At 37.7% G+C, this 115343-nt stretch carries 128 protein-coding genes and 1 riboswitch (1 of these 129 running past the window's edge); of the genes, 44 read left to right on the top strand and 84 right to left on the bottom strand.

Annotation, left to right across the window (positions count from 1 at the left end):
* The 8 genes from AXA65_RS03395 to AXA65_RS03430 all read right to left on the bottom strand — a co-directional run.
* Positions 1-672: relaxase/mobilization nuclease domain-containing protein (locus AXA65_RS03395; RefSeq protein WP_063968735.1), on the bottom strand; the 672-nt coding region annotated here is incomplete at its 3' end.
* On the bottom strand, positions 665-1114 hold the full coding sequence (locus AXA65_RS03400) for a plasmid mobilization protein (RefSeq protein WP_063968832.1): 450 nt from the start codon (positions 1112-1114) through the stop codon (positions 665-667). The genes AXA65_RS03395 and AXA65_RS03400, both read right to left, overlap by 8 nt.
* A 148-nt stretch (positions 1115-1262) precedes the next feature.
* On the bottom strand, positions 1263-2141 hold the full coding sequence (locus AXA65_RS03405) for a toprim domain-containing protein (protein ID WP_063968736.1): 879 nt from the start codon (positions 2139-2141) through the stop codon (positions 1263-1265).
* A 265-nt stretch (positions 2142-2406) separates the two neighbouring features.
* A complete protein-coding gene (locus AXA65_RS03410) occupies positions 2407-3645 on the bottom strand; it encodes a primase-helicase family protein (protein ID WP_027377086.1) in 1239 nt (412 codons plus the stop codon).
* Between the two features lie 72 nt (positions 3646-3717).
* The gene (locus tag AXA65_RS03415; protein ID WP_027377085.1) at positions 3718-3996 is read right to left on the bottom strand and encodes a helix-turn-helix domain-containing protein; all 279 of its coding nucleotides are present in this window, start codon (positions 3994-3996) and stop codon (positions 3718-3720) included.
* A gap of 76 nt (positions 3997-4072) precedes the next feature.
* Positions 4073-4807: a hypothetical protein gene (locus AXA65_RS03420; protein ID WP_027377084.1), complete on the bottom strand. Its 735-nt coding sequence runs from the start codon at positions 4805-4807 to the stop codon at positions 4073-4075.
* Positions 4808-4822: 15 nt separating this feature from the next.
* Entirely contained in the window at positions 4823-6064 is a 1242-nt protein-coding gene (locus AXA65_RS03425) for a tyrosine-type recombinase/integrase (protein ID WP_063968737.1), read from the bottom strand.
* A 223-nt stretch (positions 6065-6287) separates the two neighbouring features.
* Entirely contained in the window at positions 6288-7280 is a 993-nt protein-coding gene (locus tag AXA65_RS03430; protein ID WP_063968738.1) for an SDR family oxidoreductase, read from the bottom strand.
* 176 nt (positions 7281-7456) lie between these two features.
* Between AXA65_RS03430 and AXA65_RS19705 the strand changes: the two genes are divergently transcribed.
* The 9 genes from AXA65_RS19705 to AXA65_RS03470 all read left to right on the top strand — a co-directional run bounded on the left by AXA65_RS19705 (position 7457) and on the right by AXA65_RS03470 (position 13524).
* The gene (locus tag AXA65_RS19705; protein ID WP_117590497.1) at positions 7457-7627 is read left to right on the top strand and encodes a lmo0937 family membrane protein; all 171 of its coding nucleotides are present in this window, start codon (positions 7457-7459) and stop codon (positions 7625-7627) included.
* 149 nt (positions 7628-7776) lie between these two features.
* A complete protein-coding gene (locus AXA65_RS03435; RefSeq protein WP_063968739.1) occupies positions 7777-8145 on the top strand; it encodes a hypothetical protein in 369 nt (122 codons plus the stop codon).
* Positions 8146-8215: 70 nt separating this feature from the next.
* The gene (locus AXA65_RS03440; protein ID WP_086048059.1) at positions 8216-8491 is read left to right on the top strand and encodes a YHS domain-containing protein; all 276 of its coding nucleotides are present in this window, start codon (positions 8216-8218) and stop codon (positions 8489-8491) included.
* Positions 8481-9167, top strand: a complete 687-nt coding sequence (locus AXA65_RS03445) for an SCO family protein (RefSeq protein WP_086048065.1) — start codon at positions 8481-8483, stop codon at positions 9165-9167. The genes AXA65_RS03440 and AXA65_RS03445 overlap by 11 nt, the downstream gene beginning before the upstream one ends.
* 24 nt (positions 9168-9191) lie before the next feature.
* A complete protein-coding gene (locus tag AXA65_RS03450) occupies positions 9192-9860 on the top strand; it encodes a superoxide dismutase (protein WP_063968741.1) in 669 nt (222 codons plus the stop codon).
* 7 nt (positions 9861-9867) lie between these two features.
* Positions 9868-10233, top strand: a complete 366-nt coding sequence (locus AXA65_RS03455; RefSeq protein WP_063968742.1) for a hypothetical protein — start codon at positions 9868-9870, stop codon at positions 10231-10233.
* 444 nt (positions 10234-10677) lie between these two features.
* A complete protein-coding gene (locus AXA65_RS03460) occupies positions 10678-11505 on the top strand; it encodes an MbnP family protein (RefSeq protein ID WP_063968743.1) in 828 nt (275 codons plus the stop codon).
* Positions 11498-12574 (top strand): cytochrome-c peroxidase, encoded by a 1077-nt coding sequence (locus AXA65_RS03465; protein ID WP_063968744.1) that lies wholly within the window; start codon positions 11498-11500, stop codon positions 12572-12574. The genes AXA65_RS03460 and AXA65_RS03465 overlap by 8 nt, the downstream gene beginning before the upstream one ends.
* On the top strand, positions 12574-13524 hold the full coding sequence (locus AXA65_RS03470; RefSeq protein WP_063968745.1) for a transporter: 951 nt from the start codon (positions 12574-12576) through the stop codon (positions 13522-13524). Before AXA65_RS03465 ends, AXA65_RS03470 begins: the two co-directional genes overlap by 1 nt.
* 60 nt (positions 13525-13584) lie before the next feature.
* On the opposite strand, the gene AXA65_RS03475 is transcribed toward AXA65_RS03470, so the two are convergent.
* Entirely contained in the window at positions 13585-14814 is a 1230-nt protein-coding gene (locus tag AXA65_RS03475; RefSeq protein ID WP_063968746.1) for an OmpP1/FadL family transporter, read from the bottom strand.
* Between the two features lie 10 nt (positions 14815-14824).
* Positions 14825-16168, bottom strand: coding sequence for a DUF4270 family protein (locus tag AXA65_RS03480; protein WP_063968747.1), 1344 nt, complete (start codon positions 16166-16168; stop codon positions 14825-14827).
* A gap of 224 nt (positions 16169-16392) precedes the next feature.
* Between AXA65_RS03480 and AXA65_RS03485 the strand changes: the two genes are divergently transcribed.
* From AXA65_RS03485 to deoD, 5 genes are all read left to right on the top strand, one after another.
* Positions 16393-17376 carry a Kelch repeat-containing protein gene (locus AXA65_RS03485; RefSeq protein WP_063968748.1) on the top strand — a complete coding sequence of 328 codons (984 nt, stop codon included), beginning with the start codon at positions 16393-16395 and terminating at the stop codon, positions 17374-17376.
* Positions 17363-17689 carry a DUF4907 domain-containing protein gene (locus AXA65_RS03490; RefSeq protein WP_063968749.1) on the top strand — a complete coding sequence of 109 codons (327 nt, stop codon included), beginning with the start codon at positions 17363-17365 and terminating at the stop codon, positions 17687-17689. The genes AXA65_RS03485 and AXA65_RS03490 overlap by 14 nt, the downstream gene beginning before the upstream one ends.
* A gap of 66 nt (positions 17690-17755) precedes the next feature.
* The gene (locus AXA65_RS03495; RefSeq protein ID WP_063968750.1) at positions 17756-18802 is read left to right on the top strand and encodes a sensor histidine kinase; all 1047 of its coding nucleotides are present in this window, start codon (positions 17756-17758) and stop codon (positions 18800-18802) included.
* Positions 18803-18808: 6 nt separating this feature from the next.
* A complete protein-coding gene (locus AXA65_RS03500; protein WP_063968751.1) occupies positions 18809-19513 on the top strand; it encodes a LytR/AlgR family response regulator transcription factor in 705 nt (234 codons plus the stop codon).
* A 71-nt stretch (positions 19514-19584) separates the two neighbouring features.
* Positions 19585-20292 (top strand): purine-nucleoside phosphorylase, encoded by a 708-nt coding sequence (gene deoD, locus AXA65_RS03505; RefSeq protein WP_063968752.1) that lies wholly within the window; start codon positions 19585-19587, stop codon positions 20290-20292.
* Between the two features lie 78 nt (positions 20293-20370).
* Here the strand turns inward: deoD and AXA65_RS03510 are convergent, their stop codons facing one another.
* The 32 genes from AXA65_RS03510 to AXA65_RS03660 all read right to left on the bottom strand — a co-directional run bounded on the left by AXA65_RS03510 (position 20371) and on the right by AXA65_RS03660 (position 41516).
* Positions 20371-22917: a M4 family metallopeptidase gene (locus AXA65_RS03510; protein ID WP_063968753.1), complete on the bottom strand. Its 2547-nt coding sequence runs from the start codon at positions 22915-22917 to the stop codon at positions 20371-20373.
* Between the two features lie 81 nt (positions 22918-22998).
* Entirely contained in the window at positions 22999-24375 is a 1377-nt protein-coding gene (locus AXA65_RS03515; protein WP_228391612.1) for a DUF4403 family protein, read from the bottom strand.
* A 360-nt stretch (positions 24376-24735) separates the two neighbouring features.
* Positions 24736-26742, bottom strand: coding sequence for a glycoside hydrolase family 97 protein (locus AXA65_RS03520; protein WP_063968754.1), 2007 nt, complete (start codon positions 26740-26742; stop codon positions 24736-24738).
* A gap of 111 nt (positions 26743-26853) precedes the next feature.
* Positions 26854-27372, bottom strand: a complete 519-nt coding sequence (gene rplQ, locus AXA65_RS03525; protein WP_034973042.1) for a 50S ribosomal protein L17 — start codon at positions 27370-27372, stop codon at positions 26854-26856.
* Between the two features lie 8 nt (positions 27373-27380).
* Positions 27381-28376, bottom strand: a complete 996-nt coding sequence (locus tag AXA65_RS03530) for a DNA-directed RNA polymerase subunit alpha (RefSeq protein ID WP_063968755.1) — start codon at positions 28374-28376, stop codon at positions 27381-27383.
* Positions 28377-28407: 31 nt separating this feature from the next.
* Positions 28408-29016 carry a 30S ribosomal protein S4 gene (gene rpsD / locus AXA65_RS03535; RefSeq protein WP_034962833.1) on the bottom strand — a complete coding sequence of 203 codons (609 nt, stop codon included), beginning with the start codon at positions 29014-29016 and terminating at the stop codon, positions 28408-28410.
* A gap of 24 nt (positions 29017-29040) precedes the next feature.
* Entirely contained in the window at positions 29041-29430 is a 390-nt protein-coding gene (gene rpsK / locus AXA65_RS03540; RefSeq protein ID WP_027383298.1) for a 30S ribosomal protein S11, read from the bottom strand.
* A 12-nt stretch (positions 29431-29442) separates the two neighbouring features.
* Complete coding sequence (rpsM, locus tag AXA65_RS03545; RefSeq protein ID WP_034962838.1) at positions 29443-29820, bottom strand: 30S ribosomal protein S13; 378 nt, start codon at positions 29818-29820, stop codon at positions 29443-29445.
* Between the two features lie 16 nt (positions 29821-29836).
* Positions 29837-29953: a 50S ribosomal protein L36 gene (gene rpmJ, locus AXA65_RS19405; RefSeq protein ID WP_007839480.1), complete on the bottom strand. Its 117-nt coding sequence runs from the start codon at positions 29951-29953 to the stop codon at positions 29837-29839.
* 10 nt (positions 29954-29963) lie between these two features.
* Positions 29964-30179, bottom strand: a complete 216-nt coding sequence (gene infA, locus AXA65_RS03550; RefSeq protein WP_027383300.1) for a translation initiation factor IF-1 — start codon at positions 30177-30179, stop codon at positions 29964-29966.
* A gap of 8 nt (positions 30180-30187) precedes the next feature.
* The gene (gene secY / locus AXA65_RS03555) at positions 30188-31567 is read right to left on the bottom strand and encodes a preprotein translocase subunit SecY (protein WP_063968756.1); all 1380 of its coding nucleotides are present in this window, start codon (positions 31565-31567) and stop codon (positions 30188-30190) included.
* Positions 31568-31577: 10 nt separating this feature from the next.
* Positions 31578-32027 (bottom strand): 50S ribosomal protein L15, encoded by a 450-nt coding sequence (gene rplO, locus AXA65_RS03560; RefSeq protein WP_063968835.1) that lies wholly within the window; start codon positions 32025-32027, stop codon positions 31578-31580.
* 84 nt (positions 32028-32111) lie between these two features.
* A complete protein-coding gene (gene rpmD / locus AXA65_RS03565; RefSeq protein ID WP_063968757.1) occupies positions 32112-32288 on the bottom strand; it encodes a 50S ribosomal protein L30 in 177 nt (58 codons plus the stop codon).
* Between the two features lie 11 nt (positions 32289-32299).
* The gene (rpsE, locus tag AXA65_RS03570) at positions 32300-32818 is read right to left on the bottom strand and encodes a 30S ribosomal protein S5 (RefSeq protein WP_028122181.1); all 519 of its coding nucleotides are present in this window, start codon (positions 32816-32818) and stop codon (positions 32300-32302) included.
* A 19-nt stretch (positions 32819-32837) separates the two neighbouring features.
* Positions 32838-33191 (bottom strand): 50S ribosomal protein L18, encoded by a 354-nt coding sequence (rplR, locus tag AXA65_RS03575; protein WP_028122180.1) that lies wholly within the window; start codon positions 33189-33191, stop codon positions 32838-32840.
* An 11-nt stretch (positions 33192-33202) separates the two neighbouring features.
* The gene (gene rplF / locus AXA65_RS03580; protein WP_063968758.1) at positions 33203-33748 is read right to left on the bottom strand and encodes a 50S ribosomal protein L6; all 546 of its coding nucleotides are present in this window, start codon (positions 33746-33748) and stop codon (positions 33203-33205) included.
* Positions 33749-33766: 18 nt separating this feature from the next.
* Positions 33767-34165, bottom strand: a complete 399-nt coding sequence (gene rpsH, locus AXA65_RS03585; protein ID WP_028122178.1) for a 30S ribosomal protein S8 — start codon at positions 34163-34165, stop codon at positions 33767-33769.
* Positions 34166-34512: 347 nt separating this feature from the next.
* Positions 34513-34782 (bottom strand): 30S ribosomal protein S14, encoded by a 270-nt coding sequence (rpsN, locus tag AXA65_RS03590; RefSeq protein WP_034962852.1) that lies wholly within the window; start codon positions 34780-34782, stop codon positions 34513-34515.
* 3 nt (positions 34783-34785) lie between these two features.
* Positions 34786-35337, bottom strand: a complete 552-nt coding sequence (rplE, locus tag AXA65_RS03595; protein ID WP_034962854.1) for a 50S ribosomal protein L5 — start codon at positions 35335-35337, stop codon at positions 34786-34788.
* Between the two features lie 12 nt (positions 35338-35349).
* Positions 35350-35670 (bottom strand): 50S ribosomal protein L24, encoded by a 321-nt coding sequence (gene rplX, locus AXA65_RS03600; RefSeq protein WP_034962856.1) that lies wholly within the window; start codon positions 35668-35670, stop codon positions 35350-35352.
* A gap of 19 nt (positions 35671-35689) precedes the next feature.
* The gene (gene rplN / locus AXA65_RS03605; protein WP_028122174.1) at positions 35690-36058 is read right to left on the bottom strand and encodes a 50S ribosomal protein L14; all 369 of its coding nucleotides are present in this window, start codon (positions 36056-36058) and stop codon (positions 35690-35692) included.
* Positions 36058-36312 (bottom strand): 30S ribosomal protein S17, encoded by a 255-nt coding sequence (gene rpsQ / locus AXA65_RS03610; RefSeq protein ID WP_015806738.1) that lies wholly within the window; start codon positions 36310-36312, stop codon positions 36058-36060. Before rpsQ ends, rplN begins: the two co-directional genes overlap by 1 nt.
* Before the next feature lie 12 nt (positions 36313-36324).
* Positions 36325-36510 carry a 50S ribosomal protein L29 gene (gene rpmC / locus AXA65_RS03615; RefSeq protein ID WP_063968759.1) on the bottom strand — a complete coding sequence of 62 codons (186 nt, stop codon included), beginning with the start codon at positions 36508-36510 and terminating at the stop codon, positions 36325-36327.
* Between the two features lie 11 nt (positions 36511-36521).
* The gene (gene rplP, locus AXA65_RS03620; protein WP_028122172.1) at positions 36522-36947 is read right to left on the bottom strand and encodes a 50S ribosomal protein L16; all 426 of its coding nucleotides are present in this window, start codon (positions 36945-36947) and stop codon (positions 36522-36524) included.
* Positions 36948-37023: 76 nt separating this feature from the next.
* Positions 37024-37776, bottom strand: coding sequence for a 30S ribosomal protein S3 (gene rpsC / locus AXA65_RS03625; protein WP_063968760.1), 753 nt, complete (start codon positions 37774-37776; stop codon positions 37024-37026).
* Between the two features lie 8 nt (positions 37777-37784).
* Positions 37785-38180: a 50S ribosomal protein L22 gene (rplV, locus tag AXA65_RS03630; RefSeq protein WP_034962861.1), complete on the bottom strand. Its 396-nt coding sequence runs from the start codon at positions 38178-38180 to the stop codon at positions 37785-37787.
* A gap of 2 nt (positions 38181-38182) precedes the next feature.
* Positions 38183-38461: a 30S ribosomal protein S19 gene (gene rpsS / locus AXA65_RS03635; protein ID WP_028122169.1), complete on the bottom strand. Its 279-nt coding sequence runs from the start codon at positions 38459-38461 to the stop codon at positions 38183-38185.
* Positions 38462-38463: 2 nt separating this feature from the next.
* Positions 38464-39285 carry a 50S ribosomal protein L2 gene (gene rplB / locus AXA65_RS03640; protein ID WP_034962863.1) on the bottom strand — a complete coding sequence of 274 codons (822 nt, stop codon included), beginning with the start codon at positions 39283-39285 and terminating at the stop codon, positions 38464-38466.
* Between the two features lie 20 nt (positions 39286-39305).
* The gene (rplW, locus tag AXA65_RS03645) at positions 39306-39596 is read right to left on the bottom strand and encodes a 50S ribosomal protein L23 (protein ID WP_063968761.1); all 291 of its coding nucleotides are present in this window, start codon (positions 39594-39596) and stop codon (positions 39306-39308) included.
* A 4-nt stretch (positions 39597-39600) separates the two neighbouring features.
* Positions 39601-40230, bottom strand: coding sequence for a 50S ribosomal protein L4 (gene rplD, locus AXA65_RS03650; RefSeq protein ID WP_063968762.1), 630 nt, complete (start codon positions 40228-40230; stop codon positions 39601-39603).
* Positions 40221-40847, bottom strand: a complete 627-nt coding sequence (gene rplC / locus AXA65_RS03655; RefSeq protein ID WP_063968763.1) for a 50S ribosomal protein L3 — start codon at positions 40845-40847, stop codon at positions 40221-40223. The genes rplD and rplC overlap by 10 nt, the downstream gene beginning before the upstream one ends.
* A 219-nt stretch (positions 40848-41066) precedes the next feature.
* On the bottom strand, positions 41067-41516 hold the full coding sequence (locus AXA65_RS03660; protein WP_063968836.1) for a low affinity iron permease family protein: 450 nt from the start codon (positions 41514-41516) through the stop codon (positions 41067-41069).
* Positions 41517-41635: 119 nt separating this feature from the next.
* Between AXA65_RS03660 and AXA65_RS03665 the strand changes: the two genes are divergently transcribed.
* Positions 41636-42625 (top strand): hypothetical protein, encoded by a 990-nt coding sequence (locus tag AXA65_RS03665; protein WP_063968764.1) that lies wholly within the window; start codon positions 41636-41638, stop codon positions 42623-42625.
* Positions 42622-45138 (top strand): hypothetical protein, encoded by a 2517-nt coding sequence (locus AXA65_RS03670; RefSeq protein WP_063968765.1) that lies wholly within the window; start codon positions 42622-42624, stop codon positions 45136-45138. The genes AXA65_RS03665 and AXA65_RS03670 overlap by 4 nt, the downstream gene beginning before the upstream one ends.
* A 279-nt stretch (positions 45139-45417) precedes the next feature.
* Here AXA65_RS03670 and AXA65_RS03675 read toward each other — a convergent pair whose 3' ends face one another.
* Positions 45418-45768, bottom strand: a complete 351-nt coding sequence (locus AXA65_RS03675) for a hypothetical protein (RefSeq protein WP_063968766.1) — start codon at positions 45766-45768, stop codon at positions 45418-45420.
* 37 nt (positions 45769-45805) lie between these two features.
* Positions 45806-46225, bottom strand: coding sequence for a helix-turn-helix domain-containing protein (locus AXA65_RS03680; protein WP_131797758.1), 420 nt, complete (start codon positions 46223-46225; stop codon positions 45806-45808).
* Between the two features lie 844 nt (positions 46226-47069).
* Here AXA65_RS03680 and AXA65_RS03685 point away from each other — a divergent pair.
* Both AXA65_RS03685 and AXA65_RS03690 read left to right on the top strand, forming a co-directional pair.
* Positions 47070-47618, top strand: coding sequence for a hypothetical protein (locus AXA65_RS03685; RefSeq protein ID WP_063968768.1), 549 nt, complete (start codon positions 47070-47072; stop codon positions 47616-47618).
* Positions 47619-48183: 565 nt separating this feature from the next.
* A complete protein-coding gene (locus AXA65_RS03690) occupies positions 48184-48924 on the top strand; it encodes a hypothetical protein (RefSeq protein WP_131797759.1) in 741 nt (246 codons plus the stop codon).
* A 156-nt stretch (positions 48925-49080) separates the two neighbouring features.
* Here the strand turns inward: AXA65_RS03690 and rpsJ are convergent, their stop codons facing one another.
* The 5 genes from rpsJ to AXA65_RS03715 all read right to left on the bottom strand — a co-directional run bounded on the left by rpsJ (position 49081) and on the right by AXA65_RS03715 (position 53942).
* Positions 49081-49386: a 30S ribosomal protein S10 gene (gene rpsJ / locus AXA65_RS03695; RefSeq protein ID WP_002661363.1), complete on the bottom strand. Its 306-nt coding sequence runs from the start codon at positions 49384-49386 to the stop codon at positions 49081-49083.
* 17 nt (positions 49387-49403) lie between these two features.
* On the bottom strand, positions 49404-51521 hold the full coding sequence (gene fusA / locus AXA65_RS03700) for an elongation factor G (RefSeq protein ID WP_063968770.1): 2118 nt from the start codon (positions 51519-51521) through the stop codon (positions 49404-49406).
* A gap of 6 nt (positions 51522-51527) precedes the next feature.
* Positions 51528-52004, bottom strand: coding sequence for a 30S ribosomal protein S7 (gene rpsG, locus AXA65_RS03705; RefSeq protein WP_034962875.1), 477 nt, complete (start codon positions 52002-52004; stop codon positions 51528-51530).
* Between the two features lie 23 nt (positions 52005-52027).
* Positions 52028-52441 carry a 30S ribosomal protein S12 gene (gene rpsL / locus AXA65_RS03710; protein WP_028122160.1) on the bottom strand — a complete coding sequence of 138 codons (414 nt, stop codon included), beginning with the start codon at positions 52439-52441 and terminating at the stop codon, positions 52028-52030.
* A 127-nt stretch (positions 52442-52568) separates the two neighbouring features.
* A complete protein-coding gene (locus AXA65_RS03715) occupies positions 52569-53942 on the bottom strand; it encodes a hypothetical protein (protein WP_063968771.1) in 1374 nt (457 codons plus the stop codon).
* A gap of 141 nt (positions 53943-54083) precedes the next feature.
* Between AXA65_RS03715 and AXA65_RS03720 the strand changes: the two genes are divergently transcribed.
* The 7 genes from AXA65_RS03720 to AXA65_RS03750 all read left to right on the top strand — a co-directional run bounded on the left by AXA65_RS03720 (position 54084) and on the right by AXA65_RS03750 (position 62878).
* Positions 54084-54560, top strand: a complete 477-nt coding sequence (locus tag AXA65_RS03720; protein ID WP_063968772.1) for a Dps family protein — start codon at positions 54084-54086, stop codon at positions 54558-54560.
* A 173-nt stretch (positions 54561-54733) separates the two neighbouring features.
* Positions 54734-56371 (top strand): T9SS type A sorting domain-containing protein, encoded by a 1638-nt coding sequence (locus AXA65_RS03725; protein WP_063968773.1) that lies wholly within the window; start codon positions 54734-54736, stop codon positions 56369-56371.
* A 218-nt stretch (positions 56372-56589) separates the two neighbouring features.
* Positions 56590-59937: a methylmalonyl-CoA mutase family protein gene (locus AXA65_RS03730; RefSeq protein WP_063968774.1), complete on the top strand. Its 3348-nt coding sequence runs from the start codon at positions 56590-56592 to the stop codon at positions 59935-59937.
* Between the two features lie 110 nt (positions 59938-60047).
* A complete protein-coding gene (locus AXA65_RS03735; RefSeq protein WP_063968775.1) occupies positions 60048-60818 on the top strand; it encodes a hypothetical protein in 771 nt (256 codons plus the stop codon).
* A 22-nt stretch (positions 60819-60840) separates the two neighbouring features.
* Positions 60841-61179: a hypothetical protein gene (locus AXA65_RS03740; RefSeq protein WP_131797760.1), complete on the top strand. Its 339-nt coding sequence runs from the start codon at positions 60841-60843 to the stop codon at positions 61177-61179.
* Between the two features lie 71 nt (positions 61180-61250).
* Entirely contained in the window at positions 61251-62456 is a 1206-nt protein-coding gene (locus tag AXA65_RS03745) for an NAD(P)/FAD-dependent oxidoreductase (protein WP_063968777.1), read from the top strand.
* Positions 62457-62512: 56 nt separating this feature from the next.
* Positions 62513-62878: an iron chaperone gene (locus AXA65_RS03750; RefSeq protein WP_063968778.1), complete on the top strand. Its 366-nt coding sequence runs from the start codon at positions 62513-62515 to the stop codon at positions 62876-62878.
* A 14-nt stretch (positions 62879-62892) separates the two neighbouring features.
* Here AXA65_RS03750 and AXA65_RS03755 read toward each other — a convergent pair whose 3' ends face one another.
* The 6 genes from AXA65_RS03755 to AXA65_RS03780 all read right to left on the bottom strand — a co-directional run bounded on the left by AXA65_RS03755 (position 62893) and on the right by AXA65_RS03780 (position 68141).
* Entirely contained in the window at positions 62893-63417 is a 525-nt protein-coding gene (locus AXA65_RS03755; RefSeq protein WP_063968779.1) for a DUF4252 domain-containing protein, read from the bottom strand.
* 12 nt (positions 63418-63429) lie between these two features.
* Positions 63430-64698: a DUF4252 domain-containing protein gene (locus tag AXA65_RS03760; protein WP_165596560.1), complete on the bottom strand. Its 1269-nt coding sequence runs from the start codon at positions 64696-64698 to the stop codon at positions 63430-63432.
* 94 nt (positions 64699-64792) lie between these two features.
* Positions 64793-65527, bottom strand: a complete 735-nt coding sequence (locus AXA65_RS03765) for a hypothetical protein (RefSeq protein ID WP_063968781.1) — start codon at positions 65525-65527, stop codon at positions 64793-64795.
* Positions 65493-66011, bottom strand: coding sequence for an RNA polymerase sigma factor (locus tag AXA65_RS03770; RefSeq protein WP_063968782.1), 519 nt, complete (start codon positions 66009-66011; stop codon positions 65493-65495). Before AXA65_RS03770 ends, AXA65_RS03765 begins: the two co-directional genes overlap by 35 nt.
* A 168-nt stretch (positions 66012-66179) precedes the next feature.
* Complete coding sequence (locus AXA65_RS03775; RefSeq protein ID WP_063968783.1) at positions 66180-66854, bottom strand: hypothetical protein; 675 nt, start codon at positions 66852-66854, stop codon at positions 66180-66182.
* A gap of 30 nt (positions 66855-66884) precedes the next feature.
* A complete protein-coding gene (locus AXA65_RS03780; protein ID WP_063968784.1) occupies positions 66885-68141 on the bottom strand; it encodes a serine hydrolase domain-containing protein in 1257 nt (418 codons plus the stop codon).
* A 162-nt stretch (positions 68142-68303) separates the two neighbouring features.
* Here AXA65_RS03780 and AXA65_RS03785 point away from each other — a divergent pair, with 162 nt between their 5' ends.
* Positions 68304-68915 carry a hypothetical protein gene (locus tag AXA65_RS03785; RefSeq protein ID WP_063968785.1) on the top strand — a complete coding sequence of 204 codons (612 nt, stop codon included), beginning with the start codon at positions 68304-68306 and terminating at the stop codon, positions 68913-68915.
* A gap of 23 nt (positions 68916-68938) precedes the next feature.
* Here the strand turns inward: AXA65_RS03785 and AXA65_RS03790 are convergent, their stop codons facing one another.
* From AXA65_RS03790 to AXA65_RS03820, 7 genes are all read right to left on the bottom strand, one after another.
* Positions 68939-69871 (bottom strand): 2-hydroxyacid dehydrogenase, encoded by a 933-nt coding sequence (locus AXA65_RS03790; RefSeq protein WP_063968786.1) that lies wholly within the window; start codon positions 69869-69871, stop codon positions 68939-68941.
* 90 nt (positions 69872-69961) lie between these two features.
* Complete coding sequence (locus AXA65_RS03795) at positions 69962-70480, bottom strand: acyl-CoA thioesterase (protein WP_063968787.1); 519 nt, start codon at positions 70478-70480, stop codon at positions 69962-69964.
* Complete coding sequence (locus AXA65_RS03800; RefSeq protein ID WP_063968788.1) at positions 70452-71129, bottom strand: hypothetical protein; 678 nt, start codon at positions 71127-71129, stop codon at positions 70452-70454. Before AXA65_RS03800 ends, AXA65_RS03795 begins: the two co-directional genes overlap by 29 nt.
* Positions 71130-71222: 93 nt before the next feature.
* Positions 71223-71897, bottom strand: a complete 675-nt coding sequence (locus AXA65_RS03805; protein WP_063968789.1) for a T9SS type A sorting domain-containing protein — start codon at positions 71895-71897, stop codon at positions 71223-71225.
* A 160-nt stretch (positions 71898-72057) separates the two neighbouring features.
* Positions 72058-74160, bottom strand: coding sequence for a TonB-dependent receptor (locus tag AXA65_RS03810; protein ID WP_063968790.1), 2103 nt, complete (start codon positions 74158-74160; stop codon positions 72058-72060).
* A gap of 121 nt (positions 74161-74281) precedes the next feature.
* A riboswitch (TPP riboswitch) is annotated at positions 74282-74372 on the bottom strand.
* Between the two features lie 26 nt (positions 74373-74398).
* Positions 74399-75067 (bottom strand): WG repeat-containing protein, encoded by a 669-nt coding sequence (locus AXA65_RS03815; protein WP_063968791.1) that lies wholly within the window; start codon positions 75065-75067, stop codon positions 74399-74401.
* 11 nt (positions 75068-75078) lie between these two features.
* Positions 75079-75372 carry a DUF2752 domain-containing protein gene (locus tag AXA65_RS03820; RefSeq protein WP_165596561.1) on the bottom strand — a complete coding sequence of 98 codons (294 nt, stop codon included), beginning with the start codon at positions 75370-75372 and terminating at the stop codon, positions 75079-75081.
* A 414-nt stretch (positions 75373-75786) separates the two neighbouring features.
* On the opposite strand from AXA65_RS03820, the gene AXA65_RS03825 reads away from it, so the two are divergent.
* Both AXA65_RS03825 and AXA65_RS03830 read left to right on the top strand, forming a co-directional pair.
* The gene (locus tag AXA65_RS03825) at positions 75787-78567 is read left to right on the top strand and encodes a bifunctional aconitate hydratase 2/2-methylisocitrate dehydratase (protein ID WP_063968792.1); all 2781 of its coding nucleotides are present in this window, start codon (positions 75787-75789) and stop codon (positions 78565-78567) included.
* A 314-nt stretch (positions 78568-78881) separates the two neighbouring features.
* Positions 78882-81152, top strand: coding sequence for an aconitate hydratase (locus AXA65_RS03830; RefSeq protein WP_063968793.1), 2271 nt, complete (start codon positions 78882-78884; stop codon positions 81150-81152).
* Between the two features lie 64 nt (positions 81153-81216).
* On the opposite strand, the gene AXA65_RS03835 is transcribed toward AXA65_RS03830, so the two are convergent.
* From AXA65_RS03835 to AXA65_RS03875, 9 genes are all read right to left on the bottom strand, one after another.
* The gene (locus AXA65_RS03835) at positions 81217-81594 is read right to left on the bottom strand and encodes a hypothetical protein (protein WP_218281613.1); all 378 of its coding nucleotides are present in this window, start codon (positions 81592-81594) and stop codon (positions 81217-81219) included.
* 10 nt (positions 81595-81604) lie between these two features.
* Entirely contained in the window at positions 81605-82156 is a 552-nt protein-coding gene (locus AXA65_RS03840) for an RNA polymerase sigma factor (protein WP_228391613.1), read from the bottom strand.
* Positions 82157-82349: 193 nt separating this feature from the next.
* Positions 82350-82925, bottom strand: coding sequence for an acyltransferase (locus AXA65_RS03845; RefSeq protein ID WP_086048062.1), 576 nt, complete (start codon positions 82923-82925; stop codon positions 82350-82352).
* A 12-nt stretch (positions 82926-82937) separates the two neighbouring features.
* On the bottom strand, positions 82938-83660 hold the full coding sequence (locus AXA65_RS03850) for an SDR family oxidoreductase (protein ID WP_063968796.1): 723 nt from the start codon (positions 83658-83660) through the stop codon (positions 82938-82940).
* Complete coding sequence (locus AXA65_RS03855) at positions 83657-84871, bottom strand: ANL family adenylate-forming protein (RefSeq protein ID WP_063968797.1); 1215 nt, start codon at positions 84869-84871, stop codon at positions 83657-83659. The genes AXA65_RS03850 and AXA65_RS03855 overlap by 4 nt, the downstream gene beginning before the upstream one ends.
* A complete protein-coding gene (locus tag AXA65_RS03860) occupies positions 84871-85089 on the bottom strand; it encodes an acyl carrier protein (RefSeq protein ID WP_063968798.1) in 219 nt (72 codons plus the stop codon). Before AXA65_RS03860 ends, AXA65_RS03855 begins: the two co-directional genes overlap by 1 nt.
* A gap of 87 nt (positions 85090-85176) precedes the next feature.
* Complete coding sequence (locus tag AXA65_RS03865; RefSeq protein WP_063968799.1) at positions 85177-85863, bottom strand: LytR/AlgR family response regulator transcription factor; 687 nt, start codon at positions 85861-85863, stop codon at positions 85177-85179.
* Positions 85863-86879 carry a sensor histidine kinase gene (locus AXA65_RS03870; RefSeq protein WP_063968800.1) on the bottom strand — a complete coding sequence of 339 codons (1017 nt, stop codon included), beginning with the start codon at positions 86877-86879 and terminating at the stop codon, positions 85863-85865. Before AXA65_RS03870 ends, AXA65_RS03865 begins: the two co-directional genes overlap by 1 nt.
* Entirely contained in the window at positions 86876-87223 is a 348-nt protein-coding gene (locus AXA65_RS03875; protein WP_063968801.1) for a hypothetical protein, read from the bottom strand. Before AXA65_RS03875 ends, AXA65_RS03870 begins: the two co-directional genes overlap by 4 nt.
* 165 nt (positions 87224-87388) lie before the next feature.
* Between AXA65_RS03875 and AXA65_RS03880 the strand changes: the two genes are divergently transcribed.
* The 3 genes from AXA65_RS03880 (at position 87389) to AXA65_RS03890 (ending at position 92605) form a co-directional block, all read left to right on the top strand.
* A complete protein-coding gene (locus tag AXA65_RS03880) occupies positions 87389-88222 on the top strand; it encodes a DUF5694 domain-containing protein (RefSeq protein ID WP_131797761.1) in 834 nt (277 codons plus the stop codon).
* 83 nt (positions 88223-88305) lie between these two features.
* Entirely contained in the window at positions 88306-90405 is a 2100-nt protein-coding gene (locus tag AXA65_RS03885; RefSeq protein WP_063968803.1) for an outer membrane beta-barrel family protein, read from the top strand.
* Between the two features lie 55 nt (positions 90406-90460).
* Positions 90461-92605, top strand: a complete 2145-nt coding sequence (locus tag AXA65_RS03890) for an outer membrane beta-barrel protein (protein ID WP_086048063.1) — start codon at positions 90461-90463, stop codon at positions 92603-92605.
* Here the strand turns inward: AXA65_RS03890 and AXA65_RS03895 are convergent.
* The 6 genes from AXA65_RS03895 to AXA65_RS03920 form a co-directional block, all read right to left on the bottom strand.
* A complete protein-coding gene (locus AXA65_RS03895; protein WP_063968804.1) occupies positions 92602-93294 on the bottom strand; it encodes an RluA family pseudouridine synthase in 693 nt (230 codons plus the stop codon). The genes AXA65_RS03890 and AXA65_RS03895 overlap by 4 nt on opposite strands.
* Before the next feature lie 15 nt (positions 93295-93309).
* The gene (locus AXA65_RS03900) at positions 93310-93738 is read right to left on the bottom strand and encodes a hypothetical protein (protein WP_063968805.1); all 429 of its coding nucleotides are present in this window, start codon (positions 93736-93738) and stop codon (positions 93310-93312) included.
* A gap of 63 nt (positions 93739-93801) precedes the next feature.
* Positions 93802-94128 (bottom strand): hypothetical protein, encoded by a 327-nt coding sequence (locus AXA65_RS03905; protein WP_063968806.1) that lies wholly within the window; start codon positions 94126-94128, stop codon positions 93802-93804.
* 95 nt (positions 94129-94223) lie between these two features.
* Positions 94224-95072 (bottom strand): alpha/beta fold hydrolase, encoded by an 849-nt coding sequence (locus tag AXA65_RS03910; protein ID WP_086048064.1) that lies wholly within the window; start codon positions 95070-95072, stop codon positions 94224-94226.
* Positions 95073-95149: 77 nt separating this feature from the next.
* Positions 95150-95965: a 3-methyl-2-oxobutanoate hydroxymethyltransferase gene (gene panB / locus AXA65_RS03915; protein WP_063968808.1), complete on the bottom strand. Its 816-nt coding sequence runs from the start codon at positions 95963-95965 to the stop codon at positions 95150-95152.
* An 87-nt stretch (positions 95966-96052) separates the two neighbouring features.
* Positions 96053-96766, bottom strand: a complete 714-nt coding sequence (locus AXA65_RS03920; protein WP_063968809.1) for a Crp/Fnr family transcriptional regulator — start codon at positions 96764-96766, stop codon at positions 96053-96055.
* A 95-nt stretch (positions 96767-96861) separates the two neighbouring features.
* Between AXA65_RS03920 and AXA65_RS03925 the strand changes: the two genes are divergently transcribed.
* The 8 genes from AXA65_RS03925 (at position 96862) to AXA65_RS03960 (ending at position 105707) form a co-directional block, all read left to right on the top strand.
* Positions 96862-99240, top strand: a complete 2379-nt coding sequence (locus tag AXA65_RS03925; protein WP_063968810.1) for a heavy metal translocating P-type ATPase — start codon at positions 96862-96864, stop codon at positions 99238-99240.
* A 111-nt stretch (positions 99241-99351) separates the two neighbouring features.
* Positions 99352-99540: a cbb3-type cytochrome oxidase assembly protein CcoS gene (ccoS, locus tag AXA65_RS03930; protein WP_063968811.1), complete on the top strand. Its 189-nt coding sequence runs from the start codon at positions 99352-99354 to the stop codon at positions 99538-99540.
* A gap of 15 nt (positions 99541-99555) precedes the next feature.
* Positions 99556-101841 carry a cytochrome-c oxidase, cbb3-type subunit I gene (gene ccoN / locus AXA65_RS03935; RefSeq protein WP_063968812.1) on the top strand — a complete coding sequence of 762 codons (2286 nt, stop codon included), beginning with the start codon at positions 99556-99558 and terminating at the stop codon, positions 101839-101841.
* 11 nt (positions 101842-101852) lie between these two features.
* Positions 101853-102047 carry a hypothetical protein gene (locus AXA65_RS03940; protein WP_063968813.1) on the top strand — a complete coding sequence of 65 codons (195 nt, stop codon included), beginning with the start codon at positions 101853-101855 and terminating at the stop codon, positions 102045-102047.
* A 17-nt stretch (positions 102048-102064) separates the two neighbouring features.
* Entirely contained in the window at positions 102065-102952 is an 888-nt protein-coding gene (locus AXA65_RS03945; RefSeq protein ID WP_063968814.1) for a c-type cytochrome, read from the top strand.
* Positions 102953-103068: 116 nt separating this feature from the next.
* Positions 103069-104520 (top strand): cytochrome c oxidase accessory protein CcoG, encoded by a 1452-nt coding sequence (gene ccoG / locus AXA65_RS03950; protein ID WP_063968815.1) that lies wholly within the window; start codon positions 103069-103071, stop codon positions 104518-104520.
* A 9-nt stretch (positions 104521-104529) separates the two neighbouring features.
* Positions 104530-104979 (top strand): FixH family protein, encoded by a 450-nt coding sequence (locus AXA65_RS03955; protein WP_063968816.1) that lies wholly within the window; start codon positions 104530-104532, stop codon positions 104977-104979.
* Complete coding sequence (locus AXA65_RS03960) at positions 104970-105707, top strand: sulfite exporter TauE/SafE family protein (RefSeq protein WP_063968817.1); 738 nt, start codon at positions 104970-104972, stop codon at positions 105705-105707. The genes AXA65_RS03955 and AXA65_RS03960 overlap by 10 nt, the downstream gene beginning before the upstream one ends.
* A gap of 47 nt (positions 105708-105754) precedes the next feature.
* Here the strand turns inward: AXA65_RS03960 and AXA65_RS03965 are convergent, their stop codons facing one another.
* From AXA65_RS03965 to AXA65_RS03980, 4 genes are all read right to left on the bottom strand, one after another.
* Entirely contained in the window at positions 105755-106228 is a 474-nt protein-coding gene (locus AXA65_RS03965; protein WP_063968818.1) for a DUF6702 family protein, read from the bottom strand.
* 58 nt (positions 106229-106286) lie between these two features.
* The gene (locus AXA65_RS03970; protein WP_063968819.1) at positions 106287-106997 is read right to left on the bottom strand and encodes a TIGR00730 family Rossman fold protein; all 711 of its coding nucleotides are present in this window, start codon (positions 106995-106997) and stop codon (positions 106287-106289) included.
* A complete protein-coding gene (locus AXA65_RS03975; protein ID WP_063968820.1) occupies positions 106994-107707 on the bottom strand; it encodes an NDP-sugar synthase in 714 nt (237 codons plus the stop codon). Before AXA65_RS03975 ends, AXA65_RS03970 begins: the two co-directional genes overlap by 4 nt.
* A 64-nt stretch (positions 107708-107771) precedes the next feature.
* The gene (locus AXA65_RS03980; protein ID WP_063968821.1) at positions 107772-108203 is read right to left on the bottom strand and encodes an RNase adapter RapZ; all 432 of its coding nucleotides are present in this window, start codon (positions 108201-108203) and stop codon (positions 107772-107774) included.
* A 150-nt stretch (positions 108204-108353) separates the two neighbouring features.
* Here AXA65_RS03980 and AXA65_RS03985 point away from each other — a divergent pair, with 150 nt between their 5' ends.
* From AXA65_RS03985 to AXA65_RS04005, 5 genes are all read left to right on the top strand, one after another.
* Entirely contained in the window at positions 108354-109520 is a 1167-nt protein-coding gene (locus tag AXA65_RS03985; protein ID WP_063968822.1) for a hypothetical protein, read from the top strand.
* 8 nt (positions 109521-109528) lie between these two features.
* Complete coding sequence (locus AXA65_RS03990; RefSeq protein WP_063968823.1) at positions 109529-110065, top strand: adenine phosphoribosyltransferase; 537 nt, start codon at positions 109529-109531, stop codon at positions 110063-110065.
* A gap of 78 nt (positions 110066-110143) precedes the next feature.
* A complete protein-coding gene (locus AXA65_RS03995; protein ID WP_063968824.1) occupies positions 110144-110848 on the top strand; it encodes a tetratricopeptide repeat protein in 705 nt (234 codons plus the stop codon).
* Positions 110849-110861: 13 nt separating this feature from the next.
* On the top strand, positions 110862-111347 hold the full coding sequence (gene ribH, locus AXA65_RS04000) for a 6,7-dimethyl-8-ribityllumazine synthase (protein ID WP_063968825.1): 486 nt from the start codon (positions 110862-110864) through the stop codon (positions 111345-111347).
* A gap of 185 nt (positions 111348-111532) precedes the next feature.
* Complete coding sequence (locus AXA65_RS04005) at positions 111533-112381, top strand: neutral zinc metallopeptidase (RefSeq protein ID WP_063968826.1); 849 nt, start codon at positions 111533-111535, stop codon at positions 112379-112381.
* 123 nt (positions 112382-112504) lie between these two features.
* On the opposite strand, the gene AXA65_RS04010 is transcribed toward AXA65_RS04005, so the two are convergent.
* The 3 genes in view from AXA65_RS04010 to AXA65_RS04020 are tightly spaced (at most 6 nt apart) and all read right to left on the bottom strand, a layout consistent with a single transcriptional unit that may run on beyond the window.
* On the bottom strand, positions 112505-113005 hold the full coding sequence (locus AXA65_RS04010) for a hypothetical protein (protein WP_063968827.1): 501 nt from the start codon (positions 113003-113005) through the stop codon (positions 112505-112507).
* Between the two features lie 3 nt (positions 113006-113008).
* On the bottom strand, positions 113009-113833 hold the full coding sequence (locus AXA65_RS04015) for a hypothetical protein (RefSeq protein WP_063968828.1): 825 nt from the start codon (positions 113831-113833) through the stop codon (positions 113009-113011).
* Positions 113834-113839: 6 nt separating this feature from the next.
* Positions 113840-115343, bottom strand: partial view of a hypothetical protein gene (locus AXA65_RS04020; RefSeq protein WP_063968829.1) — the 3' portion only. 1208 nt of this gene lie beyond the right edge of the window; the window shows 1504 of its 2712 coding nt (coding positions 1209-2712); its start codon lies beyond the right edge, outside the window; it ends in the stop codon at positions 113840-113842.

The following is a 115343-nucleotide window of genomic DNA, read 5'->3' on the forward strand; positions in this document are numbered from 1 at the left end:
TTTGTAACCAGCTTTATAGATCCTTTCAGTTTGATGATTTTTGTCCTTTTCCAGCAATATTCTCATTCCCGAAATTCCGTCCTTGACATTTGAAGGCAATTGAACTTCAAAACCTTTTTTCTTCATTTCTGAAATGAGACCATCAAAATTATTTTCTGACCTAATAGCTTCAGTCAAGCTTTTCAACATCTCGGCTTTTTTTTGCACTCCAATTTCTATATCGGTCAATAATCCTCTCTCTTTACAAACTTCTCTGACAGCTTCACCAAATCTCTTTCCGATATCGTGTGATTTCACAGTGCACTTTCCCGAAATATCAATCCTGTTCACGATAAAATGAATGTGCTTATGTTTGGTGCTATTATGAATATCAAGCCGAAACTGGTTGTTTGCCGTCACACCGACTTTATCTAAAGCTTTTGTGGCGATTTCTAAAAATTCTTCATCCTTCAATTTTCTGCCAATTTCGTCTGGTTGAGAAATATATCCTGTCAATGCCCATTTCTTCACTTTGGAATTTCTTTCAGCTACGGTCTTCATTTCGTGAAATTGACCTTCAGCAGTTTCACTCAAAAGATAGTTTGAAGCCACCATTTCTGCTGTTCCTTTATCGTTGCCATTATATTCCACAGCAATTTTTGTAATGGTTCTTGTGGTTGCGGAATTATTCATTTTTCTGAATTTTTGAATATAAATATTGATGAATCAATTCGATCAGATTTTCAATTCTTAATAAAATTTCTTTCTTATTTTCAAAAGCATTCCATTCCCGATTTCGTAAAAGATTGGTGATTTTTTTGAAATGGGATCCGTATTGAAGTAAGACTTCATCAGTTTGAAATTCATTGATTTTAAGTTCTTTTTCGAACAAAACATTCCGGATATAAGTGGACAATTTTAGCAGATGTTTTTCTTGCTTTTGAAGTAGAATTTCATATTCAGAATTGGTCATCCGTATTGAAATAACTTTGTCCAATCTTTTATTTTCTTTGGTTTTCAAACCACCTTTACGACCTAATTCCTGAAAATATTTTTTTCTCTTTTCCTGAGCAATCTTGACTTCATTTTCTTTGGTGGCTTGGTTTATAAATTCTTGTAAAAAGTCTTTTTCCATTGTGTAAATTTTATTGCATTTAAAAAACATTTCTGACGATAGGAAGAAATCAAAAATCCCAATTTTGCAATTAGCGGGTACGCTTATTGTAAACTTTGGGTACTTTTTGCACTAACATACCACCATATTTTACCTGTGCGTATTTTACTCACCTTCGCCTTTGTTTCATTTGTCTTTCTGGTGATGAATTTTTGTGAATCATCCAATCATTTAAGTCTTTAAAATCTGAGTATAAAACCCGACAATCTTCTGCGTTTTTGTTTTCATTTTTAATCATTTCAATGGCACGATTTCCTGCTTCATCATTATCAAAATAAAGCTCAATATTTTCATACTTTTCAATTGAATTTTTAATCTTAGAAATCATCGAAACGGAATTCAAAACGAGATAATCGACAGGTTCTTTTTCTAAAAATTTCTCTACATTTTTAAAGGAAAGAAAATCGAAAAAGCCTTCGAAAATCCGAAGCGATTCTGATCCGTTTTTTATGGTTGAAATATCTTTTTTGCCCAAACAAATTTTCGAATATTTATTGCGAATTTCATAACCGCCAGAATCGTTCTTGAAGCCAATTCCGAAATAGTTTTTATCTTTCATTCGGTAATGAATTTCGTCTAAGAACTGAGTTTGATTTCCAACTTTTCTTTCTCTTAAATATTCCAAAAGTGCAGGATGCTGAACGTTTTTAATTTCAATGATCTCATATTGTCTAGATAAATTTTCTGCTTTCTGATTTGAAATACTTTGCTGATGAAATGAAGAAAAATTTTGATTTTCTGCCCATACTAAAACTTCATTGACCGAAGCGTTCAGGTATTTCTTCATAAAGTCGGTATTCGTTCCTCCGATCCCTTCTGAAAATAAATACCAATAGTTTAGACTTTTATTAATTTTAAAAGAGGCTTGGGATTCGTTGGCAAAAGGGTTGAGATACCAAGCTTCTTTTTCATTTTGTTTCGTTGGAAGGTGTCCGAGAGAAAGGAGGACTTCTTCCAACGATATGCTGTTGAATTGTTTGCAGTTCATTGTTGTACTTTTTAATGTTTTTAGTAATAATCGTATGAATTTTGATGGGTAAAGTAGACGGATTTAGTTTTGTCTAATGTTTGATGAATTGATGAGAAAACCTTGTAAAAACTTGATTAACAATAATTTAAAGTCTCATCAAAGTCTCATCATCTCATCAAAGTGGAAATATTCTTCTCATCATCCTCTCATCAAAAATCAAGGTTTAAAAGTTTGATGAGGCTTTTGATGAGAGATAACACATTGATTTTCTTTTCATTATCTATTAATTCATCATTTCATCAAATTTTTGAAGAATAAAATTTCTGTCTACTGTAAAATACCGTCCTGTTTTATTCTGTTGGTAAAAACTTCTACTGTAATCGATGTCGTATTTGATGTAAGCCAGTGAATTGTTCTGAGGTTCAAGTTTCCAGTTTTCTTTCAGGAGTTTTCGGACATCGTTTACCGTCCAATACTGTTTACTGAACATTTTAACCAGCATATTGAAAATATCCTGTGGAATAAAATTGATCTTGCTGTCTTCCGTACTCTCAAAAAACTCATATAAAAGTTCGACGATTTTAGATTCTAATTTGTTGTTATTTTTCCAAACCAATTTCTGAAGGGCTTTGGTTCTGATCTGGGAATCAGTGAACCACATCCTTGTCTCCTTACGGCTGTGAAAAGGTCTTTGAATTAAATATCTAAGAAAATAAGGGATTTCTTTATTTAAATTGTGTAGAAATTCAGTATTCTCCGTTTTAATCGATTTTACCTTGATGATCCAGAATCGTATCTCATTTTCATCAATCTGAATGAAGTTATCTTCATTATTGGAACAGAGAATAAATTTTCCAAAAAATTCCACTTCTTCACGATCTTTTCCTTTTGCCTCTTTCTTGTCTTTATCGGTAGTGGAAAGATATTTTAGTCGTTCCGTAATCTCCTTTTTGTCAAAGAATACTTCATCAATAGCAACGATCAACATTGATGTCCAATCCGAATTGAACTGACTGCTGAAAGAATCGCCTTTGATGTAAGTCATATTTAGTCCAAAAACGGATTTAAGCCATTTGATGAATGTAGATTTCCCGGTAGATCTTTCCTTGCTTACAAGACAAAGAATCGGGAGGATCTGTGTTGGATATTGCAGTAAGATCTTGATATAATCTAATCCTAGTTCCAACTGTTCTCCAAAAATATGCTCCATAAATCTAAGTGAAAATGGAATCTTCTCTTGTAGATATGTTTGCTCCGGTGTTTCTTTAATCGGCTGATAAGGAATCTCATTGTAAACATTATAGAATCCTTGGATAATTTGTTGGTATTGCAAATGGGATGGTATACAACAGAAACCATCATACTTAGGAACTTTTGAGACATATATCTTTCCGTGATCGCTGATAATGGTCTCACGATTCCATCGAGTCAATATTGAGATTTTATCACCTGAGATTAATGGTTTCTCAATAGTTTTATAGTAGGTTGTCCCTACTCTTAGATATGGGATTTTTTCGCTCATATTTTAAAGGTTTGATTCCGCACAGGAAATATTGAAGGGTGAATTAGAATGCTTGATAAATAAAGTCTCTATCTATCTTCTATACTTAAGTGATTTGACCTCGTTTAAAGCATCCATCAGATCAAAATGGTTGACCCTGTAGAATCTTCCTATTTGTTCTGCTTTAATGTTACCTTTTAAAATATGTGAGCGTACGGTTTGATAATCGAGTTTTAGAATTTCTGAACACTCTCTGATAGAGTATAGTTTCTTTTTCAACTCGATGTCAGGTTCTTTTTTGAGAGAATAGAGTAAGTCTTTCACTTCCCCTAATTCGTCGAGAATGGTTTGGAATGGATTTGTTGTCTGCATAATCTGATATTTATTTGCAGACAAAATTGTATGATTGGAATAACTAATGATGCAATTCTACTCAATTGCGTAAAGTTTAATACTTGATATTAAACAACTTAGATAATTCTTGATAGATAGTTTCCTCAAAATCATTAGGTTTCACAGTTATTGCCCGTGAAAATGTTCCTTTGTCAAAATTGGAATTATATTCGTTTTCCATAGCCTCAATAATAGTGGTGTCTTGAAAATCCGGATTAATAATATGATTGTCTTTTAAGAATCGGTGGATTCTGATGAAGGAAGATTTCTGATCTACGATTAGGTTGTGATTTTCATCTATGAATTTTTTACCCTTTAGAAAAGCAATGAAAATTTGCGAACTGTTTTCACCAATCATAATATCCGATAAGCGAATTTCTCTTTTTACTTTACCTTCTAAAGCAAAATATAGTAAAAGCGTAGTTTCAGCTCCATTCAAAAAATTGCCCTGTAATTTCATCAGGTTGCTTGAGCTTAAAATACTTAATGATTCTCTTCGATATTGCTCTAAACAATATTCGATTTTCTCTTCAAAGTTGTGATTTCGGGAAGCATCTATATTTTTGAAGTGGAAAGTGAAAAAGTTATCTAACTTTTCATATCGAATAAGAAACTCATTTCTTTTCTTATCAGTAAGACTGATTTGGCTGGATTTCTGTTTGGCTTTTTCAATTCTTTTTGACAACATCTTTGAAATTTTTTCACCTTTGATCCAGTAAAAAATCATCATAGGATAACCTACAAATTCTTCCCAAAAATTCCAACGTCCATAAAGTTTCTTTTGATCCATAATCTAAATTAATGATTATTTAAAAACTTCATTCATATAATTGATTTTATCTTCTTCGCTCGGTCGATAGTATGCATTGAAGACCTCCAGACTTGTATGACCTGTATAACTCATTATTACTTTATCCGGAACTCGTTTGTTCTTCATTATAGTGATGAAACTTCTTCTTGCAGTATGTGAGGAAATTCTTGTCCAAAATTCGGCTTTTTGGTCTACCAATTCATCACCATACTTCATTGTCTTCTTTATTTCATCAGTAAATTTTAATTCTTTAAATACCTCCTTAATATATTCGTTCATCTTCTGATTTGTAATGCTCGGCAAATTATAATCATATTTTTCAAGTATTGATTTAGAAATACTGTTTAAAGGAATTGCTAAGTTTTTAGATTTACTTTTTAAATCAATAACCCGTATGAAATTTCCGTCAACATCACTTCTGGAAATCGTACTGTAATTGCCAAACCTCATTCCTGTAGTACAACCAAAAACAAAAAGATCACGAACCTTTTCTAATCTTTTGTTTTCACTGAGATTGTAATTATATATGAGTTCAACCTGTTCATAATTCAAAGCTATTTCATCAGTTGTAAATTTCGCAGGTTTCTTGAAAGCAATAAAATTGTTATTGTAAGTATATTTTTTATTTAGAGCCCAAAGAAGAAAAGTCTTGAGCAGACCAACATTTCTATGTAATGTATTTGCAGAATGTTTCTTTTCTTCAATACAATATTTTAGAAATTTGTTATAAAGTTTATTGTCAAATTTTCCTAAGCTGATCTTTACTCTGCTATTGGTTTCAAAATCTTCGAGTAAATTCTTATTGCATTTGTAACGCTTTAGAGTTGAGTTTGAAATCGAATTACCAGTATAGTCGTTTTCCTTCTCATCTAAAAACTCCTGATAAATTCTAAAGAAATCACTTTTAACTGTTATTTTTTTGAATTTTTCATCAAATCTTTGTTTAAGAATATCAACGGTAAGTTCTTCATTTATGTTCTTATATCGATTGACAATCTCTGTAAAAAAACTACTATATCTATCCAACTGCATTTTAACACTTCGATGAATCTCTGCCCTTTTAGTTCTTCCGTTTAGGTCATTAGGTTGCCTACCTTCAAAATCCCATTCGGTTGGTTTTATTTTCTCACCAGTAGAATAGATAAAATTCTTACTTTCATTGTTGAAAAATGAACGGAAATAAATCAGAGTTTCCTTTGTACCATTGGGTTGCTTGAGTTTAAAAGTGTAATTCATCAGGTGCCAGTTTAGGTGCTACTTCTTCTATATTTAGACATAAAAACTAAGTATATTAGTTTATACAAATATAGTTAAAATGCTGATAAATAGAGAACTTACATATTTTAAGTTATGTTAAAATATGTAAGGTTCGAAAACCTCCAACTCCACTTTACAGAACAAAAACCACTGATTTTCAGTGGTTTTTTGTTTGTAGTTAGACAGTATTTAGTGAGTAAGTTTATTTCTTAGAAGAATTATTCTTGATGATCATAAACGACAATCCCAATCCAATGCCTGCAAGCAAAGCCAACTTGGTTTTCCTACTCGGAACTGGCAAACTCGTTTCGCCATAGATCCTGTGTGGTTTTGGAGATGGCCACATAATGTTTCCAGGTGTTGGGTCTGCATTTTTGATCTTCATCATCGTACGCATCGCTGCAGACGCAGTATTCATGATTGTCTTTGGAAAGATGCCGTAAAGATTTTTGATGATCAACGATTGAATATCTGGGAAAAGCCCTTTTCTTGGATTCTTCGCCAACTCAACAATTTTCGCTGCTGTATCTCTCGGGTCGGCTGCGAAAGGTGGCACTTTGAAATCCAACCCTGAGAATTTTGCAGAATGCGCATTCCCTGTCGACCTTTGGATTTGAGGAAAGAGATTACAGATATGAACATTTGCAAAGTCTGATATCTCGCCCTGCAAACCTTCCATCATGCCGCGGATTCCGAATTTTGTGGAGGAATAAACTGCGCTGTATGGCGCCGGCATAAATCCACCAATTGAAACATTATTGATCAAGACTCCTTCTTCTTGTTTTTTGAAGATCGGCAGCACACTGTACGCGCCGTGCATATAACCGAAAAGATTAGTTTTGATGACCTGCTCATTGATTTCCATTGGGATTTCCTCGAATTTTCCGCTGGACATCACGCCGGCATTATTTACCCAAATATCAATTCGTCCATTGAATTGCAAAGCTTCTTCAGCTAATTTTTGAACGTCGTCTGCAACAGAAACATCAGTCACAACGCCAAGAGATATTGCACCCAGATCCCTGCACAGACTTACGGTTTCGTCCAGTGCTTCTTTTCCTCTTGCAGCGATCACAACATTACAGCCTTCCAAAGCAAATGCTTCAGCAGTGGCTCTTCCTACGCCGCTACTTCCACCTGTAATGACGACTGTTTTTCCGGCTAAACTTCTTTCTATAATATGATTCGATTCCATAGTCTTGATTTTGATGAATGAGAATTTATTTTAATTGATAAATTTTATAACTCATTAGCAATCAATTCTAATACCATACGAACATGACCAAATATTAAACTTCACAAAAACAAGCTTTTACAAAAAAGGCACAGATTATGTATAGTTGAAATCAAATAAACAAAAAAAATAAAATTATGAGAAGTCTATTATGGTTAGTAGCAGTGATTTGTATTATCGTTTGGGTATTAGGTTTAGTAGGTGTAGGCGGTGGAATGGGAATGGGAAATTTAATTCACATCCTATTGGTAATCGCAATCATTGTGGTATTATTCAACATTATCTCAGGAAGAAAGCCTTTGGATTAAATCTATCCCAATTACATTTACAAGCCTATGTAAATGAAAAATTTAACCCACTTTTTGTGGGTTTTTTGTTGTCTAAATTTTATTGAGTTCTGATATTTATCATTAATCTTTCAAAATAGAATGCTTTATATTTGTATTAATATTTTCCATTGAAAAGTCTATTTACCTTTTTCATCATTCTCACGATTGCATTGCGTCCGCTAGTGCCATTGATGGATTATGCGGTAAACTATGATTTCATCAATAAGAATCTTTGCGAGAATAAAAGTAAACCTCAGCTGTTGTGCAACGGAAAATGCTATTTGAAAAAAGAAATTGCAAAGACCTCAACAGACCAATCTAAGAATGATTCCCGAATCAGCATTTCTGGTTTTACCGATATCTTTGTCATTAATGAAAATTTCGAATTCTTTACAATAACTGATTATAATTACGAAAGTTCAAATTTTAATTCTGAACTTGATTTTTCTTACAAATTCAATCTGTTTTCCAATATTTTCCATCCGCCATTGGTTTGATTTTAATGATTCAATTCTCTTTTTTTAAGAGCAATTTAAAAATTCTATTAAAATTAAAAATCAATTATCAATGAAAATATTCATTCTATCGATACTTCTTTCTGTATCTGCATTTTCCTGCGCTCAGGAAACGCCAAAGGTAAAACACGTTTCGAAGATGAAACCTGCGACCGGCCTCAAAAATATCAAAGTCGTCAACACCGAAGACCCTGTCTGCCAAATGAAAACCGCAGATTATCTGAAAGATACCGCAGACTACAAAGGAAAAAAGTACGGTTTTTGCAGTGACCATTGCAAAGCGGAATTCAAAAAGAATCCTGAGAAATATGCTCAAAATGCGAAATAACAAAAAACCAAAGCAAACCAACAAGAACAAAATCCTCATTCCGATTGTTGTTCTGGCTTTGATTTTTGTGACGATTGGCGCAGGAATGAGCTATTTCAAAAAGAGTCTTTTCACCGTGATGAAAGTTCCTGATTTCGAACTGACAAATCAAAACAATCAAAAAATCAGCAACAAAGATATGTTTGGGAAAGTCTATCTGGTAGAGTTTTTCTTCAGCAAATGCCCAACGATTTGTCCCGTGATGAATTCCAATATGAAACACATCGAGGAAACCATCAATGACAAAAATTTCGGAATCATTTCAATTAGCATCGACCCGACGAATGACACGCCGGAAGTTTTGAAAAACCACGCCAGAATGCTGGGAACCAAATCTCCCAACTGGCATTTTATAACAGGAAACCGGGATTACATCGACCAATTGGCAGATCAGTTCAACATCTATGTCGGCGACAAGGAAGACCAAGCAGAAAGCCTGAACCACAGTGGAATGATTGCGCTCGTGGACCAAGAAGGAAATCTCCGTTCCAGATTTGATGACAACAATAGCCCAATCTTATACTACTCTGGCTTGAATTATGAAGATAAAGAAGGAAAAACCACTTCACTCGTCGGCAAATACCATCCCGACAGGGAAAAATTAATAGAAGACATCAGAAAATTACTAAAACAATAAGTTTAATATTTAAATAAAGTTATTATGAAAATCAAGAAAATATTTCTCGCAACCGCGATATCTGCAGCAACTTTTGCAACGGCACAATTCAAGCAAACACCTTTGCCCTACGCTTACAACGCTTTGGAAGGTTCGATTGACGCACAAACAATGGAGATCCATTACACAAAACACGCGGCAGCTTACGTTTCCAATTTGAACAAAGCCATCGCTGGAACACCATTGGAAAAAGAAAGCATCACCAAAATCCTTTCCCACATTTCAAAAGAAAGTCCAGCCGTGAGAAACAACGCCGGCGGACATTACAACCACGAATTGTTCTGGACCGTTTTGACGCCTGAGAAAAACACGCAACCATCCGCAAAATTAACGAAAGCCATCAACGAATCTTTTGGAAGTTTGGACGCTTTGAAAGAGAAATTAAGCAAAGCCGGCGCAGACCGTTTCGGTTCTGGTTGGGCTTGGTTGGTCGTGACGGCTGACAAAAAATTAGCGGTAACTTCCAGCGGAAATCAGGACAATCCATTGATGGATATTGCCGAAGTCAAAGGAACGCCAATTTTAGGCATCGATGTTTGGGAACACGCCTATTACCTTAAATATCAAAACAAAAGAGCCGATTATTTGACTGCATTCTGGAACGTGACCAACTGGAAAGAAGTGAGCAAACGCTACGAAGAAGCTACAAAATAATCCCTGCTTGAAATTAATTTGCAACATATTCCTCATCCTTTATCTGGTGTGCAAACCCGCATTTCCACTGGCGGAATATGTTGTAAATTATAATCAAATCCAGGTACTGTGCGTCAACAAAGCGCGACCAGAACTCAATTGCAACGGAAAATGCTACCTCGGAAAAGAACTCGCAAAATCCAACGAATCCGATTCTTCGCCACTTTCCAAAGGCAAAAACCAGGTCCAAAAAGTATTGGACTTTTACATTCCGACTGAGATTTTCAAAGCCTCGATCGAGAACAATTTCTCCCTCCCAAACCTGACTTTCACGTACAAAACAGGTTACACATTCCTCTTTCTGAAACACATTTTCAGACCTCCAATTTTTTAGTTGAACATATTAATTTGGGCGATTCCCTCTCCAACGCTAAGGCCTTGGCTCGGGTCGGGCTGTCCGCTACTATCTTTTTGTCTTATCACATTGAGGCTATAAACGACGTTTGGTCAAAAGACAAAAAGGATATCCGCTACCATCCCTATCGCGGGATTCGGCATAAAATCAACGATTCAACTAAAAAATCATTATTGTCCAATAAAATTACAATACAATTATCAGGTCGCTCTTCTAGAGCTTTAATTCTATCGATATCTATTTGCTATTAACAGTTCGCTTCTAACGAAGCTTTGCAAAGTCCCATCGGGACGTACTGTTAGTAGAAAAAAAAAGAAGTCCCAAAAACAAAGCTCCATAGGAGCGGACTGTTAATTTATCCTATAAACATTGAGTTCTTCAATTTGTTTATATTTTTTTACGGACAACCATAAAAAAAATCATATGAAAATCTATAAATTTTTATCATTATTCCTTATTGTAATTAATTTAATTACCATTTCATCTTGTTCCAATAATGATGACGACGAAATTCAAAACACAGAACCCGGAAACCTCCAGCTCAAATTCGAAAACGGATTCAACAATCTTGGAAATATCGTCCTAAATCAAACCACGCAAACTTCATCAAACGGGCAAAAACACCAATTTTCCACGTTGAAATATGTCATCAGCAACATCTCCCTCATCGATGAAAACGGCAACGAGTTCAAATACAATTACAACAATCCCGACAAAGGCGCATTCGTCATCAACCAAGCCGAGGCAAAAGGCGGAATCGTTTACGCTAACCTCACAGAGATCCCAAAAGGGAATTACAAGAAAATCAAACTCGGATTGGGAATCAGCCCAACTGCTTACTTGATTGGGCAAGACGGACAAGGCATTTTCTGGGACAAAGCCAAACAAGAAGGAATGGCTTGGTCGTGGTCAGCCGGTTACATTTTCGCAAAGCTCGAAGGGAAATATGGAACTTCATCAGCCGACACAGAATTTATGAACCATACCGGAAATATGGGCGATACCACAGTCAACGGAACTGCAGACCTCTACCGAGAAGTCGTTTTGGATTTGCCAACAACCGCAAGAGTAAGCAAAGAAATCACGCCATCGATTCATATTCTGGCAGACTTCAATCAATATCTGAGTGGACAAACCGCTTTGACCATGACCCAAGCCAACCAAATGGCGATGGGAAGTAGTCCGCATCTGGTGAGTGTCAGCAACAACTTGATCCAAATGTTCAAAGTTGACCACGTTCATAATGATTAATCCATTTCAACAATTCCAGAGAGGACGATTGCGTTCTCTTTGGATTTTTCTTGTTTTAATTTCATCAATTTTAACGTCTTGTTCTAATGAAATCGAAGGCGAAGTTTTCGAGGAAGACAAAGCGTACAATCTGGAAATTCCGACTTATTTTCCGGCTTTGGCTTTTGATACAGAGAAAAATCCGGTCACAGTCAATGGCGTTGCGCTGGGAAAGAAATTATTTTATGATGGAAAATTATCCCGAAACAATACGATTTCCTGTGGATTTTGTCACATTCAGGAATATGCTTTCACGCACCACGGACATTCAGTCAGTCACGGCATCGATGATAAATTGGGAATGCGAAATGCGCCTGCGATTCAAAATATGGCTTGGCTGAAAAATTATACCTGGGACGGCGTGAGTCATAATCTGGATGAACGTTCATTAGTGCCAATCACGACAGATTTTGAAATGGACAGTTCGATTCCGGAAGTGATTTCGAAGTTAAGTGCGGATTCGAATTACAAGAAAATGTTCAAGTCGGCTTTTGGCGACGAGAATATTAATGGCGAAAGAATTTTGAAAGCTTTGTCGCAGTTTATGGTTACAATGGTTTCAGCGGATTCCAAATACGACCAAGTTAAAAATGGAAAAGCGAGTTTTACGAATCAAGAATCTCAGGGAAAAACTTTATTCGAAAACAAATGCTCGAGTTGCCATTCAGGCGAATTATTCACGGATGAAAGTTACCGAAACACAGGAATGTATTACAATTCGCAGTATGATGACCGCGGACGATATCGTGTGACTTTGGACTGGAATGACAATATGAAATTCCGGGTTCCAAGTTTGAGAAACGTCGAATTGACCGCGCCTTATATGCACGACGGAAGATTTTATTCTTTGGATGCAGTTCTCAATTTCTACTCCGATAATGTAGAAAATCAACCAAATCTTGACCCGATTTTGAAACAAAACGGACATATTGGAATTGCGATGACAAGTTTGGAAAAACAATACATCATTGCTTTCCTGAAAACCTTGACAGACCAGAATTTCATCAAAAACAAAAAATTTGCAGAATAATGAAGAAGCTTATTTTAATTTTACTTTTAATTCTTAATATTTCAATCTCAGCGATTGAGAAAGACAGTCTTTATATTCCGAAATATGATACTCAGAATCTTTTGAACACTCAGGAATTCTTTTGTGATGCTTGTAGCTGTGCGGCGGGAAATGGTTCTTCCGGCTTTGAATCTTTGTTGAATCCACAATTCATCGGCATCAAATATTTTGCGCAACATTACAAAGCGAAAGAAAATCTCTTCACGAACGACTTGACGCAAGACCAATATTTCAATACAATTCAAATCTGGGGAAAGATTCCGATTACGGAAAAATTAAGTGTTTATGGAAGTTTGCCGTTTCAGTTTTACGAGAAAAAGACTTTGCAAGGCGATATCAGAATCAATGGAATTGGTGATGCGAGTTTGATGGGAATTTATCAAATCCTTAATTCTAAAAATACGTTTCATCAATTGAATGGCGGTTTTGGTGTGAAAATTCCGATTGGGAAATTTGATGAGAGAGGAATTACGGGTGTAAATCCAAGTTTTCAGTTGGGAACGGGAAGTTGGGATTATCAGCTGGCCATTAATTATAAATTTCAGAAAAATCTTTTCGCACTGCTCATCAATACAGATTATACCATTAAAACTGAAAATAAAAAACAGTATCAATTTGGGAATCAATGGAATTATGCTTTGACTGGATTCCAGAGGATTTGGAGAAATGAGAATAGTATTATTTCAGGAAAATTGGGTTTGCAAGGCGAAGTTTACGATTGGAACAAACAGTTTGGCGAAGTGATGCCTAGAACCGCCGGAAGCGCGCTTTATGGGAAAATCGGTTTCGAAGCTTCTTATAAAAAATGGAGCATCGGAAGTGAAATGATGTTGCCGGCTTACACGAATCTGGCAAGTGGTGATATTGAGGCTAAATCAAGATTTGGGTTATTTGTTAATTTTGGAATTTGATGATTTAATAAAAAAAGGAGGCGCTTATAAAAAGTTCCTCCTTTTGTAATATAAATTAAATTAATTGATGTAGCGTTTGGTAAACCATTTATCCAGAAAATCGATGCTGATGTTGAGCATATGATAATTCTCTTTGATGGCAATATTGCTGAAGGCACCGCGTTTTCCGTAACCGTAACCAATGTTCAAAACTATTTTGCTCATCGGAACGCCAACACCAAAGGTTGCTTCCAATTTGTTGATTTCCCGATTATTGACTTTATAATATCCTGTGTCATAGTTGAGACCGAAACGGTAGATCAAAGCTTCGGAAACGTTTGTCGGATTTTTCTTTTCCGGAAGAAGTTCGAAGCCCAGACCGTAGACATTTTGGTTGTAATATTTCTCATTTGTGATCGTTTTTTTAACCTCGCTCCACTTACTTTGGGTGTAATCAAAACTGAAACGGTATCTGTCATTTTTCAAAACACTGACTCCAATTCCCATTTCCAACGGCAATGCAGAATCTTTGGAAGAAAGTTTTGTTGTGATGCTATTTGTGTAATCTTTATTTTCTGAGTAGACACTTTCGCCTTTCGCATTCAGATTACTTTTGAAATTGACAATCGCGCCCAGAGTTAATTGGAATCTTTCTTTAGCAAAATATTTATTAAACTGCGTTCCCAGACCGTAGCTGAAACCTGTGTATCTAATATTTCTGCTGATTTCCAAGACAGAAGTTGTGGTAATTGTCTCCACTCTACTGATGGTCCCAAAGTTATTTTTCACCTTTCCACCGACGCTCCAATTGTTATTGATCTTATAACCTGCTGTGACTCCAAGATTTGTAATGCCGCCGCTACCTTCATAGGTAATTGGATATGTGCCGGAAGTCCCTTCGATTGGAATGGTGGAAACAAATTTATAATCTGACGAAGTTGTAGGCTGAACGCTTGCGCCAATAGAAACTCTATTGGAAATCCTCATTGCTAAACCTAAGTTTGTAAAATTCCCATTGATGCGTTTGTCCTTACCCTGATTGCTAGAGATATTATCATATTTCAAAGTTCCGCCGACATCATAAATGACATTTTGCGACCCGATAGTCGTGATGGATGCTGGATTTTTGGAATTGATATAATCCGGAGATTCGAGAGCAATTCCCGTATTTCCCAACGAAATATTCCTCGCATTGTCAACATTATTGAAAGTTCCAATCCCGAAATATGAATAAGGCGAAGAATCCTGCGCTTCTAATTTCTGTGTGAAAACCACTGCAAAAATTATGATGATTTTAATTTTCTGATACATAAATTCTTGATTAATAGCCTAAGATGTAAAGCTTGAGTTTAGCCGGATTAGTAGAATTTTTTGGGTCTCCAAAAACTGTTTTTCCCGAGAGTACATCTGTGTAAGATGACGGATAGATCAAAACATTATAGTTGGATGTGGCTGTCTCGGAAAGGATCGTATTGACGTAACTCAACAATGAAAAGCTGTATCCATAATCACTTTGAAACTCACTCGTGTCGGTCAAACTGGATGTGATCTCTGTCGCACCATCGGTTTCTACGAAAGTAGAGATGATGTTGTTCTTTCTGTCTCCCAGATAATAATGCATCACCTTAGGATTATAAAACTGATCAGAATAATAGCCAGCAACAGGACTTAATGAAAGATCTGCACTGATGATCCAATAGTTGGTGTAAAGATTTTTCAACGTTTTGACATATGGGATCTCGACCTTGGTGTAAACGCCAATTCCCGCCATCAGATAAGTTCTATTTCCCAAATTCTTGGACTCAATAGGATTGCTTGGCGTAAGTCCTGAAAGGTCGGAGTTACTAAAATCGCTTTTTATTTTGTTGTATTGATAGGTTGAGCTAGGATTGAGGTCAAGTGTATATTTGATTTCTTCTGTTCCGTTTACCGAAGCTGTGTGGTAATACATTCGGACAACATTCGAGACTTTTTCTTTGGTCGTATTGCTGATCTGGGCTTCGTAAGACGAATTGATCCCAAAACGCAACATCGCATTATTATCAGAAGAAGGTACCAGCGCCAAACCTTTGTAGAAATTAAGGAAATATTCCTGACTGGTCGCATCTTTGGTTTTCAGCAGGTTGAAGACGTTCTGCCCGTACGATTGATCTAACTTTATTCTCACAAAACTACTATCTGTATTTGGTCTTGGAAGAAACTCGGCACTTCCAATTGACGCGGAAGAATATTTGAGGTCGCTGTTGTTATAAAGATAACCGCTATTCAGTTTGATCCTGTCCGTCATTGGATGAACATCGAGTTTAAAGGTCTTGAGCGTGTCGCCATAATAAAAATCATTATTGGTTAGATACATCACGATAGAATCGAAAACGACATTGGTGGTAGCTGCCAAAGAATAGCTCGCTGGCGTGAGCTCAAACATCGATGCAGAGTTGACAGTTCCAAAAGTGTGATCCTTGATATTCCCAACCATTATGGCGCTTTGCCCAGACGTGATCACAGAATCCTTCATGATTGTCGACATCCTGAGTGTCAGCGTATCGATCATCGCAACTTTGGATTGCGCAGACATCAGGGAGTTTCCTACTTCATAGGTGTTGCTTTCTCTTTCACAGGAAAATAAAAGGAGGATTACAGCACACAACAATACATATTTGTACATTTTTTTCTGTAAACATACGTTGTGAGAATACTTGAGCTAAAATATTTTCTTCCCTTCCCGCTTAGTTTTCGACAATCCAGGTCTTTGTGTAGACCGATCTGGTTTTAAAGAATTAATGTCAAAGCATCGAAACAATCAAACAGTTTAACGACAAAAAATGCGTGTTCGTCTAAAAAATTTTCAAATGCCCTCGGAATGGGATTCATTTGCATCAAAAAATAAGAATGGACAAAAAACTTTCGGTTTTGATGCTTGCTCTTGCAGGGATGTTTTTATTATCAAGCTGTAATAATGACGATGATGATGATGAGTTGGTAGGAAACTGGGTAAGAGTTTCCGATCTGGATGGTAAACCACGTTCCAATGCTTCCGCTTTTGTGGTGAATGGCAAAGGATATTTAACCGGAGGCTACGATGGCGAATATTATTACAACGACCTTTGGAGCTATGACCCGGACGCCAATTCCTGGACACAGAAAGCAGATTTTCCGGGCGTGAAGAGAAGTTCGGCCGTTGGATTTGCGACCACCTCTTTCGGCTATGTCGGAACAGGCTATGATGGACTCAACAAGCTAAAGGACTTCTACAAATATGACCCAACATCCAATTCTTGGAGTCAAATACAGGATTTCCCTGGCACAGAAAGATATGCAGCGTTGGCTTTTGGCGTTGGCAACAAAGGATTTGTAGGAACAGGTTATGACGGAAGCGAGTTGAAGGATTTCTACAAATATGACGAATCTACTTCTGCGTGGACCAACATCGTAAGTCTTGGTGGTGCCAAAAGAAGAGACGGTGCAGCATTCGTGATCAATGGGATAGCATACGTCGGATTTGGGACCAACAATGGAAGTCTAGTTTCAGATTTCTGGGCATTTGATCCTTCTGCGGAAACCTGGACCAGAAAAGCAGATACAAGCAACGATGACGATACTCAAAACAGATCTTCCCCGGCAGCGTTTGCAGCAAATGGTCTAGGATATGTTTCCACAGGATCAGTGAGTGGCGTTTCCAACACCACTTGGGAGTACAGCCCATACACAGATGATTGGACGGAGAGAACCAATTTCCAGGGATCTTCCAGAGAGAGTGCAGTTGCTTTTTCATTTGAAACCTATGGTTATGTTTTGACAGGAAACAGCGGTTCTTCTTACTTTGATGACATCTGGGTCTTCCACCCAACAGAAGCTGACAATGATGATGACTAGACCTTTTTGGAAATTACTTTTGGTTTTAGGATTGATATCGATCTCCTGTCAGAAAAAAAGCACTGAATTGGATATCAAAATCACCAAACAAAAGACAGGTTACGGTTATCTAATCATTAAAAATAAAAAAACTTTTATCAATCAGCCCTATATTCCGGCAATCGCTGGAGACCAAGCCTTCAAGGACAGTTTGCAGGCCAGGAGAACGGCTGATCTGGTCATCAGAAAAATAAGAAACGCATCGTTTCCCAGGATCTCGATAAATGAACTGGACTCCATGAAGATCGAATACGAGATCCAAAAACTTCAATAGCAATAATTCCTTCGATGCTTTTATCGGAGGAATTTTGCTCGTTAAAATAATAATAAAAAAAGTGTTATGAAAAACCCATTCAAAAGAATCAAATCGACCTATGTTTACCACTTTGTGATTTGGATCATTCTGATTTTCTTCAAATTCATCATGGATTATTCTGTATTTGGAAATCTGATGTTATGGATGAATCTGAAGGTATTAGGAGTTTTCATGACCATTTTTTATTTGAATTACGCCTTGTTTCTGCCATTCATCATCAAACAAGATCCAAAGACCAGAATCACGATCGTCTTTACTTTTATCGTGATCTATGTTGCTTGCTTCTTTTTATTCATGCCGACGATGCCGAATCATCCGCCTTTCCCTCCAAAAGATTTTCCAAAACCAAGAAGAATGATGAAGCCGTTTGAACAGGGACTCAATTTTCATGAGATCATCTTCAAGATCGGGCTATTCTCTATCGTTTTCAGTACGCTCCTTTTCTTTGTTGATAAATGGCTGGAAAATCAAAAAATGTTAAAAGCGCTGGAGTTCGAGAGAAAATCCAGCGAACTGAAGATCCTGAGGGAACAGATCAATCCTCATTTTTTCTTCAATGCGTTGAACAGTATTTATTCGTTATCAATTACCCAATCCAAAGATACGCCGAGAGTAATTTTAATTCTATCCGACATTATGCGTTATGTTCTGAATGATAAGAATGGACAGAAAAACAATCTCAACGATGAGATCATCAATATCAAAAAGTATATCGAGATACAGTCTATTAGATTTAATAAATTCAATAATATCAACTGGCAGTTCTATGGCAACTTCGAAGCTTACCAGATCGAGCCACTTTTGCTTTTGACCTTTATAGAAAATGCCTTCAAATATGCAGATTTCAGTAAAGGACCACTTGATATTTTAATTGATCTCAAGGAAAATGTTCTCAACTTCAATGTCAAGAATTTCTACGAGACCAAACCTAGCGAGAGAACCGACAACAATAAACTGGGAATCAAGAACACCAAAATGAAACTGGATCTCCTCTATCCCGAAAAATATAAGCTGGAAATCCACGACAACGGCTCTGAATACGAAATCAATCTAACCCTTCAACTAGACTAAAAAAAAATGAATTGTATCATTGTAGATGACGAGGAACTAGCGCACCACGTGATTGAAGAATATATCTCGAGGATTCCTTTTCTGAATCTGGTTGCCAATTGCTACGACATTCAGGAAACCATCGGTGTTTTACAAAACAACAGCGTTGACTTGATCTTCCTGGACATCAATCTCCCCAACATTTCAGGCATCGAGTTTCTGAAAAGCTTCAACAAACTTCCGAATGTGATCATCACAACGGCTTATGACAACTGCGCCATCCAAGGTTTTGAGATGGATGTCATTGATTATCTGCTGAAGCCTTTTTCATTCGAAAGATTCCTGAAAGCAGCCTACAAAAGTTTTAACCTGACGAATAACAAAAAGCTGTTGCAGGAAACCACGTCTGCCATCCGGGAGTCCTTCATCTTCGTACGATCCAACAACGAGGACGTCAAACTAAATCTGGAAGAGATCACAAGAATCAATGCGCTGAAGGATTACATCATCATCTACACCAATACTCGGAAACTGATCGTGCACCAAACCATGAAGTCCATTATGGAGAAAATCAATTATGAAAATTTTATCCGGGTTCACAATTCGCATATTGTTTCGCTTCATCACCTTCAAAGTGTGGGGAAAAACAGCATCATGATAGGTGACGAGAGAATTCCTGTGAGCGAAAAGTACAAACCTTTTTTAACTGGAATTATTGAAAGATATAAGTAAAATTTCCTTAGATTGATTTTATTCATTAAAATATAAATTTTATATTCACGGTCTTAAAAAAACCATTGAATATGAGTGTTCACATTAGTGCTAAAAAAGGAGAAATCGCCAAGACCGTTTTGATGCCCGGCGATCCGTTGAGAGCTAAATATATTGCTGATAATTATCTGACCGATGCCAAATTGGTAAGTCAAACGAGAAACATCTTTTTCTACACCGGACTTTACAAAGGAAAGGAGATCACCGTTGGAGCCAGCGGAATGGGATTTCCAAGTATCGGAATTTATTCTTTCGAATTGTTTACAGAATATGAAGTTGATACGATCATCAGAATTGGGACTTGTGGTGCTTATTCCACGGATTTGAAATTATTTGATATTCTAAATGTAGAAAATGCGGCGAGCGAAAGTACGTATGCAAAATTTGCCTGGGGAATCGAAGAAGAGTTGATCTCTCACCAAGGAATTGCCTTTGATAAGATCAATGAAACAGCAAAAGAATTAGGACTTGATGCGAAAGCAACGAACATCCACTCCAGCGACATTTTCTACAGAAAAGACCCAGCTGTTCCCGAAATTGCAGTGAAGCATAACTGTCCTGCAGTCGAGATGGAAGCTTTTGCATTGTTTGCCAATGCGAAACATTTGGGTAAAAATGCGGCTACGATCCTGACTGTTTCCGATATCATCCCAACGCATGAGCAGATCTCTGCTGACCAGAGAGAACAGGCCTTGAGAACGATGATGGAGTTGTCATTGGAAACTGCTTTGAAGTTTTAAATTGAACTTTATATCATTAAAATAAAAAACGCCTTATGACAATTCATAAGGCGTTTTTGTATGATCAGAGATCTCGAATTACTTCTTGATCACTTTTACAGAGTTGCTTTCTGTTTCAGAATTCACTTTCAGGATGTAAGTTCCGTTCAGCAATTGGCTCATATCCAATGAAGCATTTTTCGTATTCACATTGAATCTTTGAATCAGCTGTCCAGCCACATTGTACACTTCAATATTTTTCAGGTTAGAGTTATTTTTATTCTGAATGGTTACAAAACCAGAAGTTGGATTTGGAAACACCTGGATACCGTTTTGTTTCTGCGCATCTTCTACAGCAAGAGTAGCACAGTTGTAAACATAGATCTCATCCAGATACCAACCATCGATACCGTTGCAACCGTCAGTTCCAATCTCAAAACGGAACTTGATATTAGATCCGGAGGTCACGCCGATCTTGGAAAGATCGATGACACTTTGTCCCCAACTTCCGCCAAGAGATCCACCATCTGTTCCTGTGAAGGCACGTTGTCCTTTCAAAGGATTATCGTTTCCACTATTTGCAAGTACGGCGTTGTACGAATTTTGAGTAAATGCAGTAGGCGGAATCAAAGTCCAAGAACCACCATTTACACTGTATTTTATATTTCCGCCATCATAAGCAGATTCTGTTGCCACGTAATGATTGAAAGCCATCTCATATTTCCCAGCTGAGAATGCAGGGAAAGTAATGGTTGGACTTTCTATACGCAAAATTCCGTTTTGAAGACTTGTTGTACAGTTTCCGTTGATCGGATCGGCACCAAATATGGCCTTTCCTGTTCTTCCTTTTGGTAAGTTATCTATCACGACCCAATTTCTCTCTTCCCAAGTAGCAGCATTCGTAGGAACATTTGTAACGGTCCAGTTGCCTAGGCCATTTTCCCAATCCTCTTTGAAAAGCGGAGCAGAAGTCGCAGCGCCACAAAGATCTGGCGTTGCGCTGAGAATAGGTACATAATTACACTGATCAACCGGAGAAGATCTCAGCTGAACTGCTAAGATCCCGTTCTTCACATTTTCCACATCAGCAGTTGTGAAAGCTTGGCCAGTCAAACCTGCAGCTGTTGTCGTCGTAGACAATCCTTCCAGGTTGATTCCTATCAGATCATTAGCTGCAGCTTCCAAAGCATCGGCAAAATTTGAAAAATCACTCGTTGGCGTCAAGTAGTTTTTCTGAGCTCTCCACCAAAGATGTGCTGCCTTAACAAATCCAATACTTGGCATCGTGTAGCCATTGTACGTGCCGCCATCCACAAGAAGTGCATACAAATGGTTTGGCACCCCAGAGTTGGAGTGAACACCACCACTGTCTGTGGTTCCGCAGAAGTAATTAGAAGTATCCAAAACTCTTCCCGGATCACCATTACAGTTGGGATTCCACATATCGCGGATCGGTGCTCCAAAAGCTGTTGCATCTTCGCCTATTTTCCAGCGGATCGACCCAGAATTACAAGCTGTAGTGGTTCTCACACTTACATTTTCGCCTTCATCCTCATAGTTATTGAATAGATCGATGGTTTCTCCCCAAACATCCGAATAAGATTCATTAAGTGCACCCGACTGGTATTGATAGATTAAACCACTGGTGTATTCTGTGTAAGCGTGCCCCCACTCGTGAGCTACCACATCATCCGAAGCTGTTCCAGTACAGTAATTAGCTGTTACGCCATTCCAGTTCGCATTTGGACAATTGATGTTCGGATTGTTGTTGATGGTCACCATTGTTGCATCTGTACTGTTGTAAGAGACATAGCCAAAAGCATTTTTGAAGAAGTTGTAAACGTGTTCAGACGTCACCACTTCATTTTGCTGCCACTTATCTAGTGTTCCGGGGAATGCATCGCCTTCTTTCCATTTCAGGTTTGTAGCATTGGTATTGGTTTCATAAAGTTTTCTCTCGATAGGATGAATACCTGTGAACTGCTCTACCAATTCTCCCGTATGTGCGTCGATAAAAAGGAATTCTCTTACATCATTTTTATTAGTTACTTCTACCTCATAAGCCAAATAAGAAGTGACTACTCCACCTTGAACTAAGTTTTTCGGAAAGATCAAAAGATTGTTTTTTCCAATCTCCAGAGGAACATTGTTATCGGTCAAATTTTGTTTTGCAACCAGACCTTTTGCAATACTTGCAGCTTGCTGGGAAGAAATATCCGGGGTTGCATTGACCTTGATATTGGAGATCGCATTGCCATTGATAGATGTCAGTTCTTCTTCTCCATTAAAATGAAATTTCAAGATTCCATCATAAACGGGAACACCTTGATATTGCTGTCTGTAGATCACATTCTTCAAGCCGTAATTATCCGTTGTCTCTTCTACAAAGACAAGATCATTGATCGATCTCAAATTGAAAGCTTTGAAGTTTTCTGCCAGAAATTCTGCAGTTTTAGCTTTTGCCCCAGCAGACTTCAGTTGTAGTGAAGTAGAATTTCCGAAACGGATAAAGTTGGGATTGGAGGTGCTGTTACTAATCGTAACGCTGGCATTGGTTTCTTTTTTAAGTTTTGTAAGTTCTTTTGATTCCTGAGCAAATGCGCATAAATAGCCTAATGCAAGAACCAGAGATAGAGTTTTCTTCATTTTTAAATTTTCTTTAAAAACAAATATAGGGATTATTCCATGCAATTAAATCAATGATATACCATAAATAATGACAAATTGTTAAAAACTCAACCCCGATACATTCATCTGCAATTGGGCTTTGGTGTCGATGACGATGGTGATGTATTTTTCCGATAATAGAAATTGTGTAGGCTTCAGATCTATAACATTGCCTTGCAGTCGGATTCCTTTTACATACTCTTTGTTGAAGTTATCGACCATGCTTTTCTTAGAAGAATTCTCGATATCCAACAGTGGAATGCCGTAATCCTTTTCTATCATTCTTCGGATCTTGCCTTCGAAGAGAACAGTCAAAGCTTTTTGGAAAAAATTCTTGGTCTTAAGATTGAAATCGGTGACATTGAGTTTGATCTTATGTTCTTCCGCACTGTAGAATGGTTTCCCTTTGATGAAAGCCGTCCCGTTCACTTCGCCCGTTGTTTGCGCTTCTATCACGATGTTCTCTTTTTCTTGATAGACCTTGATATCGGTGATCTTCACTTTTTGATCTTCGCTGCTCATCGCAAATTCTTTATTAAGGAATTGTTGTTTGGCAATCCTTGTGGCTTCATCGAAACTGATATTCGCAGTTGTTTGAAGATTGAATATGTTTGGAAGATTGGGATTCAATGTAAAATTGGGAATCGTGTTGACATCTCTTGTCGCCAAAGGCACTTGCCCAACATAAGTTTCGGAATAAAGGTCAATTCCAATGGTCATTTTGATCTTATCCTGAAAAACCTGAAGCGGCGACATATAAGTAGTTTGCGGCGAAATCTTCAACCAAGTGTTATATTCTTCCGAAACATTGATCGGTTTTGAAAATTGATTCCAGGCCATCACGAGGTAAGGCTGAAGGTTGAACTGCGATTTGATCTGCTGATCGATAATGGTCGTGAATTTATTCTGTTGTTCCTTCAATGTACTTTCGATCAGCGGAGCAATCGGTATCTTGATCTTCCCATAGTCCAAAACCGGTTTCTGCGTCCACACGAATCCCGCTGTTGTGGTTTTGGTGTTCAGTTTCCAATCAGGAGCTGCGGCAATCGTTGTAATGAAATTCATTATCAGGTTGAAATTGGTATCTTGGTACACATAATACCCGAAAGTTCCGTAACCTTTTTCCGCCCATATTTTCAACGGAACAGATATCATCAAGCGGTTTCCAGTCAAGGCTTTTATAGCGATGTTCCCTTGCTTTTCTACTTTCACTTTGAACTGGTCATTTTTGTTGTCTGTGTAAGACTGATCTTCGTACAAAACACCTTTCACGGATTGATTGATCAAACTATTGATCTCTGAAATTGGAAGTGAAACCGGCAATGTGATATTGGATTTGATCTTTGGCAAGATGTAAACCGGCTGTGGTGCCTGAGAAAAAGCGATGAAACTGATCAGTAAAAAATATAATGCTGTGAACTTTCGAATTGGATCCATAACTATTTTTGATGAAATTTAAAACGCAAAATTAATGGTTTTATTGATGACAAAAGAAAAGAGAGCAGGGAAATCCTACTCTCTTTTTAGTCATATTTTATAATGATTTGAATTAAAAAAAACAAACTTCTGCAAGTCCGATGAATAGAAGGTTTGCAAGCGCCTCATAAAACCTCTTGACCTTTTGACCAAAACATCTTGACCTTTTGACTAAAACCTCTTGACCTTTTTATGAAGACATACTGAGGTTTTTACAGGTCGCTCCCATGGAGCTCAGCTGAACTTGTACAACATGGTTCTACTGACAGGTCGCCACTCCGTGGTTTTATCACCTAAACATCTGATGATCTCTTACTAAAGTTAAAGCTTCGTCAAAATAATCGCTACACCACCACTTCTCGCCAAGTCAACGGACAAGATCGTTTTGCTGTCCACTTCTTTCTCCTCGATGATGATCGGATAAGGATTCGTTTCGTAGTCTGCACCTTTTCCATCTCGGAAGATCTTCGCTTTGTATTTTTTATTTGCGTCCAAGAACTTCAAATCTAGTTTTACAGTTCTCGCATCTTTGTTGGTGATGCTTCCCAAGAACCAATTATCAGTCGCTTTATCTCTTCTGGCAATCGTTACAAATTCTCCGATCTTCGCATCTGGCACTACCGTTTTGCTCCAATCTGTCGGGCAAGAGGTGATGAATTCAAAAGCTGGGTTGTTTTCATAATTCTCTATCATGTCAGACGCCATCTGGAGTGGACTGTAGATGACAACAGACAATGCCAGCTGTTTCGCCAAGGTCGTATGAACTTTTGTATTCGGCAAGACAGGATTTGTGAAGTTGAAAGTTCCCGGCGTGAAGTCAATCGGGCCAGCCAAACCTCTCGTAAACGGAATGATGGTCGTGTGTTCCGGCGGATTGCCACCATCTTTGGACCAAGCATCCCATTCCTGACCTCTCACGCCTTCCTGCGTCATCAGATTCGGAAGTGTTCTCTGCAAACCTGTTGGCATTACGGGTTCGTGGTTGTCGATCATTATTTTGTGCTTCGCGGCTTCTTCAATCACTTTTCTGTAATGACGAACGCCGTACTGGCTGCTGTGAGGTTGTTTGCCATCCAATTTCCCACCCACGTAACCTGTCTTCACTACATCTACGCCATATTTTTTGTAATAAGCAAAAGCATCGCTCATTTGGTTTTCGTAGTTCACTGTGTTTCCTGCCGTCTCGTGATGACCAATTAAAGTTACATTTTTGGACTTTGCGTAATCTGTGATCTTCTTAATGTCAAAATCAGGATATGGATCTGTAAACTTGAAGTCTTTCCAGTCTTCCCAGCCTTTGTTCCAGCCTTCTACCAAGACGCCTGAGAACTTATGTTTCGCAGCGAAGTCGATATATCTGAGAACATTTTCGGTTTTTGCACCGTGTGTTGGTCCCGCTTTCCAAGTATACTTTTCCATATGGATCGCCCACCAGATCCCGATGTAGCGTCCAGGTTTGATCCACGACACGTCTCCAAGTTTGTTTGGTTCGTTCAGATTCAGCATCAATCTTGAAAGCATGAGGTCACCAGCAGAATTGGCAATGATCATTGTTCTCCACGGCGTGTTGAATGGTGCTTTTGCAAATACTTTCTCGCCAGTCGCCCAAGGTGTCAAATAACTTTTTAGTTTAGTTGAATTTTCAACTTTCGCAAGATTCATTGATGCATAATCTGTTAGATTTGCTTGATGAACGGTCAGGAATAAGCCTGACTTTGTTTCCATCGTCAAAGGAGTTGCAACCGTGTCTATCTTTGAAATTGGATTGGACTTGAACAAGCCTTCGTAAAATTCTGTATTGTAAGGAATCGACCATGTTTTGTGGTCCTCAGGAAAATTAAATTCCGTCAACTCATCCATTATGACAAATTCATTCAGATTCTTTTGCTTAGGGAATTCGTATCGGAAACCGAAGCCGTCGTCATAAACTTTAAAATCGATGATGAATTCTCTGGAAAGCTTTGAATTGTCCTTAACCAAGACCTTCATCTCGTTGTAATGATTTCGTACCTCGATCTCTTCGCCCCAAGGTTGTTTCCAGGTTTCATCAAATTTAGAATGGGAAATATTCTTGACAGACAGATTGTCCTTAAGCGAACCATCTTTCAAATCAAAACCAAGAAATGATGGATTCAAGATCGATTTTCCTTCTTTGGAAACTTTGTAATAGATCTTGGATTTGTCCAATCCTACTTCCAAGACGATCTTCCCATCGGGTGATTTGACCGTGCTATTTTTGAGTGTTTGTGCAAATGTCATCGGTGAAAATCCAATCAACACGACAAACAGACAGAAGACCTTCAGCAGATCTTTGTGGTGTAATTTCATTAATACTAATTTTTAAGGTTTATATATACCAACAAAAATACACTATTGAAATTACTCCATAAAAAAAACCATCCCTAAAAGAGATGGTTTTATATTTAAAAACTTAGATTCTTATTCTTCAGTTTTTTCTTCTGTAGAAGTTTCAGCAGCAGGCGTTTCTTCAACTTTAGCTTCAGTAGCTTCAACAGCAGCAGTTTCCTTTTTAGGAGCTGCAGTAGATCTTCTACTTCTTCTAGTTGTTTTCTTCTCTTCTGCATTTGGATTGTAGATCTCGTTGAAATCTACCAACTCGATCATTGCCATATCAGCAGCATCACCAAGTCTGAAACCAGTTTTGATGATTCTTGTGTAACCACCGTTTCTTTCAGCGATTTTAGGAGCTACAGTTCTGAACAATTCAGTCACAGCTTCTTTACTTTGTAGGTAAGAGAAAACTGTTCTTCTATTGTGCGTTGTATCTTCTTTAGCTTTTGTAAGGAGTGGTTCCACGTAAACTCTTAAAGCTTTCGCTTTAGCAACAGTGGTGTTGATTCTTTTATGTTCAATTAGTGAACAAGCCATATTAGCAAGCATTGCTTTTCTATGAGGGGCTGTTCTCCCTAAGTGATTTATTTTTTTACCGTGTCTCATTGTAAGGATTATTTATCAGCGTCTAACTTATATTTTGCAACATCAAACCCGAAATTAAGTCCTTTTGAGTGAACCAATTCTTCAAGTTCTGTTAAAGATTTTTTACCAAAATTTCTGAATTTCATCAAATCAGATTTACTGAAAGATACCAATTCTCCAAGGGTTTCTACTTCAGCTGCTTTCAGACAGTTTAGGGCTCTTACAGAAAGATCCATATCTGCTAATTTTGACTTAAGAAGTTGTCTTGTGTGAAGGGTTTCTTCATCGTATTGGATAGAAGCTTTTACAGCTTCTGTCTCTAATGTGATTCTCTCATCGGAGAACAACATAAAGTGATAGATCAAGATCTTAGAAGCTTCTGTTAAAGCATTCTGAGGAGTTATCGATCCATCAGTTTCAATATCCAATACTAATTTTTCGTAATCTGTTTTTTGCTCTACACGGTAATTTTCTATACTATATTGTACTTTCTTGATAGGTGTAAAGATAGAGTCGATAGCAATGGTCCCAACAGGCGCATTGTTTGATTTGTTCTGATCAGACGGAACATATCCTCTTCCTTTTTCTACGTTGAAAGTAATTTCAAACGTTACGTCTTTAGCCAATGTTGCGATAACTAGATCTGGGTTAAGGATCTCGAAATTAACGATCGAGTCTCCTAGATCTCCAGCAGTTACTACTTCTTTTCCAGAGATCTTTGCAGTGATCTGCTCAGCACCTGGATTTTCAGTTTTTGCTTTAAGACGAAGTTGTTTAAGATTAAGAATGATTTCAGTAACATCTTCGATCACTCCTGGTATAGTTGAAAATTCGTGCTCTACGCCTTCTATTTTGATAGATGAAATAGCATATCCTTCCAGAGAAGATAGTAAAACTCTTCTCAATGCATTACCGATTGTAAGCCCGAAACCTTGTTCAAGAGGTCTGAATTCAAATTGACCTTTAAAATCAGTCGAGTTTAAAAGGATTACTTTATCGGGTTTTATAAATGTTAAAATTGCCATAGTCTGGTTGAGCAAAAATTTGAAAAAATTATTATTTAGAGTATAATTCGACGATTAACTGTTCTTTGATGTCCTCCGGAATCTGAATTCTCTCAGGAGCAGTCGTAAAAGTACCAGTTTTTTTCTCGTCATTGAATTGTAACCACTCATAATTTGCTTTGTAAGCTAGAGCGTCAGCAATTACTTCAAGAGATTTTGACTTCTCTCTGATTGCAATTACGTCACCAGCTTTTAGCAAATAAGAAGGAATGTTTACTAGCTCTCCGTTCACAGTGATGTGTCTGTGAGAAACTAGTTGTCTTGCTCCAGCTCTGGTTTTAGCAAAACCTAATCTGAAAACGACGTTATCCAATCTTGATTCGCAAAGTTGCAATAGGACTTCACCTGTTACACCCTTACTTCTATGAGCTTTGTCGAAAAGGTTAGCAAATTGTTTCTCAAGAATACCGTACGTGTACTTAGCTTTTTGCTTTTCCATCAACTGTACTGCATACTCAGATTTCTTTGAGCCTCTTCTTTTGTTTGCACCGTGTTGTCCAGGTGGTTGATTTTTTCTTTTCTCGAAGTTTTTATCATCTCCGAAAATTGCTTGACCAAATTTTCTAGCAATTTTTGTTTTAGGGCCAATATATCTTGCCATTGTTTTAGATTTGAGGTTAAAAGATTATACTCTTCTTCTTTTAGGTGGACGACATCCGTTGTGTGGCATAGGCGTCACGTCAACGATCTCGCTTACTTCAATCCCTGAATTGTGAAGAGTTCTGATTGCAGACTCTCTACCAGCACCTGGACCTTTTACAAACACCTTAACTCTTCTAAGACCAGCTTCAAAAGCGACCTGAGAACAGTTTTCTGCAGCCATTTGAGCTGCGAATGGAGTATTCTTTTTAGAACCTCTGAAACCCATTTTACCGGCAGAAGCCCAAGAGATAACTTCTCCTGCTTTATTTGTTAAAGAAATGATGATGTTATTGAAAGAAGCTTGAATATGCGCTTCACCAATAGCCTCAACTTTTACTTTTCTTTTCTTAACTACTTTAGTTTGTTTTGCCATAATTCCTAACGATTATTTACTTGCTTTTTTCTTGTTAGCAACTGTTTTTCTCTTTCCTTTACGGGTTCTAGAGTTGTTTTTCGTTCTCTGGCCTCTTAAAGGTAGTCCTAGTCTGTGACGTATTCCTCGTTGGCATCCAATGTCCATCAATCGCTTGATGTTCAATTGCACTTCAGAACGTAATTCTCCTTCAACTTTGATGTTGTCCAAGATATAAGTTCTGATTGCTGCCAATTCATCGTCATTCCATTCGTTGACTTTCTTGTCTTCGCTGATTCCAGCGCTTTTCAAAATTTCTGAAGCTGTTCTTCTTCCAACACCGTAGATGTAAGTAAGACCGATAACGCCTCTTTTGTTCTTTGGTAAATCAATACCTGAAATTCTCGCCATAATTTAATTGCGGTTCTTAACCTTGTCTTTGTTTAAATTTAGGGTTCTTTTTGTTGATTACGAAAAGCACACCTTTTCTGCGTACAATCTTGCAATCAGCACTTCTTTTTTTGATAGATGCTCTAACCTTCATTTTGTTATTTTTAATATCTAAAAGTTATTCTCCCTTTAGTTAAGTCATAAGGAGAGAGTTCGAGTCTTACCTTGTCTCCAGGTAAGAGTTTAATATAATGCATTCTCATTTTACCAGAAATATGGGCAATTAATACGTGCCCATTTTCTAGCTCTACACGGAACTGCGCATTCGAAAGTGCTTCCGTAATAACGCCGTCTTGTTCTATATGTTTCTGTTTAGCCATTTATTCTCTTAAAGGTTTGATGATCTTGATAATTTAGATTGCATCAACCCATCATAATGATGGTTCAGCAGATATGTGTTAATTTGCTGAACGGTATCTAGGATAACGCCCACCATGATCAACAACGATGTTCCCCCAAAAAATAGGGCAAATCTATCTGTCTGAACAAACGCTCCATGCACTACTGCCGGAAGGACTGCAAAGATAGATAAAAAAATTGCACCTGGCAAGGTTATCTTGGATAAAATATCATCCAGGTAATCAGCCGTTTCTTTTCCGGGTCTTACTTTCGGGATCAACCCACCATTACGCTTTAGATCATCAGCCATCTGATTTACAGGAATGGTAATTGCCGTATAGAAAAATGAGAAAATTATAATTAGTAACGCAAACAATACATTGTACTGCCAGCTAAAAACATTTTTGAATCCTGCCAAAAACGTATTGGATTCGTCAACTTTTGTAAGTAATCCTGGAACAAACATCAATGCTTGTGCAAAGATGATCGGCATTACACCTGCAGCATTCACCTTCAAGGGGATCCATTGTCTGGCTCCATCCATCAAGTTTCTGCTTACACCACCTCTTGCTTGGGCTCTACTTACATATTGGATAGGAATCTTTCTTACTGCAACTGACAATACAATCGCCAAAAGTACTACCAATAACCAGAAAATAATCTCCACCAAAATCATGATGCTTCCCAATCCACCTTTACCGTTCTGTGTTAAAACTTCTTGATAAAAAGCTGTTGGAAGGTCCGCAAGGATACCAACCATGATCAAAATAGAAATACCATTACCAATTCCTTTGTCCGTAATCTTCTCTCCCAACCACATTGCAAATACAGAACCTGCTACCAGGATAATGATACTTGGCAGCCAGAACATTACCGAGTTTGGATCGATGTAATATGCTGTTGCAAATTGTGAATAAGGTAAGAAAAACTGCGTGACCGATGTCAAATAAGAAGGTGCCTGTACAAGGCAAACCCCGATAGTTAACCATCGTGTGATCTGGTTCAAAGTGTTTCTTCCACTTTCTCCGTCTTTCTGTAACTTCTGAAGGTAAGGGATCGCCATACCCATCAGCTGTACAATGATCGACGCAGAGATATATGGCATAATTCCCAATGCCATGATAGAAGCACGGCTAAATGCTCCACCAGTGAAAGAAGACAATAAGCCCAAAAGGCCGGCACCTTGTTGGTTCCCGCCTTGGTTTTGATAATGTTGTAGTAAGTTTCCTACTTCTGCAGTGTTGATCGCAGGAAGAGAAACATACGATGCGAATCTATACACAAGGACCAAAGAAAGCGTCAAGAGAATTTTATCTCTAAGCTCTTTTAGACTCCAAATGTTTTTGAGTGTTTGTATAAATTCTTTCATTAGTTAATAATTAAAGAGTAATTGCTTTACCTCCAGCTTTGTTGATCGCTTCTTCAGCAGATTTAGTAAATTTGTCAGCAGAGATAGAAACACAAGATTTCAAATCACCTCTTCCTAATATTTTTACTAATTCGTTTTTAGATGCAAGACCGTTTTCTACCAATACTTCTCTAGTGATCTCACCAGTGATGTTTTTAGTATCGATCAAAGTTTGGATCGTATCAAGATTGATTGCTCTGAACTCTTTTCTATTAACGTTTTTGAAACCAAATTTTGGTAATCTTCTTTGCAAAGGCATCTGTCCACCTTCGAAACCGATCTTCTGAGAATAACCAGCTCTAGCTTTTTGACCTTTATGTCCTTTTGTTGAAGTACCACCGTATCCACTTCCCTGACCTCTACCAATTCTTTTTGTGCTGAATGTAGAACCAGTTGACGGTTTTAAGTTATTTAAATTCATTGTTGTATTGAATATTATGAGATTAAAAGATTGAGGTTTGAGATCGAAGACCAAGTCTCCAATCTCGTCTCTCATTATCTATTATTATTTTTGAACTTCTAATAAGTGGCTTACAGCAGCTATCATTCCTAAGATGGAAGGTGTAGCTTCGTGCTCTACTACTTGGTGAAGTTTTTTGAATCCTAAAGCTTCAAGCGTTCTCTTTTGGGTCTTAGATCTATTAATAGCGCTTCTAACTTGTTTTACTTTGATTGTTGCCATTATTATATTTATTAACCGTTAAACACTTTATCTAAAGAAACTCCTCTCATTCTTGCGATCTCTTCTGGTCTTCTGATGTCCAACAATGCGTTGAAAGTAGCTTTCACAACATTGTGCGGGTTAGAAGAACCTTTAGATTTTGACAATACATCGTGTACACCTGCAGATTCTAGTACTGCACGTACTGCACCACCAGCGATAAGTCCTGTACCGTGAGACGCAGGTCTCAAGAAGATATCAGCACCACCGTATCTTGCAGAAGTCTGGTGAGGGATTGTATGGTTGATCACAGGCACTTTCACTAAGTTTTTCTTAGCATCTTCTACAGCTTTCGCAATTGCAGAAGCAACTTCTTTAGATTTACCTAGTCCGTAACCGATGATCCCGTCTTCGTTTCCTACAACAACAATTGCAGAAAATCCGAAAGCTCTACCACCTTTGGTTACTTTAGTTACTCTGTTAACATCAACTAGACGATCTTTTAATTCTAATCCTCCAGGTTTAACTCTTTCTATATTACTATCTACCATGTTTTCTGAATTTTTAAAATTAGAATTTAAGACCAGCTTCTCTAGCACCGTCAGCAAGAGCTTTCACTCTCCCGTGGTACACGAATCCGTTTCTGTCAAATACAATATTCTCGATACCAGCTGCTTTTGCTTTTTCAGCAATTGCTTTACCTACTGCTGTAGATACTTCTGTTTTTGTACCCTTAGCGTCTACTCCTTTATCTCTAGAGGAAGCAGATACTAATGTTTTACCTTCTTTATCATCTACTAATTGTGCGTAGATCTCTTTATTACTTTTGAATACAGACAATCTTGGTAATGCAGCAGATCCTGAGATCTTACCTCTTACTCTTCTTTTGATTCTGTTTCTCTTCTCAACTTTTGTTAATGCCATTTTCTTAAATTTTATGCAGATTTACCGGCTTTTCTTCTAATGATTTCACCTACGAACCTAACACCTTTTCCTTTGTACGGCTCAGGCTTTCTGAAAGATCTGATCTTTGCAGCCACCATTCCAAGAAGTTGATTATCGTAAGAAGATAATGTAACGATCGGGTTTTTCCCTTTTTCAGTCAATGTTTCTAGTACCACTTCTTTTGGAAGTTCTAGAACGATACCGTGAGAAAATCCAAGAGCCAATTCTAATCTTTGACCGTTGTGAGATGCTCTGTATCCAACTCCTACCAATTCTAATTTCTTAGTAAATCCTGTAGTAGTACCAACAATCATGTTGTTGACAAGCGCGCGGTACAAACCGTGAAGCGCTTTGTGTTCTTTTGAGTCAGAAGGTCGGCTGAACGTAAGTACGCCGTCTTCTTGTGTGAAGGTAATCCCTCCTGTAAGTTCCTGGATCAATTCGCCCTTTGGACCTTTAACTGTTACAACGTTATCTTTTTGAGAGATTGTAACACCAGCAGGAACTTCTATAATTGCTTTACCAATTCTTGACATTTTCCTTGTTTTAAAAAATTAATATACGTAGCAAATTACTTCACCTCCTACTTTCTCTTGTCTCGCTTTTTTATCTGTCATTACTCCTCTAGAAGTAGAGATAATAGCTACACCTAGTCCGTTAAGTACTCTTGGAAGTTCTGTAGAACCCTTGTACTGTCTTAGACCTGGTCTAGAAGCTCTTTGGATAGACTTGATAGCCGGCTTGCTAGTTTGCTTGTCGTACTTAAGAGCGATCTTGATTGTTCCTTGAACCGCGCTTTCCTCGAACTTGTAGTTCAAGATGTAACCTTGGTCAAAAAGAATTTTCGTAAGCTCTTTTTTGATTTTTGATGCAGGAATTTCCACCACTTTGTGGCCTGCGCTTTGTGCGTTCCTTACTCTTGTTAGGAAATCTGAAATTGGATCTGTTACCATTTCTTTGTTTTAAATTATTGGTTAATGACAATCAGTATTGAAAAGACTTGAAGATTAAAGATATATGGATCCGAATATTTCTTTGCCTGATCTCTTTACCTTCAGTATCTCAACAACTTAATTGTCACTTTGATTTTCTTAATTTCATTTTATTCTAATAAACAAAGTCAAAAAGAATAATAGTCACCCAGAGAAATAATGATTTTCTGAGCGGGTGCAAAAGTACAAAAAAAATTAATACTATTTATTTTTTTCTTTGCCCTTAAGTCCTTTCGATTTATCCTCTATTTATTAAAATACAGCTGACTTATAAAAATATAGAAGTCAGCTGTAAAAATTTTAATTGCTTACCAACTAGCTTTTTTCACGCCTGGGATAAGTCCGTTGTTTGCCATTTCTCTGAAAGTTACTCTGGAAATTCCGAATGTTCTCATATATCCTCTTGGTCTTCCTGTCAATTTACATCTGTTGTGTAATCTTACAGGAGAAGCATTTTTAGGTAACTTCTGTAATGCATCATAATCTCCAGCTTCTTTCAAAGCTTTTCTTTTTTCAGCATATTTCGCTACAGTAGCTTCTCTTTTGCGCTCACGCGCTTTCATTGATTCTTTAGCCATTTCTTAGTTCTTTTTGAACGGTAAACCGAAGTGCGTTAATAATGATTTTGCTTCTTTGTCAGTTTTCGCAGTTGTAACGAAAGTGATGTCCATCCCTTGGATTTTCTTCACTTTGTCAATTACGATCTCTGGGAAGATAATCTGCTCAGTGATCCCCAAGTTATAATTACCTCTACCGTCGAAACCATCAGCTTTGATACCAGAAAAATCTCTAATTCTTGGTAGTGCAGAAGATGTCAATCTGTCTAAGAATTCATACATTTTATCAGCTCTAAGAGTTACTCTAGCTCCGATCGGCATTCCTTTTCTTAGTTTGAAAGCAGCTTCATCCTTTTTAGATAAAGTACCTACAGCTTTTTGTCCAGTGATTGCAGTCAATTCTTCTACAGCATAATCCACGATCTTTTTATCTTGAACAGCTGCACCAAGTCCTTGGCTGACAACGATCTTTAATAATTTAGGAACCTGCATTACAGATTTGTACCCAAATTCTTCCATCATTGCAGGAACAATTGTGTCTTTATATTGTTGTTTTGGTCTTACTATATATTCCATCGTAAATTTTAATTATAAAGTTTCTCCAGTAGTTTTAGCTACTCTTACTTTTTTGTCTCCTTCTACTTTGGTTCCAGTCTTGGTAGCTTTCCCGTCTTTGTCAACAAGTGCTACGTTTGAAATGTGTAAAGAAGCTTCTTTTTCAACAATTCCACCTTGAGGGTTAGAAGCAGACGGCTTAACGTGTTTTTTCACGATGTTGATACCTGCAACGATCACTCTTGGATCTTTACCTTCTTTTCTGATTACTTCAAGAACTTCACCTTTGCTACCTTTATTTTTTCCAGTAGTTACCAGTACGTTGTCTCCTCTTTTTATTTTAACTTTTGTCATTTTTTCTAAAATTTTAAAATTAAAGTACTTCAGGAGCTAATGAAATAACCTTCATATATTCTTTGTCTCTCAACTCACGAGCAACCGGTCCGAAAACACGTGTTCCTCTCATCTCTCCTCCAGCGTTTAGCAAAACACAAGCGTTGTCTTCGAATTTGATGTATGAACCATCTTTTCTTCTAACTGCTTTTTTAGTTCTTACTACTACCGCTTTAGATACTTGACCTTTTTTTGCGTTTCCTGATGGTGTAGAATCTTTGATAGTCACTACAATTTTATCACCAACAGAAGCATATCTTCTTCTAGTACCACCTAGAACTCTGATCACTAGTACTTCTTTAGCACCTGTGTTATCAGCAACTTTTAATCTTGATTCGGTTTGTAACATTATTTAGCTTTTTCTATGATTCTTACTAATCTCCATCTTTTGCTTTTACTCAAAGGTCTAGTTTCTGTGATCAAAACTGTATCGCCCTCTGTGCACTCGTTGTTCTCATCGTGTGCAGTATATTTTTTCGTTTTCAAAACGAATTTACCGTACATTGGATGTTTTACTCTCGTAGTTTCACTAACAACAATAGTCTTTTCCATTTTATTGCTGGAAACTATTCCGATTCTTTCTTTTCTTAAATTTCTGTCCATTGTAAAAAGGAATTATTGTTTGTTAGTTAACTCTGTGTTAAGTCTTGCGATTGATTTTCTCAAATCTCTGATTAAGATCGGATTCTCAAGTGGACTGATCTTGTGAGCTATCTTCGTTTTTGCGTAGTTAACTTTAGCTTCAGCCAATTGGTTTTGTAAATCCTCTTTGCTTAAATTTTTGATGTCAGCGTTTTTCATTTTAATAGAGATTATAGAGGTTTAACAAAATCATTAGCAACTACGAACTTGGTAACGATTGGTAACTTTTGAGCAGCAAGCCTAAGAGCTTCTTTTGCTACTTCGTAAGGTACACCACCAACTTCGAACATAATTTTACCAGGTTTCACTACGGCTACCCAATATTCTACAGCACCTTTACCTTTACCCATCCTTACTTCGGCTGGTTTTTTAGTAATAGGCTTGTCTGGGAATATTTTGATCCATAACTGACCCTCTCTTTTCATATATCTTGTCGCAGCGATACGAGCTGCTTCAATTTGTCTTGCAGTAATCCAAGCTCCTTCAGTAGCTTTGATCCCGAAAGTTCCGTAAGCGAGTTGATTCCCTCTTTGGGCAATCCCCTTCATCTTCATCTTATGAACTCTACGGAATTTGGTTCTTTTTGGTTGTAACATAATTTTAAATTTTAGATTTTAGAATTTAGATTTTAAAAAAGTAACGGTCATTTAAAAACTGGCCTCTAAAATTTTATTAATTATTTCTTCTTGGTTTTCTGTCGCCTCCTCTGTTGTCTCTGTCTCCGCCTCTGTCATTTCTGTCATTACGTCCTCCAGATGGAGCTTTTTTCTGTTGTCCTACAAGTGGAGTAAGGTCTCTTTTACCGTACACTTCTCCTTTCATGATCCAAACTTTCACTCCTAGTTTACCATACTGGGTCAATGCTTCACCGATATGATAATCGATATCTGCACGGAAAGTAGATAAAGGAATTCTTCCGTCTTTGAAGTTTTCAGAACGTGCCATTTCAGCGCCGTTCAATCTTCCAGAGATCTGAACTTTGATACCTTCTGCACCCATTCTCATTGTAGAAGCAATTGCCATTTTCACAGCTCTTCTGTAAGAGATACGGTTTTCAATTTGCTTCGCTATGCTGTCAGCAACAAGTACTGCATCAAGCTCAGGTCTTTTGATCTCGAAGATATTGATCTGGATATCTTTTCCAGTCAATTTTTTCAACTCTTCTTTTAGTTTGTCAACTTCTTGTCCTCCTTTACCGATAATTAAACCTGGTCTAGCAGTTGTGATAGTTACAGTTACTAATTTAAGTGTTCTCTCAATATATATTTTTGAAATACCACCTTTAGCTAATCTTGCCTCAAGGTATCTTCTGATTTTGTAATCTTCAGCGATTCTGTCACCGTAGTTTTTACCTCCATACCAGTTAGAATCCCATCCTCTGATGATACCTAATCTGTTACCGATTGGATTTGTCTTCTGTCCCATACCTTGAATTAATTTTTAGTACCTAAGATTAGTGTAATGTGGTTAGATCTCTTTCTGATTCTGTAACCTCTACCTTGTGGTGCTGGTCTTAGTCTCTTCAATTGTCTTGCGCTATCCACAAATATTTCTTTTACAACTAGGTTAGCCTCCTCGATGTCAGCACCTTCGTTTTTTGATTGCCAGTTAGCAATTGCAGAAAGTAATACTTTTTCCAATTTCTCAGAAGCACCTTTCTTAGAATATTTTAGAATAGACAAAGCTTTTTCTACCTCTACTCCTCTGATGATATCAGCAACTAATCTCATTTTTCTTGGAGAAGATGGACAGTCGTTGTGCAACGCTTTTGCCACATCTTGGTTTGCTATTTTACGTGCTAATGCACTTTCTCTTTTTCTTGATCCCATGATTATCTACCTCCTTTATTTTTGTTACCACCGTGACCTCTGAAAGATCTTGTCGGAGAAAATTCGCCTAGCTTGTGTCCTACCATGTTTTCTGTAACATAAACCGGGATAAAGGATTTCCCGTTGTGTACTGCGATAGTCTGACCTACGAAGTCTGGAGAGATCATAGACGCTCTAGACCAAGTTTTGATTACAGTCTTTTTATTAGACTCTATATTTGCCTGAACCTTTTTATCTAAAGTATGATGAATAAATGGTCCTTTTTTAAGTGATCTTGCCATAATTATTTACGTTTAGATATGATATGACGGTTAGACGCTTTGTTTTTCTTTCTAGTTTTGTAACCTTTAGCTGGCATACCGTTTCTAGATCTTGGGTGACCTCCAGAAGAACGTCCTTCACCACCACCCATTGGGTGATCTACAGGGTTCATTACTACTGGTCTTGTTCTAGGCCTTCTTCCTAACCATCTGCTTCTACCAGCCTTACCTGATACAGTCAACTGATGGTCTGAGTTAGAAACAGATCCAACCATTGCATAACACTCAGTAAGGATCATTCTAGATTCTCCTGAAGGCAACTTAACGATTGCATATTTTCCGTCTCTTGAAGTTAATTGAGCGGATGACCCAGCACTTCTAGCAAGAGTAGCACCTTGCCCTGGTTTCAATTCGATACAAGAGATCACAGTTCCTAGTGGAATGCTTTTCAGTTTCATTGCGTTACCAACATTAGGTTCTACGCTTTCTCCTGAGATGATCACTTGATCTACTTTGATCCCGTTTGGAGCGATGATATATCTTTTCTCTCCGTCTGCGTACTCAACCAATGCGATGAAAGCAGTTCTATTTGGATCATATTCTACAGTTTTTACCGTTGCTTCAACATCATGTTTGTTTCTTTTGAAGTCGATAATTCTGTATTTCTTTTTGTGTCCACCGCCGGTGTAACGCATGGTCATTTTACCAGTTTGGTTACGTCCACCTGACTTACTAATACCAACAGTTAGAGATTTCTCTGGTTTGTTGGTAGTAATTTCCTCAAAGTTGTTTACAACTCTGAATCTCTGTCCCGGGGTGATAGGTTTTAATTTTCTAACAGACATTACTCTTATTTATAAATTAATTAATTAGTTGCGAAAATATCAATAACTTCTCCAGCTGCCAATGTTACAACAGCTTTCTTTAATTTATTGGTTTTCCCAACTTGAAGTCCTTGTTTAGTGTTTTTTGTAGAAACTTTAGGCGCATAAATCATCGTTCTAACGTCCGCTACTTTTACACCATAATGTGCTTCTATTGCACTTTTGATCTGAATCTTATTTGCTTTTGGAGCAACTAAGAAAGAATAAGCACCTCTCAACTCTGTAAGATAGTTTGCTTTTTCTGAAATGATTGGTTTAATAATTAGTGACATCGATTTATTTCTTTAAGTTTTCCTGAAATTTTTCTACTGCATCTTCCAAGAAGATAATCTCACCTGCGTTGATCAAATCATAAGAAGAGATCTCGTTGTAAGTTAAAACTCTCGTTTTAGGTAAGTTTCTTGAAGATAAATATACATTCTTGTTAGCTTCAGGAAGTACAAATAATGCTTTTTTACCAGTAAGAGTCAAAGCATCCAACAATGTGATGAATTCTTTGGTCTTAGGCGCATCAAAACTGAAACTTTCCAATACTCTAACGCTGTTGTCTTTCAATTTTTGAGAAAGTACAGATTTCTTAGCTAATCTTTTCAAAGATTTGTTCAATTTGAAACGGTAATCTCTTGGTTTTGGACCAAAAACTCTACCTCCACCTTTGAAAGTTGGCGACTTGATATCACCATATCTAGCAGATCCAGAACCTTTTTGCTTCTTAAGCTTTCTAGTAGAACCCGCGATCTCGCTTCTTTCTTTTGATTTGTGAGTACCTTGACGCTGAGCAGCAAGATATTGTTTAACCTCTAAGTAAACCGCGTGCTGATTTGGCTCAATTCCGAAAACTGTTTCGTCAAGAGTTACTTTTCTTCCGGTCTCTTTTCCTGATGTATTTAATACTACTAGTTCCATTTTCTGATAATTACATAAGAATTTTTCGCTCCCGGAATAGCACCTTTTACTACTAAAAGATTTTGTTCCTCATCTACTTTTAACACCTGAAGGTTTTGAACAGTTACCTGCTTACCTCCCATTCTGCCTGCCATTCTCATCCCTTTGAATACTCTAGATGGATCTGAACCCGCACCGATAGAACCTGGAGCTCTAAGTCTGTTGTGCTGTCCGTGAGTTGCCTGCATTACACCTCCAAAGCCATGTCTTTTAACAACACCTTGGAAACCTTTACCTTTTGAAGTACCTGTAACATCTACGAATTCTCCTTCGCCGAATAATTTTACAGTTACATCTTCTCCTACTGTTACTTGGTCTACGAATTCTCTGTAGAATTCTACCAACTTAGCTTTAGGAGTTGAACCAGCCTTTTTAAAGTGGCCAGCTAACGCTTTACCAACGTTCTTCTCACTCTTGTCATCGAAACCTAACTGAACAGCTTTGTAACCGTCCTTTTCAATGGTTCTGACCTGTAAAACCGAGCATGGACCTGCTTGAATAACGGTACAAGGCATGTTTTTGCCGTTCGCGTCAAACAGAGATGTCATCCCGATTTTTTTTCCAATAATACCTGACATTATTTATATATATCTATTATATTAAAACTTACTATTCTAGCGGTGTTCGTCATATTCTATGTTTGAAATAGGCATACTCTTTCCCTAAAATGAGTGTGCAAATGTAAGAATATTTTTTATATTGACAAATATATATTCGGAAATTATTTGATAATTTGTGAGTTACGGGATTTTGGCAAAAATATTCTCTTGAAAACTGAGATCTGAATGGTGGATTTATTATTCCGGATTTTTCTCCTGATATTTATTTTTGTGTTTTTTCACAGCGGCGTCTATGGAGTAACACTTATGGATATTCTCTTCCTGCTTGGACAATTCTGCAATTTTGACGAAGTAATCATGAAGCTGGTCCAATTCTTTCTCGGTAAGATCTTCGATATCAACCATTCTGTTGCTCGCCTGTTTACTGGCTGCGATAAGTTCGTTAAGTTTTAACTGGATTGCCTTCCCATCTTTGTTCTGCGCTTTTTGGATCAGGAAAACCATCAGGAACGTAATAATAGTTGTCCCTGTATTGATGACAAGCTGCCAAGTTTCGGAATACTTGAAGACAGGACCAGTGACCGCCCAAAGAACGACGATCACAACCGCACCAATGAATGCATAAGAACTTCCCGTAAAAGTTGTCGCCCAGTTTGAGAATCTTTCAAACAGATTTTTATTGTTCATCTTTTTGTTTTCAAAGTTAAACATTCTATGCAATGCATTTTTGAATATTATTTTCCGGGATTTCCTTTTATCTTTTCATTTTAATGATTAATATTAATGATCCTTAATCATACATTTCCATGAAGAGAACTTTGCAACTGCTCATTTGTATTGTACTAATTACCAGTTGTTCCAAAACTGACATTAATAATGACCACGGTTTTTACTACTGGCGATCGAAATTAAATTTAACCAAAAACGAACAGCAAGCATTAAATAATAGTAAAGTCCCAAATCTCTACACCCGATTTTTCGATGTTGTTAAAGAGGACAATCAATTTTTGGAAGTCGGCGTGATCTCTATCGACAACGATCTTTCTATTAATAAAAAGATCGTTCCTGTCATTTTCATAACCAATGAAACTTGGTTCAACATCCAACCAAACGAGATCGAACTTTTGGCTAACAAGGTCAATGATCATATTAATAAGATCAAAGCAAATAACAAAATCGATCTGGCAAGTGAGATCCAAATAGACAGCGACTGGACAACTTCTACAAGGAATGATTACTTTAAATTTCTGACAACACTCAAAAAGGTTTCGAAGAAAAACGTGACCTGCACTTTGAGGCTTCATCAGATCAAAGATAAACTGCAAACGGGAATTCCCCCGGTTGAGAAAATGTATTTGATGTGTTATGCGACTTCTTCTCCTTTAGTAAATCAAGTTCAGAATTCTATCCTGGATGTGAAGACTTTGAAATTGTATCTGAAAAATCTTGATGAATATCCTGTAAAATTGGATGTTGCCTTGCCGATCTACTCTTGGGGAATCGTGACCAATCACGTTGGAAAGAAAAAACTCATCAACGCATTAACGGCAGAAGAATTGCTGCAAAATAAAAACTTCCGGAAGATCGATGAGCATCACTTCGAAGTTCTGAAAGATGATTTCTATTTCGGGATGTATCTCAACAAAGGTTTCAAGATCAAGGTCGAGGAAATTCCAGAGAAAGACATCCTTGAAAGTATGACTTTCATCAATGAAAAACTAGATTACAAACCGCTCCTTATATATTACCATCTCGACGAGAGATTCACCAAAAACTACAATACTCTTTTCCAATGAAAAAACTAATTCTGACCGCCGCTTTATTTTTAGGTTTTCAAGAAAGTTCAAAAGCCTGTGCATGGTACGACCCGGATTACGAATACTTCAACCTGTTCGCTCAGGAGATCATCCACGACAAAACCTATGAACCTTTTCTTCTCACTTACAGTAGCCATTTCTATGGCTATGATTACAATGGCAAATTGGACAAAAACATTCCCGACGAGAACATCGAATCCTGGGTCAAATACTTCGACAACAAACTGACTTACGACGAAACCAACGCCTTGGTAACGAAAGTCGATATCAAACATCTGAACAGCCTGAAGAAAGGGCAACTCACACATTCATTATTTCAAAAACTGGGGAAAGGTTTTTACACCAAATATCAGGAAGCAATGGATTATCTGATCCAGGCGAAATATATGGAACCTTACATGCGTATCAATTATGTTGAGAATGCAGACGCTTACTATTATCGAAATGAAAAGACCGCTGAAAAGAATGCGACACAACTGAATTATGCTAAAACCAATGCGGCCTTAATTTCCCTTTACAAAGCAGCATCCAATCCGGAGATCAAACTGAGATATGCATATCAACTCGTTCGTTTCAACCATTACTCCAGAAAGTATCAGTCGTCGATCAATGACTTCCAAACTTACGTAGAACCTTTGAAGCTGAAAAACCATATGTACTATTACGCGCTGGACCAAAAAGCCGGCGCCGAACGTGGCCTGAAACAATTTGACAAAGCGAACTGGGATTTTTTCCAGGTGTTCAAGAACACGAAGAATAAGAAAGAAAGCGCTTACAACTCGATGTTCCTGGCAACCGATAAGGACTTTAATAAAATCCTGGCGCAGACGAAAACGCCGGAAGATAAGAATATGGCGTACTTTCTCCTGGCTTACAACTCGTTCAACAATCCGGTTCCGATCATGAACAAGATGATCGAGAACAATACAGAATCTGATATTCTGAAAGTCTTGACAGTGCGAGCCATCAATCAATTGGAAAGAAATTACCTGGTCGTGAATCCTTATTGTAATGACAAAGAATGCGACCATTTCCGAAACAAAAGATTGCCACTTTATGCGCCAGACAATTATCGGGATGAAACAATGGATTTTGCAAAAGACCTGGAAGCCACGATTGTCCTTGCCAAAAATAAAAAAGGTGCGGATGAATTCTGGCAACTTTGTGAAGCCTACATCAAATTCCTGAACACCGATTACAAAGGCAGCCAAAACATCCTGTCCAAAATCAAAACATCAGATAAGGAATATCTGGCGGAGATCCAGAAATTCAAAATGTTGAATGAGATCGTTTCGCAACCTACCATCACGCCGGCATTTGAGAATTCATTGATGACAAAATATGCGAAGGTCTTCCAGGAGAAAGGCGACTACAGCAATTGGGCCTACTTGCCTTCTACGAAAGATTTTGTGGTGGACATTCTTGCCAACCGCTATTTCATTGAGAAGCAGGATGCCAAATCCTTCCTGATGAACAACAACCTCTCCGACCTGCAGTACAATCCGAATTCTGATCTTGTGAAAAAAGTGGAAGAATTCTACAAAAAGCCCAACAAAACCGCTTTCGAAAATTATCTCGTGAAGAAAATGGAAGATATTGCCGATCCGGAATCTTTCTTCTATGTGATCTATGGCGACCGGGCGATGCGATTGGCAGACTTCAAAAAGGCAAAAGAGTTTTATTCAAAAGCCAAAAACTACAAAGGCATCCCGAGATTGATGGGCGACTGGAAAGACGATGGCAAAACCTATGTCGAAAAACCAATGGTCTTTGAAAATGGCGTATACAATGGCTTCAACAATATCGCGTCTCTGGTTTTCGGATACAACGTTTGGGAAAGTTTTCAGAGCAAGCCCGAAGAATCGATGAAAGCAGAAGGTCTTTCCAATTTCCCTTTCATCAAAAATAAAATGAACAAGATCGAACTGGCAGATGCGATAATCCAATTGGAAAATATTGGGAAAGGTAATGATGACAAAGCCAGATTGGCGAATCAACTTTTGGGAAATCTGCTTTACAACACTTCGGTCTTGGGATATTTCCGAGAGCTATTCGTGATGGATGTCGATAACTACAACGGTCCGAAGTTTCAATTTGGGAATGAACTGCAGTCGCCATTTTATTTGTATTACAAAAATTTCTCAAGCAGAAGTTATGTAGAACCGGACAACTTCGACCTCGCCATCAACTATTACAAAAAAGCCCTGACCCTATCAAAAGACAAAGAAAACCAGGCCCGAATCCTCTTCCAAATGGCAAGTGCAGAGCAAGGCAAGTATTACCAATGGGAAGCCAACAATCCGCTGAAAGTAAAATACGATGACCCGAAGTACGAAGAGAAATCCAAACAAAACGAGCTCTTTGCCAACAAGACCAAGAATGAAAAATTCCGAACCTCGTTTGCTCAGCTGAAAGCCAACTACAGCCAAACAGCCACCTATAAGAATCTCCAAAGCAGTTGTCTTTATTTTGGATATTATACGAGTAAGTAAGTTTTATTTTCACAATATAAAAGCCGTTTCAGAATGTGAGGCGGCTTTTTTGTTTTTAGGTTTTTAATTTCTTTCTCGCAGATTTGGCAAATTTTGCAGATCGCTTCGAAGCAATGTGGGTTGTCGCATCTGCAAAATCTACGAGGAAGTAATAGCCTTGTAAAGGCAACCTATTAATAGAAAACAAGAACAATTAGAATTAAAAGCGCCGTAGGTGCGACCTGTAACAACTGATATTAACAGGACGCACCTACGGCGCTTTTTTCATTTGACAACTGTTTAAGCTATTAACAGTTTGCCTCTATGAGGCAATTTCTGTGATATGGACAATAATTTTTCCAAATCGAGTTTATCCCAACTTAGACCATTCACATTCAAGCTTGCGTATTTGAGCGCATCTTTTTCCGATAAAAACGGGATAGAAATACTTCTCGAAGAAATATTACCATATTCATTAAGCCAATAATCACTGAAATGAATAAAATACACCAATCCTTTATCGTTAAGGTTTGGTACAAAATCACTGTATCCCTCTTCATATAACTCATCCCAATCTTGCTCAACAATTATAATTTTTTCATATTGAATGTCGGAATATTTATATCTGCCTTGTTTCACTATTTTTTGCATTCCACAATATTTTTTTTCGATGTCGCAAATTTGCACTTCACAACTCCCCCATTGCCCTCAACTCCTCCAGACTCTTCCCTTTGTAAAAATCCTTCGGATCTACCAATGGGGCTTGCAGATCCTGCAGTTTGTTGAGCTGATGACCGTCGGCAGGTTGCAGGTCGCGTCTTGCGAAAAGGTCGTTGGGTGTGCAGTCGAGACTTTGGCAGAGGGCAGTCAACTGTCGGAAGTTGATCTGTACCGCTTCGCCATTTAGCATTTTCTGCGCCGACTTTCCACTGATACCTGCCTTTGTGAGAAATGCATAAGGAAATGTGATCTGTCTGAGTGTCAGGACAGGAGCAAGATGCAGTACGAGACTGCTTTGGGAGGGTCGTAGGTTCCCGCGTTTTTTTCTAAGCATATCTATTTGTGTTTTTATTAAAGTAAATATACAGAGTTTTCGGGATTGTAGCAATACAGATTACTAGAGTATTATTACAGATTACCCGACAGGTGTTACAGATTACCAGAGTGGTATTACAGCTTGCCGGAATAGTATTACAGATTACCTGAATAGCATTACAGATTTGTCGATTAGCATTACAGACTACCGGAATAGTGTTACAGATTAGCCGAGTGGTATTATAGATGGTTTTTTCGATTTTAAGGTTGGTCAAATAGCCTGAAAGGTAGCTTGGAATGTTGAATCAAAAGCCTTGGAAAGACTTGCTGTTAATAGAACAACCGAACGACTGTAAGATAGCGCCTTAGGTGCGACCTATAATGCAGAACATTAACAGGACACACCTACGGCGCTTTTTTAGAAACTATCTTTGCTTAGGTATTAACGGTTCGCCTCTATGAGGCTGTGTTATTGTATGTTTTGTATGCTGGTGCGAGCGTCTCGCTCGTACCTTTTATGTAGGAGACACGAGCGGGACGCTCGCGCCAGCAGGGGTTTTTGCAGATGTCAGGTCTGCTAGGAAGGCAGAAATCTGGTCTGGGCTATTGTAGCCCTAAGTTGTAGCGATGGAACCACTTGCTGGCGCGAGGCTTATTCCTTACACCAGAGACTTCCGCGGGTGTGATGCTTTGGCTTATGTTGTTTGTTTTGATAATCGACAAGAGCGGGATGCTCGTGCTAGCGGAAGTACACAAGCACCCAACATTGCCGATTTAATACCAATTTCCCGCTTTTTACCATCACTAGATCCTACAAAAACACAATTGTTGCAATACTACCCTAATACTTATTTCATATTCTTGCGATAGTCGTTTTTAATTTATTCCTTTGCGCTCAAACTAAATAATTACAAAAAATGAAAAGAGTAATACTCATAGTATCTGTACTGACGGGACTCAATGCTTACTCACAGGAGCAAGCAACTGTCGAAAAATCTGTAACAGGGATCCAGGTCGGATTTTTTGGTGCCGAGTTTTATAATGAAGCCAGACTATCGGACCATTTTACATTGCGAAGCCAATTAGAATTGTATCCCTCCATCTGGGGTGGCGACATGTACAGCAAAACAGGATTTGCATTGGCTCCGGCTATCTCTTTAACTCCAAAATTTTATTACAATCTTCAAAAGAGAAAAGATGCTGGTAGAAATACGGCTAACAATTCGGGCAATTATGTTTCTCTAAAAGTAGAATATGTCCCAAATTGGTTTGTGATATCAAACACCAAGAATCTGACGGTCAGCGAAACGATTTCACTGGTTCCAACTTGGGGATTGAGGCGAAATTTTGCAAAACATTTCAATTACGAGTTCAAGGCAGGTTTGGGAATCGGAAAAATATTAAGGACGGGCTATGCTACACAAGTAGTACCCGATCTAAGCTTTAAAATTGGATACGACTTTTAAAATCTCTGTACCCAACGATCCTGTAATAATCAGAACCTCTTTTCGATAGAGGTTTTTTTGTTTCTGATGCATTCGACCGCATAGGTGTGGAATTTTTACCTGTGAGAGCCGTTGTTTGACTCAATTAAATTATCAATAAAAAACACGGATAATTACGATATCCCCTTCCCCACATTTTGATTATGGATTTAAGATTTGAAAAGAGAATTATTTATTATTACAATATGATAAACAATAAGCAATTAAAATTTATATATTATGTTAAATAGAATATAATGATTAAATTTTAACAACTAAAAATCAAATAAATTCGTCGATCGTATTTGTGTTTTTAATATATTTGGTTCATTAACACATAAAAAAAACACCAATGACAAGAGAAGAAGAATCTTACTTTGCAATGGCTTTGAAAACCAAGAATTTCTATGCCCGCAACACTGCTGCAATGGCTAGCATCACCGCTCTTGAAGCCCTTTACACCCAACTTTCTGTCCTTATCACCGATCTTATTTCTGTAGACACCGGCAGCCGCGCCGACTTATCGGGCTACTCCCTGGACAAAGCCATGAAACGGAAAACTGTGGAAACCCTCGCCCTTAAGATCAGCAATGCTGTAGCCTCTTTTGCCGCTGTTAACAGCGACTTGATCCTGAAAAAGCGTGCCGATTTTTCCACTAGCAGCTGGTACAGCGTCAGTGAAGAAGAATTGGTTACCCAAGCGACCATCATCCGTGATCTGGGACAGGCCAATACTGCAGATATAACGCCTTACGGTGCCGGAACAGCAGATGTCACCACACTCAGTACTGCACTCACCACTTTTATAGATGTGATAACCAACCCAACGCTGGCACTAGACCAGAGAAAAAATGATAACAGAAGAATCCCCGAGATCATAGACCAGATCCGCACCCTGTTCGAAGAGAAGCTGGATGTCGTGATGCGCAGCTTCGAACTGAGCAATCCTACTCTTTATCATCTGTACCAAAGTGCAAGAGCGATAGACATCAATGGTTCTGCAAGTCAACCAACGGTAATGAAAGATATTTTGCCGGGAACATTGGTGGCGGTGCATGACGCAGACACTTACAGTACCACTACCTTTTACACGATCCAGAATATGGGCGAACAGTCAGTCACTTTCAGCCTTAGCACAGCAGAAACTACAGAAGGTCCAGACCCTGTCCTGCTATCTGGCGGGGAAACAAAATCCCGACTGGCTGAGAACCTGGCGGCGGAAGGAACGTATCTGATCGTAAAAAATCCGGGAACACTTCCCGTGGGTGTAAGGCTTTGGGTAGAATGATCTCGAAATAAAAGCCCTAAAAAAAAAGCTGCTTCAGAGATCCTGAAGCAGCTTTGGTTTTAATAACAAAAAATCCCCGATCTTACGAACGGGGATTTATATGTAAGGTGTTGCTTTAAAACTTCCGTCATCAGACTTCCATCTTCAAGCATTTTATCACACTTTAATTTCTACGTCAACTCCTGAAGGAAGTTCTAATTTCATTAGAGCATCAACAGTTTTAGAAGAAGAAGAGTAGATATCCATCAATCTCTTGTGAGCTGATAATTGGAACTGCTCTCTTGCTTTCTTGTTTACGTGCGGAGATCTTAGTACTGTAAAGATTCTCTTATTCGTTGGCAATGGAATTGGTCCGTTTACAACAGCACCAGTAGCCTTTACCGTTTTTACGATCTTCTCAGCAGACTTGTCCACCAAGTTGTAATCGTAAGATTTTAGTTTTATTCTGATTCTTTGTGACATTTCTTTGATTTAAAAAATTAACCTTTTGCTTTAGCGATAATATCTTCAGCAACGTTTTGAGGAGTAGCCTGGTACTTCTCTAATTCCATAGAAGAGGTAGCTCTTCCTGATGAAAGTGTTCTTAGAGTCGTAACATATCCGAACATTTCAGATAATGGAACTGAACCTTTGATAACAACGGCTCCGTTCTTTTCTTCTTGTCCACTGATCGTACCTCTTCTCTTGTTAAGGTCACCAATGATGTTACCCATATATTCTTCTGGAGTTACAACCTCCAATTTCATAATAGGCTCCATGATTACTGGCTTAGCAGCACGTCCCGCTTCTTTAAATCCTAATTTTGCAGCTAATTCAAAAGAAAGTGCATCAGAATCCACCGCGTGGAAAGATCCGTCTTTAAGAGTTACTTTAATACCTTCAACTTCGAAACCAGCCAAAGGACCGTTTTTCATTGCAGCTTTAAAGCCTTTTTCAATTGCAGGAACAAATTCTCTAGGAACGTTACCACCTTTGATCTCATTAACGAATTCTAAACCAATTTTACCTTCGTCAGCTGGTCCAAGTTCGAATACAATATCCGCAAATTTACCTTTACCACCAGATTGTTTTTTGTAAACTTCTCTGTGCTGAGCAACTTTTGTAAGATTTTCTTTGTATTCTACTTGAGGCTGTCCTTGGTTAACTTCAACTTTGAATTCTCTTCTCATACGGTCAACAATGATATCCAAGTGAAGCTCACCCATACCAGAAATGATCGTTTGTCCAGAAGCTTCATCAGTTCTCACTGTGAAAGTAGGATCCTCTTCAGCCAATTTAGCTAGAGCGTTACCCATTTTATCCTGGTCAGCTTTAGTTTTAGGTTCTACAGCGATACCAATTACCGGATCAGGGAAAACCATCGATTCTAGAACGATCGGGTTTTTCTCGTCACACATGGTGTCACCAGTTTTGATAGATTTGAAACCTACAGCTGCACCAATATCTCCTGCTTCAATATATTCTACAGGATTTTGCTTGTTAGCGTGCATCTGATAGATCCTTGAGATTCTTTCTTTATCTCCTGAACGTGTGTTCAAGATATAAGAACCTGCATCCAGTCTTCCAGAGTATGCTCTGAAGAATGCCAATCTTCCTACGAAAGGATCGGTAGCAATCTTAAATGCCAAAGCCGCGAAAGGCTCTTTTACGTCTGGTTTTCTGAAGATCTCAGCATCAGTTCTTGGGTCTGTACCTTTGATATCATCTTTATCCAATGGAGAAGGCAAATATTTACATACTGCATCCAACATAAACTGTACTCCTTTATTTTTGAATGAAGAACCACAAGTCATTGGGATAATAGAAAGATCGATAGTCGCTTTTCTCAAAGCTTCGTTGATCTCGTCTTCAGAGATAGAATCTGGATCTTCGAAGAATTTCTCCATCAAAGTATCATCGTAGTCAGCCACAGCCTCTACAAGTTTCTCTCTGTATTCCAGAACTTCAGCTTTCATGTCCTCAGGAATTGGAACTACCTCGAAAGTAGCACCTTGTCCTGCCTCGTCCCAGATGATCGCTCTGTTTTTGATCAAGTCAACAACACCTTTGAAATCTTCTTCAGCACCGATTGGCAAAACGATTGGAACTGCATTAGATCCCAACATCGTCTTAACCTGGTTTACCACGTTAAGGAAGTCAGCACCTTGACGGTCCATTTTGTTCACGAATCCCATTCTTGCAACTTTGTAGTTGTCAGCAAGTCTCCAGTTTGTTTCAGACTGAGGCTCTACGCCGTCTACTGCAGAGAAAAGGAAAACCAATCCATCCAATACTCTCAAAGATCTGTTAACCTCTACTGTGAAGTCAACGTGTCCTGGTGTATCGATGATGTTGAAGTGGTAAGGTTTTGTATCAGGAAGCACTTTACCTTGGTCTGTTGGGAAATTCCAAGAACAAGTAGTTGCAGCAGAAGTAATTGTGATACCTCTTTCTGCTTCCTGCTCCATCCAGTCCATTGTAGAAGCACCATCATGTACTTCACCAATTTTGTGATTTACTCCTGTATAGAATAAAATCCTTTCTGTAGTGGTAGTTTTACCAGCATCAATGTGCGCAGCAATACCAATATTTCTTGTAAATTTAAGATCTCTACTCATTTCTAATTAGAATTTAAAGTGTGAGAAAGCTTTGTTAGCTTCCGCCATTTTGTGAGTATCAGATTTCTTTTTGTAAGCAGCACCTTCTTCTCTTGAAGCCGCTACAACTTCGTTAGCCAATTTCAAAGCCATTGATTTGTCATTTCTCTTTTTAGAGTAAAGGATCAACCATTTCATTGCCATAGAAATTTTTCTATCAGCTCTGATCGGCATAGGGATCTGGAAGTTAGCTCCACCTACTCTTCTAGAACGTACTTCTACGTGAGGCATAACGTTTGTCAATGCATCTTTCCAGATTTCAAGTGCAGTCTTTTCAGTTTCTCCTTTTTTAGTTTCTACGATGTCTAGTGCATCATAGAATATTTTGAATGCGATAGATTTTTTACCATCTAGCATCAGGTTGTTTACGAATCTAGTTACCAATTGATCATTAAACTTTGGATCTGGTAACAACGGTCTTTTTTTCGCTTTTGTCTTTCTCATTGTTTCTGTACCTTATTTAATGATTACTTTTTCTTTCCTTTAGCTGGTGCAGCTGCAGCTTGACCTGGTTTTGGTCTCTTAGCTCCATACTTAGATCGTCTTTGAGTTCTACCACTTACACCTGCAGTGTCTAATGCTCCTCTTACGATATGATAACGTACTCCCGGTAGGTCTTTCACCCTTCCGCCGCGTACCAATACTATCGAGTGCTCTTGAAGATTATGTCCTTCGCCCGGGATGTAGGCGTTGATCTCTTTACCGTTTGAAAGTCTTACCCTTGCAACTTTTCTAAGTGCAGAGTTAGGTTTCTTAGGAGTGGTAGTATATACTCTCGTACATACACCTCGTCTTTGTGGACAAGAATCAAGGGCAGCCGATTTACTCTTCTTGGTGAGTGCGACTCTTCCTTTTCTAACTAATTGTTGAATAGTAGGCATTTAATTGCTTTTTATTTTAGGGTGCAAAATTATGAATAATTTTTTAATCCACAAGTAGTTAGAATAAAAATTATGCAAAATCGAATAATATTTATTGATCCAGAATCAAACTGGCAATGTTGACCCCTTATTTTAGAATAAGTTCTGAGGTGTAGAGAACTTGAGATTTGTCTTTGATCGTATCATATTTCAACCATTTTATCTTTGGATTGATGGTTCCTGCGATGGACTGTTTCACATCACCTTTCTGATTGTTGGTATGTTTGTATTGGAAAGTCTTCTTAATAATAGGAATATAGTAGGTGGTCATTGCATCCGCACCACCTCTGTCGTTGTTATAAAGATATTTTTTCTGATTAAACTTCGGCATTTGAGGTTCAATCTGATTTCGGTTTTCAAAATAGTTCACCGGATTCTTCAAACTATATAAAGTGAAAAATACCAAAAAGAAACAGGCTACTCTGAAGATCAATTTGTCAGAAGCTGAATATTTGAAATACAATATTAAGAATGAGAAAAACAGGCAGACATTGGCAGCCGCCATCATTCTGGTGTTCATCTCTTCGATCTGTTGAAACCATCCTGAGACGAGCAGAGATATCGCATAACCAATAGCTATCATCCACAACAACGCGTGGAAATGATACGAATTGGTTTCTTTTGCTTTTCTAAAATATCTGAGAAAGTATACAAAGACAAAAACATCGATTAACAATACTACGAACTGGACAGCTAAACTCGCCATACTATTGGAAGAAGGCTTCAAACCTATATAAGGATCAATAGCATTGGCTGTTCCCAAAAGATCTCTTACAATATATATAGGAAGGATCTCCTCTGGCTTCCCTCGTAGATTTTCTCCGGTAAAACTTCCGAACGTATTGTGGTTAAACAAAAGATATCCCGCAATTCCCAAACCTGATAAGAACAGGAATAATATCATCCCTCTAATTTGCGTTCTATCTTTTTCTTTGAAAAACAAAATGGCTGAAAATGCACCAATCGACAGATAAACATAAATCCCAGAATACCTCACGGTAAACATCATCAGCATAATGACCGATGCAATCAAAACATCTTTGTAGGATTTTCGGTTTTCTACCAATATTTTGTTCAGATAATATAAGAGGAAATAAAGCAGAAAAACAAAAAGACCTTCTGATATGGCGATTGAAAAAACAAATAAGATGGTTTTCCCCGTCATCAGCAAAACCGTTTCTTTAAAATAAAATCTTTTGAAATATGAAAACAGCAAGATTACAACGAGCATTGTTGTGTTCAGAAATTTCGCCGCCCAAAAGTAATCTCCAAAGACCTCGAAGAAGCCACGAAGCATGGCAGGATAACCTAGAGGGAAAAGATCGGTTACCGGATTGGGAAGATCTGTAGCAATTTCAAAATAAGAAAGACCGTCTGCATACACGCCACCTGAAGGCAGGAAAAAACTGTGGATAAAATTTAAAACTATTACAAATACAGCCAGAACTATATATTTCACCATCTCTTTTTGTTATTAATCGAGCAATATTAAGGAAATTTTTAATATTCTTTCTGAAAATTTGAGATAGCCAGTCTCTATATCCCAACTAGCATTTCGGCACAATATTTTCTTAAATTTGTCCTATACAAGATTAATTAAATTATGAAAAATTCAGCATTGATCGGACTCAAAGAAGCCGATTGCAAAAACATCTCAGACAAACTAAATATCTTATTGGCCAACTACTCTGTATTCTACCAAAATACAAGAGGTTCTCATTGGAACATCAAAGGTGACCAATTCTTCACCCTTCATCCAAAATTCGAGGAACTATACAACAGTTTGGTTCTTAAAATAGATGAGATCGCGGAAAGAATATTGACATTAGGTGCTACTCCCGCTCATAATTATTCAGACTATCTTCAAGTTTCCACCATCAAGGAAAGCAAAGAAGTTTCTGATGGGAACAAGAGCGTGGAAATCATCCTGGATTCTTTCAAAGTGGTCATAGACCTGCAAAGAGAACTGTTGGACATCACAGACAAAGCGGGAGACGAAGGAACCAACTCACAAATGAGCGACTACATCACAGAACAGGAAAAAGAAGTTTGGATGTACAATTCCTACCTTGGAAAATAACATTTGAATCACTTACAAACTGATCCAGCCAACACCAGGCTGGATTTTTAATTTAGCCATTATACCCTCTACTTAACTTTGAATCAATCAATTAAAATTAAACATTAATTTTTCATAAAACAGTTCAACTAGTTCTATTATCCATTATATTTGCGTTTTAATTTTGAACACACTTGAAAAAAATTCTATTCTTTTTACTGATTTCCAATTTTTTCTTTGCGCAATGGAGCATTTCTAATGCAGAAAGAGGCGCACTTATCAATATCTACGATTCTACAGACGGTGAAAACTGGAACAGAACCTGGGACCTGGAAAAGGACCCTAGAACCTGGTTTGGTGTACAGATCAAAAATGGAATGGTCACTGAACTAAATCTTGCCGGCAATGCCTTGAGTGGAGCTTTCCCAAACAATATATCTTCTCTCACGAAGCTTACAAAACTAGACCTTAGCAATAATAAGTTGACCGGTGATGTCGCAATGGGTATTTCATCTCTCAGCACATTGGTAAAACTAGACATCAGCAACAACAGATTGACTGGCGACCCAACAAATTCTTTGTCAGGGCTTTTCAATTTGGAAGACCTTGGTCTTGGAGGCAACAGCTTCACGATTACAGATGTGAATGGCCTTCTTCAAAACTTCAACAATATCAAAATTCTGAATATCGCAGATCTAGGTCTGGTGACGATCCCAGCAAAAGTCGCAGCATTTACAGATCTTGGAACCTTGACACTGGACAATAACCCGATTGCAGCAAATGCCTACGGAAACATTGCAGTACTTACGAAACTAAAGACACTCTCACTGGCGGGAACTGGCCTAAATCAATTGCCAACTCAGGTTTCTCAACGCACACAACTGACAAGCCTTAATCTTAGTAATAACAACTTAACTGAGCAAAACACAACAGGACTTTCAAATCTTACAAATCTGGAATGGCTCTCGCTGGAAAGCAATCAACTGACACAGATCCCTACACAACTATCCCCACTCAGAAAATTGCAAAGCCTCAATCTTGGGAGAAACAAGATCAGCGGCGGGATCTCTACTCTGACTGCTTTATCAAGCCTTCAACAGTTATTCCTCAACAACAATCTCATCTCCGGGAATTTCCCGTCTGCATTGCTTGGCATGTCAAAACTGATGATGGTCAACCTGAACAGTAACCAATTGTCCGGTGACCTGCCAGATAAACTCCCAGAGATCACGCACATCAGCAACAACCGATTCAACAAGAGTCAACTGACAAATTATATTTTAGACTTTGCCGAGCAGACAGAGCTTAATTATTCTCCGCAGCGTTACGATCAGGAAAAAACAGTCTTGGCGGTTGTCGGACAATCGGCAAAACTGGACCAGTCGCTTTCCGGAGATTACACTTTCACATGGTTCAAAGATCTGGACAAAAAACTAAATGCAACTTCGCAGGAGCTCAACTTCAATAGTGTAGAAAACTCAGATTTCGCAATCTACACCGCAGAAGCCTATACTTATGGATCACTTGACAACAGCGTATTTTTTAACCTATCTCTTTTTCGGGAGCCGATCACTTTGGGAGACGCACTGGCCACTTTGGGAACAGAAGATCTAAAAGGACTTAGCATCTATCCAAATCCAGCAACAGATTTCGTCAATATCCTGAGTATAAAACATGACATCCAGAAAGTGGCAATTTTTGACCTGACAGGCAAACAAATGCTTTCCGATAATAGACAAAAGATCAACGTTTCCAAACTACCATCCGGTGTCTATGTCCTTTCTGTAAAGACAGAAGCTGGTATCAAAAACTTCAAGTTCATCAAACAATAATTTTTTAGGAGCTGCTTCCCGCTTTCCACTGCTACTCCTCGCGCCATCGCAATCCCAACTCTTGCTGTGGGGTATCCGTTGCAATCAGGGCTAAGAGTTTTGTCATCCGATCACGCTGAGTACAAATCTCTCCCTCTTCCATCCCTCAAACATCCATCTTCCACCCTCTTTCGCATTTCACAAAAAATATTATCTTTGGAAACATCGATCTTATGAAAATGGAAACCCAAAAATACACACCAACAAACAAAGTAAGAATTGTCACCGCAGCTTCGTTATTCGACGGTCACGATGCTGCGATTAATATTATGCGCCGTGTCATTCAGGGAACGGGATGCGAAGTCATTCACCTTGGTCATGACAAATCTGCTGAAGAAGTTGTAAACACAGCCATTCAGGAAGATGCTAATGCGATTGCCCTAACTTCATACCAAGGTGGTCACAACGAATATTTTAAATACATCTACGACCTTTTAAGAGAAAAAAATTCTCCGCAAATCAAAATTTTTGGTGGCGGTGGCGGTGTAATTCTGCCGGAAGAAATCGAAGATATTATGGCTTACGGGATCGACAGAATTTATTCTCCGGATGACGGTCGTGAACTTGGTTTACAGGGAATGATCGATGACTTGGTAAAAAGATCAGATTTCGCAACAGGAAAAGAAGTAGAAGCAAGTGATTTAGATTCTATTAGTTTTGAAAATTCTACAAGCATTGCTAAAATCATTTCAGCGGTTGAAAACTTTTCAGAAGAAAAACCGGATTTGGTTGCTGCCATTAATGAAAAATCAATGGATTTAAATATTCCAATCATCGGTATCACAGGTACAGGTGGAGCAGGAAAATCTTCTCTAACAGACGAATTGGTAAGACGTTTTTTACGTTCAAATCCTGATAAAAAGATTGCTATTATCTCCATTGATCCTTCGAAAAAGAAAACCGGAGGTGCACTTTTGGGAGACAGAATCCGTATGAACGCAATCAATGATCCTCGAGTTTATATGCGTTCGATGGCGACGAGAGAAAACAATGTTTCCGTTTCTCCGTTTATTCATTCTGCATTAAATGTTTTGAAATTAGCTCATCCTGATGTTATCATTCTGGAAACTTCAGGTATCGGACAATCCGGTTCGGAAGTTTCAGATTTTGCTGATGTTTCAATGTACGTAATGACTCCTGAATACGGAGCTTCTACACAGTTAGAAAAAATCGATATGTTAGATTATGCAGATTTGGTTGCTTTAAATAAATCTGACAAAAGAGGTGCTCTTGATGCACTTCAAGCCGTAAGAAAACAGTTCCAGAGAAACCATTTATTATGGGAACAGCCATTGGATGAAATGCCGGTTTATGCCACAAAAGCATCACAATTCAACGATCACGGAACAACCGAATTATACAACCGACTCGTTTCTAAAGTAAACGACAAATTTGCTGATCTAAACTTAAAAACATTTGTTGAACAGGAAATCACTGACGAAGTAACAATCATTCCACCAAAAAGAGTTCGTTACCTTTCTGAAATCGTTGAAAACAACAGAATTTATGATGCAAACATTGAAAAACAAGCTGAGCTTGCAAGAAAAATGTATCATATTGAAGGTGTTAAAAAAATCATTTCAAACGAAACTTTAGACGCCGAATATCAAAAAGCAGAAAAAGAACTTCAACAGGAAAACATCGACTTCCTGAAAACTTGGGACGATACAAAAAAAGCCTTCCACGAAGAGTTTTACTCCTACTTTGTAAGAGGAAAAGAAATTAAGGTTGAAACCTCAACAGAATCTTTATCTCATTTAAAAATTCCAAAAATCGCTTTACCAAAATACACCGATTGGGGAGATTTGATCAAATGGAAAGGTCAGGAAAATCTTCCGGGAGGATTTCCTTACACAGCTGGAATTTATCCTTTCAAAAGAACGGGTGAAGATCCGACAAGAATGTTCGCTGGAGAAGGCGGACCCGAAAGAACCAACAGAAGATTCCATTACGTTTCTGCGGAAATGGATGCCAAACGTTTGTCTACAGCATTTGACTCCGTGACTTTATACGGTCAAGATCCAGCATTACCGCCAGATATTTATGGTAAAATCGGAAATGCGGGAGTTTCTATCGCAACTTTGGATGATGCGAAAAAACTGTATTCCGGATTTGATTTGGTGAACGCCATGACTTCCGTTTCGATGACCATCAACGGACCGGCTCCAATGTTGTTGGCTTTCTTCATGAATGCGGCAATTGACCAAAATGTTGAAAAATATATTGCTGAACATAGATTAGAAGCGAATGTTGAAAAAGCTTTAAAAGCAAAATTTGACGATAAAGGATTAGCAAGACCAAAATATAACGGCGAATTACCTCCATCAAATAACGGTTTAGGATTAAAGTTATTAGGACTTACCGGAGATGAAGTTATTCCTGCTGAAGCTTATGCTGAAATTAAAGCTAAAACGATCGCGACCGTTCGTGGTACAGTTCAGGCTGATATTTTAAAAGAAGATCAGGCTCAGAATACCTGTATTTTCTCTACTGAATTTGCCCTAAGATTGATGGGTGACGTTCAGGAATATTTTATTACAGAAAAAGTAAGAAACTTCTATTCGGTTTCTATTTCAGGATATCACATTGCAGAAGCGGGTGCAAATCCGGTTTCTCAGTTGGCATTTACATTGGCAAATGGTTTCACTTACGTGGAATACTATTTATCAAGAGGAATGGATATCAATGATTTCGCTCCAAACTTATCTTTCTTCTTCTCCAACGGAATCGATCCTGAATATTCAGTAATCGGACGTGTGGCAAGAAGAATCTGGGCAAAAGCAATGAAACTGAAATACGGAGCAGACGAAAGAAGCCAGATGTTGAAATATCACATTCAAACTTCGGGACGTTCACTTCACGCTCAGGAAATTGATTTTAATGATATCAGAACGACGCTTCAAGCGCTTTACGCAATCTATGACAACTGTAACTCACTTCACACGAATGCGTATGACGAGGCGATTACAACGCCGACTGAGCAATCTGTAAGAAGAGCAATGGCAATTCAGTTGATTATCAATAAAGAATTGGGATTGGCGAAAAACGAAAATCCGCTTCAAGGTTCATTTATTATTGAAGAATTAACAGATTTGGTTGAAGAAGCTGTATATGCAGAATTTGACAGAATCACAGAAAGAGGTGGTGTTCTTGGTGCAATGGAAACGATGTATCAACGCTCGAAAATTCAGGAAGAATCGATGCATTACGAATGGTTGAAACACACAGGAGAATATCCAATCATCGGTGTAAACACTTTCTTAGGAAAAGACGGTTCGCCAACGGTTCGCCCGGGAGAAGTGATCCGTTCGACTGAGGAAGAAAAGCAGGTTCAGATCGGAACGCTTCATAATTTTCAGAAATCAAATGAAGATAAATCTGAAGCCGCTTTGAAAACATTACAACACGCTGCCATCAATCAGCAAAATTTATTTAATGTAATGATGGATGCCGTGAAATATTGTTCGCTTGGGCAGATTACCAATGCTTTGTTTGAAGTAGGTGGTAAGTACAGAAGAAATATGTAGGCCCGTGTCGAGCAGACAGTTTTTAATGCTAACTGTTTTAAAATTATAAATAAACCTCAAGGAAGTTTCTTTGAGGTTTTTTCTTACTTTTACTGTCGTAAAAATTTCAAATGACAAAGTACATTTTATTTCTTTTAGGAATTATAGCAAGCGGAGTTTTCAACGCTCAAGAAGCTGACAACAACCTTCAAGGTTATTTTATGACACAATCCAAAGAATCCTTATATTCTTATTTTGCTTTTGATGGCAATGGAAAAGTGGATATCGCAGGATATGGGAAGGGTGATTATTTTGTAAAAGGCGATTCTGTGGTAGTATTTCCTGATAAGGATATTTTTATATTTAAATTTGCTAAAAATCGCTTGAGCGGGAATTCAAGCTGGGTGAAAAATACAAAATGGGATTTGAAGAAAGACAGCATTGCCGAAAACAACAGAAAAGACGATGCGTTAGCTAAAAAAAACGCGAAACTTCTTTACGAATACTACCGCAAAACCAGAGCTAAAAGCAATGATCTGGAAAAACTGTTTGACGAAAGTGCAATGGCAAATTATACCAAAACTATTGATGATTTATGCAACAGAGGTCTCGCAAAAGCTTGTATGGAGAAGTTTGGACTAATGGTAATGGAAGATATTGGCGGAATGGGCGCAGTCTTGACCAGCAAAACGAAAAAGCCAAAACAAAATCCTGAAATCATCAAATTGGGACAGAAAATCATTAGCATGGGCGAAGTTGAAGGTCATACTGTTATGGGGAGTTATTATTATAGTTTGGGTGATAAAATAAAAGCTGAAAAAGAATGGCAAAAAGGCACTGACAAAGGAAGCACGAAGGCAGGATTAGCACAGTTCGAGGCGGAAATGTCGGAAGTTCAATAAGCAAATTTTAATTTTAAATAAATTGGAAACCTCTAAGAAAATTTCTTTGAGGTTTTTTTGTATTTTTAATTTGTTTATTTTAAAAAAGAATGAAGATCAGTTTTATACTTTTATTAAGAAACAAATCAAGGAAAAGCCAAGTGTAGAAATTAATGTTGAATCAGCAAAAAAAGTTGAATTTAAGCCTAAAAATAAAACGCTATACTTTATTGATGGTGAATTGATTTCTAAGGAAGAACACGAATCACGCAAGAAAAATCAAAATTTCCAGTCTTATTTTCTATCAGAAATATTTGCCAGAGAAATCTTAGGAAACGAATATGACCGCGAAGAAGGCGTTATTTTGTCTTACAGTAATTAGCTTGGAATTTTTCCAATTCCAAATTCTCGGTTTGCTTTTTGATTACAAGCATCGGAATCAAAGATTAATTTATGAAACTAAAATCTCCTGAACCATTTTGGCTCGTCAAAGACGGCATCAAACATTCTTATCCTTCGCTTAGAGAAAATATCGAAACCGAAATCCTGATCATCGGAGGTGGAATCACCGGTTCTCTTCTCGCTCATCAGATGATAAAAGACGGCTACAAAACTGTTTTGGTGGACCGACGCGAAATCGGGAATGGAAGTACGAGTGCCACAACGTCAATGTTGCAATATGAGATTGATGTTCCGCTTTTTGAACTCTCACAAATGATTGGAAAAGAAGGCGCGGAGAAAGCATATTGGGCATGTTATGATTCTATTGACACCTTGGGAAAAGTTGCCAAACAAATCAAATCAGAATGTGGTTTCAAGAAAAAGGAATCACTTTATTTCGCAGCTTTCAAAAAAGATGTTCCGGATTTGAAAAAGGAATTCGAAGCTAGAAAAGCAGCAAATTTTCCTATAAAATGGCTTTCGTCTGAAGAAATCAGCACGACATTTAAAATCGAAAATACATTTGGTGGAATACTTTCCGAGCAAGGCGGAAGCATCGATGCATTTTGTTTAGCACACGACATTCTTAATTACAATTATAAAAAAGGACTACAGGTTTTTGATAAGACCGATATCATCAAATTCGATTATAAAAAAAATGGCGTCACCGCAACCACAGAATTTGGAAATAAGATCAAAGCTAAAAAAGTCATCTTCTGCAACGGTTTCGAAAGTACAGAGATCATCAAAGACGATTTTGTAAACCTATTGTCAACTTACGCCATCGTTGGCGAACAGAATGAGAAAAATCACAAGGAACTGAATGACCTTTTGGTTTGGAACACAGCCGAACCTTACATTTATATGAGAACTACTGATGACAACCGGGTTTTGATCGGTGGTGAAGATGAGGAATTTGTGAATGCCGAAAAACGGGATTCTCTGCTTCACGAAAAGGAACAAAAATTAGTTAAAAAACTCAGCAAATATTTACCTGAAAATGATTTCCGAACCGATTTTGTCTGGGCTGGAACTTTCGGTGAAACCAAAGACGGATTGCCTTACATCGGCGAACATCCGGATTTTCCGAGTGCTTATTTTGTCTTAGGATTTGGAGGAAATGGTATTACTTTTTCGGTGATAGGAATGGAAATGGCTTCTCAATTTTTAAAAGGTAAAAAACACGAATTATCAAAATATTTTAAATTCCGAAGATGATCTTTGAGAAAATCTCGTATATCATTTTAATTTTTAACTTTGATTAAAACCATAGAATGATGAAAAACTTCGAAGATTACTTCTCTCAGTTTGACAGTGAAATTAAAAAAAAGCTGGAAACCATTAGAACGGAAATCAAAAATGAAATTCCGGAAGGTGAAGAGTGCATCAAATACCTGATGCCAACTTTCGTCTTTCAAGGTAAAAATATGATCCATTTCGCAGCATTTACCAACCACATTGGACTTTATCCCGGACCGGAAGCAATTTCGTTTTACGAACAGGAATTGTCAAATTATAAAACTTCCAAAGGTGCGATTCAGATTCCGTTGGATGAGGATATTCCATTAGACTTAATTAAAAAAATCGTGCGACACGGCAAGGAGCGGATTCTCAAAACCACAAAAACCACTAATAAATAGTGGCTGTTGAAAAATTAATTTCTATTGATCTTGATTTGATTTTTCTCTGTGGCGTTGATGATCTTTGAAATATCATCCGCTGTGAATTTCCCTGTAACATCTACGAAAATCGTTTCGTCTTTGTCATCTCTCACCGTGATGATCATTCGTTTGATGATGTCATCGGTTTGCTGTGCATTCAGGCTGATGAGATTTCCTTCTTGTTTCAAAGACATCCATTCCTCATAATTATTTTTGGTCAGATATTTCTGAAACTCGGCTTTAACAGGCATTGTAGAGCTTTCGACAATAAGAACTTTCACATCTTTGATCTTCTTTACCAGATCGATCACTTCCTGACTTTCGCCATCTTCCTTCATCGCATTTTTCACGTAGGACCTTGCGAGAAAAGTCGGAACATTGATACTTAGATAAGTTGAACTGTTCTTGAATCCTGGATTGTCAAAGAAATCGGTATGAACTTTTTTCTGGGAAACCATGCACGACTGTAGAAAAAAACCGACAACCGCTAAAATGATAATGTATAAAAAACGCAACATAATTTTAAGTTTTTAGTTGATGGAATTGATACTTGCGCCAGTTACTTCCTGAGCAGATTTGGTCACTTTAGCTGGATTTCCTTTGTATTGGATAGACGCTGCTGAACTTGCGCTGGCCGTGATGCTTTCCGTTGTGTTGATCTTCACACTAGAACCGGAAGATGCTTCTACAACTGCTGACTTCGTCACAAACTCACCTGCAGAAACCGAACTTCCACTGCTCGCGCTGATCACGCTTGTGTTTGCCGTTCCCGACAACTTCAAAGAACTTCCGCTACTCGCATCTATAGCGATAGATTTTGTATCAAGATTGATCTTTACATTGGACCCAGATTCTACTTCCAAAGCACTGTTTGTAGAAATCTTGAAAGTTCCTGAGACCAATGAACCAGAATTACTGCTCAAGGCAAGCGTAGATTCATTGATTGATGTTACCGCTCTGAAAGAAGCTCCAGACTTAGTCACGAGTCGTGATAATTTCGGATTGGAAACCACCACTTTCAAGTTGTTGAAATTCAAATTCTTAACACCTTTGTTTCTCACAAAAATTTTCAGAACACCGTTTTCTACTTCGGTCACTACGTATTGTTGCTTGTCAGCTTCGGTTTTCACAGCGACGTTTTGCGTAGGATTTTGACTAAATTCCACTTCCACGCCAGATGAAACTTCGATTCCGTTGAAAGCTGGGACCGTTCTCACACTTCCGACATTCGTGTTGTTTGAAGTGATAGTTGACACTGGATTCACAGAGGTTACATTCTGAGTTTCCGCCATCAGATTACTCACGTCCTCCATCGAAATTTTCCCGTCCAACATCATTAGAACTGAACTATCTTCCGAGGTGATATTCAGGATCAGATTGTCCAGAACATTGGCCGTGATATCCTGTGCCATAAATTTGATCTTGTTATCGCGGCTGTTGACGGTGACCAATTCCTCATAATTCATATTTTTGAGAGAGGCCGCAATTTCTTTTTCGATTTTACCGGATTGTAGAAGCATTTTCTGATCATTTGAATCGCCGTTTTCAGATTTGCTAGGCTTTTCCAGGATCAGCATTTTCAGTCCGTTCACTTTTCCGAGAAGTGGTTGGATCTTGCCTAATTCTTCATCATCAATTTTCAGATTGTTCAGAAGTTTGAACATCGGTTTCGCGATCTTGATCGAGGTTACGCCTTCCGTATCCTGATAATGGTCAAAGAGTTCATTTAGCTTTTCTGACTGCCCGAAAATGTTCGTGGACAGTAGAAAGAGTACGATTAATATTGATATTTTTTTCATTTTGATATTTGATTTGCTTAAGGTCTTTGTAATCGCCATTTTGATTAGATCTAGTTTGAAAACATTTTAGTTGGCGATGACATTGATTTTAAAATTAATAATTAAGAATCCTGTAAAAATCAACTTGATTTTGGGCAGATTCTGCGTGATTTATGGTTTGGGTAATGTTACTTGCAAAATAATTAAAAGCATTCTCTGTAACCGCAATGGCTTCACCTTCATCATAAATTGGTTTACCATTGATGATTACATAGTTCGGGTTGTAATCTGAGATAGATTCTGTTGGAACTTGGATCTGCTTTTGTTCTTTGTTGGATTCAGTTTCCTGTTGCGCCATCAGTCTTTCAAATTCTTTTCTGACAAGCTCTTTCACCACTGTATCATTGGCAGTTTTGTCAACTTTCTGAGTTTCTTGATTGGCTAAAACTGGTTTTGGTGTTGAAGTTTGTTCAATCATTTCATCAACCGGGACAACTTTTTCTATTTTTTCTTTCTTAGGAACAATTGGATTTTTAGCAATCGTTGCTTCTATTTTCTGTGGCTGATTGAACATCCAAAACGCGCTGACTCCCATCAATAAAATCAAACTCGCTGCCATCCAATACATTTTGTAAGATGTTTTCTTAATTGGAATTGGGATTATTTTCGGTTCTTCTGTTTTCTTTAAAAAATCCTCGAAGCTGATATCCAGTTTTTCCTGTTTCTCTTCTTTTAGGAATGAGAAATATGGGTTTTCGCTTTCATTTTTCAGGAACAATTCTTCTTCCGGCGTCAGCTCTTCGCCTTCGAAGAATTTAGATTCCCAATCCTTGTATCTGTCGGTTTTCATACGCATAGAGTTTGTTAATTGATTCTTTCACTTTTTGTCTTGCTCTCATCAGGTTCACGCGGACTGCATTTTCTTCTATTTCCATTATTCCCGCAATCTCTGAGATCTCATATTCTTCTACATCTTTCAGGTGAATGACCATTTTTTGTTTTTCCGGCAGTTGGGAAATGAATCCCAAGATCTGCTCTCTCATATTATTGGTTTCGATCTGGTAAAGTTCCGAAGTGTGCTTTGTCTGGCTTGCAAATCCCAATTTCACTTCATGGTGTTTCAGGCGGTTCAGACATTCATTTTTCACACTTCTCATGGCGAAACTTTTCAAATTCTCTACAACCGTGAGTTCTTCTTTCTTCTGCCAGAACTTCACCATCAGGTCCATCACGACATCTTCGGCTTCATCTGCGCTCATCAGAAATTTTTTCGCAAAACGGAACATCTCATTCTTGAGACTGTAAACCGTTGATTGAAATATTTCTTGAGTCATATGGATTCTTTTGATGTTTGAAATTCAAAGTTTTAAGTTTTGAATCCTTCAGAGTTCTTGGTTGTTTAAAAGTAAGACATCTGTAAAGTAACATTTATTACATCAAAAATAAAAAAAGAACTTTAATTATTATTAAAGTTCTGATAATCAATGATAAATTCCGACAAATTAAGACAAAGCTCTAAAAATTTGTGATAAGACATTTAATTTTCTAGAGTCTAGTTTATTTTCTTTTATAGTTTGTTCAATCTTTATTTTTTTATTCGGAAACAATTCTATGAGTTTTTTCTTTGTACTTGGCATCTGTACAATTTCTTCATTTGTTTTCTTAATATAAAATACATCTGCTAAATCCTCATAAGAATTTGCCTTATCAATGTCAAAAGAATCCTGTGCATATCTTCCTTTATTATATGTTTTAGAAATCTTTATAAAAATTGTAAATTCTTCATTCTTTCTCACTTCAAACAAATAGCCAGTGACTTTTTTACCATCATACGGATACTCCATAAGATAAATATATTCATCACTATCGATTATATGAATAGGAGAATATTCTAGTTTTTTGTAGATTGTAATGCTTTGATTATTACTAATGATCTCAACTTCGTCCTTATAAGCATTATAGCGCATATCTACTAAGGTTTTATTATATGCTATACTTGCTTTCTTATATTCGGGATAGAGATACGGGCTACCTGCAGTTTCAATAGTACTTTTATAGCCTGACCTCATGTAAAGCATTTCTCTATTCGTATTGTTGTTGGTCACATTTGCATTACCATTTTGTGCAAAATTTTTATTTGATAAAAATAAAATGAAAATAAAATAAGTTTTATTCATAGATAAGTTTTCTACAAATATAAAAACATTTTAATCTCCAGAACTTGTATTCGCAGAATCAGTTTCTAAAGTTCCCGTTGGATCCATCGTTTTGTTGAATTTTTCTATTTCTAAAGGGAAATCCTCAAACAATCCGGACAATGATAAAGCAGAATAGACCTTTCCAGAATATTTGTTTCCAATCGCAATGATCGTGACCTTTGATTTCAACAAATGGGCGAAAACGGAATTGGTCCCGTGCCACCAACCATTGTGATACGTGAGCTTCTCGCCGTTGTCAAAATTCTTCATTCGGAATCCAAAACCGTAATTGTTGACACCTTTTTTCTCGTTGCTGTAAGGTTCAAAGATCTTGGCTGCTAGTTCTGGTTTCAGGAAATCTTTGGAATATAATGCAACAGAGAAATTAAGCAAATCTCTCGGTGTTGTGTAAACGTTTTTGTCACCGTAGATCAAATCCAGTTTATCCAATGGATAAAGTCTATAACCACTGAAAAACGATTGAGACGCTGTCGGAATGTCTTTTTTCTGGAAGATGTAAGTGTGATTCATCTTCAAAGGTTGGAAAACGATCTCCTGCATGGCTTGTGGAAAAGGTGTTGCAGTTACTTTTTCTACGATCAAAGCCAACAAAGCAAAGTTGGTGTTGCAATACATGAATCCGGTGTTGGACATTCTTGCCAGATCCGGTTTGTATTTGATCAACATATCCAAAACATCCTGGTTGGTAAGGAATTCTTTTTTAAGTTCTTCAGGCGCTGGTTTTATGCCTTGATCGAAATGTTCGTATTTTGGCAGCCCACTTCTTTGAGAGAGTAGACTGAAAACGGTAATGTCTGTGTATGGGAATTTGGGGAAAAATTTGGTAAGATTGTCTTCGAGTTTCAGTTTTCCGCCGTCTATGAGTTTCAGAACGGCCATTGCTGTCATCGTTTTGCTGACCGAGGCCACATGAAGCGGCGTGTTTTGGTCAATTGGCATTTGTTTGCCTTCTCTACCAAATCCTCTGTATTTTTCAAAGATGATCTTGTTACCTTTTGCTACCAGGACGCCGCCACTCAAATCGCCTTGTTCCCAGATTTTTTGATAATAATTATTGATCTTCGGTAGGATATTTGGCGTTTCCAACAAAACCGATTCTTCTGGTGTAAAGACTTTTTCTAGATCGACGTTTCCATAATTTGGAAGTTTTGACTCCTCTACATTGTTTTCCTTCTCCGATTTTTTGCTGCAAGAAACAATTGACAATACAACTAAAACCGGAGCAATTACTTTTCTAAAATTCATTATATCCAAACTTCTTTAAGGTTCGCAAGTTAATATAAAATGAAATTTTGACCGAATAGAATTATCTTAACATTTGTTAAATAAAGCTTTCATAATATCAAAAGAACTAAACTAAATGTTTTTTAAAGAATCTTTAATTAGTTTTGTTTCAAATAAATTCAAATGATATATAATTTAGAAAATGTGCAACAATATCTAAGATTTAGAATTGATTCAGTCCAAAATATAGAATCAAAACCTTGGAACTATCCGTTAGTTCAGATTAAAGGACTTGAAATAAAGTTTCCAGACTATCATTCTTTTTCTAATTTTCTGTATTGCTTGAAAAGGCAAACAGACCTAGGAGTAGAATCCGAGAATGTTATCAAAATCCTGGACATCAAAGATATCAAACATAATATAGCTTTTTCGAATTCTTTCGAAATTATATCAAATAGACCAGCAGAAGAAGGTCGGTTATTTCAAAAAGATCTGGACGCTTTCTTGAGAAAATCTCCAAGATGTTTTTGGGGAGATTATATTGATTCAGAAAAGGTCGAAGTATCTTTGGGTAGAGGTTATAAAAAAATCCTAGAATATACCAGAGCTCCCAAGACAGATCGAGATCATCGTGTACTAATACAGCCACCTAATCATGCCTATGATGAATCTTTTATAGTGTATATTCAGACGGATCAAAAACCTAATAAACCTTTGAATGTGGCGTATGTCTTTGAAAAAATCGGAGATAAACTACTTCATCTCAAAGTTCTGAAGAACGATTGGATTTATTAGATTTAAAGTGTTAAGTTTGCTGATTATTTTTTGAAATCCGCTAGAATTTTATCAACAATTACCTGAGCCAATTTGATTTTACTTTGATGTGTCCAGCCGGCGATGTGTGGCGTCACAATTACTTTTTCGGAATCTGAAAGAAACTGCAGGTCTGCGTTTTCTACTTCCAGATTTTCAAAAGAAGACTTTTCATATTCCAAAACATCCAGGCAAGCACCACGAACTTTACCAGCTTCAATCGCTTCTACTAAAGCTTTCGTTTTAAGGTTTTTCCCTCGCGCAGTATTCACGAGGTAAAAATTCTTTTCCATTTTCGAAATGAAGTTTTCATCGATCAAATAATTTGTTTCATTGGTCAACGGAATATGAAGACTGAGAATATCCGCTCTTTTTTGAAGTTCTTCCAATGAAACCTGCGTTGCAAATTCATCGGAAAGATTCGGTAAAATATCGTGGAAAATAACCTCAACGCCAAAACCAGAAAGTCTCTTTGCCGTAGCTTTTCCCATATTGCCATAACCGATGATCCCAAAAGTTTTTCCCAGCAATTCATCACCACGGTTTTCCTCACGTTTCCAAATCCCGTTTTTCACTTCGTTGGAAGCAATGAATAATCTGTTCATCAAGATCAACAACATTCCGACAACGTGTTCTGCAACAGAATCGCGGTTGCCTTCCGGAGAATTGATCAGTTTAATTCCAAGCTTATCTGCAGTTTCGATATCGATGTTTTCCATTCCCGCTCCTACCCTTGCAATGAATTTGAGATGAGAAGCTTTGGTGAGGAAATTTTCATCTAAAGGAATTCGGCTTCGGATGATGATTCCTTCATAGTCCTGAATCTTTTTCAAAACCTCATCGTAAGTGGAAACATGGTCTTCTTCTACCACAAAACCTTTTGCAGTCAGTTGTTCAGAAATTAGAGGGTGGTTTTTATCGAGTTGAAGGATTTTCATTGGAACAGATTTAAGAGTTGAGTCTATAGAAATTAGATCAATATTGTAATATGAAAAACGAGCTAAAAAAGCCCGTTCATATGTTTTAAATTATTCTCCTAAGAACAATTTTTTGAGTTCTACAGAATCTGTCGGCTTCATTCTTCCGGAAAGGATCAGTGACAATTCTTTTCTTCTCAATGCCGCCTCATAACGTTCTATTTCCAGATCTGTTTCTGGTTCTATGTGAGGAATTGGAATCGGTCGGTTGAACTCGTCCACAGCCACAAAAGTATAGATCCCTGTATTCGTATGCGTTTTTGTTTGATTGATCGGATCATCTAGCCAAACATCCACGTAAATTTCCATCGATGTAGAAAACGCTCTGGAAACTTTGGACTCCAAGACCACAATTCCACCTTCTGGAATCGGGTGATTGAATGAAACGTGATTTACAGAAGCTGTTACAACGCGTCTTTCGCAATGTCTGGTTGCGGAAATCGATGCTGCTCTGTCCATTCTTGACAACAGTTCGCCTCCGAAAAGATTTCTCAGTGAATTGGTTTCGTTGGGCAGGACGATGTTCGTCATTACCGTAAGGCTATCTATTGGATTTTTGGATTTTTGCATGCGTTGTTGGTTTTATACTATCTATTTTGGTTGAGTCCTGTTTGGGAACTGTCAGCACTTTTGGTTCTGCTTTTTTGACTGTTTTCTTAGTTGGAATTTGAGACGATTTTCCAAATATCAATTGTTGATCACCGAAAACAAACAGAGCAATAATTCCTAATATAACAATGCCTAAGAATGTCCAAATGACATTGTTATTAAAGGTATAATTATCAGAAACAATATTTTTCTTCGGGAAGGTTTTCTTTAAGGTTTGCAGATTGATGGCTTCCAATCCGAAAACATCATCGGTCTCATCGCTAATTTTAATGATCTTATTTTGATCATCCAATTGAAATTGGCCGAGATTTTCCAACGTAAGATTGCCTTCTGTCTGCAATTTCTGAAACCATTTGGCGACCTCATTCTTAAGATCCATCTGAACGATGAAAAAATTGGAGTTGGTCTCTTCTGCAATATATTTTGCAAGCTTGTTATCAAATGTAGATGGCTGATATTGGAACTTCACAAGCTCTTTTGGCGGTGTGATGATAGAATTTGCCGCATCGATCTTTGCAGATTCTTTGGTAAGTTCGAAAACGCCTAGATCTGGGACTTCTGCCTTGTGATGCTTCAGAAGATATTGATATATATGATGTTCAAAATTCATTTGGCACAAAACTACATAATTTTTGAGGTTGTAGAAAATATAAAAGGCTGCTTTTTACAGCAGCCTTTAGAATTTGATATGAATAGTTAAGGTCTAGTTGGCAAATTTGACAACTTCAGAAATATTGCTTCCGGAGATCTGAACCAAGAACAATCCTTTTTGGTTGATGTTTAGATCAATAGGATTTCCGTTTGCGTTTGCTTTCATCGTTTTGATCACTTTTCCACCAAAGTCATAAACTGTAAGGTCAATATTCCCTTTTGATGATGTGAAAAGTTTCCCAGCTGCAACTTGCGATTTCGCTTTTGAATGGCTAGCATCCGAAACTGCCAAAGTCGGCAATGTCGTTGGTCCTTGTATAGAAGAATCTACAGATTGTTTTGAAGCACCATTTTGCATATCCTTGAAGACGATTCCCATTTTTTGAACGGTAGTACCGCCAGCCACTTTATTATTACTGTTTGTAAAAGTCTTTGTATTTAAATCAATTGTTCCTACGTAAGCACCAGCTACAGAATCCCAATTCATTGTAACATTTGAGTTGCTCCAGGCATCATCATAAGACATACCTGCAGAGTTGTCTGCAGTAGTGATCCATGTATGGACATAAAATGTTGAAACTTCGAATCCTGGATCGTAGAAAGAATAATCATTGGCTGCACCGTATGTCAATTTGAAAACGCCTGGGCTAGTGATTTGGGTAGTAAGTTGTGCCGATACAGCAACACCTGCAACTAAAGCAAGTGCTAAAGAATAAATTTTTCTCATAAATGTTAATTTTTAAGGTCTATATAAATTGATCCAAATACTTCTCACAAAAGCATTATGAACTGTTTGTAAAACTAACATTAATTTTGAGTTAACACATAAAAATTTTATCTTTAAAGCAAAATACGACTTAATAAACTGATTATCAATAATAAAAAATTTAATTTAGCTTAACAGAAACCCCAAACATAAAGTTAATTCCGGCCTGCGAGAAGTAATATGGTCCACTAAAACCGTTGTTGACATACTTAACATCTGTGAAATTATTTAACAAGAATCTCAAAACAACTTCATTTTTTGCAAGTGGTAATTTGTAGGACATATTGAAATCCGGAACCAAATAATCTTCAAGTCTATTGTCAGTGGTCTCCAGATTATCCAAATACTGTTTCCCAACATATTGCGCCGTAATTCCAAGATTAAAATTCTTGAATGGAGAATAAAGAATATTTCCATTAGCAATCATATTTGGCGAAAAAGAAATATCCGTATTCTTTAGAACTGTATCTTCTTCGTCCCTGACAGAGTTTATTTCTTTGATCTTATTCTGACTCAAAGACAGATTTACACCTAACTGAATTTTCTCTGAGAGTCTTGCGTTTGCAGCCAATTCCAATCCCAACCTGTAACTTCTATCAACATTTTCACGGATAAACTCTCCTATATTATTGATTCTTCCGGAAAGAACTAGTTGATTTTCATAATACATGTAATAAGCGTTCGCCGATAAAGCGACTTTTCCATACTGCTGCTCCCAACCCGCTTCGAAATCGTGAAGCGTTTCCTCCTTTGTATCCGGATTATCAAAAAGATCATCTCTGTTCGGCTCACGATGAGCGTTGGCATAAGAAAGAAATACTTTTCCATTTCCGATATTGTAATTGACACCAGCTTTTGGATTGAAGAACGTCCATTTTCTGTCCAGGTCTGCACCTTCGGAATCACCAGCCAATTGGATCTTTGTATCGTAATCGATATTTCTTACTTGCAGATCTCCAAAAATTTCGAATTGACCTAATTTATAAATCGCTTTTGCAAAACCAGACACTTCATTTTTAATAGACCGGTTTCTATAATATTCAGATTCCTGAATTTGTGGAAAGAAAACGCCGGTCACATTTCCAAAATGCTTTCCATAATATTGATTGGCGACAGCGCCGACATTCAGGTCAAGGTTTCCTAATTTACCATATAAAGTGGAGATGACACCATAGAAATCATTATCCAACCATTTTTTTCTGATGAAATCCGAATATTCTTCTTCCGTTCCATTTACAAGCAGGTTTGGCAAACTATATCTTGCAAAAGGGTCACCTTGTTTATAATTCTCATAGAAACCTTTTCCTTTGGTGTAATGCGCCGTAGTTTCAAGTTTCCACGCATCAGAAAATCTCTGATTCCATAAGAATTGATAATGACTTTGTCTGTAATTATCGGTTTCATTATCATAATAACTTGTGATGTTTTCCCAATTTGCATCGTAGATCGCACCGGAATAATTGAATTTCGGATTCGTTTCCCAAGTTTCTTTATCTATCCCATTCCACGCTTGGTAGGTTTTCTCTTTTCCGCCGAAAGCCAAAAACCTCAACTCTGTATTTTTCTCTTGGAACAAAGCGGAGAAATTATAAGAATGCAAATCGGAAAAAGCCCTGTCAATAAAACCGTCAGAGTGGATATGCGTGTATCTCCCCATTACAGACAATCGGTTTTTCCAGAATTTCCCGGAATTGACCTCAGCAGAATATTTGTAGGTATTGAACGAGCCATAAGAATCATCCGTTCTCACAGAAAATGTGTCCGATGGATCTCTGGAAATGACATTCACACTCGCTCCGAAAGCCGAAACACCGTTAGACGAACTTCCCACACCACGCTGGATTACAATCTGTGAGGCTGAACTCGTCAAATCTGGAACGTTCACGAAAAAAGTGCCCTGAGATTCGGAATCATTATAAGGAACACCATTCAACATCACATTGATGCTTGTTCCAGCAGTTCCTCTGATCCTTAAACCTGTATAACCTACACCATTTCCCGCGTCGGAGGTAGAGATGACCGACATTTGGTTTTTTAAGAGAATCGGCAGATCCTGGCCTAGATTTTTATCCGCAAGTTCTTTATCAACATTGATGATGGATTTTGCGACCGGCGTACGCTTGGTAAATTCAACTGCTTTGATGCTTGTAACCTGTACAGAATCTGTAGTTTGTGAAAAATAGAACGGAGCAATGAACACTCCTAAAAAAAGTAAACCTTTCATTCTTAAAAAATTTTGTTTGTTAAAATTATTTTAGAATAAAAGGGGCGACTATAGATATAAATGATCAATGATAGTTGATAAATGATCTTTCTGCAGGTGATCAATTATCATTTATGTTTTATCATTTATAATGATGTATCCCTAAACAGCATTACCTGTTCCAGGTTCATTGGGTATAATCTCAGCTTGTTACAGCACCCCTTAAATTTCTGACTGCGAAATTACAAATATTTTTGAATTAATAGGCTTTATTGTTTTTATCGACATAAAAATAATTCTTTCCGTCCTTTGACACCTCAAAAAGATGGGCAGTTTTCCAGGAGAGATTCATTTTGATATCCGCATAAATGAAAGGAACAACGACTTTATTCTGCTTATCAACAATTCCAAATTTGTTATTACGGATAGCGATTATCATTGGATTTTCCCTGTCACTTTCCAGAACATACAACATCTGATATTGTGGATAGATGTCAAAATCTTTGTAGCCGCCTAAGTCAATACTATCCTTGCTCACCAAACCATACATTCCATTTAATGTAAATGCTTTAAATCTGGAGATCTCATAAGGTTGCGAACACTTTCCAAGATCAGCCTTTTTATATTGATAGACTCGTGCTCCTTTTTTATTGATACGGTAAGAAATATTATTTTTTTCGACAGTCGCGTAATCGGCAGAACCAAAAACTCTGGCCTTTTTATTTGGGGAATTGAGAAGGTTACAATCTTCAGAAAAGAACATCGCAATATGATATTCTGGCGTGATCATCATCTTGCCTTGCTGGCTAACATATCCAGATTTACCATCGATTTTTTGCGGGATCAATGAAGGTAAATAATCTTCCTTCATCTGAGAAAAAGCTGCGAGGAAACAGCCTATAAAAACTAAGCTAAAAAGTTTTTTCATCGGGTCGTGTATTAGAGATTTAAAATAAAATCTTTATAGAAGTCTGTGTTTTTCAGCAACGAAAATACGAAAACTATTATTAATACAAGAAAAATGAAGATCTTGCTGCCAAAAAAACGCTTCAAAATCTGGTTCAGAGTTTCATTTTTTGAAAGATGAATGATAAAAACCACCAGCAAAATCGGAATTGAAATGACGAATAACGCATTGTATTTGAAAGCTTCTAAAAACCTGAAATGCAACAACTCATGCAACGCTCTCTGGACGCCACAACCTGCACATTCGTAACCAGTGGTCAGCTTCAAAGGGCATTTGAGGAAATAAGTACTTTTTGAAGGATCAATAAAAAAATAAAGACAAATCACACAAACAAAAAATACACAAAAAGCAATCCGTTTTTTATTATTTTTAATTAATGTATTGATTTTCAAACTCATAATATTAATCAACTTCAATTTGTAAAGTAGAAATTAATTTGAACAAATAATATAATATAGATAAATTAAATCTAATTTATTTTGAATCTAAATTAATCTAATCGTTTAAAAGCGTATAATTTCGTAAATTTGTGCGGTTTGAAAAGGAATAAAATCCTTCCTGGCCGAGACTTTTACTAAAAGTCAAACTGCAACATATCAAAACAGTAGATTGTAATGATAAAGATTGGCAACAACTTCCTCTACAAATCTACTCTTAATTTTTAAAAAGAATTTCTATTTATGAATATTTATCAGGATTACATCCAAGAGATCGAAGAGAGAAAAAGCCAAGGCCTACATCCGAAGCCTATTGACGGTGCAGAATTACTGAGCGAGATCATCGCACAGATCAAAGATTCCGAGAACGCACACAGGGAAGACTCTCTTAACTTTTTTATCTACAACGTTTTACCAGGAACCACAAGTGCTGCTGGAGTCAAGGCGAAGTTTTTGAAAGAGATCATCCTTGGACAATCTGAAATAGTTGAAATTTCTCCCGCCTATGCATTCGTACTGTTATCTCATATGAAAGGCGGACCTTCAATTGAAGCTTTGCTAGACCTTGCATTAGGAAATAACAACGACATTGCCAAACAAGCAGCGGAAGTCCTTAAAAATCAGGTTTTCCTTTACGAAGCTGACACAGACCGCTTGAAAGAGGCTTTCCACAACGGTAACGAGATTGCTAAAGAATTGATTGAAAGCTATGCACAAGCTGAATTCTTCACAAAACTTCCGGAAGCTCCAGAAGAAGTAAAAGTTGTAACATATATCGCTGGTGAAGGTGATATCTCTACCGACTTATTATCCCCAGGAAATCAGGCGCACTCAAGATCAGACCGTGAACTTCATGGCCTCTGTATGATGACACCTGAGGCTCAGCAAGAGATCAAAGCTTTGCAGGCGCAACATCCTGACAAAAGCGTGATGTTAATCGCTGAAAAAGGCACAATGGGTGTTGGATCATCCAGAATGTCGGGTGTGAACAACGTGGCTCTTTGGACCGGAAAACAAGCAAGTCCATACATTCCATTTGTGAACATTGCTCCAATTGTTGCTGGAACGAACGGAATCTCTCCAATTTTCTTGACAACAGTTGACGTAACTGGTGGAATCGGAATTGACCTTCAAAACTGGGTTAAGAAAGTAGATGCAGAAGGAAATGTGATCCGTAACGAAAACAACGAACCTATTCTTGAAGAAGTTTATTCTGTAGCTACAGGAACTGTTCTTACAATTAACATCAAGGAAAAAAAATTATACAACGGCGATCAGGAATTGAAAGACATCTCTAAGTCATTCACGCCGCAAAAAATGGAATTCATCAAAGCTGGTGGTTCATACGCCATCGTTTTTGGTAAAAAATTACAGACTTGGGCTTCCAATATCTTAGGAATTGAGATCCCAACTGTTTACGCGCCATCAAAAGAAATCACCAAAGAAGGCGTTGGTCTTACTGCGGTTGAAAAAATATTCAATAAAAATGCTGTTGGTTTAGCTCCAGGAAAAGTGTTGCACGCTGGATCTGACGTTCGTGTAGAAGTTAACATCGTTGGTTCTCAGGATACAACAGGACTAATGACCGCTCAGGAATTGGAATCAATGGCAGCAACAGTTATTTCGCCAATTGTTGACGGTGCTTACCAATCCGGTTGTCATACTGCATCAGTTTGGGATAAAAAAGCGCAGGCTAATATTCCTAGATTGATGAAATTTATGAATGATTTCGGTTTGATCACCGCTCGTGACCCGAAAGGCGAATACCACGCGATGACAGATGTTATTCATAAAGTTTTGAATGATATCACGATTGACGAATGGGCGATCATCATCGGTGGTGATTCTCACACAAGAATGTCCAAAGGTGTAGCTTTCGGAGCGGATTCAGGAACCGTTGCTTTGGCATTAGCGACTGGTGAAGCTTCTATGCCGATCCCGGAATCTGTGAAAGTAACTTTCAAAGGCGATATGAAACAGCATATGGATTTCCGTGATGTGGTTCACGCAACGCAATTACAAATGCTTCAGCAATTTGGAGGCGAAAATGTTTTCCAAGGTAGAATTATCGAGGTTCATATCGGAACACTTCCAGCAGATCAGGCATTTACATTCACCGACTGGACTGCAGAGATGAAAGCAAAAGCTTCTATCTGTATTTCAGAAGATGATACTTTGATCGAATCTTTGGAGATTGCAAAAGGCAGAATCCAGATCATGATCGACAAAGGAATGGATAATCACCTGAATGTTCTTCAAGGTTTAATTAATAAAGCAAATAAGAGAATTACTGAGATCAAGTCTGGCGAGAAACCAGCTTTGACACCAGATGCCAATGCAAAATATTACGCAGAAGTTGTAGTTGACCTTGACGCCATTGCAGAACCAATGATTGCCGATCCAGATGTCAACAACGAAGATGTATCTAAAAGATATACGCACGATACCATCAGAGACCTTACTTTCTACGGTGGAAACAAAAAAGTAGACCTTGGTTTCGTTGGATCTTGTATGGTTCACAAAGGCGATTTGAAAATCGTTTCTCAAATGCTAAGAAACATCGAAAGACAAAATGGCAAAGTGGAATTCAGCGCACCTTTGGTTGTTGCTGCTCCAACTTACAACATCATCGATGAATTGAAAGCGGAAGGTGATTGGGAATTATTAGAAAAATATTCAGGTTTCGAGTTTAACGACAACGCTCCGAAAGGTGCAGCGCGTACTGAATATGAAAACATGATGTACCTAGAGCGTCCAGGCTGTAACCTTTGTATGGGTAACCAGGAAAAAGCGGAAAAAGGAGATACTGTTTTAGCCACTTCTACCCGACTTTTCCAAGGAAGAGTGGTTGAAGATTCTGAACGTAAAAAAGGAGAATCTTTATTGGCTTCTACACCAGTTGTTGTTCTTTCTGCCATCATCGGAAGAATTCCTAATATCGAGGAATACAAAGCCGCAGTTGAAGGTATTGACTTAACGACTTTTGTACCATCTATCAAAGAATTGGTAACTGTAGGTCACTAATAAATTTTGACAATAAGTCCTAGGACTTTTTAAAATGATATATATTGAAAGATCTTGGTCCATTTGGATTCAGGATCTTTCTTTTTTGTTTAGAACTTTTCTATATTAAACTTCTTATGATTTTTTTAACTGAAATTTAAAATGTGAAACTTTAATTTTTAGTAACTTGATAGTTGTAAAATATGGAACCTATTCACCTTATTCCTCACAATTCAAGGCATGTAGGAACAAAATTTGATGACTAGAAGAACACAACTTTTCCTTATTAAATCAAGGAAAATTTAATCAATTAAATAATAAAATAAAATCGAGATATGACTTTTGACTTGGATATGATAAAAAAGGTTTATTCTGATTTCGAAACCAGAGTGGACGATGCAAGAGCTTTTATGGGAAGACCTCTTACTTATTCCGAAAAAATACTTTGCGCCCACCTGGACCCGAAACAGGTTAAAGAATCTTTCAAACGTGGCGAATCCTATGTGGACTTTGCACCAGACAGAGTAGCAATGCAAGATGCAACGGCACAAATGGCACTTTTGCAGTTTATGCAGGCAGGAAAAAAACAGGTTGCAGTTCCCTCTACAGTTCACGCTGATCACTTGATCCAGGCGAGAGTTGGTGCTGCGAAAGACCTCATCGAAGCTGAAAATAAAAACAACGAAGTTTACCAATTTCTTCAATCGGTTTCTAATAAATACGGCATTGGATTCTGGAAAGCTGGTGCTGGAATTATACACCAAGTGGTTTTAGAAAACTATGCTTTCCCTGGCGGAATGATGATCGGAACCGATTCTCATACAGTAAATGCTGGAGGACTTGGAATGGTAGCCATCGGTGTTGGTGGTGCTGATGCAGTTGACGTTATGGCAGGAATGGCTTGGGAACTGAAATTCCCAAAAATGATCGGCGTCAAATTAACAGGAAGACTAAACGGTTGGGCTGCGGCCAAAGATGTCATCCTTAAAGTTGCCGGAATTCTTACTGTAAAAGGTGGAACCGGAGCTATTGTAGAATATTTCGGAGACGGTGCAGAATCTCTTTCTTGTACTGGAAAAGGAACCATTTGTAACATGGGTGCAGAAGTTGGAGCAACGACTTCGATCTTTGCTTACGATAATAATATGAGCAAATATCTACGTTCAACAGACAGAGAAGATCTTGCTGATGCAGCTGATGCTGTTGCTCACGTTTTGAAGGCAGACCCAGAAGTTCTAGCCGATCCTGAGAAATATTTTGACGAAGTGATCGAGATCAATCTTGATACTTTGGAACCTTATCTTAACGGACCTTTCACGCCAGACTTAGCAACACCTATTTCCCAAATGAAAGAGATCGCTGAGAAAAACGGTTGGCCAACAAAAATCGAAGTTGGATTGATTGGTTCTTGTACCAACTCTTCCTACGAAGATATCGCAAGAGCGGCTTCCATTGCAAAACAGGCAGGAGAAAAAAACCTCGAAGTAAAAGCAGAATATACGATCACGCCTGGTTCTGAACAGGTAAGATTTACCGTAGAAAGAGATGGCTTCATTAAAACTTTTGAAGAAATCGGTGGTAAAGTTTTCGCTAATGCTTGTGGACCATGTATTGGACAATGGGCACGTGAAGGTGCTGAAAAACAGGAGAAAAACACTATCGTTCACTCTTTCAACAGAAACTTTTCAAAAAGAGCAGATGGAAATCCAAACACTTATGCCTTCGTAGGATCGCCAGAATTGGTAACGGCTTTGGCAATCGCAGGCGATTTGACTTTCAATCCTTTGACAGATAAACTTAAAAATAAAGATGGCGAAATGGTCCTTCTTGACGAACCTAATGGTGATGAGCTTCCAAGACTTGGTTTTGATGTAGATGACCCGGGTTATATTGCACCTGCAGAAGATGGTTCCAAAGTAGAAGTTGTAGTTTCCCCTACGTCGGACAGATTGCAGTTGCTGGAACCTTTCACACCTTGGGATGGTAAAAATATCACGGGCGCGAAACTTCTGATCAAAGCTTATGGGAAATGTACAACGGATCATATTTCTATGGCTGGACCGTGGTTGAAATACAGAGGTCACCTTGATAATATTTCCAACAATATGTTGATCGGTGCTGTAAACGCCTTCAATATGGAAACTAATAATGTGAAAAATGAAGATGACGGACAATACAAACCAGTTCCGGATTCTGCAAGACAATACAAAGCTCATGGCGTTCCAACCATCGTAGTTGGAGATGAAAATTACGGCGAAGGTTCTTCCAGAGAACACGCGGCGATGGAGCCAAGACATCTTGGTGTAAGAGCTGTTTTGGTAAAATCTTTTGCCCGTATCCACGAAACCAACCTTAAAAAACAAGGAATGTTGGCGTTGACGTTTGACAACAAAGAGGATTACGACAAGATCCAGGAGGATGACACGATCAACTTCCTAGACCTTGATCAGTTTGCGCCAGGCAAACAATTGTCTCTGGAATTTGTCCACGCAGATGGGACTAAAGATGTGATTGTTACAAACCACACTTACAACGCAGGACAAATCGAATGGTTCAAAGCTGGATCCGCGCTGAATCTTATTAAATTAATGGAAAAACAGAATTAATAACTCTTGTTTTCTGGATATAAAAATGCCTCACAGATTTGTGAGGCATTTTTTATTTTGTTTCTTAAATTTTATTCTCGTTCGTTTCCGGTTCTTGTCTGCAAAACTTGGATTCGAATCTTTGTTTCCACATTTGTTTCATTTTTTCGCGTTCTTCTTCGGTGCCGCAAAATCGGGATTCTAATTTTTGTTTCCACATTTCCCGGTCGTCATTTCCAAAACCATTCCTGTTTTTGAATTTGTCTTTCGCATTGGCCAATCCTCCAAATAGGATTTTCGAGATCAGCAAAATTCCAAGAGACTGCCAATAAGTGATCACTTTCACGCCCAAAACATCTGGCAAAACCATATTCCAAAGCCATTGGAAAAACCAAATAAACAGTCCGATTGCAGCAATGATGCAAGGGAATGCTAACCAAAATTTCTTTTTATGCTTGTTCATTTTCTTAAAATTAATTTTTCAGATCATTATAAAGTCGCTGCATCTTTTTTCGCAAATGTTTTACCGCGTACGACTTTCTACTGATAATTGTTTTGATGTTCTCGCCCTCTGCATCTGCAATTTCCTGCAAGGTTTTATCTTCCAGCTCATTTTGAACGTAAACTCTTTTCTGCTTTTCCGGAAGTTCATCCAAGGCTTTCATCAATTCGTCCCAGAATAGATCTTTGAACATTCCAACTTCCGGATTGTTGCTGTCATCTGCCAGGAGAATGTCTTTCACATTCAGTTCGCCGTCTTCGTCCTGATAGACAAAATCTTCTAGAGATTCTGTTTTTTTCTTGCGATAACTGTCGATGATCTTGTTTCGGGTTACCGAGTAGAGCCAGGCACCAACGTTTTCCAATTCATTCAAATTGGTCAATCGGCTGGTTTGAAACCAAACTTCCTGCAGAATATCTTCTGCATCCTCCGTCTTTGCCACTTTAGAATTGATAAAGCGCAAGAGTTGAGAGCCGTAATTTTTTACGACCTCCGTAATCGATGCAGATCTAGTTTCGGTCATTTGCTGTAAAGATAGCGAGTCCATATGAATATGACGACACTGCTATTTTTTTACTTTAAAGTTTTTAAAATTTTTCTGAAATCGTTTTTTAATCCCTGAATCTCTGCAGCCCGACTTGAGTGGAGCTCTTTTTTGCATTGGGAAAAGCCAAGGAAAAAAAGCGGGAACGGAAGGCGGATAAAGCTGCCCAAAATTACATCAACGGTAACCTCATCAACTCGTGTTTTCCGAAAATAATAGAATTAGCAGGAACATTACGTGAGATCACACAATTGGCTCCGATGATGCAGTTGTCGCCAATCGTCACACCTTTGAGAACAGTAACGTTGCTGTATATTTTTACATTTTTGCCAATGATGATCGCCGCTGTATTGAATTCATGCTTGTGCCAGACATATTCCGGTTTCGTATCCAAAGCGTGATCGTGATCATAGAATTTGCAGCCTTCTGCCACGCAGGTATCGTCACCCAATTCAATCTTATCCAAACAATTGATGGAAATATAATGTCCAAGATCCACATTGTTCCCCAAGATCAAACGCCCACCTTTTCTGATCCTGATGGCATTATGATCTCTCCAGATGACATTTTTACCAATCTCAAATATTGCATTATCGTCCAATTCAAATGTGGTTGCTTTTCCGATCTTCAGATCTGAATGGAGCGTCACACCAGAATGTGAATTGAGTACGCTGAAAGAATAGAGTTTCTCGATCTTTGCAATCGTTTTGGGAATCAAATTGAGGGTTTTGTATATGAAGTTAATCATTAGTTTTTAGTTTTATAAAGTTCCAGAATCTACAAAAATCTCTTGACCCGTGATGGATCTTGAGCGTTCGTCTGACAAAAACAGAACAGTTTCTGCAACAGACCTCATATCGGTTTCTTTTTTCAGAGCTGTTCTTTTGAAGATCCTGCTTTTGTGTTCGGCTGTTAGTTTGGCATTCATCGCCGTTTCCATATAACCCGGAACTACGATGTTGGAGCGGATGCCACGCTCGCCCCATTCTCTGGAAATATTTTTTGAAAATGACTGCAAAGCCCCTTTGGACGCTGCGTACATCGACAAACCTTTGTAGCCTGTGTGCGCGCTGATCGATGAAATATGGATAATACTTCCGGCAATCCGGTTGTAGATCATATTTCTGATCGCATATTTTGTCAGAAACATTGGCGAATAAAGATTGACATCGAACATCGTTTTCAAATCGTCGTAATTGAGATTCGTCACAATATCGTCATAAGCCATTGCCGCATTGTTGATCAAAACATGAATTGGGATATGATTGGTCACGAACTCTTTGAACACCGATTGTTTGATCTCTTCCGGATTGGAAAGGTCAAAAATTTTAAAAAATAGATTTTCGGGATATTGCTGTTCCAAAGTTTTCAGTTCTTCGGATTCTGTTCTGCTGATGCCGTAAACTGTATGTCCGTTTTCCAGAAACAGTTTACTGATCTCTAATCCAACACCTCTGGAAACTCCTGTAATTAATACATTCATATGATCTTCTTTTTTCCGGTTCTTGTTAATTCTATTTTTTCTACGAAGCTGATCTTCCTCGGGATTTTAAAATTTTGGATTTTCCCATTAAGAAAATGTCTGATATCTTCTTCTTTCAATTCTGTATCAGAAAGCAATTCTATTTCACAACAAATGACGTTTCCAAGAACGGTGCTTGACCTTCCGAAAACTCTGACGTTTCTGATCTTTGGATGTTGGGTCAGCTCATCTTCCACTTCATATGGATTCACTTTGTAGCCGCCAACATTGATCAGTTCATTTTTCCTTGATGTAAAACGGAAGTTTCTTTGTTCATCATCAATCCATTCGATGCGATCACCTGTTGCGTAAAAATCATCGATCAAATTGAGCTGAGTCGTTTTCCCAAACAGATCTTTGTGAATGTACAATTCGTCATCAACTACTTTTATCAAACCAATATGTTTATCCTGAACGATGAATTCGTCATTCTCGGAAGAAAATAGAGGTCCGGTTTCCGTAGAACCGTAAACATTGTTGATCCTTGCATTTGGAAAGGTTTTTTCCACTTGCGAGATCAAATGATTGTCGGACTTCTCGCCACCGATCGTGATTTTTTTTACGGAATCAAATAATCGATCTAACGGTAAAAGCAATCTATAAAAGGTCGGCGTTGAGGAAAGATTGGTGATCTCATGATTCTCAATTGCATTAATGATAAAATCTTTGGATTCCATAAAGACGTTGACCAAAAGATTGTGATTCAAGATCGCCTGAAAGAAAACCTGAACGCCGGCAACATGTGTCGAATTGAAAGCGAATCCCCAAACATCGTTCTTTCTCTCATCAGAAACATTGATCTTTCTGATGAGATTTTTCAGCGGATGCGTGAATTTCCTTGTAAAACCAGTGGTTCCAGAAGTGAAAAGTGTGATCTCAGAATTGGAATATCTTATTGAATTTACCAATTCATCAACAGAGTTTAGTCGTTTTGGAACATCAATTTTGATGATTTGATCGACAGCCAAATTGTTCGAAGTAATTTCTTTCTCGGACAGATCAGAATCTACCAAAGTGATATTTTTCTCATTCACCAAAGCAAAGATCCAATTCAGAAAAAAGGACCTCAGATCTGGATAGATGTAGCAGTCTGTATAAGATTGGGAATGATTGATGTGTTGCAGAATCTCCTCGTAAGACAAGGAAATATTGCGATCGATGAGGAAAAACATTAGAGTTTTGCGTAGATCTCATGGACCGAATTCACCAATCCATCTTCGAAAATATCGACTCCAAATTCTTCTTCGATCTTCACCGTCAATTCTGCGAGGTCAAACGAATCGAAGTTGAGATCTTCCCTCAATTGTTGTTCAGGTTTAAGTTCCAAAAATTGATCCTCGAACTTATTTCTTTTTATGGAATTGATAATATCCAATAATTTTTCTTGCATTTGTGTGTTTATAATGCAAAGCTAAGTTTTTTTATAATTTAGCCAAAAATGATCATTGAATAATTACCGAATTCCTTCTATCACATATTATTTCCTAATTTTCAGAAAGAATTCGGATTTGTAGGTTTCGCCGATCGGAATTTCTTTTCCGGAATTGAGGAAGACATTTCTCACATCGATTTTTTCAATTTTGTTAAGATTGAGAATGAAGGATTTATGCACTCTGACGAAGTTTTCGGGAAGCTGACTTTCGAGAGATTTCAAAGTGTCGAGGACAATGTATTCCTGATTTTCGGTTTTGATGTTGACATAATCTTTGATGCTTTCTACAAACAGGATTTCATCAAAATTGATTTTATGTTGCTGTCCGGAAGATTTTACGAAGAAGTAAGAATTGGCTGAAGATTCATTGGTTGGAAATCTTTCCTGAGCTTTCAAAGCACTTTTCTCGAAACGACCGAACGAAATTGGTTTCAGAAGATAATCGATGACATTGTGCTCGTAACCTTCCAAAGCATATTCTGAATAAGCTGTTGTGAGAATATATTTCAGTTTATCACCAACGATCTTCATAAAATTGATTCCAGACAATTCCGGCATTTGGATATCCAAGAAAATCAAATCAGCCTCGTTCTTCTGAATATATTCTAAAGCCAAAATCGGATTTTCCGCAGAAAAAACCAGTTCCAGAAAAGGAATTTTCATCACATAATTTTCCAAAAGCTGGATTGCTAAAGGTTCGTCATCCACAACGATGCATTTAATTCTCCTCATTATTTCAAATCAATTGTCAAATCTACAGAAAATTCGGTTTCGGTTTCAACTATGTTCAGTTCGTGTTTTTTGGGATAAAGGATTTCCAGTCGTTTTTTCACATTCCCAATTCCAATTCCGGAAAGTGAATCTTTTGACCTTTGTTTTTTGAAGTTTCGAAGATGGAAATTCAAAGTTTGATTGTTATCTGAAATTTTTAAAGTGAAACCTTTCCCACTGAAATCACCGTGTTTGAAAGCATTTTCTACAAACGGGACCAAAAGCATTGGCGAAATATTAAGGTTGGGATGATTAATTTTTTTTTCAATCAATAATAATTCAGGATTTTTGATTCGGAGTTTTTCCAGTTCTATCAAACTTTCCAGATAACCAATTTCCTTTTCCAATGGAATGAAATTTTTCTCCAAATCCTTCGTGCTGTATCTTAATAACTGACTCAATTCCTCAATCGCTGGCAAAGCCTTTTCCGAATTCTGATATATTAAGGAATAGATATTATTGAGTGTATTGAAAATAAAATGCGGATTGATCTGCGTCTTCAAAGCCTGAATTTTCGCCTCGTTTCTTTCCTGTTCCAGTTTTTGTCTTTCGGTTTCAATCACTCCGAATTTTTCCAGCAACCACATTATTCCAGCGATGAAAACATTGATACAACCGTAATAAATGTTATCAAAAAAGTAATAAAGCAATCCCGTTTCCTGATTGTAATTTCTAAAGCCAAAAGTCGCCGGCAGCAAAACTTCTTCCATCAAATATCGTATTGTGGCGAAGCACAGAATTGACAGGAAAAATGAAAGAATAACCGTATAAACTTTCTCCTGTCTGAAAACTTTTGGAATGATGACCAAATAACAAATGTAAAATGTGATAATTCCCGCGAGGAAAAAGGTAATTCTCAAAACCGTACTCTGCAGGTGGGTCTCTTTGCCAAAGAAATACAAAGGTGTAATCACAGTTCCAAAAAAGTTGAGACTCCAATAGATGATTTGAAGCCAGATGATTTGTTTCTTTTTCATCGTAGTTCTTTGTTATTAATAATAATTGGTTTTGACGAAGAATAGTGCAAATGTATTGAAACGGAATCTGAATTTGGATTCTCCATTATCAATCTGCTCCTTTTTGGCAATCTGTATTGGAATTTAGATTTTGCGATGATGGTTTTCGGCATATGCAGTTCCGAAACCAGATTTACCGTTTCGTGCGAAAGATTTTTAATTTCTAAAGTTGCGGGTGCTTTTAACTTTTGTAAGACAATGCTGTCTCCAGGCGCAATTGCTATCGTTTTCCAAACATCTACCCGATGTTTTCCGATGCAGGACACCATCGATGCCAAAATCAAAATGAGAGTTACTTTTTTCATATTCCAAAAATAAGGACAGCAAAAACATCCACAACACCAAATTCTATGAACGCCTGTTTTTTACCGATGAAAATAGTTTGGTCGGATCAAAACCTCATCAAATCTAATCGCTATTTCAAAAGAAAGACTTTGAAAATACATTTGCATCAAGAAAAATTTAAACATATGAAATCTTTATTCACACTTATCCTTAGTCTTGTTTGTATCTATTGTGCCAGTCAAAAGAAAATCAATGTCATCCTAATAGGAACAATGCATTTCAACAATCCTGGAAAAGATGCCGCAAAATCTGAAGAAATTGATATTCTAAAAGATCATAGACAAAACAGCCTGGAAAAAATTACAAATAAAATTGTTGAAAAATATAAACCGACAAAAGTCTTTGTAGAATATCCTAGCAAAAACCAGAAAACTTTGGACAAGTTCTATGATCTGTACAAAACCGGAAAAGCTTATTACCAAGCTGACACTCTCACAAAAGCATGGCAGAAAAGATATTTTGAAGAATGCGAAATTTTCCAGCTTGGGTTCAGACTTGCTAAAAAATCCGAAAACCAAAAGGTTTACGCAATGGATCATCCTGCTGAAATGAGATTTGACCTTTTCCAACAAAAAGCAAAGGAAATGCAAACAATAGATGAATCTGCATTTCAGAAAAAAATCGATGAGTCCAGCAATAAAACAAACTCGTGCTATTCCAAAAATGATCTAGCAGATATTTTAAAATGTTTTAATACAGAAAAAGAGCTGCAGCAGAACAAAGGCATTTATATCAATCTATTCAACAGACTAAACAAAACACCTGATTTTTACGGCTCCGACCTTGTCGCAGGCTGGTATCACAGAAACCTTATCATGTACTCTACAATTCAAAATACAGTTTCTGACAACGACCAAAACATTGTCATCATTGTTGGCCAAGGACACGCAGCCATGATGCAGGAGTTTATCAAATTAGACGAAAGATTCAATCTGATTAAAATCACTGATGTATTCTAGATTTGGATTTTTCCGAGTCTTCTAATTATTCCTTTTTCTCAATAAAACTACTACAAACTTAATCTGAACCAAAAACCAGAAGAATGAAAGCAAAACACTTACTCATCATATCTCTTTTTCCAATTGCATTAGTTTCGCAAACGAAAAATGACAGCCTCAAAACCATAGAGCAAGTCAATATATTAGTCAAGAAAAAATTGCTTGAAAGAAAAGCAGACAGACTTATATTTAATGTTGATGCATCAATCGCTTCGCAGGGAATGGATGCGGGCGAAACTCTGGCCAATGTTCCGATGCTGAAAGTGGATGAGAATCTTGGAACGATCTCTATCATTGGGAAAAGCAGCGTGAATGTGATGATCAATGGAAAAATGCTGAATCTTTCCGGAACTGCACTTCTTAATTATTTGAAATCCATCCGTTCAGAAAATATTTCAAAAATCGAAGTCATCACAACGCCGCCAGCAAAATATGAAGCACAGGGAAACAGCGGACTCATCAATATTATTCTGAAGAAAAATCCAAATCTTGGCTTTAGTGGCAACATCAGCACAGGCTTGACGCAACGAACTTATTATAATGGAAGTACTAATGGAACTCTGAACTATCAAACTGAAAAATTAAGCTTAAGTCTGAAAACAAGTTACATCGAAGGTGCAAAACAAGCGGATGAAAGATATACGATTCTCGGCGCTTCGCAGAATTACAGCAGGTCTGTCCGAAAAGATATGTGGCAGGATTTGACACCTAACTTGAGTGCTTCTTACAAAATCAATAAAAATTCTGAAGTTGGAATGGAATATATTTTCGATAACGGGAAAAACGGAATGGACATCTTGAACACCACGAGAAACATCAGTTCTGATTTGAAGGAAAAAAATCTATTGACCAACACTTTTCACAGAGAAAAATCGCCAACGCACACTGTGAGTACTTATTATGATTTGAAGTTGGATTCGCTTGGGAAGAAATTGAGTTTTGCAGGGAATTTTTATAAAAATAATAACGATACAGAAGTTAACTTCTCCACATTGACACTTCCGGAAAATACGATTCAGGAGGTGAAAACTTTGTCGATGATCAAGCCTCAGATCTTCTCGGTTCAGGCGGATCTGGAATTGCCTTTTTCATTTGGAACAATCGAGACTGGTGTAAAATTCAATCAATTCAGAAATTCTGCAGATTTGAAATATTTCGATCTGGAAAATGATCAGTACATTATGGATAACGAAAAAAGCAGCACTTTCAATTACCGAGAAGAAAATTACGCCGCTTACTTCAGTTTTGGGAAAAGTTTCGGGGAACACTGGGAAACGAAAGCAGGATTGCGATATGAAAATACATTTGTGAAAAGCACCGCTACTAATTTCTCATATGGACAATGGTTTCCGTCAGCTTTTGTTTCTTATAAGGAAGATAAAAATGTGTTCAGTTTGTCTTATTCAAGAAGAATCAACCGACCAAGCATGAGCAATCTGAATCCTTTCAAATGGTACGAAAATCCATATTCTTACTCTACAGGAAATCCTCTTCTGACGCCTTCCTACATTAGCAATTATGAATTGGGTTACACTTATAACAACAAATTCTCGGCAAGCATCTATTACCTGAGAATGACCAATGCTTTTGGGCAAGTGGCTTATCTGGACGGAATTTCTCAAACCGGAGATTACAAAAATTATTACAATAATGATTTTTATGGGATGAATGTTTCGTACACAGACACGTTCTTCAAATTCTGGGAAGCCAATATTACTGCCAATGCTTCCTATCAGACTTCGGAAGTGTTCAATATCAATGCCCAGACTTTTAAAGGTTATTCTTTGAGCTATTCCATTAATAATACTTTCACATTGAATAAAGCTAAAACGGTTGCTCTTCTCCTTAATTATGACCAAAGCTTGCCTTACAAAAATGTGAATTCCCATTTTGAGAACTTTTCCAATTTGAATTCTGGATTTAAAATTTCATTGATGGAAAAACAGCTTCAGATCAATGCGACGGTTACCAATATTTTTGGACAACGATACAAAGGTCAAATGTATTTTGAAGACAGTAAGCAACTCATGAATAATTATTGGGACGGCAGAAGTTTGCGTTTGAGCGTGAATTACACTTTTGGAAACAAGAAGCAGATCAATAAAAAGAATATCAACTTTGAAGAGAAAGATAGAGTCCAATAGCGTTGTGATGTAACAATTTGAACAACCGATAGTCTAATAGAGTTCAAACTAAACTATGAACATCAAATGTATTCTTTCTATTTCTGCTTTGTTTCTCAGTCACATCTACTTCGCGCAGGAAACCCCGAAAAAGGAAAGTGACAAAGAAAAAGAAATAGAATCTGTAACCATTACCAAAACCAAAAAAGCAGTAGAACAGAAAGCGGATAGAACGATTTTCGATTTCTCGGAGCAGCCAAGTCTCAATTCCGGTTCCGTGATGGAAGGTTTGAAGAAACTCCCGGGTCTGGTTGCAACGGACATTGCCGGAATGATGTACCAAGGGAAACTACTCGATGTTTTTATGGATGGAAGACCGCTGAATATCTCCAGCAACGAATTGAATGCTTTTCTGGAAGGAATGCCTGCCAACGCCATAGAAAGAATAGAAATCGTAACCAATCCCGGAGCAGAATTTCCTGCAACTTCCGGCGGAGCAATTCTGAATATCATCACTGGAAAATCGGCTAAGAATTATTTGACCGCCACGTACTCTGGGAATTACAATTTTACCAATTATGATAAGTACAGAAGTCGCGTAAACAATTCTATGAATCTGAACGCCAGAAACAAACTATTTGGCTGGCAGCTCAATTTTGGGCAGAATTACAGAGAGAGTTCTTTAGATTCCAACCAAGATAATTTGGTAACAACTAACACAGACAGAATCGTACGGAATTATTTTGCGAAAACTGCTGTAACATTTGATTTGGGCGAAGACAGACTGCTTTTGAACTACGACATCTATCACAATAACAATGATTTTACAACCTTAGGAAACGGCATTTTCCAGGGCATCAATTATAATTCTGAAGACCTTGCAAGCACGCTGATAAACCGAAATGAAGCAGTTGCAACCTATCAAAAGAGATTTTCTGATAAAAATAAAAAGCTAGATTTAAAATTGGCTTACTCTAGTTCTAAAAGTGATTTTGTCCAGGAAAATTTGATCATCAAAGAAAGAGTTTTGGACAATAATTCTAATATGAACAATGTGAATTTCAAAGTAGATTACACACAGTCTTTGAAAATTTTTGATGAAGGAAAAATAAGCTTAGGTGGACTTTACGAAAAACAAAATTTCGAAACGCAGGACGGAGGCATTACCAATCTAGATTATCAAAGGCAAACAGCTTCTTCCTATGTGGAATTGCAGGCGAAGCTGAAACAGTTTGATTTTATACTGGGAACCAGAGCTGAGGATTATGACATTGATGGAATCTACAGGGAACGAGATAGTTTGGGAGAAATTTCTTCCGCAAAAAACTTGATGCCATTCAAGAAATTCAAATTGTTTCCGAATGCAAGTGTGCAGTACAACTTTATGAAGCAGGTCTATTTCACCATTAATTACAATAAAAAGATAAGCCTTCCAAGTATTTCTGTCCTCAATCCAAACAACAATACGTTCGCCGGACCTAACTCTGACACCAATGGGAATCCCGAACTACAACCAGCAATCTATGATAATTACGAAGCGAAAATAAGTGCTTTTGATTACGCGTTTATCGGTTACAATGTGAGTGTTGCGACGAACCAAGTTGTACAGAAAATCTCTAGAAAAGATGATGTCATCAGAAATACCCAAGTGAATGTTTCGGAACTTAAAATACACAATTTCAACTTGGGAATTCCAATTCCGTTTATGGTTTTTAGCAAAAGTATCAAGGAAATGTTGAAATTTGATTTCAATCCTGACAAAATCAATTTCTTGTATCTTTACGCAGCTTACCAAAAACATCAACTTCCTGATATCGAGACAAAAGGCTTTTGGATTTTCAATCTGATGGCACAAATTATATTACCAAAAGAAATCAAATTCGTAGCGAATTACAACTACACGACCACAAAGGGGAATTACTATTATTTCGTTGCAGACAAACCTTTGAACAGCTCGTTTGACATCACTGTATCAAAGAAATTTATGAATGACAGATTGACTGTTTCTGTCTACGCTGACGATATTTTTAACACCCAAATGAATCAGTTCCATTCTATTTCACAATCTCCTAATGTATATTTATCCAGCAAATATGACACAAGAAGATTTGGAGTTTCTTTCAATTATAAGATTCCTACACGAAATAAACTGGCAAAGGAAGAAAACAATCTTAACAGCACGAAAAAAGAAGATAGTGCTGGAAGCCTTCCACAAAATTAATCTTCACACGCTTTCCAAACCGCATCATTCTGCGGAACTGGCGCTATGATCTCAATATTTTCTTTAGTCACAGGATGAATGAACTGGAGTTTTCTGGCATGAAGAGAGATCCCGCCATCTGGATTGGAACGTGGAGCGCCATATTTCAAATCGCCTTTTATTGGAATACCTATTTTTGATAATTGCGCGCGGATCTGATGGTGTCTTCCCGTTTCCAGATCGATTTCCAACAGCTGATAATTGTCCAATGTTTTTATGATGTGATAAGTCAAGATCGATTCTTTTGCACCTTCTGTCTGTTTTACAAAAACGGTCGCTTTATTGGTCTTCTCATTTTTTTGAAGATAATGAACCAGCCTTTGCGATTTCGGGATCATCTCTTTCGCCACAAGTGCCCAATATGTTTTTTTGACTTCTCGATCTTTTACCATTACTGTCAATCGGGAAAGTGCTTTTGAGGTCTTCGCGTAGATGACCAAACCAGAAGTTGGGCGATCGATCCTGTGAACCAAACCAAGGAAAACATTGCCAGGTTTGTCATCTCTTTTTTTGATGAAATCCTTGATCAACTCCAACAAAGACAGATCACCGGTTTTGTCGCCTTGGACGAGCTGTCCGGCCTTTTTGTTGATGACCATCATGTGATTGTCTTCATACATGATCTGGTCTTCAGAAAAATATTGAGTCATTTTTGCTTAAAATTATTATAGTAAATGTTGCAATCGTCCCCATAGTTCCTCATCATACATATCGTTACTTTTCAGATATTCGACAATCTCCCGTAATTCTTCCAAAACTTTCTCAGAAACTTGTACCTCTTTAAGATCGTTTTTTAGAATCTCTTGTTTCAAAAATTCTATTTTTTCCTTCAAAACTTTCACTCTGTTTTGTTTTTCCTGTCTCTCAGCAAGCTTATCAATAGCAAAATTTTGCATTTTTTCTGCAAGATTGTCCAAGCATTGCAATTCCTCTACAGTTTGAAAATCATCATTCTCAATAGCCCATTTTTGCATAAAATTTTTGTACTCAAGGATCAGAAAAGGTCCTTCTTCGATTGGATAACTATAAAGCCAAGTTTCCACATCCAAAGTCTCGTCATCTAGTAAGACTTGTAGTTCTGCACGATAATTCATCTTTTGTGTTTTTAAATGTTTTTACTAAAATTAATAAAAATATTTAAAACTTTAAAGATAATCTTAACCTTTAGAGATCCTTTGTCTATTGAATACAGAAACAATGACGCCCGTAAAAAGTCCAATCGTCTTGATCCTTGCAAACTGAGAGTCGAAAGGCAAAAATGCGCCAACAATACACAATCCAGCAGCAATGTACATCAGATAAACAAATTTTTGATTAAGGAAAGATTGCGCCTGAAAGATGAAACTTAATCCTATAAAAATGTAAAAGAGTCTATGGTAAAGCAAGTCCGTGATCTCCGGAGAAAATAAATTGAACCAACCTACCGCAAGGCAGATCAGAGCTAAAATGGAAAGAACACCTTGTATTGTTTGAGAATTTTTCATGTGAATAGAGTTATTGTATTTCAAATGCCACATGCAATCGCTCAACTTTTATTGTTGTTTGCGTTTACAGATCATGGCGATTTCATTCGTAAATTTTATTTTTTAGTTTGCTTGAAAAGCCATTTCGGGATCTCATCTACCAACTCGGCAGAGAGAATATTGTTGTGATATTTGTCTTTATATTCCCAGAGGAAAACGTTTCCTTTCGTCTTCATCTCTTCAAAAAACTTGAAATTGCTTTGAGGGAAATTGTCCGTATCCAGACTTCCGTGGACGATCCAAATGGGCATTTTCGTCAGTTCCTCCATTTTATCGAACTGAGAAATCCCTGAAATATTGATTGCCGCAGCAAACAGATCAGGTCTTTTTGAAATCGCGTTGGAAGTTGTTGCCCCACCCATCGAGAATCCCATCACGTAAATCCTACTTGGGTCGATATTTTCTTTTAAAATTAATGAATCTATTGACTTTAAAACCAGATCTAAGTGTTCATTAGACTCAGAAACCTTCACATTTCGGGTTTCATCCAGATGATAATTGGACGACCGAATTGGAAACTGAGGCGACAAAACATAAGTTTGATATTTCTCCCGATTTTCCGGAAGCAACCATATTTTTGATAAAACGCCCATTTGCGAAGTGTTATTTGTCCCAACTGCTCCTGAACCGTGAAATACCAAGATCAAAGGATATTTTTTGTCTTGTTCGAGCTTCGAAGGTTTTAGAAAACGATAATTTACTGCCTCTTTTCCATTATCAAATTTCCCCGCTTTGAAATCAGAATAATCAAGATTTTTGATTTCCTTGATTCTTGCTAGGGATTTTAATGAATCTTTTTTGTCATAGATCTCTGTTCTCGTCCCAAATTTTGTTTGACAAACACAGGAAACCATTGAGACTAGAATTACAATAAAAGATAGGAACTTGGTTATTTTCTGAATCATTCTAAATGTATTTATAATTAAAACCCTTCCAGAGTTCTGATCTCTGAAAGGGTTTGATATCTTTTTAAAGTTTATGATCAATAACTTTCCTTCTCATTCGGGAAGTCTGAACTTTTCACGTCTTTCACATATTGCGAAACGGCGCCAGTGACCTCTGTGTACAGATCCAAATATCTTCTAAGGAATTTTGGAGAGAAACCTTGATTCATCCCCACCATATCGTGGTAAACAAGAACCTGTCCGTCACAATCCTGTCCAGCGCCTATCCCAATGGTCGGGATAGAAATACTTTCCGAAGCTCTTTTTGCAAGTGCCGCCGGAATTTTTTCCAAAACAATAGCAAAACATCCTAGTTCTTCCAGAAGCTTGCAATCAGCAATCAATTTTTCTGCTTCTGCATCTTCTTTAGCGCGTACTTTATAAGTTCCGAATTGATAGATACTTTGAGGCGTCAAACCAAGATGTCCGCAAACCGGAATTCCAGCATTCACTATTTTCCTGATAGAATCCTCGATCTCTTTCCCACCTTCGATCTTGATGGCATGAGCGCCACCTTCTTTCATCATTCTTACCGCAGATTCCAAAGCCTTCTCTGGATTGCTTTGATAAGTTCCGAAAGGAAGATCGGCCACCACCAAAGCTCTTTCTACACCACGAACGACGCATTGTGTGTGATAGATCATCTGATCAAGTGTAATTGGTAAAGTGGTTTCAAAACCAGCCATTACATTTGCAGCAGAATCACCGATCAAGATAGAGTCCACGCCGCCAGCGTCTACCATTTTAGCGGTTGTGAAATCGTAAGCCGTCAGCATTGTGATCTTCTCCTTATCGAATTTCATTTTTCGCAAGGTCTCTGTGGTGATCTTTTTTATTTCGGAGTGTACAGACATGATTATGAATGATAAATTATGGGTGATAAATGATTTAGAAAATTGAAAACGACGAATGACAATCGATTATCATTCATCCATTATCATTTATATAACGACGTGACCAAGTTTGATCAGTTTGTCGCGGTTTAGGATTTTGATATTTCTTCCTTCTACAGAGATCAGATCATCTTGTTTGAATTCTGAGATCAGTCTGATCGCGCTTTCTGTAGCAGTTCCGATCAAGTTTGCGATTTCCTCTCTCGTCAAAGAAATCTTGATGAATCCTTCTGGATCGGTTCCAAGCTTCTGTTCAAGTAAAATAAGGATCTCTGCCAGTCTTTCTCTCACCGTTTTTTGTGCAAGGAAGGTAACTGTATTTGCAGATTCGCCCAATTCGTAAGCGATCTTCTGAAGCATTGCATAGGACAATTTTGGATCAACTTCCAACAAGCGCAAGAATACATCAGCTGGCAAAAACTGAACTTTCATTGGCGTCATTGCTTCTGCATTAGCCTGGAAATTTTCACCACAAAGCAATGAACGGTAACCGATCAGATCTTTTTCTTTACAGAATCTCAAGATCTGGTCTTTTCCGTAAACGCCTGATTTGGACAATTTTGCCGTTCCGTTCTCTATAAAATAGACGCCTTTGGGAGATTCTCCATCTTCAAAAACGACTTCACCTTTTGCGAATTCCAAAACTTTTAGTGTCTTTTCGTACATGTCAAAGTCTTCAGAGTTAAGACTTTCGCGCAAAGATTCTCTATTGAAAGCTTTTGAGAAATTTTCTTCTATAACCAATTGTTGTTCAAGAGACATACCTATGATATTTGTCAGCAAAAATAAGACTTTTTAACGCTACATACCAATATTTTTGCTGTAATTTTGCAATCCAAATATCTGAGTAATTTTTAATGGCAGAACTATGTTTTCACTGCGGGCAAAAAATCGATAAGGAACAAATTCTTTTTGATGAAAAATTATTTTGCTGCAACGGTTGCCAATCGGTTTATGAAATTCTGAACGTTCATAATCTTGACAATTTTTACAATATCAACAAGCGTTCTGGGATCCGACCTAGCAACGAAAATAATTCACAATTCGATTACCTTGACACGCCGGAAATCTCTTCAAAAATTGTAGATTTTTCTGAAGGCGGAACCACGCTCGTAAGTTTCAAAATCCCTGTGATCCATTGTTCTTCTTGTATTTGGCTTTTGGAAAGTCTTCACACGATCAATAAGAGCATCAAATATTCTCAGGTTAATTTCACCAGAAAAACAGTTCAGATCTCTTTCAAAGAAGACGAGTTAAAACTCAGCGAACTGGCAAAATTCCTTACGAATCTTGGTTACAAACCGGTTATCAATCTGGAAACGGCTGAGAAAAAAGTCGATACATTAGACAAAACACTTCTCATCAAATTAGCAATTGCTGGCTTTGCTTTCGGAAACGGAATGTTTTTCAGCTTCCCGGAATATGTTTCAGGTGACGATGTTTGGTTCCATTCGTACAAACATCTTTTCCGAGTAATTTTATTCCTACTAGCGACTGCGGTTGTATTTTACTCAGCTTCAGATTATTACAAATCCGCTTGGTATGGTTTGAAAAACAAGATCATCAACATCGATGTTCCAATCGTTTTGGGAATTTTCGTTCTTTATGGTAGAAGTATCTATGAAGTCGTAACCGATTATGGCCCAGGTTATTTCGATACACTTTGTGGGTTGTTGTTCTTTATGTTGATGGGAAAAATGTTCCAGAAAAGAACCTACAACACGCTTTCCTACGACAGAGATTACAAATCCTTCTATCCAATCGCCGTGACGAAAGTTGATTTTGATGGAAAACAGAAAAATATCTTGCTTTCAGAATTGGCCGTTGGTGACAGAATTATGGTCAGAAACCAGGAAATCATTCCTGTAGATTCTATTTTGATCAAAGGCGAAGGAAACATCGATAATAGTTTTATCACTGGAGAATCCGCTCATATTTCCAAGAAACCTGGCGACAAGATTTTTGCTGGCGGAAAACAAACAGGCTCAATTCTGGAGCTCGAAGTCATCAAAAGCGTTGACCAAAGTTACCTAACTCAACTTTGGAACAAGGAAGCCTTCAAAAAATTTGAAACCGGACTTGATACTTTAACGAATACAATAAGTAAATACTTCACATTCATCATTTTAGGAATCACCCTTCTTGCTGGAATCTATTGGGCAAGAATTGATACAGAAAAGATGTTCCAAGTCGTTTCCGCTATTTTGATCGTGGCTTGTCCTTGTGCTTTAGCTCTATCTGCGCCGTTCACTTTTGGTCACATAATGAGGATTTTGGGGCGAAATAATTTCTACGTTAAAGATACTTTGACGATTGAAAGATTGGCAAAAATCGACACTTTAGTCTTTGATAAAACCGGAACAATTACGGAAAGTAAAAAATCAAATATCAATTATTTCGGAACCGAGATTGAGGATTTTGACCTAAAAAACATCAAGTCTTTACTTAAAAACTCAAATCATCCACTTTCCAAATCACTTTATAATTTCATCGAGGTGAATGATGATTATTTTGAAGTGGAAGATTTCATTGAGATTTCCGGAAAAGGTTATCAGGGAAAAGTTCGTGGTGCGACCTACAAAATTGGTTCAGCGAGTTTTACAGGTGAAAAATCCCAAGATCTAGAAACTGCGGTTTACATTAAAAAAGATGAAAACTTCATTGGTAAATTCACTTTCAAAAATGAATACAGAAGCAATCTCTCTACACTTTTCGGCCATTTAAAAAATTACAAGATCAATATTCTGAGCGGCGATAATCCTTCAGAAAAATCAATTTTAGAAAAACTCATCCCGAATGTTTCTGAAATGAAATTCAATCAAAATCCGGAAAACAAACTGGATTTTATCAAAGAACTTCAGGACAAAGGGCAGAAAGTGGCAATGCTTGGCGACGGATTGAATGACGCTGGAGCCTTAAAACAAAGCAACGTCGGGATCGCCATTTCGGATGACAGCAATTCTTTCACACCATCTTCTGACGTAATCATGAATGGTGAAAAAATCCCTGATCTGGATAAATTCCTAGCACTTGCAAAAGATGCGATTACGATTGTAAAAATCACATTCATAATTAGTTTATGTTACAATGTCATCGGAGTCAGCTTTGCAGTTTCCGGACATATGCATCCACTTTTTGCAGCGATCTTTATGCCTTTGAGTTCTGTAACCGTTGTCACATTCACGACACTTTCAACCTGGCTTCGAAGTTCCAAATATTTTAAGTTTAATATGTAGGAATCGCTTATTTAGAACCATTATAAATTATCCATATTTCTACCATTCTGACCAAAGTCAGTAATTTTCACTAAATTTGACGACTGTTTTTACCTTAAATTTGTCGCAGTTATGGAGATCCTCTATTTGATGATTATCTGCAGCGTTTCTTTAGCTGTTATTTTCCTGGTAATTTTTATTATTGGTGCTAGAAAAGGACAGTTTGAGGACGATGAGTCACCCGCCGTTCGAATTTTGTTCGAAGACGAGGTGAAGACAGAAAAGGAGACAGAAACTCCAGAAAAAAACGATAAAGAATAATTGCTATTTGTAGATATGGAAACACAAAAGTTTAGTTATGACAACGGTATTGTTCGCGCATTTTTGATCGCGACAGTTGTTTTCGGTATTGTAGGTTTTTTATTAGGACTTACGGCCGCGTTGTTGTTATTTTATCCTGAATTACCAGAATTTTTCTTAGGAACAGATGACCCGACCATCAAAACATTGCAAAGCGATGGGATGCAGGGACTTATCAATTCCCAAGGTGCTTTCGGATTCGGACGTATTAGAATGCTTCACACGAGTGCGGTAATTTTCGCATTTGTAGGAAACTCTATGTTCTCTGGAATTTATTACTCTATGCAGAGGTTGCTAAAAACAAGAATGTGGAGCGACACATTATCTTGGATTCATTTCTGGGGATGGCAATTGATGATCGTTGCTGTTGTGATTACATTCTTCATGGGAATCAATACTTCTAAAGAATATGCAGAGCATGAGTGGCCGATTGATATTTTGATCACCGTGGTTTGGGTAATATTTGGTATCAACATGTTTGGAACCATTGCAACAAGAAGAGTAAGACATTTGTATGTGGCTATCTGGTTCTACTTAGGAACTTGGGTTGCCGTTGCAATGCTACATATTTTCAACAACTTAGAAGTTCCATTATCTTTCACTGGCTGGAAATCTTATTCTGCATACTCCGGAGTAAAAGATGCTTTGGTACAATGGTGGTATGGGCATAATGCGGTAGCTTTCTTCTTAACAACTCCAGTTTTAGGTTTGATGTATTATTTCGTTCCGAAAGCTGCAGACAGACCGGTTTTTTCCTACAAACTGTCCATTATTCACTTCTGGTCTTTGATCTTTGTCTACATTTGGGCAGGGCCACACCACTTGCAATACACTGCACTTCCGGCTTGGGCACAGGCTGTAGGAACAGGTTTCTCTATTATGCTAATCGCTCCATCTTGGGGAGGAATGCTGAACGGTCTATTGACTTTGAGAGGAGCTTGGGATAAGGTAAGAGAAAATCCAGTTCTAAAATTCTTTGTTGTCGCTGTAACTTGTTATGGTATGGCAACGTTTGAAGGACCACTTTTGGCGACTAAAACAGTAAATAAAGTAGGACACTTTACCGACTGGGTAATTGGTCACGTTCACCTTGGTGCACTTGGATGGAACGGATTTATGGCATTTGGTGTTATCTATTTCTTGGTTCCAATACTTTGGAGAACAAAATTATGGTCTGTGAAATTGGCTAACTGGCATTTCTGGTTGGGAACTTTCGGAATTATTTTCTATGCTGTTCCATTGTATATCGCTGGATTTACACAAGGTTTGATGTGGAAAGAATTCAATCCGGATGGAACTTTGGTTTACAAAAACTGGTTGGATACTGTTACAGCTATTCTTCCTCATTACAAACTTAGATTTGTAGGTGGATTATTATATTTCTCAGGTGCTATTTTGATGGTTGTGAACTTGGTTGCAACAGCTAGAAAAGGATCTTTCCAAAAAGAAGTACCCGCGGAAGTACCAGCATTGGCAAAAATCAATAAAGGAAGAAAAGAAGGTGAAACTTTCCACTTGTGGTTAGAAAGAACGCCATTATACTTAGGAATTCTATCCTTCGTTGCAGTTGCAATTGGTGGATCTTTAGAAATCCTTCCTACCATCTTTGTAAAAGAAAACGTTCCTACAATCTCTGCAGTGAAACCATATTCTCCACTAGAATTGGAAGGTAGAGACATTTACATCAGAGAAGGTTGTAATGCTTGTCACTCGCAGATGGTTCGTCCTTTCCGTGATGAAGTTGTAAGGTTCAACGGGAAAAATGGACAATATTCCAAAGCTGGTGAATTCATCTATGACAGGCCATTCCTTTGGGGATCTAAAAGAACGGGACCAGATTTACATAGAGAAGGAGGCGCTAGACCAGACTCTTGGCACTTCAAACATATGTATAACCCGAGATCGACATCTGCAGGCTCCATCATGCCAAGATATCCTTGGTTGATAGAAAACACGCTGGACAGAAGCAAAACTCAAGCAAAACTGGAACTTATGAAAAATACTTTTGACGTTCCATACACGAAATCTCAGATTGATTCTATGGATTCTTGGATGAACAATCAAGCTAGTGCCATTGTAAAAAATGTTTTTGCAGAAGCAGATGATGTCAAAAAATCTTTCGAAGAATCTAAAGCAAATAAGGCAAAATCTGGTGAAGAATTTGTGCCACTTGAAAAGAGAGAAATCACAGCGTTGATAGCCTACTTACAAAGACTAGGGACAGATATTAAAACAACAGAAGTAAAAACAGCTAGTAATTAAATTTAAATAAAATGATTCCGCAAAGTTTCAAAGATATCGTCTCCAATGTGGAAAATGCAGGTTTGCTTCAAACCATTGCGATGATCATATTCATTTTATTCTTTCTTACAGTAATATACGTTGTCCTAAACAGACCAAAAAAATATTACAACGAAGAAGAGAATGCACCTTTGGAAAAAGATGAAGACGAAAAATGGACTTTGTAATTAAAAAATAATTAATCATGAAAAGAAGAACCCCTGCTTATATTAATATTTTAATCGTTTTAGGATTATTACTTGTAGTGTTCTACATGTTTTCTCAAACGTCGGATTTCCTGACTTCCAAATTCTTCATTGGAACAGCGTTGATTAGTATCATTGTGGTATTCATCCAGACTGCTATTGGAGATTTGATAGAAAATGAGAAATTCAAAAAACTGACAGACACAGAAAAAGCAACATATCTGGCTGAGAAAAAAGTCCCTTACTTCCAATATCTTTGGAATGGTGCTTTCAAAAGCCAATCTGAAAAAGAAGAAAAAGACATCCTTATCGACCATGGTTTCGATGGCATTATGGAGCTAGACAATCAGCTTCCAAAATGGTGGTTGGGATTGTTCTACTTTGGTGTTGCATATTGCGTACTTTATATCTCTTCTTATTTCTTGACAGATTTCGCAAATCCAATCAAAGAATATGATCAAGAGTATAAAGAGCAAATTGCTTCTGTAGAAGAGTACATGAAAACTGTACCTCAAGCGACGATAGAAACAGCAAAATTTTCTGAAGACAACGTAGAAGAAGGTAGAGTAATTTTCGAAACCAACTGTGTAACTTGTCACGCAGCAGAAGGAAAAGGAGGAATTGGTCCTAACTTGACAGACAACTTCTGGATCAACCAGCCGGAGAAAACTTTGTTCAAAACTATTTTCTATATGGTAGAAAATGGTAGTACAAACAATCCAACAATGCAGGCTTGGGGTAAAAATGGCGTTCTTACTGGTAATGATATCGAAAAAGTTGCGGCTTACGTTTATCACATCAATCAGGAGAAAGCTCCTATCACTCAGGCTCAAGGTGGTGCTGCTCCTCAGGGAACACAGCCGAACTGGGAGAAAGCTGCTGAATAAAATCATATAAAAGAGATTGTCACAAGATATCGTTCTAATAGGAATGGTATTTGAAATTGAATAATATAAATGTTGTTCATTTTCAGGACAATCTCTTTTTTTATCCAAACATTATTATGAGTACTACAGAAAAAAAATACAACGAAGCAGAAAGTTGGGTGGTAGAAGCTGAAACATTCAGAGACTCTGTGGGAACAATGGATAATACCGGGAAGAGAAAATGGGTATTTCCAAGAAAGCCAAAAGGAAAGTACACCAATTACAGAGTCTTGGTAAGCGTCCTTTTACTAGCAATCTATTTCATCATTCCGTTTCTCAAGTTTCACGGAAATCCGCTCCTTTTATTCAACATTATAGAGCGTCAATTCTTTATTTTTGGACAGCCTTTTTATCCTCAGGATTTCATTATTCTGGCATTGGGCGCTATTGTTACTTTAATATTCATTATTATTTTCACCGTTGTTTTTGGAAGAATTTTTTGTGGATGGATTTGTCCTCAAACGATTTTCCTAGAAATGATATTCCGTAAAATAGAATATGCCATAGAAGGTGACAGAAACAAACAGATGAGGCTGGATAATCAAGCCTGGGATACGGAAAAAATCTGGAAACGATCTCTGAAATGGAGCATTTTCATTTTGATTTCTGTTATCATTACACACATTATGTTTATGTACATTGTGGGTTATGAGGAAGTTTTCAGCATTATGAAAGAAGGTCCTTTTGCGAAACCGACCAATTTCCTCGTGATGATACTTTTCACAGCGGCATTTTATTTTGTATTCGCTTGGTTCAGAGAGCAAGTTTGTACAATGGTTTGTCCTTACGGAAGACTTCAAGGCGTGCTGATAGACAAAGAAACCATCAACGTTTTTTACGATTACAAAAGAGGCGAAAATCGTTCGAAATGGAAAAAAGGCGAAGACAGAAGAGCTGAAGGAAAAGGAGATTGTATCGACTGTAAGCAATGCGTTGTCGTTTGTCCTACAGGAATCGACATCCGAGATGGACTTCAAATGGAATGTGTGAATTGCACAGCGTGTATCGATGCGTGCGACGAGGTAATGGTAAAAGTTGGACTTCCACCAGGATTAATCCGCTATGCGTCCGAAAAAGAAATCGAAGAACAAGAGAATTTCAAATTCTCTGGTAAGATGAAGCTCTACTCTGTCATCTTGCTAGCATTGATTGCTTTCTTAGGTGGATTGCTTTACAACCGAGGCGATATGGAAGCTAAATTCCTAAAACCTCCGGGATCCACATTCTTTGTAAGAGATGGAAAAATCACCAATACTTACAGCTATACCTTCCTGAATAAATCCAATGACAACAGAACGGTAATTATTAAAATTATAGAACCGAAGAATGGGGAGATTTCTTCCAGTACTTCCAACAAAATCGTTCTGAAAAGAGATGCGATGATAAAAGGAACTATCAATGTGAGTTTCCCGGAAAGCCAGATTAAGCTTTCAAAACAAAACCTGAAGCTAGGCGTTTATGACATGAATGGTGAACTTCTGGATGAATACGAAACTTATTTTGAAGGACCATTCAAATTTCAATTTTAATAAAAAGAGATGAAGAAACTAAATTGGGGACACGGATTGATGATTGCATTAGGATGTTTTATCCTTTTCATCTTATTTCTGATTTTGGTCTTTCCTATTGGGAAACAAAATGCAGATATGATTTCCGATAATTATTACGAAGAGGAACTGAAATACCAAGACGTTATAGATGCTAAAGAGAATGCAGCTCAGCTGAAAGAAGTCCCAGCTTACAAAGCCACTGCAGAAGGTATGGAAATCACTTTCCCACAATCTATAAAAGTGGATAACAACAAGGTAGAATTCATTTTGTTCCGAACGGAAGATTCTAACCTCGATATCAAAAAAGAATTGAATCTGGAGAATCACAAGTTTGTCATTCCAAAAAAAGTTGTTTCCCTCGGTTCCTATACTTTAAAACTAAAATGGACAGAGAATAAGAAACCTTATCAGGTGGATTATGACATCTTATGGAACTAGCACTCATCATATCGGCGATTGGTTTGGGATTCGCGTCCGGATTCCATTGCATCGGTATGTGCGGACCAATTGCTCTTTCTATGGGATTGACGAAAAATCTGAAGGCTAATTTCTACCTTCAGAATCTGACCTATCAATTCGGAAGGATTCTCACCTACTCTATTCTCGGCGGAATTTTAGGCATCATCGGTCAAAGTTTTGAATTGGCTGGATTCCAAAAATATCTAACCGTTTTGGTTGGAATTCTACTAATAGTTATGGCAATTTTTTCCTTCGGAGGAAAAGATTTCGCCGCTAAAATCCCATTTGTTTCAAGAGGTTTATTGAAGGTCAAAATGAAACTTGGGAAAATCCTACAACGTCCCGATTACAAATCTCGTTTCGCAACTGGAATTCTGAACGGACTTCTACCTTGCGGAATGGTCTATATGGCTTTGACGGCTTCTTTGGCAGCTGGTGGAATTTGGCAAAGTTCACTTTTTATGTTCCTTTTCGGATTGGGAACTTTTCCGTTTATGTTTGCCGTTGTTTACTTAGGGAATTTCATCACGACAGCTTTCCGGGTAAGAATCCTAAAAGTGATTCCAGTAATGATGATTATCTTAGGAGGACTATTCGTTTTAAGAGGCTTGGAGCTAGGAATTCCTTACATTTCCCCACATTCCGAATCTTTGCATGTCAATCACTCTACAGACGGTTTTCATACGGATCATACGAATTGTCATTAATTAAATAAAGAACATAAAAAAATCGGTCATTTGACCGATTTTAATTTTTAGAAAGTGACTTCTGCTGTTTCTTTTCCCTTTTGGAAGTTGAGTGTTTTCAAAGCACCTTTATAAGTGATATTTACAATATTGACCTGTTTTGGAAACTGTCCGATCAAAATACTGTTCTTGATTTTCAAACTTGAAATATCGGAAACGCCACTCGCTTCATAATAAACCCAAACAGATTCGCCGTTGACCTGACTTCCTGTGAAAGTCAATTGTTTCGCAGCGCCGTTGATGGTAACATCTACGTTATTGTTCACATACTTCTTAACCTCAGCTTCGAAGCCTGCAGTTGCCGGGTCGATTTTTATAGCCTGAGAGATGTGACCTGTGTTTAGCTTCGTTGTGAACTTCAAAGTTTTGGTTCCATCGATGTAATCCACTTTGGTCATTGATGAAAAGAAATCCAATGCTGTAAAGCTAAAAAGTCCCACCAATAAGATTCCTAAAGATAATATGAGTATTGATTTTTTCATTTTAATTTAATATTTAATAACTTTTACTATTGATTATGGTCAAATTATATGCCACACCTTAGAAATTCACACTTACCGAATATTTATCATAGAACGCTTTGATATGCGCCACTGCATCTTCCGCTGTATCCACAACTCTAAATAGTTCAAGGTCTTTCTCGGCAATTAGACCTTCCTTTAATAAAGTCGATTTGAACCAATCTAATAAACCGCTCCAGAACTCACTTCCGACCAAGACGATTGGGAACTTCCCTATTTTATTGGTTTGAATTAAGGTCAAAGCTTCCGTCAATTCGTCCAAAGTTCCAAAACCGCCAGGCATCACCACGAAACCTTGAGAATATTTGACGAACATTACTTTTCTAACGAAAAAGTAATCAAAATTGATATTATAACCTTTGTCGACATACGGATTAAAGTGCTGTTCGAAAGGCAATTCGATATTCAAGCCGATAGATTTTCCGAAACCGTTTGCACCTCGGTTTCCAGCTTCCATGATTCCTGGTCCGCCTCCAGTGATGACTCCAAAACCAATTTCCGTAATTTTCTTTGCAATGTCAACCGCCATTTTGTAATAGAAATTATCTTCCTTCAACCTAGCCGAACCAAAAATTGAAACACAAGGGCCAATCCTCGCCATTTTCTCGTAACCATCTACAAACTCGGACATCACGCGGAAAACCATCCAGCTGTCTTTGGTTATCGTTTCGTCCCAGGTCTTCTGGCGTAGACTTTCCTGCAATCTTTTATCGTCGTCCTGTTCTATCATTTGAAAATTCTTTCTGCTTCAACAATAGATTCCGGTCTTCCAACATCAACTAAGTTTGAAGTGTGCTGATAACCAACGATGATATCTTCTTTCATCAATTCCATATATTCATCCATAATAGAGAATTTTCCGGTTCTTGTGAATTTATCAAAAATCTCAGAATTCACGCAATGAACGCCACTGAACGCCAATTCTCTCAATTTGAAAATCCCGCCAACGACCGTTTTTTTATTGGTTTGAAGATTTCTCCAGCCTTTCAAAAACATCTTTTCATTGAACATCAGTTTTCTGGAACTGTCTCTGTCAGAAACCGCCAAAGTTATCATTGCACCTTTGGTCTCGTGAAGTCGGATAAAATTGGTGATGTTAAGGTCTGTCAGGATATCGACATTCATTATAAGGAATGATTTCTCATTCTCAAGGAATCTCTTTGCGAAAAGTAATCCGCCACCAGTTTCCAAAAGTTCTTCGTGCTCATTTGAGATTTCGATGTTCGCACCGAAGTTGTCGTTCTCAGCCAGGAAAGCCAGAATCTGTCCTCCGAAATGGTGAATATTAATGACAAAATCATTGATTCCAAAACCTTGCAGGTATTTGATGTTTCTTTCGAGAAGTGGAACGTCGTTTACTTTTGCCAAAGCTTTCGGATGTTCATCAGTAAAAGGTTTCAGCCGGGTTCCCTTTCCTGCAGCAAATATTAATGCTTTCATATTTTTATTAATGATAAATAATAATTGATAACTGATTGAATAATGAGAGATAAATAATCAATTATTAATTATCGCTTATCGTGGATAAATTAAGATGTAATTGTTCGTCGTGATGTACGGAAACTTCCGCTTCAGGATATTTTTCTTTGATGAATTCTGCCGTTTTAATCGCCGAATAAACCGAACGGTGTTGTCCGCCAGTGCAACCAAAATTGATCTGCAGATGCTCAAAATTTCGACCCAAATAATTTTCAATGCTGATTGAAATAAGAGATTGGATTGATTTTAAGAAATTAGGCATTTCAGTTTTCGTTTCCAAAAATTCCTGAACACCGATGTCATTTCCTGTTTGTATTTTGTATTCTTCTATTCTTCCCGGATTCAAAATTCCACGGCAATCGAAGACAAATCCTCCTCCGTTTTCGGTGTTATCTTTTGGGATGCCACCTTTTTTATAAGAAAAACTATGAATCTCTATATTGAGTTTGTTCTGCATTAAATCTAATTTTTCCGTAAAGTTACTTTTTTTAATTTTCTTTCAAAAATCTGAGTATTCTGAATTTAAAATTTAATTTTGCACATTAATTGATGTAAGTACGGAAAAATCAAACTAATTTCTTACTTTTAAAAATAAATCACAATTAAAATGAAATTCATAAAATACTGTCTATTAATAAGTTTATTAATTTTCACGGTCAGCTGTAAAAAAACAAAAGTGGATGGCAGCAACCGGATGAGCTTTCAGGAAAGTATCAACGATATGGCTTCAAGCTTACCGACTTTGAAACAGGTAAAATTCAATGAAGCTTTATATATCCTAAAAACCTTTGGTGTAGAAGCTGATGGCGACATTGCAGAAATCGAGGCATTGGGAAAACTTCTAAATGGTAAAAAAACACCAGACATTTTCAAAATGGCAGATGAAGTCGCTCAGAAAAACGGCATTACTTGGAGCAGTACAGCGCCGCCAAGCCTTGGAGAAATGAATATCTTCGGCAACGTAACGGCATCTGAAAAAGACCCTAATGACATAGACGCAGCAGCTTTGAACGTGATAGTTAGAAATATTGCAGGCGACAGTTTGACAGGCTCAAAAGGCTTGATCATCATTCCTCAATTACTTGACAACAACGGTAGAAAAGTAGATTTTGAAGGCGCAGCTTTGGAAACCATTATGGAAATCTCAAGTGGCGGAACTAAGATCTCTACTTCTAAAAACCTGATGCAAGACCCAGCCTTCCGAGGTTTCACAATTAAATATTCATCACTTCCAAGAGAAAAAATCTTTGAAGATAAAATCGATATCAAACTATCTGTAAAAACGACCAAAAAGCTTTTACAGATGATAAAAATGGGCGTTCCAGTCAATGGTCAGGCACTTTACACACCACCAGCTCCGGTGATTGCAGATTCTCTACAAACTCCACCGCCAATAGTTGACCCGCAAACCGGAGAAACTGTTGTTCCGCCTGCTCCAACACCGAAAGTGGTAAATCCTGACCCAAAAACAACGGTTAGCAAATTCCTTAATAATTTGTCAACTCAGAATTTCAAAGCGGCTTTTGATGCTGCTGACAATCCAAATTGGGGTTCTTATGACAAATTCTCAAATCCAAATTCAGGTTTCGGTTCTGTGAAAAATATCAATGTAAAAAACATCGCAGTTCCTTATAACAAAGACAATTCAGCGAATGTGAACGTGACCTACGACGTAACAGACAAAAACGGAAAGGTATCTTCTCTTAATGTCACTTATGGTTTAAAAGCCGTCAACAACACCTGGAAAATCACCACTTATAAAATCAACAATTAAAATAAATAATGGCGTCAGCAGAACTCATCCACAAACTAGAACAAACCATAGAAAACATTCCGGACTTCCCAATTCCGGGAATCCAATTCAAAGATATCTGTCCTATTTTTCTTCAACCAAAATTGTATGAAGAAGTAATTGCGGACCTTGCAGAGTTCAGCCGTGGAAAAATTGACGTCGTTTGCGGAATAGAAAGCCGCGGTTATCTTTTCGGAATTGCGATCGCTGTCGCTTTGGATGTTCCATTTGTACTCATTAGAAAAGCAGGAAAATTGCCACCACCATTCATCAGTGAAAAATATGACCTGGAATATGGCTCAGCCGAAATCGAAATGAAAACTGGACATCTTAAAGAAGGTCAACGCGTTTTGATTCACGATGACCTTTTGGCAACAGGCGGAACAACAGAGGCCGCTGCAAAATTAGTTGCAAAGCAAGGGGCAATCCCGACACAATTCAGTTTTTTGATTGATTTAAAAGATTTGAACGGCGAAGAGAGATTATCAAAATTTGGGGCAGAAGTCTATTCTATCCTCAATTATTAAAGAATTTTCATACTAAAAAAAGAATTTTTGCAAATCAAAACTAAAACATTAAATTTGCACTTCATTTACTAAAAAATTATGGCAGATCTACATAACAAAAAAAACGAACAAGAAGGAAAAGAAACGGTAGAATTCTTTAAAGACCTTGATAAAGAAGCACTTAATATCGAAGGCTTTTTAGAAAAAAATGCCAAAGTATTGAGCATTGGTTTTGGTATTTTGATCGTTGCAGTTTTAGGCTGGTTCGGTTATCAGCAGTTCATTCTTGGTCCAAAAAACGAAGAAGCTACAAAAAGCTACCTTTCTGCTCAGAAAAACTTGGCTGAAGGAAAAGACGATTTGGCTCTTGGTGGAAAATCTGTTGCAAACCCAGGATTCTTGGGAACTTACGAACAATACGGAAGTACTGAAGCTGGTAAATTAGCAGCTTATAATGCTGGATTGATCGAGTTCAAAAAAGGAAACTATCAGAAAGCTTACGATCTGTTGGACAACTTCAGCTCTGGAAACAAAGTTTTGGTTGCACTTAAGTATGGTGCGATGGCAGACTGTCTTTCCAACCTGAACAAAAGCGATGATGCTTTAGCAATGGCTGACAAAGCTTCTTCTGCTTCAGACGACGCTTACACGTCTTACTATTTCACAAAGAAAGCAGGAATGTTGGCTTTGGCACTTAAGAAAAATGCAGATGCTAAAAAATACTTCGCTGCTATCGACGAGAAATATCAGGATTATGACAACGGTCAATCCGATGCATTCATAGAAATGACAAAATATTATTAAAATATAAAAAAATATGGCTACTGTAAATCTTTCAGATTACAAACCGCTCAACATATCCAATGCCGATGAATATTCAATCGGCATTGTTGTTTCTGAGTGGAACGACTTTATCACTTACAACCTTCGAAACGGTGCGCTTGACACTTTGAAAGCAGAAGGAATCAAGGAAGAGAACATTCAAATCTATTACGTTCCCGGCGCATTCGAGTTGAGTTTTGCGACGATGAAACTTTGTCGTTCAGGCAAATTTGCTGCGGTGATTGCGATTGGAAATGTCATCCGTGGAGAAACACCTCACTTTGAGTTCGTATGTTCCGGAGTCACGCAAGGCATCAAGGATTGTAATATTTTGACCGACACACCAGCAATTTTCTGTGTTTTGACAGACGACAACAAAGAACAATCTATCGCAAGAAGCGGTGGAAGTCTTGGCAACAAAGGTGTGGAAGCTGCAGTTACGGCATTAAAAATGATAGACTTCAATAACAAATCAAATTAGATTTTTTGGTTAGAGATTTCTTGGAGCTATTTCCTGCTGTCCACTGTATCTTTTTTCCCAAGCTAAAATCCAGCCACAAAAAAAGGATGCCGTTCCCATCAGGGCTATTTGAAAATGACCGTTCCAAAAAAAATCACCTAATATCAAAAAGAAAATACTAATTTTAAAACACAAAATTTAAAAAGATGAAATGGACAAACGACAGAAGCGGAAACTTTGAAGATAGACGTGGCTCAGGCGGCGGTGGCGGAATGCTTGTGGGCGGTGGATTGGGAACGATCATCATTGCGGCAATTGTTTTCTTCCTTGGAGGAGATCCGTCAGCTATTTTAAACAACGGCGCATCTTCATCACAACAGACCGAACAAAGACAACTATCAAAAGAAGAACTCAATATTGGGGAATTTGTAAGTATGACAACTGCTTTAAACGAAGAAACCTGGAGCAAAATTTTTCAGGAAAACGGCATTCAATTCAAACCTGCAAAAGTAGTCGCATTTGAAACAGCAACACAATCTGGTTGTGGACCAGCACAGTCCGAAATGGGACCTTTCTATTGCCCAGCAGACCAAACCATCTACATGGATATGAGCTTCTTCAATGAGCTTCAGCAGAATTTTGGAGCTAAGGTTGGACAATTCACAATCGCTTATGTTCTAGGCCATGAGTATGGACACCACATTCAAACCCTTTTAGGAACAACCCAAAAAGTAAATGAATTAAGAGGAAAATATTCTGAAACTGAGATGAACAAAGTTTCTGTCGCAACGGAACTACAAGCCGATTTCTATGCCGGATTATGGGCAAAGCAGACGGATAATCGCGAGAAAATTTTAGAACCTGGCGATATTCAACAGGCTATGAGCGCAGCAGCAGCAGTTGGCGATGATAACATCCAGAAAAGAGGACAAGGCTACGTGAATCAGGAAAGCTTCACACACGGTTCTTCTGCACAAAGAGAAGAATGGTTTATGAAAGGTTATAATACAGGCGACATACGACAAGGTGATACTTTCAATGCGCTTTTGAAATAAGAAAATTTACGTTTTTAGTTAATAAAAAAGAACAGATCAATTAATGTCTGTTCTTTTTTTTATGTGTTGAAGTCGATTCTAGAAAACTGCAAGATTTCGAATTAAAAAAATTTTGCTGCAAAATCACGAATAACTTTTAAATTGTTTTGATTCTATGATGATCTGATTGCCGTCGGACAAGTTATTATTGCAGAGAGAAACCATAAGATTGCCGTCATTAGAAACAAATTCCTCGCTCGTTCCCCAATCATTTTTTATGGTTTGCAGAAGTTTACCCCATTTGGAACTAATGAGATGAGTTCTAAATTCATCCAAAATATGGCTGCTGACCACAAGGGAAACTCTTTGGACAACACCGTTTTGAATCACATAAAAAATGGAATCTGCTTTTACATCAAAATCCAGCAACTTGGCACTTTCATTTTTTTTCTCGATAAAATTGTAAAGGGAATTACCACTTTCTTTGTCATTGCCAATTGCGAAAACTTCTTTACTCTTTCTCCCGATGACATCGCTTAAATCCTTACTATTATTGGAAGAGGTGCAACTGCTCAACAGATTGACAGGAATGATTGGCAGCAAAAGTAGTGGCGAGATGGTTTTAAGAAAAATTTTCCTGTCCACTTTTTACAGAATTTTGAATTGATTATCATTCATCCTCTCATCACTGTATAATTTGATATCAATGGAAACTCCAGTTTGCTCATCCTTATCTTTTTTGAAAAATAGGATCGTGTTACCATCCGGTCTTAGAACATCAGCGACTCTCCCATCACCATAAACCCTTACTTTTCCCAGATCTAGGTCCTGAAGTTGGTAAACATTTCCGCCAATCGGCTGGTGCTTGATCAGTTGTTCAAAAAGTTTTACTGTATCAGACTTTCCTTTTTCCGTTTCGAACAAGGCAATATTGGTCCTGTTGAAACTCTCTTTCATCAGTTCATACAACTGTACCGCATTTCTTTCTTTTGCCAATTGATAAATTTCTGTGAATGTTGCGATGACCTTTTTATCGTACTCAGGAATAGAAGCTATCTTTCTTCCTTTGCTCCAATTTTTATCGATTGAATAAGGATTGTCTGCATCGAACTGCACATTCCATGATACAGGTGGAGGCAACAAAACACCACTATCATTCTTCAACAGATTGGAAGGCATCTTCGTCTGTCTGGGTATGATATCGATTTTGTCTTCAAAACCTTTACTTTGGTCAGCACCGTAAAGGTAGATCTCTATAAAGCAATTTTCGTTAAATTCAGATTGTCCTTTTTTAGGATATACTTCAAATCTGATATTTTGTTTTCCTGCTCCGTAGATATAAGAATTGAGAAGGAAATTGCCTGCTAGACTTTTCACACCATCAAGATTATCAATGACGAGGATCTCATTTAAGAATATTTTAAATGAACATTCTCCGGAAGTATAATCTAAATGATAAAATGGTTTTTTCATATGTTTTTATTTTGCTGCTTCAATTAGAGGGATCATGAGTGGTTTTTGGCCTTCGTCACTGTTGACATCGCTTTCTGGGTTGGCATCGTCTGGCTCAAACCAAGTGTCTTCTTTATCATAAACAGTAAATGTCATTGGACCGGCAATGATCTCCACAATAATCTTGCCTTTTAGTCCCGAAAAACCTCCCGAAAACTGACCAAATAAGCCATCTTTCTGATTGGTCAAGAATAATTTGGCATCCCAATAAGCTTTCAGATAAGCTTCAGCTTTCGCTCCAAAATTAAATTCATAACTCGTATACGGAATCGTTACCTTTCCTTTTCCTACTAAGATAACCTCCAATTTGACGGTGAAGACACCCTCGATGTATGACTTTTCATTTTTTTCGCTTGAAAGCTGAGCACGAGTGTCGACCATATTGATCTGAAAAGCATTGATATTGGCATTCAATTCTCCACTAAACACCAAATTGACTTCGAATTTTGTTTCTAGATTTTCACTATTTAATTTATTGAATCCAGTAATTATCCCATCAATTAGTTTTGCCAAAGGATGTGGGATATACTTCACCATTTCATGGATTTTAAGTGTCAGATCTGCGCCTATGAGTGGACTTGCATACCAATCAAGATTCCCTTCCAAGCCTACTTTATGCTTATTTTCCGGTGCAGTCCCCACCTTGTTGCCCCAAGTGATCATGATGCAGGTAGAAGGTGATTTTATTTCGAAATCAAAAGGAAATTTTTTGGCTCTTAGCAGATCAGCACCACCCTCAGTTCCATACGTTACCGTGTCTGCAATTTTCTTCATTTTAAGGAAGACTGCGCAGACCTTTCTAATTTTTTCAGCAAATTCGAATTCGGCCTTTATCAGATCATTACCGTTAACTTTCGGGTTGAACAATCCTAATTTGAATTGTCCCAACGTCGCCTGTTGAGTCTGAAGATTATACTCCTGTTGCGATAATCCTTGATATCTTTTTAGTGTACCTTCAACATTATAAGTGGTCAGATTCCCATGATTGTACGCTAGTGGATTGCTGTAATTATAAGACAATGCGACTTCCCATTCTACATCGGGATATACTTTTATTTTTACTATTTGATTCGGATATCTGCAAGTGCTGACAGGTACAAAGTAGAGTTGCGCTTGGGATTCATTTGGCCAAATATATCTGAAGACCCAAAACGCGTCCAAAGCAATATTTTGTGCTCTACTGCCATCTGCAACAGATTTGTTGTACAGATATCTTAGCATTAAGGTCATTTTCTCGTTACTATCAAACTTATAATCCACATTTTCTGACCATTGCTGAAGTTGTGATACATCGCCTGAAGGTCCGCGTGTGTTGTCTGCCTGTACATCGTAATCTCCTTCCTGACTTGAATCCTTGACCATAGGATAGTTGCCGTCTTTGCTACGCATTGCCGGAATAACCTTACCAACTTGGAAAACATTTTTTTTCTCGTAATGCTTTTGTCCGGTTTCTAACAACAAGCCTTGACAG

Origin of the sequence: Chryseobacterium sp. FP211-J200 (genome assembly GCF_001643375.1) — a bacterium.
GTDB lineage: Bacteria > Bacteroidota > Bacteroidia > Flavobacteriales > Weeksellaceae > Epilithonimonas > Epilithonimonas ginsengisoli.

Bases quoted from the DNA above. Each gene is read 5' to 3' on its own strand.
- AXA65_RS03685 (WP_063968768.1), top strand. From the start codon at position 47,070: ATGAAAAGAGTAATACTCATAGTATCTGTACTGACGGGACTCAATGCT.
- AXA65_RS03980 (WP_063968821.1), bottom strand. From the start codon at position 108,203: ATGCAGAACAAACTCAATATAGAGATTCATAGTTTTTCTTATAAAAAA.
- secY (WP_063968756.1), bottom strand. From the start codon at position 31,567: ATGAAAGAATTTATACAAACACTCAAAAACATTTGGAGTCTAAAAGAG.
- rpmD (WP_063968757.1), bottom strand. From the start codon at position 32,288: ATGGCAACAATCAAAGTAAAACAAGTTAGAAGCGCTATTAATAGATCT.
- fusA (WP_063968770.1), bottom strand. From the start codon at position 51,521: ATGAGTAGAGATCTTAAATTTACAAGAAATATTGGTATTGCTGCGCAC.
- rplE (WP_034962854.1), bottom strand. From the start codon at position 35,337: ATGGAATATATAGTAAGACCAAAACAACAATATAAAGACACAATTGTT.
- AXA65_RS03465 (WP_063968744.1), top strand. From the start codon at position 11,498: ATGATTAATCCATTTCAACAATTCCAGAGAGGACGATTGCGTTCTCTT.
- AXA65_RS03880 (WP_131797761.1), top strand. From the start codon at position 87,389: ATGAAATCTTTATTCACACTTATCCTTAGTCTTGTTTGTATCTATTGT.
- AXA65_RS03945 (WP_063968814.1), top strand. From the start codon at position 102,065: ATGAAAAGAAGAACCCCTGCTTATATTAATATTTTAATCGTTTTAGGA.
- AXA65_RS03500 (WP_063968751.1), top strand. From the start codon at position 18,809: ATGAATTGTATCATTGTAGATGACGAGGAACTAGCGCACCACGTGATT.
- AXA65_RS03975 (WP_063968820.1), bottom strand. From the start codon at position 107,707: ATGAAAGCATTAATATTTGCTGCAGGAAAGGGAACCCGGCTGAAACCT.
- AXA65_RS03410 (WP_027377086.1), bottom strand. From the start codon at position 3,645: ATGAGCGAAAAAATCCCATATCTAAGAGTAGGGACAACCTACTATAAA.
- AXA65_RS03735 (WP_063968775.1), top strand. From the start codon at position 60,048: ATGACAAAGTACATTTTATTTCTTTTAGGAATTATAGCAAGCGGAGTT.
- ccoN (WP_063968812.1), top strand. From the start codon at position 99,556: ATGGAAACACAAAAGTTTAGTTATGACAACGGTATTGTTCGCGCATTT.
- AXA65_RS03510 (WP_063968753.1), bottom strand. From the start codon at position 22,917: ATGAAGAAAACTCTATCTCTGGTTCTTGCATTAGGCTATTTATGCGCA.
- AXA65_RS03420 (WP_027377084.1), bottom strand. From the start codon at position 4,807: ATGGATCAAAAGAAACTTTATGGACGTTGGAATTTTTGGGAAGAATTT.
- AXA65_RS03490 (WP_063968749.1), top strand. From the start codon at position 17,363: ATGATGATGACTAGACCTTTTTGGAAATTACTTTTGGTTTTAGGATTG.
- AXA65_RS03520 (WP_063968754.1), bottom strand. From the start codon at position 26,742: ATGAAATTACACCACAAAGATCTGCTGAAGGTCTTCTGTCTGTTTGTC.
- AXA65_RS03825 (WP_063968792.1), top strand. From the start codon at position 75,787: ATGAATATTTATCAGGATTACATCCAAGAGATCGAAGAGAGAAAAAGC.
- AXA65_RS03985 (WP_063968822.1), top strand. From the start codon at position 108,354: ATGAAATTCATAAAATACTGTCTATTAATAAGTTTATTAATTTTCACG.
- AXA65_RS03890 (WP_086048063.1), top strand. From the start codon at position 90,461: ATGAACATCAAATGTATTCTTTCTATTTCTGCTTTGTTTCTCAGTCAC.
- AXA65_RS03790 (WP_063968786.1), bottom strand. From the start codon at position 69,871: ATGAAAATCCTTCAACTCGATAAAAACCACCCTCTAATTTCTGAACAA.
- AXA65_RS03750 (WP_063968778.1), top strand. From the start codon at position 62,513: ATGATGAAAAACTTCGAAGATTACTTCTCTCAGTTTGACAGTGAAATT.
- rplD (WP_063968762.1), bottom strand. From the start codon at position 40,230: ATGGAACTAGTAGTATTAAATACATCAGGAAAAGAGACCGGAAGAAAA.
- AXA65_RS03745 (WP_063968777.1), top strand. From the start codon at position 61,251: ATGAAACTAAAATCTCCTGAACCATTTTGGCTCGTCAAAGACGGCATC.
- rplF (WP_063968758.1), bottom strand. From the start codon at position 33,748: ATGTCAAGAATTGGTAAAGCAATTATAGAAGTTCCTGCTGGTGTTACA.
- rplW (WP_063968761.1), bottom strand. From the start codon at position 39,596: ATGTCACTAATTATTAAACCAATCATTTCAGAAAAAGCAAACTATCTT.
- AXA65_RS03530 (WP_063968755.1), bottom strand. From the start codon at position 28,376: ATGGCAATTTTAACATTTATAAAACCCGATAAAGTAATCCTTTTAAAC.
- rpmC (WP_063968759.1), bottom strand. From the start codon at position 36,510: ATGAAAAACGCTGACATCAAAAATTTAAGCAAAGAGGATTTACAAAAC.
- AXA65_RS03755 (WP_063968779.1), bottom strand. From the start codon at position 63,417: ATGTTGCGTTTTTTATACATTATCATTTTAGCGGTTGTCGGTTTTTTT.
- AXA65_RS03905 (WP_063968806.1), bottom strand. From the start codon at position 94,128: ATGAAAAATTCTCAAACAATACAAGGTGTTCTTTCCATTTTAGCTCTG.
- AXA65_RS03970 (WP_063968819.1), bottom strand. From the start codon at position 106,997: ATGATAGAACAGGACGACGATAAAAGATTGCAGGAAAGTCTACGCCAG.
- AXA65_RS03460 (WP_063968743.1), top strand. From the start codon at position 10,678: ATGAAAATCTATAAATTTTTATCATTATTCCTTATTGTAATTAATTTA.
- ccoS (WP_063968811.1), top strand. From the start codon at position 99,352: ATGGAGATCCTCTATTTGATGATTATCTGCAGCGTTTCTTTAGCTGTT.
- AXA65_RS03900 (WP_063968805.1), bottom strand. From the start codon at position 93,738: ATGAATTATCGTGCAGAACTACAAGTCTTACTAGATGACGAGACTTTG.
- AXA65_RS03400 (WP_063968832.1), bottom strand. From the start codon at position 1,114: ATGGAAAAAGACTTTTTACAAGAATTTATAAACCAAGCCACCAAAGAA.
- AXA65_RS03775 (WP_063968783.1), bottom strand. From the start codon at position 66,854: ATGAATAAAACTTATTTTATTTTCATTTTATTTTTATCAAATAAAAAT.
- AXA65_RS03815 (WP_063968791.1), bottom strand. From the start codon at position 75,067: ATGAAAAAACTTTTTAGCTTAGTTTTTATAGGCTGTTTCCTCGCAGCT.
- AXA65_RS03995 (WP_063968824.1), top strand. From the start codon at position 110,144: ATGGCAGATCTACATAACAAAAAAAACGAACAAGAAGGAAAAGAAACG.
- AXA65_RS03870 (WP_063968800.1), bottom strand. From the start codon at position 86,879: ATGAAAAAGAAACAAATCATCTGGCTTCAAATCATCTATTGGAGTCTC.
- AXA65_RS03440 (WP_086048059.1), top strand. From the start codon at position 8,216: ATGAAAATATTCATTCTATCGATACTTCTTTCTGTATCTGCATTTTCC.
- AXA65_RS03965 (WP_063968818.1), bottom strand. From the start codon at position 106,228: ATGAAAAAATCAATACTCATATTATCTTTAGGAATCTTATTGGTGGGA.
- AXA65_RS03430 (WP_063968738.1), bottom strand. From the start codon at position 7,280: ATGGAATCGAATCATATTATAGAAAGAAGTTTAGCCGGAAAAACAGTC.
- AXA65_RS03730 (WP_063968774.1), top strand. From the start codon at position 56,590: ATGGAAACCCAAAAATACACACCAACAAACAAAGTAAGAATTGTCACC.
- rpsH (WP_028122178.1), bottom strand. From the start codon at position 34,165: ATGGTAACAGATCCAATTTCAGATTTCCTAACAAGAGTAAGGAACGCA.
- AXA65_RS03810 (WP_063968790.1), bottom strand. From the start codon at position 74,160: ATGAAAGGTTTACTTTTTTTAGGAGTGTTCATTGCTCCGTTCTATTTT.
- rpsG (WP_034962875.1), bottom strand. From the start codon at position 52,004: ATGAGAAAGACAAAAGCGAAAAAAAGACCGTTGTTACCAGATCCAAAG.
- AXA65_RS03515 (WP_228391612.1), bottom strand. From the start codon at position 24,375: ATGGATCCAATTCGAAAGTTCACAGCATTATATTTTTTACTGATCAGT.
- rplR (WP_028122180.1), bottom strand. From the start codon at position 33,191: ATGGCATTAACAAAAGTTGAGAAGAGAAACAGAATCAAAAGAAGAGTA.
- AXA65_RS03840 (WP_228391613.1), bottom strand. From the start codon at position 82,156: ATGACCGAAACTAGATCTGCATCGATTACGGAGGTCGTAAAAAATTAC.
- AXA65_RS03495 (WP_063968750.1), top strand. From the start codon at position 17,756: ATGAAAAACCCATTCAAAAGAATCAAATCGACCTATGTTTACCACTTT.
- AXA65_RS03855 (WP_063968797.1), bottom strand. From the start codon at position 84,871: ATGTTTTTCCTCATCGATCGCAATATTTCCTTGTCTTACGAGGAGATT.
- rpsC (WP_063968760.1), bottom strand. From the start codon at position 37,776: ATGGGACAGAAGACAAATCCAATCGGTAACAGATTAGGTATCATCAGA.
- AXA65_RS03955 (WP_063968816.1), top strand. From the start codon at position 104,530: ATGAAGAAACTAAATTGGGGACACGGATTGATGATTGCATTAGGATGT.
- rpsM (WP_034962838.1), bottom strand. From the start codon at position 29,820: ATGGCGAGAATTTCAGGTATTGATTTACCAAAGAACAAAAGAGGCGTT.
- AXA65_RS03860 (WP_063968798.1), bottom strand. From the start codon at position 85,089: ATGCAAGAAAAATTATTGGATATTATCAATTCCATAAAAAGAAATAAG.
- ribH (WP_063968825.1), top strand. From the start codon at position 110,862: ATGGCTACTGTAAATCTTTCAGATTACAAACCGCTCAACATATCCAAT.
- rpsK (WP_027383298.1), bottom strand. From the start codon at position 29,430: ATGGCAAAACAAACTAAAGTAGTTAAGAAAAGAAAAGTAAAAGTTGAG.
- AXA65_RS03960 (WP_063968817.1), top strand. From the start codon at position 104,970: ATGGAACTAGCACTCATCATATCGGCGATTGGTTTGGGATTCGCGTCC.
- AXA65_RS03770 (WP_063968782.1), bottom strand. From the start codon at position 66,011: ATGACTCAAGAAATATTTCAATCAACGGTTTACAGTCTCAAGAATGAG.
- AXA65_RS03480 (WP_063968747.1), bottom strand. From the start codon at position 16,168: ATGTACAAATATGTATTGTTGTGTGCTGTAATCCTCCTTTTATTTTCC.
- AXA65_RS03475 (WP_063968746.1), bottom strand. From the start codon at position 14,814: ATGTATCAGAAAATTAAAATCATCATAATTTTTGCAGTGGTTTTCACA.
- rpsN (WP_034962852.1), bottom strand. From the start codon at position 34,782: ATGGCTAAAGAATCAATGAAAGCGCGTGAGCGCAAAAGAGAAGCTACT.
- rpsD (WP_034962833.1), bottom strand. From the start codon at position 29,016: ATGGCAAGATATATTGGCCCTAAAACAAAAATTGCTAGAAAATTTGGT.
- AXA65_RS03450 (WP_063968741.1), top strand. From the start codon at position 9,192: ATGAAAATCAAGAAAATATTTCTCGCAACCGCGATATCTGCAGCAACT.
- AXA65_RS03470 (WP_063968745.1), top strand. From the start codon at position 12,574: ATGAAGAAGCTTATTTTAATTTTACTTTTAATTCTTAATATTTCAATC.
- rplO (WP_063968835.1), bottom strand. From the start codon at position 32,027: ATGAATTTAAATAACTTAAAACCGTCAACTGGTTCTACATTCAGCACA.
- AXA65_RS03795 (WP_063968787.1), bottom strand. From the start codon at position 70,480: ATGCAAAAATCCAAAAATCCAATAGATAGCCTTACGGTAATGACGAAC.
- rplQ (WP_034973042.1), bottom strand. From the start codon at position 27,372: ATGAGACACGGTAAAAAAATAAATCACTTAGGGAGAACAGCCCCTCAT.
- AXA65_RS03720 (WP_063968772.1), top strand. From the start codon at position 54,084: ATGAAAAATTCAGCATTGATCGGACTCAAAGAAGCCGATTGCAAAAAC.
- AXA65_RS03690 (WP_131797759.1), top strand. From the start codon at position 48,184: ATGAAACGGAAAACTGTGGAAACCCTCGCCCTTAAGATCAGCAATGCT.
- AXA65_RS03875 (WP_063968801.1), bottom strand. From the start codon at position 87,223: ATGAAAAAAGTAACTCTCATTTTGATTTTGGCATCGATGGTGTCCTGC.
- AXA65_RS03920 (WP_063968809.1), bottom strand. From the start codon at position 96,766: ATGTCTCTTGAACAACAATTGGTTATAGAAGAAAATTTCTCAAAAGCT.
- AXA65_RS03780 (WP_063968784.1), bottom strand. From the start codon at position 68,141: ATGAATTTTAGAAAAGTAATTGCTCCGGTTTTAGTTGTATTGTCAATT.
- AXA65_RS03925 (WP_063968810.1), top strand. From the start codon at position 96,862: ATGGCAGAACTATGTTTTCACTGCGGGCAAAAAATCGATAAGGAACAA.
- AXA65_RS03760 (WP_165596560.1), bottom strand. From the start codon at position 64,698: ATGAAAAAAATATCAATATTAATCGTACTCTTTCTACTGTCCACGAAC.
- AXA65_RS03425 (WP_063968737.1), bottom strand. From the start codon at position 6,064: ATGAATTACACTTTTAAACTCAAGCAACCCAATGGTACAAAGGAAACT.
- panB (WP_063968808.1), bottom strand. From the start codon at position 95,965: ATGTCTGTACACTCCGAAATAAAAAAGATCACCACAGAGACCTTGCGA.
- AXA65_RS03990 (WP_063968823.1), top strand. From the start codon at position 109,529: ATGGCGTCAGCAGAACTCATCCACAAACTAGAACAAACCATAGAAAAC.
- infA (WP_027383300.1), bottom strand. From the start codon at position 30,179: ATGGCTAAACAGAAACATATAGAACAAGACGGCGTTATTACGGAAGCA.
- AXA65_RS03835 (WP_218281613.1), bottom strand. From the start codon at position 81,594: ATGAACAAGCATAAAAAGAAATTTTGGTTAGCATTCCCTTGCATCATT.
- AXA65_RS03665 (WP_063968764.1), top strand. From the start codon at position 41,636: ATGAAGAGAACTTTGCAACTGCTCATTTGTATTGTACTAATTACCAGT.
- AXA65_RS03675 (WP_063968766.1), bottom strand. From the start codon at position 45,768: ATGCAAAAAATAGTGAAACAAGGCAGATATAAATATTCCGACATTCAA.
- rpsE (WP_028122181.1), bottom strand. From the start codon at position 32,818: ATGGTAGATAGTAATATAGAAAGAGTTAAACCTGGAGGATTAGAATTA.
- rplP (WP_028122172.1), bottom strand. From the start codon at position 36,947: ATGTTACAACCAAAAAGAACCAAATTCCGTAGAGTTCATAAGATGAAG.
- AXA65_RS03405 (WP_063968736.1), bottom strand. From the start codon at position 2,141: ATGAACTGCAAACAATTCAACAGCATATCGTTGGAAGAAGTCCTCCTT.
- AXA65_RS03670 (WP_063968765.1), top strand. From the start codon at position 42,622: ATGAAAAAACTAATTCTGACCGCCGCTTTATTTTTAGGTTTTCAAGAA.
- rpsJ (WP_002661363.1), bottom strand. From the start codon at position 49,386: ATGTCACAAAGAATCAGAATAAAACTAAAATCTTACGATTACAACTTG.
- AXA65_RS03895 (WP_063968804.1), bottom strand. From the start codon at position 93,294: ATGACTCAATATTTTTCTGAAGACCAGATCATGTATGAAGACAATCAC.
- AXA65_RS03910 (WP_086048064.1), bottom strand. From the start codon at position 95,072: ATGATTCAGAAAATAACCAAGTTCCTATCTTTTATTGTAATTCTAGTC.
- AXA65_RS03805 (WP_063968789.1), bottom strand. From the start codon at position 71,897: ATGAGAAAAATTTATTCTTTAGCACTTGCTTTAGTTGCAGGTGTTGCT.
- AXA65_RS19705 (WP_117590497.1), top strand. From the start codon at position 7,457: ATGAGAAGTCTATTATGGTTAGTAGCAGTGATTTGTATTATCGTTTGG.
- AXA65_RS03785 (WP_063968785.1), top strand. From the start codon at position 68,304: ATGATATATAATTTAGAAAATGTGCAACAATATCTAAGATTTAGAATT.
- AXA65_RS03845 (WP_086048062.1), bottom strand. From the start codon at position 82,925: ATGATTAACTTCATATACAAAACCCTCAATTTGATTCCCAAAACGATT.
- AXA65_RS03415 (WP_027377085.1), bottom strand. From the start codon at position 3,996: ATGCAGACAACAAATCCATTCCAAACCATTCTCGACGAATTAGGGGAA.
- AXA65_RS03765 (WP_063968781.1), bottom strand. From the start codon at position 65,527: ATGAAAACCGACAGATACAAGGATTGGGAATCTAAATTCTTCGAAGGC.
- rplN (WP_028122174.1), bottom strand. From the start codon at position 36,058: ATGTTACAAACCGAATCAAGATTAAAAGTTGCTGATAACACAGGTGCT.
- AXA65_RS04005 (WP_063968826.1), top strand. From the start codon at position 111,533: ATGAAATGGACAAACGACAGAAGCGGAAACTTTGAAGATAGACGTGGC.
- rpmJ (WP_007839480.1), bottom strand. From the start codon at position 29,953: ATGAAGGTTAGAGCATCTATCAAAAAAAGAAGTGCTGATTGCAAGATT.
- rpsL (WP_028122160.1), bottom strand. From the start codon at position 52,441: ATGCCTACTATTCAACAATTAGTTAGAAAAGGAAGAGTCGCACTCACC.
- AXA65_RS03445 (WP_086048065.1), top strand. From the start codon at position 8,481: ATGCGAAATAACAAAAAACCAAAGCAAACCAACAAGAACAAAATCCTC.
- rpsS (WP_028122169.1), bottom strand. From the start codon at position 38,461: ATGGCAAGATCACTTAAAAAAGGACCATTTATTCATCATACTTTAGAT.
- rplX (WP_034962856.1), bottom strand. From the start codon at position 35,670: ATGACAAAAGTTAAAATAAAAAGAGGAGACAACGTACTGGTAACTACT.
- rplB (WP_034962863.1), bottom strand. From the start codon at position 39,285: ATGTCTGTTAGAAAATTAAAACCTATCACCCCGGGACAGAGATTCAGA.
- rplV (WP_034962861.1), bottom strand. From the start codon at position 38,180: ATGGGATCAAGAAAAAGAGAAAGTGCATTAGCACGTAAAATAGCAAAC.
- AXA65_RS03940 (WP_063968813.1), top strand. From the start codon at position 101,853: ATGATTCCGCAAAGTTTCAAAGATATCGTCTCCAATGTGGAAAATGCA.
- AXA65_RS03660 (WP_063968836.1), bottom strand. From the start codon at position 41,516: ATGAACAATAAAAATCTGTTTGAAAGATTCTCAAACTGGGCGACAACT.
- AXA65_RS03865 (WP_063968799.1), bottom strand. From the start codon at position 85,863: ATGAGGAGAATTAAATGCATCGTTGTGGATGACGAACCTTTAGCAATC.
- AXA65_RS03800 (WP_063968788.1), bottom strand. From the start codon at position 71,129: ATGAATTTTGAACATCATATATATCAATATCTTCTGAAGCATCACAAG.
- AXA65_RS03485 (WP_063968748.1), top strand. From the start codon at position 16,393: ATGGACAAAAAACTTTCGGTTTTGATGCTTGCTCTTGCAGGGATGTTT.
- AXA65_RS03885 (WP_063968803.1), top strand. From the start codon at position 88,306: ATGAAAGCAAAACACTTACTCATCATATCTCTTTTTCCAATTGCATTA.
- AXA65_RS03850 (WP_063968796.1), bottom strand. From the start codon at position 83,660: ATGAATGTATTAATTACAGGAGTTTCCAGAGGTGTTGGATTAGAGATC.
- deoD (WP_063968752.1), top strand. From the start codon at position 19,585: ATGAGTGTTCACATTAGTGCTAAAAAAGGAGAAATCGCCAAGACCGTT.
- ccoG (WP_063968815.1), top strand. From the start codon at position 103,069: ATGAGTACTACAGAAAAAAAATACAACGAAGCAGAAAGTTGGGTGGTA.
- rpsQ (WP_015806738.1), bottom strand. From the start codon at position 36,312: ATGGACAGAAATTTAAGAAAAGAAAGAATCGGAATAGTTTCCAGCAAT.
- rplC (WP_063968763.1), bottom strand. From the start codon at position 40,847: ATGTCAGGTATTATTGGAAAAAAAATCGGGATGACATCTCTGTTTGAC.
- AXA65_RS03715 (WP_063968771.1), bottom strand. From the start codon at position 53,942: ATGGTGAAATATATAGTTCTGGCTGTATTTGTAATAGTTTTAAATTTT.
- AXA65_RS03830 (WP_063968793.1), top strand. From the start codon at position 78,882: ATGACTTTTGACTTGGATATGATAAAAAAGGTTTATTCTGATTTCGAA.
- AXA65_RS04015 (WP_063968828.1), bottom strand. From the start codon at position 113,833: ATGAAAAAACCATTTTATCATTTAGATTATACTTCCGGAGAATGTTCA.